Annotated in this window: 125 protein-coding genes, 1 pseudogene and 4 riboswitches (2 of these 130 only partly in view); of the genes and pseudogenes, 90 read left to right on the forward strand and 36 right to left on the reverse strand. The window is 43.7% G+C overall.

Annotated features, from left to right (window positions below):
- Positions 1–246: the 3' portion of a glycosyltransferase family 8 protein gene (locus tag CHH48_RS15105; RefSeq protein ID WP_095219987.1), read on the forward strand. Its footprint begins 627 nt before the window's first position; only the last 246 of its 873 coding nucleotides appear in the window; its start codon lies beyond the left edge, outside the window; the stop codon is at positions 244–246.
- A gap of 71 nt (positions 247–317) precedes the next feature.
- Positions 318–860 (forward strand): transcription repressor NadR, encoded by a 543-nt coding sequence (locus tag CHH48_RS15110; RefSeq protein WP_095219988.1) that lies wholly within the window; start codon positions 318–320, stop codon positions 858–860.
- Here the strand turns inward: CHH48_RS15110 and CHH48_RS15115 are convergent, their stop codons facing one another.
- Genes CHH48_RS15115 through CHH48_RS15125 form a run of 3 tightly spaced genes read right to left on the reverse strand, consistent with a single transcriptional unit; the run spans position 861 to position 2,847 of the window.
- Positions 861–1,703, reverse strand: a complete 843-nt coding sequence (locus tag CHH48_RS15115; RefSeq protein ID WP_095219989.1) for an SDR family oxidoreductase — start codon at positions 1,701–1,703, stop codon at positions 861–863.
- 20 nt (positions 1,704–1,723) lie between these two features.
- Positions 1,724–2,344 (reverse strand): flavin reductase family protein, encoded by a 621-nt coding sequence (locus CHH48_RS15120; protein WP_095219990.1) that lies wholly within the window; start codon positions 2,342–2,344, stop codon positions 1,724–1,726.
- A 59-nt stretch (positions 2,345–2,403) separates the two neighbouring features.
- Positions 2,404–2,847, reverse strand: a complete 444-nt coding sequence (locus tag CHH48_RS15125) for a YueI family protein (RefSeq protein ID WP_095219991.1) — start codon at positions 2,845–2,847, stop codon at positions 2,404–2,406.
- A 79-nt stretch (positions 2,848–2,926) separates the two neighbouring features.
- Between CHH48_RS15125 and CHH48_RS15130 the strand changes: the two genes are divergently transcribed.
- The 3 genes from CHH48_RS15130 to CHH48_RS15140 all read left to right on the forward strand — a co-directional run bounded on the left by CHH48_RS15130 (position 2,927) and on the right by CHH48_RS15140 (position 5,645).
- Positions 2,927–3,943, forward strand: coding sequence for a LytTR family transcriptional regulator DNA-binding domain-containing protein (locus CHH48_RS15130; protein ID WP_095219992.1), 1,017 nt, complete (start codon positions 2,927–2,929; stop codon positions 3,941–3,943).
- 155 nt (positions 3,944–4,098) lie between these two features.
- Positions 4,099–4,944 carry an ABC transporter ATP-binding protein gene (locus CHH48_RS15135; protein ID WP_095219993.1) on the forward strand — a complete coding sequence of 282 codons (846 nt, stop codon included), beginning with the start codon at positions 4,099–4,101 and terminating at the stop codon, positions 4,942–4,944.
- Entirely contained in the window at positions 4,941–5,645 is a 705-nt protein-coding gene (locus tag CHH48_RS15140) for an ABC transporter permease (protein WP_095219994.1), read from the forward strand. Before CHH48_RS15135 ends, CHH48_RS15140 begins: the two co-directional genes overlap by 4 nt.
- Before the next feature lie 31 nt (positions 5,646–5,676).
- Here CHH48_RS15140 and CHH48_RS15145 read toward each other — a convergent pair whose 3' ends face one another.
- Positions 5,677–7,023, reverse strand: coding sequence for a sugar porter family MFS transporter (locus tag CHH48_RS15145; protein ID WP_095219995.1), 1,347 nt, complete (start codon positions 7,021–7,023; stop codon positions 5,677–5,679).
- A 188-nt stretch (positions 7,024–7,211) separates the two neighbouring features.
- Between CHH48_RS15145 and CHH48_RS15150 the strand changes: the two genes are divergently transcribed.
- The 6 genes from CHH48_RS15150 to CHH48_RS19630 all read left to right on the forward strand — a co-directional run bounded on the left by CHH48_RS15150 (position 7,212) and on the right by CHH48_RS19630 (position 14,264).
- Positions 7,212–8,096 carry a Cof-type HAD-IIB family hydrolase gene (locus CHH48_RS15150; RefSeq protein WP_245840402.1) on the forward strand — a complete coding sequence of 295 codons (885 nt, stop codon included), beginning with the start codon at positions 7,212–7,214 and terminating at the stop codon, positions 8,094–8,096.
- A gap of 144 nt (positions 8,097–8,240) precedes the next feature.
- The gene (locus CHH48_RS15155; RefSeq protein ID WP_095219997.1) at positions 8,241–9,956 is read left to right on the forward strand and encodes an ABC transporter ATP-binding protein; all 1,716 of its coding nucleotides are present in this window, start codon (positions 8,241–8,243) and stop codon (positions 9,954–9,956) included.
- 220 nt (positions 9,957–10,176) lie between these two features.
- Entirely contained in the window at positions 10,177–11,616 is a 1,440-nt protein-coding gene (locus CHH48_RS15160; protein ID WP_095219998.1) for a M20 family metallopeptidase, read from the forward strand.
- A gap of 22 nt (positions 11,617–11,638) precedes the next feature.
- Positions 11,639–13,201, forward strand: coding sequence for an AbgT family transporter (locus CHH48_RS15165; RefSeq protein WP_095219999.1), 1,563 nt, complete (start codon positions 11,639–11,641; stop codon positions 13,199–13,201).
- 162 nt (positions 13,202–13,363) lie between these two features.
- Entirely contained in the window at positions 13,364–13,963 is a 600-nt protein-coding gene (locus CHH48_RS15170) for a nitroreductase family protein (RefSeq protein WP_095220000.1), read from the forward strand.
- A gap of 154 nt (positions 13,964–14,117) precedes the next feature.
- A complete protein-coding gene (locus tag CHH48_RS19630) occupies positions 14,118–14,264 on the forward strand; it encodes a hypothetical protein (protein ID WP_176466468.1) in 147 nt (48 codons plus the stop codon).
- A gap of 37 nt (positions 14,265–14,301) precedes the next feature.
- Here the strand turns inward: CHH48_RS19630 and CHH48_RS15175 are convergent, their stop codons facing one another.
- The gene (locus tag CHH48_RS15175) at positions 14,302–15,267 is read right to left on the reverse strand and encodes an AEC family transporter (protein WP_095220001.1); all 966 of its coding nucleotides are present in this window, start codon (positions 15,265–15,267) and stop codon (positions 14,302–14,304) included.
- A 106-nt stretch (positions 15,268–15,373) separates the two neighbouring features.
- A complete protein-coding gene (locus CHH48_RS15180) occupies positions 15,374–17,065 on the reverse strand; it encodes an NAD-dependent malic enzyme (RefSeq protein WP_095220002.1) in 1,692 nt (563 codons plus the stop codon).
- Between the two features lie 349 nt (positions 17,066–17,414).
- On the opposite strand from CHH48_RS15180, the gene CHH48_RS15185 reads away from it, so the two are divergent.
- A complete protein-coding gene (locus CHH48_RS15185; RefSeq protein WP_095220003.1) occupies positions 17,415–18,776 on the forward strand; it encodes an FAD-binding oxidoreductase in 1,362 nt (453 codons plus the stop codon).
- Between the two features lie 218 nt (positions 18,777–18,994).
- Here the strand turns inward: CHH48_RS15185 and CHH48_RS15190 are convergent, their stop codons facing one another.
- A complete protein-coding gene (locus CHH48_RS15190) occupies positions 18,995–19,297 on the reverse strand; it encodes a hypothetical protein (RefSeq protein WP_095220004.1) in 303 nt (100 codons plus the stop codon).
- A 152-nt stretch (positions 19,298–19,449) separates the two neighbouring features.
- Positions 19,450–19,782 (reverse strand): winged helix-turn-helix transcriptional regulator, encoded by a 333-nt coding sequence (locus CHH48_RS15195; RefSeq protein ID WP_095220005.1) that lies wholly within the window; start codon positions 19,780–19,782, stop codon positions 19,450–19,452.
- A gap of 180 nt (positions 19,783–19,962) precedes the next feature.
- Here CHH48_RS15195 and CHH48_RS15200 point away from each other — a divergent pair, with 180 nt between their 5' ends.
- Complete coding sequence (locus tag CHH48_RS15200) at positions 19,963–20,433, forward strand: nucleoside deaminase (protein WP_095220006.1); 471 nt, start codon at positions 19,963–19,965, stop codon at positions 20,431–20,433.
- A gap of 15 nt (positions 20,434–20,448) precedes the next feature.
- Here CHH48_RS15200 and CHH48_RS15205 read toward each other — a convergent pair whose 3' ends face one another.
- Entirely contained in the window at positions 20,449–22,509 is a 2,061-nt protein-coding gene (locus CHH48_RS15205) for a bifunctional diguanylate cyclase/phosphodiesterase (RefSeq protein WP_095220007.1), read from the reverse strand.
- A 127-nt stretch (positions 22,510–22,636) separates the two neighbouring features.
- On the opposite strand from CHH48_RS15205, the gene CHH48_RS15210 reads away from it, so the two are divergent.
- Positions 22,637–23,638, forward strand: coding sequence for an NAD(P)/FAD-dependent oxidoreductase (locus tag CHH48_RS15210; RefSeq protein ID WP_095220008.1), 1,002 nt, complete (start codon positions 22,637–22,639; stop codon positions 23,636–23,638).
- Positions 23,639–23,647: 9 nt separating this feature from the next.
- Here the strand turns inward: CHH48_RS15210 and CHH48_RS15215 are convergent, their stop codons facing one another.
- A complete protein-coding gene (locus CHH48_RS15215; protein WP_095220009.1) occupies positions 23,648–24,496 on the reverse strand; it encodes a Cof-type HAD-IIB family hydrolase in 849 nt (282 codons plus the stop codon).
- Between the two features lie 156 nt (positions 24,497–24,652).
- On the opposite strand from CHH48_RS15215, the gene CHH48_RS15220 reads away from it, so the two are divergent.
- From CHH48_RS15220 to CHH48_RS15235, 4 genes are read left to right on the forward strand one after another with little or no spacing between them, the layout of a single operon-like run.
- On the forward strand, positions 24,653–25,615 hold the full coding sequence (locus CHH48_RS15220; protein ID WP_095220010.1) for a glycosyltransferase family 2 protein: 963 nt from the start codon (positions 24,653–24,655) through the stop codon (positions 25,613–25,615).
- The gene (locus CHH48_RS15225) at positions 25,593–25,997 is read left to right on the forward strand and encodes a GtrA family protein (RefSeq protein ID WP_095220011.1); all 405 of its coding nucleotides are present in this window, start codon (positions 25,593–25,595) and stop codon (positions 25,995–25,997) included. The genes CHH48_RS15220 and CHH48_RS15225 overlap by 23 nt, the downstream gene beginning before the upstream one ends.
- On the forward strand, positions 25,987–28,599 hold the full coding sequence (locus CHH48_RS15230) for a YfhO family protein (protein WP_095220012.1): 2,613 nt from the start codon (positions 25,987–25,989) through the stop codon (positions 28,597–28,599). Before CHH48_RS15225 ends, CHH48_RS15230 begins: the two co-directional genes overlap by 11 nt.
- Positions 28,583–29,227, forward strand: a complete 645-nt coding sequence (locus CHH48_RS15235; protein ID WP_175074535.1) for a lysozyme family protein — start codon at positions 28,583–28,585, stop codon at positions 29,225–29,227. Before CHH48_RS15230 ends, CHH48_RS15235 begins: the two co-directional genes overlap by 17 nt.
- Positions 29,228–29,236: 9 nt before the next feature.
- On the opposite strand, the gene CHH48_RS15240 is transcribed toward CHH48_RS15235, so the two are convergent.
- Positions 29,237–30,103, reverse strand: a complete 867-nt coding sequence (locus CHH48_RS15240; protein WP_095231848.1) for a MurR/RpiR family transcriptional regulator — start codon at positions 30,101–30,103, stop codon at positions 29,237–29,239.
- A gap of 24 nt (positions 30,104–30,127) precedes the next feature.
- On the reverse strand, positions 30,128–31,051 hold the full coding sequence (gene coaA, locus CHH48_RS15245) for a type I pantothenate kinase (protein ID WP_095220018.1): 924 nt from the start codon (positions 31,049–31,051) through the stop codon (positions 30,128–30,130).
- 211 nt (positions 31,052–31,262) lie between these two features.
- On the opposite strand from coaA, the gene treP reads away from it, so the two are divergent.
- The 3 genes from treP to treR are packed head-to-tail and all read left to right on the forward strand — an operon-like array spanning position 31,263 to position 35,092.
- The gene (gene treP, locus CHH48_RS15250) at positions 31,263–32,672 is read left to right on the forward strand and encodes a PTS system trehalose-specific EIIBC component (protein ID WP_095220019.1); all 1,410 of its coding nucleotides are present in this window, start codon (positions 31,263–31,265) and stop codon (positions 32,670–32,672) included.
- 19 nt (positions 32,673–32,691) lie between these two features.
- Positions 32,692–34,365, forward strand: a complete 1,674-nt coding sequence (treC, locus tag CHH48_RS15255) for an alpha,alpha-phosphotrehalase (RefSeq protein WP_095220020.1) — start codon at positions 32,692–32,694, stop codon at positions 34,363–34,365.
- 13 nt (positions 34,366–34,378) lie between these two features.
- Positions 34,379–35,092, forward strand: coding sequence for a trehalose operon repressor (treR, locus tag CHH48_RS15260; protein WP_095220021.1), 714 nt, complete (start codon positions 34,379–34,381; stop codon positions 35,090–35,092).
- A 174-nt stretch (positions 35,093–35,266) separates the two neighbouring features.
- Here treR and CHH48_RS15265 read toward each other — a convergent pair whose 3' ends face one another.
- Positions 35,267–35,764 (reverse strand): GNAT family N-acetyltransferase, encoded by a 498-nt coding sequence (locus CHH48_RS15265; RefSeq protein ID WP_095220022.1) that lies wholly within the window; start codon positions 35,762–35,764, stop codon positions 35,267–35,269.
- 110 nt (positions 35,765–35,874) lie between these two features.
- On the opposite strand from CHH48_RS15265, the gene CHH48_RS15270 reads away from it, so the two are divergent.
- The 7 genes from CHH48_RS15270 to CHH48_RS15300 all read left to right on the forward strand — a co-directional run bounded on the left by CHH48_RS15270 (position 35,875) and on the right by CHH48_RS15300 (position 40,102).
- On the forward strand, positions 35,875–36,108 hold the full coding sequence (locus CHH48_RS15270; RefSeq protein WP_095220023.1) for a hypothetical protein: 234 nt from the start codon (positions 35,875–35,877) through the stop codon (positions 36,106–36,108).
- 117 nt (positions 36,109–36,225) lie between these two features.
- Positions 36,226–36,630 carry a MarR family winged helix-turn-helix transcriptional regulator gene (locus CHH48_RS15275; protein WP_051747913.1) on the forward strand — a complete coding sequence of 135 codons (405 nt, stop codon included), beginning with the start codon at positions 36,226–36,228 and terminating at the stop codon, positions 36,628–36,630.
- Positions 36,631–36,648: 18 nt separating this feature from the next.
- Complete coding sequence (locus CHH48_RS15280; RefSeq protein ID WP_095220024.1) at positions 36,649–37,887, forward strand: MFS transporter; 1,239 nt, start codon at positions 36,649–36,651, stop codon at positions 37,885–37,887.
- Between the two features lie 127 nt (positions 37,888–38,014).
- Positions 38,015–38,320 (forward strand): antibiotic biosynthesis monooxygenase family protein, encoded by a 306-nt coding sequence (locus CHH48_RS15285; RefSeq protein WP_095220025.1) that lies wholly within the window; start codon positions 38,015–38,017, stop codon positions 38,318–38,320.
- On the forward strand, positions 38,317–38,694 hold the full coding sequence (locus tag CHH48_RS15290; protein ID WP_095220026.1) for a hypothetical protein: 378 nt from the start codon (positions 38,317–38,319) through the stop codon (positions 38,692–38,694). Before CHH48_RS15285 ends, CHH48_RS15290 begins: the two co-directional genes overlap by 4 nt.
- A 12-nt stretch (positions 38,695–38,706) precedes the next feature.
- Positions 38,707–39,354 carry a cobalamin B12-binding domain-containing protein gene (locus CHH48_RS15295; protein WP_095220027.1) on the forward strand — a complete coding sequence of 216 codons (648 nt, stop codon included), beginning with the start codon at positions 38,707–38,709 and terminating at the stop codon, positions 39,352–39,354.
- Entirely contained in the window at positions 39,341–40,102 is a 762-nt protein-coding gene (locus CHH48_RS15300; RefSeq protein ID WP_095220028.1) for an STAS domain-containing protein, read from the forward strand. Before CHH48_RS15295 ends, CHH48_RS15300 begins: the two co-directional genes overlap by 14 nt.
- A 13-nt stretch (positions 40,103–40,115) precedes the next feature.
- Here the strand turns inward: CHH48_RS15300 and CHH48_RS15305 are convergent, their stop codons facing one another.
- Complete coding sequence (locus tag CHH48_RS15305; RefSeq protein WP_095220029.1) at positions 40,116–40,538, reverse strand: pyridoxamine 5'-phosphate oxidase family protein; 423 nt, start codon at positions 40,536–40,538, stop codon at positions 40,116–40,118.
- Positions 40,539–40,669: 131 nt separating this feature from the next.
- On the opposite strand from CHH48_RS15305, the gene CHH48_RS15310 reads away from it, so the two are divergent.
- Positions 40,670–41,527 (forward strand): dimethylarginine dimethylaminohydrolase family protein, encoded by an 858-nt coding sequence (locus tag CHH48_RS15310; RefSeq protein ID WP_095220030.1) that lies wholly within the window; start codon positions 40,670–40,672, stop codon positions 41,525–41,527.
- A 107-nt stretch (positions 41,528–41,634) separates the two neighbouring features.
- A complete protein-coding gene (locus CHH48_RS15315; RefSeq protein ID WP_095220031.1) occupies positions 41,635–42,801 on the forward strand; it encodes an iron-containing alcohol dehydrogenase in 1,167 nt (388 codons plus the stop codon).
- A gap of 45 nt (positions 42,802–42,846) precedes the next feature.
- Here CHH48_RS15315 and CHH48_RS15320 read toward each other — a convergent pair whose 3' ends face one another.
- Positions 42,847–43,749, reverse strand: a complete 903-nt coding sequence (locus CHH48_RS15320; RefSeq protein WP_176466469.1) for an SDR family oxidoreductase — start codon at positions 43,747–43,749, stop codon at positions 42,847–42,849.
- Between the two features lie 156 nt (positions 43,750–43,905).
- On the opposite strand from CHH48_RS15320, the gene CHH48_RS15325 reads away from it, so the two are divergent.
- The 7 genes from CHH48_RS15325 (at position 43,906) to CHH48_RS15355 (ending at position 49,405) form a co-directional block, all read left to right on the forward strand.
- Complete coding sequence (locus CHH48_RS15325; protein WP_095220033.1) at positions 43,906–45,015, forward strand: glycerol dehydrogenase; 1,110 nt, start codon at positions 43,906–43,908, stop codon at positions 45,013–45,015.
- A 124-nt stretch (positions 45,016–45,139) separates the two neighbouring features.
- Positions 45,140–45,925, forward strand: a complete 786-nt coding sequence (locus CHH48_RS15330; protein WP_095220034.1) for a hypothetical protein — start codon at positions 45,140–45,142, stop codon at positions 45,923–45,925.
- Positions 45,926–45,928: 3 nt separating this feature from the next.
- Positions 45,929–46,306: a GntR family transcriptional regulator gene (locus CHH48_RS15335; protein WP_095220035.1), complete on the forward strand. Its 378-nt coding sequence runs from the start codon at positions 45,929–45,931 to the stop codon at positions 46,304–46,306.
- Complete coding sequence (locus CHH48_RS15340; protein WP_095220036.1) at positions 46,299–46,988, forward strand: ABC transporter ATP-binding protein; 690 nt, start codon at positions 46,299–46,301, stop codon at positions 46,986–46,988. Before CHH48_RS15335 ends, CHH48_RS15340 begins: the two co-directional genes overlap by 8 nt.
- A gap of 43 nt (positions 46,989–47,031) precedes the next feature.
- Complete coding sequence (locus CHH48_RS15345; RefSeq protein ID WP_095220132.1) at positions 47,032–47,952, forward strand: ABC transporter ATP-binding protein; 921 nt, start codon at positions 47,032–47,034, stop codon at positions 47,950–47,952.
- Positions 47,945–48,889: an ABC transporter permease gene (locus CHH48_RS15350; RefSeq protein WP_095220037.1), complete on the forward strand. Its 945-nt coding sequence runs from the start codon at positions 47,945–47,947 to the stop codon at positions 48,887–48,889. The genes CHH48_RS15345 and CHH48_RS15350 overlap by 8 nt, the downstream gene beginning before the upstream one ends.
- Before the next feature lie 99 nt (positions 48,890–48,988).
- Positions 48,989–49,405, forward strand: coding sequence for an organic hydroperoxide resistance protein (locus tag CHH48_RS15355; RefSeq protein ID WP_038557946.1), 417 nt, complete (start codon positions 48,989–48,991; stop codon positions 49,403–49,405).
- Between the two features lie 46 nt (positions 49,406–49,451).
- Here the strand turns inward: CHH48_RS15355 and yidC are convergent, their stop codons facing one another.
- Both yidC and CHH48_RS15365 read right to left on the reverse strand, forming a co-directional pair.
- Positions 49,452–50,234 carry a membrane protein insertase YidC gene (gene yidC, locus CHH48_RS15360; protein WP_095220038.1) on the reverse strand — a complete coding sequence of 261 codons (783 nt, stop codon included), beginning with the start codon at positions 50,232–50,234 and terminating at the stop codon, positions 49,452–49,454.
- Positions 50,183–50,560: a hypothetical protein gene (locus tag CHH48_RS15365; protein WP_095220039.1), complete on the reverse strand. Its 378-nt coding sequence runs from the start codon at positions 50,558–50,560 to the stop codon at positions 50,183–50,185. Before CHH48_RS15365 ends, yidC begins: the two co-directional genes overlap by 52 nt.
- Before the next feature lie 160 nt (positions 50,561–50,720).
- Here CHH48_RS15365 and CHH48_RS15370 point away from each other — a divergent pair, with 160 nt between their 5' ends.
- The 7 genes from CHH48_RS15370 (at position 50,721) to CHH48_RS15400 (ending at position 56,020) form a co-directional block, all read left to right on the forward strand.
- Positions 50,721–51,227: a GNAT family N-acetyltransferase gene (locus CHH48_RS15370; RefSeq protein ID WP_095220040.1), complete on the forward strand. Its 507-nt coding sequence runs from the start codon at positions 50,721–50,723 to the stop codon at positions 51,225–51,227.
- A 153-nt stretch (positions 51,228–51,380) separates the two neighbouring features.
- Positions 51,381–52,733 (forward strand): processed acidic surface protein, encoded by a 1,353-nt coding sequence (locus tag CHH48_RS15375; RefSeq protein ID WP_095220041.1) that lies wholly within the window; start codon positions 51,381–51,383, stop codon positions 52,731–52,733.
- Between the two features lie 126 nt (positions 52,734–52,859).
- Positions 52,860–53,786 carry an ABC transporter ATP-binding protein gene (locus tag CHH48_RS15380; protein ID WP_095220042.1) on the forward strand — a complete coding sequence of 309 codons (927 nt, stop codon included), beginning with the start codon at positions 52,860–52,862 and terminating at the stop codon, positions 53,784–53,786.
- Positions 53,779–54,702 (forward strand): ABC transporter permease, encoded by a 924-nt coding sequence (locus CHH48_RS15385; protein WP_095220043.1) that lies wholly within the window; start codon positions 53,779–53,781, stop codon positions 54,700–54,702. Before CHH48_RS15380 ends, CHH48_RS15385 begins: the two co-directional genes overlap by 8 nt.
- 20 nt (positions 54,703–54,722) lie before the next feature.
- A complete protein-coding gene (locus CHH48_RS15390; protein ID WP_095220044.1) occupies positions 54,723–55,145 on the forward strand; it encodes a DUF4064 domain-containing protein in 423 nt (140 codons plus the stop codon).
- 26 nt (positions 55,146–55,171) lie between these two features.
- Positions 55,172–55,582, forward strand: coding sequence for a DUF4064 domain-containing protein (locus CHH48_RS15395; protein WP_095220045.1), 411 nt, complete (start codon positions 55,172–55,174; stop codon positions 55,580–55,582).
- Positions 55,583–55,606: 24 nt separating this feature from the next.
- Positions 55,607–56,020, forward strand: coding sequence for a DUF4064 domain-containing protein (locus tag CHH48_RS15400; protein WP_095220046.1), 414 nt, complete (start codon positions 55,607–55,609; stop codon positions 56,018–56,020).
- A gap of 48 nt (positions 56,021–56,068) precedes the next feature.
- On the opposite strand, the gene CHH48_RS15405 is transcribed toward CHH48_RS15400, so the two are convergent.
- Complete coding sequence (locus CHH48_RS15405; RefSeq protein ID WP_095220047.1) at positions 56,069–56,413, reverse strand: fluoride efflux transporter FluC; 345 nt, start codon at positions 56,411–56,413, stop codon at positions 56,069–56,071.
- Positions 56,410–56,802, reverse strand: a complete 393-nt coding sequence (gene crcB / locus CHH48_RS15410) for a fluoride efflux transporter CrcB (RefSeq protein WP_217903028.1) — start codon at positions 56,800–56,802, stop codon at positions 56,410–56,412. Before crcB ends, CHH48_RS15405 begins: the two co-directional genes overlap by 4 nt.
- 97 nt (positions 56,803–56,899) lie before the next feature.
- Between crcB and CHH48_RS15415 the strand changes: the two genes are divergently transcribed.
- The 10 genes from CHH48_RS15415 (at position 56,900) to thiM (ending at position 65,169) form a co-directional block, all read left to right on the forward strand.
- The gene (locus CHH48_RS15415) at positions 56,900–57,103 is read left to right on the forward strand and encodes a hypothetical protein (protein ID WP_095220048.1); all 204 of its coding nucleotides are present in this window, start codon (positions 56,900–56,902) and stop codon (positions 57,101–57,103) included.
- Positions 57,104–57,181: 78 nt separating this feature from the next.
- Positions 57,182–57,646 carry a flavodoxin gene (locus CHH48_RS15420; protein ID WP_095220134.1) on the forward strand — a complete coding sequence of 155 codons (465 nt, stop codon included), beginning with the start codon at positions 57,182–57,184 and terminating at the stop codon, positions 57,644–57,646.
- A 120-nt stretch (positions 57,647–57,766) separates the two neighbouring features.
- Positions 57,767–58,180, forward strand: coding sequence for a secondary thiamine-phosphate synthase enzyme YjbQ (locus CHH48_RS15425; protein WP_095220049.1), 414 nt, complete (start codon positions 57,767–57,769; stop codon positions 58,178–58,180).
- On the forward strand, positions 58,180–59,211 hold the full coding sequence (locus tag CHH48_RS15430; protein ID WP_245840399.1) for an EAL domain-containing protein: 1,032 nt from the start codon (positions 58,180–58,182) through the stop codon (positions 59,209–59,211). Before CHH48_RS15425 ends, CHH48_RS15430 begins: the two co-directional genes overlap by 1 nt.
- Before the next feature lie 200 nt (positions 59,212–59,411).
- Positions 59,412–61,124 carry a methyl-accepting chemotaxis protein gene (locus CHH48_RS15435; protein ID WP_095220050.1) on the forward strand — a complete coding sequence of 571 codons (1,713 nt, stop codon included), beginning with the start codon at positions 59,412–59,414 and terminating at the stop codon, positions 61,122–61,124.
- A 190-nt stretch (positions 61,125–61,314) separates the two neighbouring features.
- Complete coding sequence (locus CHH48_RS15440; RefSeq protein ID WP_038557971.1) at positions 61,315–61,560, forward strand: transcriptional regulator SplA domain-containing protein; 246 nt, start codon at positions 61,315–61,317, stop codon at positions 61,558–61,560.
- Positions 61,553–62,581, forward strand: a complete 1,029-nt coding sequence (gene splB / locus CHH48_RS15445; protein ID WP_095220051.1) for a spore photoproduct lyase — start codon at positions 61,553–61,555, stop codon at positions 62,579–62,581. The genes CHH48_RS15440 and splB overlap by 8 nt, the downstream gene beginning before the upstream one ends.
- A 60-nt stretch (positions 62,582–62,641) precedes the next feature.
- Positions 62,642–62,742: riboswitch (TPP riboswitch) on the forward strand.
- A 115-nt stretch (positions 62,743–62,857) separates the two neighbouring features.
- Positions 62,858–63,556, forward strand: a complete 699-nt coding sequence (tenA, locus tag CHH48_RS15450) for a thiaminase II (RefSeq protein WP_095220052.1) — start codon at positions 62,858–62,860, stop codon at positions 63,554–63,556.
- The gene (gene thiD / locus CHH48_RS15455) at positions 63,549–64,385 is read left to right on the forward strand and encodes a bifunctional hydroxymethylpyrimidine kinase/phosphomethylpyrimidine kinase (RefSeq protein WP_095220053.1); all 837 of its coding nucleotides are present in this window, start codon (positions 63,549–63,551) and stop codon (positions 64,383–64,385) included. The genes tenA and thiD overlap by 8 nt, the downstream gene beginning before the upstream one ends.
- On the forward strand, positions 64,369–65,169 hold the full coding sequence (gene thiM, locus CHH48_RS15460; protein ID WP_141230082.1) for a hydroxyethylthiazole kinase: 801 nt from the start codon (positions 64,369–64,371) through the stop codon (positions 65,167–65,169). Before thiD ends, thiM begins: the two co-directional genes overlap by 17 nt.
- 40 nt (positions 65,170–65,209) lie before the next feature.
- On the opposite strand, the gene CHH48_RS15465 is transcribed toward thiM, so the two are convergent.
- A complete protein-coding gene (locus CHH48_RS15465; protein WP_245840403.1) occupies positions 65,210–65,524 on the reverse strand; it encodes a YckD family protein in 315 nt (104 codons plus the stop codon).
- A 184-nt stretch (positions 65,525–65,708) separates the two neighbouring features.
- Here CHH48_RS15465 and thiE point away from each other — a divergent pair, with 184 nt between their 5' ends.
- From thiE to CHH48_RS15485, 4 genes are all read left to right on the forward strand, one after another.
- Positions 65,709–66,347 (forward strand): thiamine phosphate synthase, encoded by a 639-nt coding sequence (thiE, locus tag CHH48_RS15470; protein ID WP_095220055.1) that lies wholly within the window; start codon positions 65,709–65,711, stop codon positions 66,345–66,347.
- A gap of 115 nt (positions 66,348–66,462) precedes the next feature.
- Positions 66,463–67,017 (forward strand): copper resistance CopC family protein, encoded by a 555-nt coding sequence (locus CHH48_RS15475; RefSeq protein WP_095220056.1) that lies wholly within the window; start codon positions 66,463–66,465, stop codon positions 67,015–67,017.
- Between the two features lie 6 nt (positions 67,018–67,023).
- Entirely contained in the window at positions 67,024–68,094 is a 1,071-nt protein-coding gene (locus tag CHH48_RS15480; protein ID WP_095220057.1) for a copper resistance D family protein, read from the forward strand.
- 243 nt (positions 68,095–68,337) lie between these two features.
- Complete coding sequence (locus CHH48_RS15485; protein ID WP_095220058.1) at positions 68,338–69,600, forward strand: S8 family peptidase; 1,263 nt, start codon at positions 68,338–68,340, stop codon at positions 69,598–69,600.
- Between the two features lie 49 nt (positions 69,601–69,649).
- Here CHH48_RS15485 and CHH48_RS15490 read toward each other — a convergent pair whose 3' ends face one another.
- The gene (locus tag CHH48_RS15490; protein WP_176466471.1) at positions 69,650–70,846 is read right to left on the reverse strand and encodes an MFS transporter; all 1,197 of its coding nucleotides are present in this window, start codon (positions 70,844–70,846) and stop codon (positions 69,650–69,652) included.
- Between the two features lie 4 nt (positions 70,847–70,850).
- The gene (locus CHH48_RS15495; protein ID WP_095220060.1) at positions 70,851–71,894 is read right to left on the reverse strand and encodes an ArsR/SmtB family transcription factor; all 1,044 of its coding nucleotides are present in this window, start codon (positions 71,892–71,894) and stop codon (positions 70,851–70,853) included.
- Between the two features lie 71 nt (positions 71,895–71,965).
- On the opposite strand from CHH48_RS15495, the gene CHH48_RS15500 reads away from it, so the two are divergent.
- The 4 genes from CHH48_RS15500 (at position 71,966) to CHH48_RS15515 (ending at position 74,555) form a co-directional block, all read left to right on the forward strand.
- On the forward strand, positions 71,966–72,475 hold the full coding sequence (locus tag CHH48_RS15500) for an NUDIX hydrolase (protein WP_095220061.1): 510 nt from the start codon (positions 71,966–71,968) through the stop codon (positions 72,473–72,475).
- A gap of 22 nt (positions 72,476–72,497) precedes the next feature.
- Entirely contained in the window at positions 72,498–72,860 is a 363-nt protein-coding gene (locus CHH48_RS15505) for a DoxX family protein (protein ID WP_245840400.1), read from the forward strand.
- Between the two features lie 66 nt (positions 72,861–72,926).
- A complete protein-coding gene (locus tag CHH48_RS15510; RefSeq protein WP_095220062.1) occupies positions 72,927–74,003 on the forward strand; it encodes a tetratricopeptide repeat-containing glycosyltransferase family 2 protein in 1,077 nt (358 codons plus the stop codon).
- A gap of 63 nt (positions 74,004–74,066) precedes the next feature.
- Positions 74,067–74,555, forward strand: coding sequence for a DUF456 domain-containing protein (locus CHH48_RS15515; protein ID WP_245840401.1), 489 nt, complete (start codon positions 74,067–74,069; stop codon positions 74,553–74,555).
- Positions 74,556–74,584: 29 nt separating this feature from the next.
- On the opposite strand, the gene CHH48_RS15520 is transcribed toward CHH48_RS15515, so the two are convergent.
- The 3 genes from CHH48_RS15520 to CHH48_RS15530 form a co-directional block, all read right to left on the reverse strand.
- Positions 74,585–74,878, reverse strand: a complete 294-nt coding sequence (locus CHH48_RS15520; protein WP_095220064.1) for a DUF3817 domain-containing protein — start codon at positions 74,876–74,878, stop codon at positions 74,585–74,587.
- A 94-nt stretch (positions 74,879–74,972) separates the two neighbouring features.
- The gene (locus CHH48_RS15525) at positions 74,973–75,755 is read right to left on the reverse strand and encodes a carbon-nitrogen family hydrolase (RefSeq protein WP_095220065.1); all 783 of its coding nucleotides are present in this window, start codon (positions 75,753–75,755) and stop codon (positions 74,973–74,975) included.
- Positions 75,752–76,846, reverse strand: coding sequence for an iron-containing alcohol dehydrogenase family protein (locus CHH48_RS15530; RefSeq protein WP_095220066.1), 1,095 nt, complete (start codon positions 76,844–76,846; stop codon positions 75,752–75,754). The genes CHH48_RS15525 and CHH48_RS15530 overlap by 4 nt, the downstream gene beginning before the upstream one ends.
- A gap of 77 nt (positions 76,847–76,923) precedes the next feature.
- Positions 76,924–77,026, reverse strand: a riboswitch (SAM riboswitch).
- Positions 77,027–77,132: 106 nt separating this feature from the next.
- Between CHH48_RS15530 and CHH48_RS15535 the strand changes: the two genes are divergently transcribed.
- Complete coding sequence (locus CHH48_RS15535; protein ID WP_095220067.1) at positions 77,133–78,311, forward strand: pyridoxal phosphate-dependent aminotransferase; 1,179 nt, start codon at positions 77,133–77,135, stop codon at positions 78,309–78,311.
- A 39-nt stretch (positions 78,312–78,350) separates the two neighbouring features.
- Here the strand turns inward: CHH48_RS15535 and CHH48_RS15540 are convergent, their stop codons facing one another.
- Genes CHH48_RS15540 through CHH48_RS15550 form a run of 3 tightly spaced genes read right to left on the reverse strand, consistent with a single transcriptional unit; the run spans position 78,351 to position 80,635 of the window.
- Entirely contained in the window at positions 78,351–79,481 is a 1,131-nt protein-coding gene (locus CHH48_RS15540; protein WP_095220068.1) for an MBL fold metallo-hydrolase, read from the reverse strand.
- 13 nt (positions 79,482–79,494) lie between these two features.
- Positions 79,495–80,121, reverse strand: coding sequence for a metal-dependent hydrolase (locus tag CHH48_RS15545; RefSeq protein WP_095220069.1), 627 nt, complete (start codon positions 80,119–80,121; stop codon positions 79,495–79,497).
- A 58-nt stretch (positions 80,122–80,179) separates the two neighbouring features.
- Positions 80,180–80,635 (reverse strand): DUF4385 domain-containing protein, encoded by a 456-nt coding sequence (locus tag CHH48_RS15550; protein WP_371809655.1) that lies wholly within the window; start codon positions 80,633–80,635, stop codon positions 80,180–80,182.
- 144 nt (positions 80,636–80,779) lie between these two features.
- Between CHH48_RS15550 and ddlA the strand changes: the two genes are divergently transcribed.
- The 11 genes from ddlA (at position 80,780) to CHH48_RS15605 (ending at position 93,545) form a co-directional block, all read left to right on the forward strand.
- On the forward strand, positions 80,780–81,886 hold the full coding sequence (ddlA, locus tag CHH48_RS15555; RefSeq protein ID WP_095220071.1) for a D-alanine--D-alanine ligase: 1,107 nt from the start codon (positions 80,780–80,782) through the stop codon (positions 81,884–81,886).
- Positions 81,887–82,140: 254 nt separating this feature from the next.
- Positions 82,141–82,443, forward strand: coding sequence for a hypothetical protein (locus CHH48_RS15560; RefSeq protein ID WP_095220072.1), 303 nt, complete (start codon positions 82,141–82,143; stop codon positions 82,441–82,443).
- A gap of 239 nt (positions 82,444–82,682) precedes the next feature.
- Positions 82,683–82,727: riboswitch (PreQ1 riboswitch) on the forward strand.
- A 105-nt stretch (positions 82,728–82,832) separates the two neighbouring features.
- Positions 82,833–83,492 (forward strand): 7-cyano-7-deazaguanine synthase QueC, encoded by a 660-nt coding sequence (gene queC, locus CHH48_RS15565; protein WP_095220073.1) that lies wholly within the window; start codon positions 82,833–82,835, stop codon positions 83,490–83,492.
- Positions 83,489–83,926 carry a 6-carboxytetrahydropterin synthase QueD gene (queD, locus tag CHH48_RS15570; RefSeq protein ID WP_095220074.1) on the forward strand — a complete coding sequence of 146 codons (438 nt, stop codon included), beginning with the start codon at positions 83,489–83,491 and terminating at the stop codon, positions 83,924–83,926. The genes queC and queD overlap by 4 nt, the downstream gene beginning before the upstream one ends.
- The gene (queE, locus tag CHH48_RS15575; protein ID WP_095220075.1) at positions 83,916–84,647 is read left to right on the forward strand and encodes a 7-carboxy-7-deazaguanine synthase QueE; all 732 of its coding nucleotides are present in this window, start codon (positions 83,916–83,918) and stop codon (positions 84,645–84,647) included. The genes queD and queE overlap by 11 nt, the downstream gene beginning before the upstream one ends.
- Before the next feature lie 186 nt (positions 84,648–84,833).
- The gene (locus tag CHH48_RS15580; RefSeq protein WP_095220076.1) at positions 84,834–86,093 is read left to right on the forward strand and encodes an argininosuccinate synthase; all 1,260 of its coding nucleotides are present in this window, start codon (positions 84,834–84,836) and stop codon (positions 86,091–86,093) included.
- On the forward strand, positions 86,090–87,505 hold the full coding sequence (gene argH, locus CHH48_RS15585) for an argininosuccinate lyase (protein WP_095220077.1): 1,416 nt from the start codon (positions 86,090–86,092) through the stop codon (positions 87,503–87,505). The genes CHH48_RS15580 and argH overlap by 4 nt, the downstream gene beginning before the upstream one ends.
- 89 nt (positions 87,506–87,594) lie before the next feature.
- A complete protein-coding gene (locus tag CHH48_RS15590) occupies positions 87,595–88,680 on the forward strand; it encodes a carbamoyl phosphate synthase small subunit (RefSeq protein WP_095220078.1) in 1,086 nt (361 codons plus the stop codon).
- Entirely contained in the window at positions 88,673–91,876 is a 3,204-nt protein-coding gene (gene carB / locus CHH48_RS15595; RefSeq protein ID WP_095220079.1) for a carbamoyl-phosphate synthase (glutamine-hydrolyzing) large subunit, read from the forward strand. The genes CHH48_RS15590 and carB overlap by 8 nt, the downstream gene beginning before the upstream one ends.
- A complete protein-coding gene (gene argF / locus CHH48_RS15600) occupies positions 91,873–92,823 on the forward strand; it encodes an ornithine carbamoyltransferase (protein WP_095220080.1) in 951 nt (316 codons plus the stop codon). Before carB ends, argF begins: the two co-directional genes overlap by 4 nt.
- A gap of 149 nt (positions 92,824–92,972) precedes the next feature.
- Positions 92,973–93,545, forward strand: coding sequence for a VanZ family protein (locus CHH48_RS15605; protein ID WP_095220081.1), 573 nt, complete (start codon positions 92,973–92,975; stop codon positions 93,543–93,545).
- Here CHH48_RS15605 and CHH48_RS15610 read toward each other — a convergent pair whose 3' ends face one another.
- Positions 93,546–94,814 (reverse strand): MFS transporter, encoded by a 1,269-nt coding sequence (locus CHH48_RS15610; RefSeq protein WP_095220082.1) that lies wholly within the window; start codon positions 94,812–94,814, stop codon positions 93,546–93,548.
- A gap of 2 nt (positions 94,815–94,816) precedes the next feature.
- A complete protein-coding gene (locus tag CHH48_RS15615; RefSeq protein WP_095220083.1) occupies positions 94,817–95,437 on the reverse strand; it encodes an ArsR/SmtB family transcription factor in 621 nt (206 codons plus the stop codon).
- Between the two features lie 155 nt (positions 95,438–95,592).
- Positions 95,593–95,733, forward strand: a riboswitch (FMN riboswitch).
- A gap of 334 nt (positions 95,734–96,067) precedes the next feature.
- Here CHH48_RS15615 and ribE point away from each other — a divergent pair.
- The 8 genes and pseudogenes from ribE (at position 96,068) to CHH48_RS15655 (ending at position 100,851) form a co-directional block, all read left to right on the forward strand.
- On the forward strand, positions 96,068–96,715 hold the full coding sequence (gene ribE / locus CHH48_RS15620; protein WP_095220084.1) for a riboflavin synthase: 648 nt from the start codon (positions 96,068–96,070) through the stop codon (positions 96,713–96,715).
- Positions 96,716–96,726: 11 nt separating this feature from the next.
- Positions 96,727–97,344: pseudogene (gene ribB, locus CHH48_RS15625) on the forward strand (3,4-dihydroxy-2-butanone-4-phosphate synthase); the annotation flags it as partial.
- 90 nt (positions 97,345–97,434) lie between these two features.
- Complete coding sequence (gene ribH, locus CHH48_RS15630) at positions 97,435–97,899, forward strand: 6,7-dimethyl-8-ribityllumazine synthase (RefSeq protein ID WP_095220086.1); 465 nt, start codon at positions 97,435–97,437, stop codon at positions 97,897–97,899.
- Between the two features lie 73 nt (positions 97,900–97,972).
- Positions 97,973–98,800 (forward strand): alpha/beta fold hydrolase, encoded by an 828-nt coding sequence (locus tag CHH48_RS15635; protein WP_176466472.1) that lies wholly within the window; start codon positions 97,973–97,975, stop codon positions 98,798–98,800.
- A complete protein-coding gene (locus CHH48_RS15640; protein ID WP_095220088.1) occupies positions 98,797–99,342 on the forward strand; it encodes a DNA topology modulation protein FlaR in 546 nt (181 codons plus the stop codon). The genes CHH48_RS15635 and CHH48_RS15640 overlap by 4 nt, the downstream gene beginning before the upstream one ends.
- Positions 99,343–99,482: 140 nt before the next feature.
- Positions 99,483–99,779 (forward strand): PadR family transcriptional regulator, encoded by a 297-nt coding sequence (locus CHH48_RS15645; RefSeq protein WP_255212179.1) that lies wholly within the window; start codon positions 99,483–99,485, stop codon positions 99,777–99,779.
- On the forward strand, positions 99,779–100,228 hold the full coding sequence (locus CHH48_RS15650; protein ID WP_095220089.1) for a permease prefix domain 1-containing protein: 450 nt from the start codon (positions 99,779–99,781) through the stop codon (positions 100,226–100,228). Before CHH48_RS15645 ends, CHH48_RS15650 begins: the two co-directional genes overlap by 1 nt.
- Complete coding sequence (locus tag CHH48_RS15655; protein ID WP_095220090.1) at positions 100,225–100,851, forward strand: hypothetical protein; 627 nt, start codon at positions 100,225–100,227, stop codon at positions 100,849–100,851. The genes CHH48_RS15650 and CHH48_RS15655 overlap by 4 nt, the downstream gene beginning before the upstream one ends.
- 29 nt (positions 100,852–100,880) lie before the next feature.
- On the opposite strand, the gene CHH48_RS15660 is transcribed toward CHH48_RS15655, so the two are convergent.
- Entirely contained in the window at positions 100,881–101,651 is a 771-nt protein-coding gene (locus CHH48_RS15660) for an SDR family NAD(P)-dependent oxidoreductase (protein ID WP_095220091.1), read from the reverse strand.
- A 172-nt stretch (positions 101,652–101,823) separates the two neighbouring features.
- On the opposite strand from CHH48_RS15660, the gene CHH48_RS15665 reads away from it, so the two are divergent.
- On the forward strand, positions 101,824–102,027 hold the full coding sequence (locus CHH48_RS15665) for a hypothetical protein (protein ID WP_095220092.1): 204 nt from the start codon (positions 101,824–101,826) through the stop codon (positions 102,025–102,027).
- A 62-nt stretch (positions 102,028–102,089) separates the two neighbouring features.
- Here CHH48_RS15665 and CHH48_RS15670 read toward each other — a convergent pair whose 3' ends face one another.
- On the reverse strand, positions 102,090–102,578 hold the full coding sequence (locus CHH48_RS15670; protein WP_095220093.1) for a glutathione peroxidase: 489 nt from the start codon (positions 102,576–102,578) through the stop codon (positions 102,090–102,092).
- A gap of 104 nt (positions 102,579–102,682) precedes the next feature.
- Between CHH48_RS15670 and CHH48_RS15675 the strand changes: the two genes are divergently transcribed.
- Complete coding sequence (locus CHH48_RS15675) at positions 102,683–103,051, forward strand: VOC family protein (protein ID WP_095220094.1); 369 nt, start codon at positions 102,683–102,685, stop codon at positions 103,049–103,051.
- Positions 103,052–103,078: 27 nt separating this feature from the next.
- Here the strand turns inward: CHH48_RS15675 and trhO are convergent, their stop codons facing one another.
- Entirely contained in the window at positions 103,079–104,041 is a 963-nt protein-coding gene (trhO, locus tag CHH48_RS15680; protein WP_095220095.1) for an oxygen-dependent tRNA uridine(34) hydroxylase TrhO, read from the reverse strand.
- A gap of 114 nt (positions 104,042–104,155) precedes the next feature.
- The gene (gene corA, locus CHH48_RS15685) at positions 104,156–105,124 is read right to left on the reverse strand and encodes a magnesium/cobalt transporter CorA (protein WP_095220096.1); all 969 of its coding nucleotides are present in this window, start codon (positions 105,122–105,124) and stop codon (positions 104,156–104,158) included.
- 462 nt (positions 105,125–105,586) lie between these two features.
- On the opposite strand from corA, the gene CHH48_RS15690 reads away from it, so the two are divergent.
- From CHH48_RS15690 to CHH48_RS15705, 4 genes are all read left to right on the forward strand, one after another.
- Positions 105,587–105,784 carry a cold shock domain-containing protein gene (locus tag CHH48_RS15690; protein ID WP_038558067.1) on the forward strand — a complete coding sequence of 66 codons (198 nt, stop codon included), beginning with the start codon at positions 105,587–105,589 and terminating at the stop codon, positions 105,782–105,784.
- 81 nt (positions 105,785–105,865) lie between these two features.
- On the forward strand, positions 105,866–106,171 hold the full coding sequence (locus CHH48_RS15695; protein ID WP_095220097.1) for a hypothetical protein: 306 nt from the start codon (positions 105,866–105,868) through the stop codon (positions 106,169–106,171).
- 1 nt (position 106,172) lies between these two features.
- Positions 106,173–106,748 (forward strand): xanthine phosphoribosyltransferase, encoded by a 576-nt coding sequence (locus CHH48_RS15700; RefSeq protein WP_095220098.1) that lies wholly within the window; start codon positions 106,173–106,175, stop codon positions 106,746–106,748.
- A 19-nt stretch (positions 106,749–106,767) separates the two neighbouring features.
- The gene (locus CHH48_RS15705) at positions 106,768–107,670 is read left to right on the forward strand and encodes an AEC family transporter (protein WP_095220099.1); all 903 of its coding nucleotides are present in this window, start codon (positions 106,768–106,770) and stop codon (positions 107,668–107,670) included.
- 26 nt (positions 107,671–107,696) lie between these two features.
- Here the strand turns inward: CHH48_RS15705 and CHH48_RS15710 are convergent, their stop codons facing one another.
- Positions 107,697–108,575 (reverse strand): NAD(P)-dependent oxidoreductase, encoded by an 879-nt coding sequence (locus CHH48_RS15710; protein WP_095220100.1) that lies wholly within the window; start codon positions 108,573–108,575, stop codon positions 107,697–107,699.
- A 480-nt stretch (positions 108,576–109,055) separates the two neighbouring features.
- Here CHH48_RS15710 and CHH48_RS15715 point away from each other — a divergent pair, with 480 nt between their 5' ends.
- Positions 109,056–111,272, forward strand: coding sequence for a ribonucleoside-diphosphate reductase subunit alpha (locus CHH48_RS15715; protein ID WP_095220101.1), 2,217 nt, complete (start codon positions 109,056–109,058; stop codon positions 111,270–111,272).
- Between the two features lie 17 nt (positions 111,273–111,289).
- Here CHH48_RS15715 and CHH48_RS15720 read toward each other — a convergent pair whose 3' ends face one another.
- A complete protein-coding gene (locus tag CHH48_RS15720) occupies positions 111,290–111,955 on the reverse strand; it encodes a Type 1 glutamine amidotransferase-like domain-containing protein (protein WP_095220102.1) in 666 nt (221 codons plus the stop codon).
- Between the two features lie 106 nt (positions 111,956–112,061).
- Between CHH48_RS15720 and CHH48_RS15725 the strand changes: the two genes are divergently transcribed.
- On the forward strand, positions 112,062–112,657 hold the 5' portion of the coding sequence (locus CHH48_RS15725) for a TraR/DksA C4-type zinc finger protein (protein WP_095220103.1). 118 nt of this gene lie beyond the right edge of the window; the window shows 596 of its 714 coding nt (coding positions 1–596); it begins with the start codon at positions 112,062–112,064; its stop codon lies beyond the right edge, outside the window.

Below are 112,657 nucleotides of genomic sequence, written 5' to 3' on the forward strand. Positions count from 1 at the left end.
ATCCATCCAAGATGGAATGCGCAATCCTTCATCATTCTAAAGACGAAAACGCCTAGAGAATTAGCAGAGCGGAAACGTTATAAGGAAGCTCGCCAATCACCTGCCATCGTTCATTTCACTGGTGCGAATAAACCATGGAACTCAGATGTCGGGCATCCATTTGCTCCGCTTTATTTCGAATTCCTGCAGCAGACACCGTGGAAAGTACTTCCTGAAAAAAAGGAACAGGAAGTGTACGCGGACTAAGACACAGCTAGTATGGCTGTGTCTTTTTTATTTGCTATAATACAGGAAACAGTGAAAAGGACGGATTCGAAATGGGTCAAGGAAAAAAGAAGTTATTGGGGAGTACGCGCAGAAAGTGGTTATTGAATAAGCTTCGGGCAGCAGACGGCCCGCTTAAGGGAAGTGAACTGGCAGAGGAGGCAAATGTCAGCAGGCAAGTAATCGTAGGAGATGTTACGCTGCTGAAGGCAGAGCAGCACCCGATCATGGCTACTAGTGAGGGATATGTACTGCAGCAGCATCCTGTCTATTCAGTCGAAAGGATCGTAGCTTGTCAGCATGCACCTGAACGGACGGAGGAAGAGCTGCAATTGCTTGTAGACTTGGGTGTGACAGTGAAGGATGTCCGAGTGGAGCATCCGGTTTATGGACAGATAACAGCTTCTATCATGGTATCCAGCCGAAGGGAAGTAAAAAAGTTCATCGAAAGGATAGCAAACAGCAAAGCAGGTTATTTATCTGAATTGACGGATGGTATCCATCTTCATACATTGGCAGCAAATGATGAATCGATAATGGAGGAAGCAATCGAGTTGTTGAGCCATTATGGCTTCTTAGTACCAGAGTGGGATTGATTATACAGTCAATCCCACTTTTCTTTCGCTGATTGCCCAGAGCTGCTTGGCTAGTTCAGCATCATCTGCCTGTCCTCTCACGTCCTGGATTTGCCGTTTATAGAAGTACCCTCCGGATACATGCTGTACTTCAGAGCTTTCGGCTAGATACAGAGCAGTATCTGCCCCATCAGCAGGCGATTGGAAAAATGGACGGAGTAACTGATGAATCTTTTTGCCGAAGCCGGACTGCCTGTCCACGCCAAGACTTGTGCTCACTGCTCCAGGATGTACTGCATTTACCGTGGCATTGGAATGATGCAGACGCAGAGAAAGCTCTTTGGTGAATAAAAGATTAGCAAGCTTGCTGTGACCGTAATTTTGCCAAGGCGTAAAGGATTCAGCTCCACCTAGATCATCCAGATTTATTTTTCCGATTTTGTAAGCGCCGGAAGATACAACGACTACACGACCTTGAGGTGCTGCTTTGATTTGTTCTAACAGTAAATTGGTCAAGAGGAAGTGTCCGAGATGATTCACACCCATCATCATCTCCAAACCATCAGTAGTGAATTGTTTTTTTGTTGTAACGATGCCGGCATTGTTGATGAGTACGTCAATAGTAGGGTGTTGTGCTTTCAATGCTTCTGCACAGGTGTGAATGCTAGTAAATGACGCCAAGTCGCATACATATAGATGTATGTTCTCCGAGCCGCTTTGCTGTTTAGCTTCCTTCAATGCTTGCGTGCCGCGTTCTTCAGAACGACAAAGCATACATACGGCGTATCCTCTTCTGGCTAACGATACAGCTGTGGCAAAGCCCATACCGGAATTCGCGCCGGTGATTACGGCTGTTTTCTGCATGTTGTACACCACTCTCCTTGTTATTCGGGTCGTTTCAGTGTGAATAGCTCTCCAAGCTTACTATAATCATTACCTGCCAAACGGCTGATTGGCTGGATGGCCTCTGCATCCAGATAGCCGGTGCTGTTATCATAGACTTCCGGGGATAGATGATACCCAGCCACCTTTGCAAGCAATAGGTCTGCTGTAACAGCTCCATCATCATCTTTTATCTCGATATGATCATACAAGGTGCATTCCATCCTGATGGAAGCCTCAGCAATTCCGGGAACCGAGACATATGTGCTTGGCGCGAGTGTCAAACTGGTGTGATCAAGCTCGCTTTCTTCAGAAGGCAGCGTTGCTGCGGTTTTGTTCATTTCCTCTACGATTGGCTCTGTGCTGATGTGGACTACCAGCTCGCCTGTGCGAATAGCATGACGGGCTGTATCCTTTTGGTTGCCACCTGCACGCTGGATCGAAATGCTGATTAGAGGCGGCGTTGCACTTACAATTGAAAAGTAGCTGAATGGTGCTGCGTTGACTACTTCTGAATCTGCTGACTTGGTCGTGACGAAAGCTACTGGCCTCGGGATGATGCTCCCTGTGAGAATTTTGTAATGAGTCTTTGCTGATAGGTCATTTGCATTGAATGTAAACAAGTTTATTGCTCCTCTCTGTCAGGCTATCATAGTAACCTTACATGCACTTAACAGTTCTATTACCGTTTAAAGATATTCTTAAGCACGGATGTAAGGGAGTGCTCTGGTTTTTCAGTTATTTCTGTTGCCTTCTCTTTCTCCTCGGGTAGGAAGATATCCGGTTTATCAATCGCATGATCGACATGCAGGACGAGCGCAATATCCACATCTGCACCTTGATTAGTGACGGATGTGTAAGGAATATGTCGTGATGAAGCAAGTGTCTTGTAGGGCTTGAAGAAACGCATCGTAACTTCTCCGGAAAATCGTAAGCATGCATCGGGGTGGCTTTTCATAGCCTCCTCCAGTTGTTTTAATCCTTTTTGCTGGACGACTTCTCCTTCTGTTAATGCGAGTATCGTTCTTTCCCGCAATGTTCCCAGATACTCTTTCCTTTCAGTTGCCTTCGTTTCTTTTATTCCATATATTCCTTCGTTTAGATAATCATCTATATCTTTTTTCAATGGTCTTCATCTCCGATTCGGTATTTCCAATTCATGGAGTTAGCTTTACAATAAAAGTAAAACAGGGGGCGAATACATAATGGCTACACTGCAATTCGAAAATCTCAGTAAAACTTCTCACAATACGATGCTCCTACCTCCAATCGATATTGAGCTAAAAGCTGGTGAATGCTATGTCATTCGCTGCAATAAAGTGATTGGAAGTCAGTTGCTTAACATAGTCATGAAACAAGAAAATCCATCTACCGGTAGTGTACTACTATTCGGTGAAAATATCGAAAACCTGCATTCTGTTAATGATCGTATTGGCTTCTTTTATCTTAATGATGCAACGTATACAAGGATGAAGGTAGGTGAGTATCTGACCTTCTTTCGGAAGCTTTACCGCAGCAAGGTTGAAGTGGAAGAGGTGATACAGCAAATCGGACTGCGAGAGTGTCAAAGTACAAAAATCAGCAAACTGACTTATTCACAGGAGCGACGGGTGCAAATTGGCAGGCTAATAGTGCAAGATCAGCCTATATTCATAATGGAAGAGCCAGAACAGAATGTTGATCTTGAAACCAGCTTAATCATTCACCGCATCATTGGTGAGTTGAAGAAGAGGGGTAAAACTATCCTTCTTACTACTATAGACTTGGAAAATGCATTAGCGCTCACCAATTATGTCTATAGTTTGTCGGATAAAGGCTGTAAAAGGATTGCAGTTGAAGAGGAGAACGAAGAAACGGCAGTTGCAGAAGAAACTATTCAGCCGGTCAAGCTGGAGAAAATCCCAGCAAAAATCGATGATAAGATCATACTTTTCAATCCTTTTGATATTAACTTTATCGAGAGCAGTGAAGGAGTTGCTCAGCTTCATTTACACGATGGGGTTTACCCATGTACATACACACTCCAGGAATTGGAGGAGCGGCTGAGGGCTTTTGGTTTCTTTCGCTGTCATCGTTCCTATCTTGTGAATCTGCAGCAGGTAAAGGAAGTGGTAACCTGGACGCGAAACAGCTTCAGTTTGATTCTTGATGATCATTCACGCAGTTCGGTTCCGTTGTCTAAAAACCGTTTTGAAGAATTAAAGGGTATGCTCGGTCTGTAGCCTGCTCCATTCAGCCTGAATAGTGCAGTATTCAGCCTATTATTTGCTCCATTCAATGTTTTAGTGATTTGTTAAGCCTGATTTAACGGCATTTAACTCAAAAGACTAGTAAGCTTTGATTATCAACCGTTACGAACGGAAAGGAGCGTCATAACATGGACTACGCATTACAAGTGAAGGATTTATCCAAGGTATTCGGACAGCAACGGGCGTTGCAGCAAGTCTCATTTAATGTAAAAAGAGGAGAGGTCTTCGGTTTCCTGGGGCCGAGCGGATCAGGAAAAACAACGACAGTCAAAATTCTCACAGGACAGCTTCTGCAGACGGCAGGAGAAGTTAATATACTAGGTAAACCAGCATCTAAAATGAAAGATGCTGACTTAGGCAGAATAGGCATTCTGACAGATAACAGTGGGTTATATGATCGGATGACTGTTCAGCAGAATCTGGATTTCTATGCGAAGTTATATAAAGCTGCTGCAGGAAGAGTGGAAGAGGTTTTGCAACTGGTAGGCTTGGCAGAAGATAAGAAAAAACCAGTGAAAAAACTGTCAAAAGGAATGAAGCAGCGTGTGCTCCTTGCTCGTGCTGTCTTGCACAAACCAGAAGTTCTTTTTCTCGATGAACCGACTTCTGCCTTGGATCCTGGTAATGTTCAAAAGATGCATGATCTTCTGCGGGATTTAAACCGCGAAGGAACGACGATTTTCCTGACAACGCACAATATGGAGGAAGCCGCACAGCTGTGTGATCGCGTTGCCTTTCTTCATGAAGGACAAATCCGAGAAATGGATGCACCGAACCAATTGCAGCGCAAATATGCGAAAAACACAATTCATCTAGAACTGAGAAATGGTCGCAACGAAACTATCGAGAATAATCCGACTGGAGCAGAACGACTGTATCAATACATGCAGGCAGAGGAAGTTCTCGCTGTGCATTCCGATCAGCCGACATTGGGAGATATATTTATTGAAGTGACAGGGAGGAAATTAGCATGAATGCTGCACGATTATCCGCAATGCTTGTTAAAGAATACCATGATGCAAAATCCAATGTTCAGGTTTTATCCGTTATAATCGTACCTATATTCTTGGCTATTCTCTATAGTCGGATGGATGGTGAGCTAGACTTCGCGGCGTCTTTCGTCTTCATTATGGCGGTTACATTTGTCACAATGTATGTGCAGGCGTTGCTACTGGCAGAAGAAAAGGAAAAAAACACGCTGCAGGTCTTATTACTTTCACCTGCTAGTTCTGCTGATATTATGGTCGGTAAAAGCATCATTTCTGTTATTTTAACGGTTATTGTGCTCGTTGTATCCATGTTGATTATTGATGTAAATGTGGCAAGTCCGATCATGCTGTCTGTCATCCTGCTAGTCGCTCTTATTCTATTTGTTGCATTGGGTACCTTAGTCGGTTTGCTTAGTGAAAACTTAGTCCAGACTACGGTTTATCTGTTGCCGCTAAGCTTCGTGTTTGGATTTGGCCCTATGATCCAAATGTATTTCTCAGATGGCATAATAGGGGATATTTTAGGCTATACGCCAGGAAGCTTCATGATGGAAGCGTGTTTGGCGGCAATTAACGGGGAAGCCTTCTCCTCTTATCGAGAAGATATTATCTGGCTCGTTGGATGGACAGTAGCTGCTTTAATTTTAACCTTCATTACCTTCAAGAAGAAAAGTCTATCCAAATAAGAAAGCCGCCCATACTGGGCGGCTTTTTTATTTATCCTACACTGCTGCGTTTTCGCAGATCTTGTTCGATTTGTTCCAAGCTTTTCCCACGTGTCTCGGTCGTGAAGAATTTGACGAATAGGAGGGCAAGGATGCCGATGACGGCGAAAATATAAAATAGGTAGCTGATACCGATCGCATTGAGCAAAATCGGAAATAGCAATGACACAATCAAATTTGCACCATGCAGAGCGAAGGTAGCTACACCTGTTCCGATTCCTCGAACTGCTGTTGGGAATAGTTCTGGAAGCATGATCCAAACAACTGGTCCCCAAGTTGTCGAGAACGAGACGATGAAGGTACCGAGGCAAATTATGATTGCCCATGTTGCAGCTGTGGAATCAGGAGCCAGCAAGTTAACTGTTGACAGAACTATCAAGCTGATAACCATTCCGATGTTACCTGCCATTAGCAAAGTTTTACGGTTGATTTTATCTACAAAACGGATGGCGATGATTGTCATCAATACATTGACTGCTCCGATGCCGACAGTACCAAGAATGGCAGCGGAGTCTGCGAATCCAGCATTCTCCAGTGTAATTGGTGTGTAATAAATAATAGTGTTGATACCGATGAACTGCTGGAAGAAAGCTATACCCATTCCGGCAATTAATGCGGGCCGTACCCAGCTGGAAAACAGCTCTTTCATGCCGCCTTCATCTTCTTTTTCTGCTTTCTTAACTTCGGAGACTTCTTCATCTATTGAAGCATTTTCTCCTCGTACACGTCTTAGAATAGCGCGTGCTTGATCTTCTTTTCCTGTTGTTAGCAGCCAGCGTGGGCTTTCCGGCATGAAGAACATACCCACGATTAAGATGATTGCTGGGATAACAGCCAGTCCAAGCATCCAGCGCCATGCACCTGCATCTGACAGAGCATAGTTAACAAGGTACGAAGACAAAATACCAATTGTAATTAATAGTTGGTTTAATGAAGCGAGAGAGCCGCGCTTTTCTTTTGGAGCAAGCTCTGATAAATAAAGTGGTACGATTGTCGTTGAACATCCAACAGCTAAACCAAGGATGACACGAGCAACAACCATCATTGTTACATTGGCAGCAAGTCCAGCGGTTAATGCGCCGATAAGGAATAAGATACCGGCTCCGATTATCGTTTTTTTACGTCCGATTTTATCTGTAACACGTCCAGTAATGGCAGCGCTGATGATAGCTCCTACTAATAGTGAGCTTACGACGAGCCCTTCCGTGAAGGAATTCAGTCCAAGATCTTCGTCGATGTATAGTAGTGCACCGGAGATGACTCCAGTATCATATCCATACAGCAAGCCGCCAAGTGCACCAAAAAAATACAATAAGCCATTGGATTGCTTTTTCTGCATATATTGCTACCTCCTAAGTTGTGCGATAACTATGTTATAATTATGTAAGCCTTTTCCTCTTTCGGTATGAGATGAAACCTTTTCCTCTGCTCTCGATTGAAAAGTCCCACAATAAACCATTATAATTTAATAGTACCAGAATTGACTACCTAAAAATGTTATTAGGAGGATTTTGCTTGGCTAAAAAAATGATAGCAATAGACCTGGATGGAACATTATTAAATACTGAGAGTCAAATCCCCGAAGAAAATAAAGCAGCTATCAAGCGTGCAATTGATGCGGATATGCTGGTTTCAATTAGTACTGGACGTGCAACATTCGATGTGAAGTCACTTGTTGGAGATGATTTGGATATCCCGATCATCGCTTCTAACGGCGGTACGATTCATGATGTTGGATATAAATTACTTAATACAATCACATTTGAAAAAGAGCTGGCAAAGGAGATCGCGACGTTCCTCATTGAACAAGATATATACTTTGAAGTGTACACAGAAACGGAATTGCTTTCTCCTTATAACGGGGAAGAAAAGCTGCAGGCAGAGTTGGACAAAGTAATGTCCGCTAACCCGGATGAAAGTTTGGAGAAGCTTTGGGTTGGTGCTATGTCCCAATTCAAGCAATCCGGTATTCGCTTCGTACCGAATATCGACCATATTTTCACTGACGAGAATACGATATTCAAGATTCTTGTTTTCAGTTTCGATCTGCAGAATCTAGCTAAGGTGTATAAAGCTATAAGCCAGAATACGAAGATCGCGGTTACTTCTTCTGGGGAGCATATTCTGGAGATCTTGCCCGAGAAATCTGGTAAAGGATATGCGGTTACGATGCTTGCTGAAAAATATGGAATTCAAAAAGAAGATATCTACGCAGTTGGAGACAGCCCGAACGATATTAGTATGTTTGAGGTTGCTGGAAATGGTGTTGCGATGAAGAATGCAATGACTGAGCTTATGGAAATCGCTACTCATGTTACAAAAACAAATGATGAACTAGGGGTAGCGTATTTTATTGATAAGTTGATTGCTGGAGAGCAGGAAGAGCTGCGCCGAATTGAAGAAGGCGTATAAGGAAAACCCGGCGCAGAGATGCGTCGGGTTTATTTTTTATCCTATTACATCTGATTTGTTAAGAATTATCTAATAAAGGGGTGCGCCAGCTACCGGTTACATGTAAAATAGAGTGATAATCATTCTCAGAAAGAAGTGTGGGTCTTGTTAAAAGAGTTTTTCGCTTTTTATAAACCGTATAAACGGCTGTTCATGCTGGACTTCGGCAGTGCTGTTTTTGTAGCCATATTGGAGCTGGCTTTTCCAATTGGCGTTAATATGATGGTCGACCAATTGCTTCCGACGGAAAACTGGAGCTGGATTGTGACAGCGTGTATTTTGTTGTTCATTGTTTATGGCCTGAGTACAGTCACGCAATACATAGTCACCTATTGGGGACATAAGCTTGGCATCAATATTGAGCGGGATATGCGCAAACAGCTATTTGAGCATATTCAGAAGCTGAGCTTTCGTTTCTTCGATAATACAAAGGTAGGGAATTTGATTTCCCGGTTGACGAACGATTTGTTCATGATTGGAGAGATGGCTCACCACGGTCCGGAAGATCTGTTCATCGCTCTAATGACCATTGCTGGAGCACTGACAATCATGTTCTTCATCAATTGGCCGCTTGCACTCATGACAATGCTCGTCGTTCCGATTCTGTTCTGGATTGTTCTTTATTGTAACAAGAAGATGACAGAAGCCTCCAGAAGGATGAACGAAGATACAGCAGATTTCAGTTCTCGAATCGAAAATACTGTTGGCGGTATCCGCGTTGTTCAGGCTTTTACGAACGAAGCGCATGAAGAAGCACGATTCAAGGTCAACAATGAACGTTACCGTCTAACAAAATTATTGTCTTATAAGATCATGGCTTTGAATCTTTCTGTCACGTACATGTTGATGCGATTCATAGCTGTATTCCAGTTAATTGCAGGAGCGTGGTTCATAATTCAGGGTAGAATGTCTTACGGAGATCTAGTAGCTTTTATTCTCCTAACAAACGTATTCTTCCAGCCAATACAGAAAATCGGTGCAATTATCGAGCTATACCCGAAAGGAATTGCCGGATTTCAGCGTTATATGGATATCATGCGGCTTGATCCAGATATAAAGGATGCACCAAATGCCAAGCTGGTGGAAGCTCTTACCGGGAACATACGGTACGATAATGTCTCTTTCGGATATAAAGAGGGCAGTTCGATCCTAAAAGATATCAGTTTCTCCATAAATGCCGGGGAGACGGTTGCTTTTGTTGGTCCTTCTGGAGCTGGTAAATCTACAATATGCAGTTTACTGCCGCGCTTTTATGAGCGGAATGCTGGGGAAATCAGCATTGATGGTATTCCGACGGATGAGATGACATTGGCATCTTTGCGAAGTCAAATTGGAATCGTGCAACAGGATGTTTATTTGTTCGGCGGCACTATCAGAGAAAATATTGCTTATGGCAAGTTGGGTGCAACAGATGCTGAAATTGAGGAAGCAGCCAGAAGAGCGCAGCTGACTGATTTTCTTGCAGAATTGCCGAAAGGATTGGATACCGTCATTGGGGAGCGCGGTGTAATGATTTCCGGCGGTCAGAAACAGCGTATATCAATAGCGCGTGTATTCCTGAAGAATCCGCCAATTCTCATACTGGATGAAGCAACATCCGCTTTGGATACAGAAACGGAAGTTAAGATACAGGAAGCGCTGGATGAGTTGTCAGCAGGGCGTACCACTTTAGTGATTGCGCACCGCCTGGCTACAATCAAGCATGCAGATAAAATCATCATGGTAACTAAGCAAGGCATTACAGAAGAAGGGAAGCATAGCGAGCTATTGGAAAGAGAGGGAGCTTATCGTCGCCTTTATGACGCGCAATTTGCTCATTGATGCATGTAACAGGAAGTTTTCTTCCATTAGGGAGAATAGCTTCCTGTTTTTTTGTTAGAAATGTAAGCGTTTTCTTAAATTGTATGTTAGAATAGTTTACAATAAAATTTGAATTATTAGATTTTTTTGAAGATAATCTATTGCAGATTCTTTTATCTTTCTGTAACATCACAGGTGAGGAAAGCTAACATGGATTTTGCATACATAGGAGGAAGGGCTAATGAGCACTATTTCGATTGATAGTCTTATAAGAAATAAAGCGGAAAAACTATGCGCGGTAAGTGAGCGAATTTGGGAGTTCGCGGAACTGCGTTTTCAAGAAAAGCGATCTGCTGCACTTCTTGCAAATGTACTGGAAGAGGAAGGATTTGATGTCCAGCGTGGCATTGCAGGTATCGAAACCGCATTCGTAGCAAACTTTGGTACAGGCAAACCTGTCATCTCCTTTTTGGGTGAATTCGATGCGCTATCTGATTTGAGTCAAGAAGCAGGTGTGACAGAACAACAAGCGATTGTCTCAGGAGGAGCAGGTCACGGCTGCGGGCATAATCTGCTCGGCACAAGTGCGTTGGGAGCTGCGTTGGCGGTAAAGGAATATATGCAGGAAAATGGATTGAGCGGTACTGTTCGTTACTACGGCTGTCCAGGAGAAGAAGGTGGATCAGGTAAAACCTTCATGGCTAAAGAAGGAGTTTTTGATGATGCAGATGCGGCTATTACATGGCATCCATTTACTCATAGCGGGGTGCAAAGAGCCGAGACGCTGGCCAACTATCAAGTGTATTTCAAATTCAAAGGAAAAAGTGCACACGCAGCAGGCGGACCACATCTAGGGCGCAGTGCACTGGATGCTGTTGAATTGATGAATATCGGAACTAATTTCCTGCGGGAGCATGTTGTGCAAGATGCGCGTCTGCATTATGCGATTACGAATGCCGGTGGTGTTTCTCCGAACGTGGTGCAGCCGGAAGCCGAAGTGCTCTACCTAGTTAGGGCCCCGGAAACCGAGCAGGTCGAGAGCATCTACCAGCGTGTCGTGAAGATTGCCAAAGGAGCCGCGCTGATGACGGAAACTGAGCTGGAGATAACGTTTGATAAGGCTTGTTCCGGATTCATCCGTAATACAATTCTTGAACAAGTGATGCAAGATCAGGTTGAACGTGTCCAGGTACCCGAATATTCAGCAGAAGAACTTGATTTTGCAAGAGGTATTCAAACGACGCTAAGTGAAGAGGATATCTCCTCCGATAAGCGATCCATCCTGCAGCTAATTGGCAAGGATGCGGCACTGTGGGAAGAAGAGATGGATACATCACCAATTCTAACAACACCAATTCCGTACCATGATGCAGAGAATTTCCAATACGGTTCAACTGATGTAGGGGATGTAAGCAGAATCACGCCTACTATCCAGTTCCATGCAGCGTGCTTTGCTGTTGGTACGCCGCTGCATACATGGCAGGTAGTATCCCAAGGGAAAACGTCTCTAGCTCAAAAAGGGATGCTCTATGCAAGTGAAGTGATGGCTGCTACTGCACTTACTCTATTTGATAAGCCGGAACAACTGGAAGCTGCGAAGCTTGAACTGCAAAAACGCTTAGGTCCAGATGGTTATACAAGTCCTATCCCGGAAGGTGTAAAGCCAACCATATTAGCCTAACTAACAGATCGGGGGTAAAGAGATGGAAAATCAGACACAGAATGGCGGCTCGCAGAAGCCCGAAAAAGAAGAGGGGAAGGTTCTAAGGTTTCTCTCGGCAATAGAACGGGCTGGTAACAAGCTGCCTGATCCATTTATGCTTTTCATATATTTGGCTATTTTTATTGCCATTGTTTCATGGATCATGAGTATGCTTGGCGTATCCGTTACCACACCGGAGAATGAGGTTGTGGAAGTCAACAACATGATTTCAGAAGAAGGATTGATTTTCGCTTTATCCTCTATGCTGGAAAACTTCACGGGATTTGCTCCGCTTGGTCTTGTACTGGTTATGATGTTCGGTATCGGGCTCGCGCAGCATGTTGGATTCTTTGAGGTAGTGATGCGCGGGATGGTTATGAACATTCCGAAGAGTCTTGTTACGTATATGATCATTTTCACAGGTATTTTGGGGAATATTGCTTCGGATGCTGCAATGGTAATCATACCGCCGCTTGCTGCAATGATTTATTATTCTATCGGTAAGCATCCGATTGCAGGACTCCTGACTTCCTTTGTTGCTGTATCTGCTGGCTTTACAGCGAACTTCCTCATTGCTGGTACGGATGTTTTGCTATCTGGTATATCGACAGAAGTCATTCAAGGGCAGTATAGTGATGCACGAGCTGTTTCGCCGCTAGATAACTGGTACTTCATGGCTGCTTCTACTATCATGCTCGTTGTTGTAGTTTCGTTTGTATCCAAAAAACTAATCGAACCGCGTCTGGGTAATTATGATTCTTCTTTTGCGGATAAAGGTATCTTGAACGAGCAGATCGAAAAACTTCGTCCGGAGCAGAAACGCGGTGTTCGGAATGCACTGATTGCTGCGGGAGTTTATATCATCCTTGTTTCGCTGCTTATCGTTCCATCCAACGCTATACTTCGCGGGGAAGAGGGAACAATCATCCCATCGCCGTTCTTAAGTAATATCGTTCCGCTAATTTTAGTTCTTTTCATCATATTGGCTGTAGTCTATGGGTTTACTGCAGGTACATTGAAGAAAATCTCCGATATCCCGGAGAAAATGGGCATTGCAATGAAGGAGATGTCCGGATTCATTGTCCTCGTATTTGCAGCTGCGCAATTCATTGCTTACTTTGAATGGACGAATATCAGTACCATCATTGCTGTGAATGGAAGTGTAGCACTGGAAAATATGAATGTAACAGGTGTTGGAGCGATGGTCGGCTTCACGTTTATCAGTGCGATTGTTAATCTGTTCATCACAAGTGGTTCTGCGCTTTGGGCACTGCTTGCGCCGGTATTCCTGCCGATGTTCTACCAATTGGGATATGATCCAGCATATACTCAGGTAGCATTCCGTATGGGGGATTCTGCCTTCAATATTCTGTCACCGATGAGTCCTTACGTTGTCATGCTGCTTGGGTTTATGAAGCAGTACGATAAACGAGCAGGTCTAGGAACGCTGATGTCACTCATGCTGCCATTTGCAGTTATCATTTTAATTGCATGGATCATCATGTTCGTTGTATGGAGTTTGCTTGGACTGCAGGTTGGCCCAGGTGTTGATATTCGCTTATAAGAAATGGGGGCGCGCCTATGCAGCGCCCTTTTTTATTGACGTTTTCTTTAGAATGCGATACATTAATTACTGAAAGTAACCCTGTAATCATAAGTAACTAATAGGTGATTGCTGAGTCGGGTATGCTATCAAATGGTAGTACAATTTTTGGAGGGATATATAATGACTCAAGATTTTTTCAAAGCTTTAGAAAACAGAAGATCCATCTATGCTCTAGCAAAAGAATCTCCAGTTTCTGATGAACGCATTCAAGAAATTGTGGAGTTTGCAGTTAAATACACACCATCCGCATTCAACTCTCAAAGCACACGTGTAATCGTGCTTCTTGGAGAAAAGCATGATCGCTTCTGGGATCTTACCGAAGAGCAGCTTCGTGCAGTTGTTCCCGCGGATAACTTTGCGCCGACAGAAGAAAAGATCGCATCTTTCCGTAATGGATATGGTACGGTTCTATTCTTTGAAGATGAAACAGTTGTAAAAGGACTTCAAGAGCAATTCGCGCTTTATGCGGATAACTTCCCGATCTGGTCTGAGCAGACTTCTGGTATGCACCAGCTTGTGGTCTGGACGGCATTGGAAATGGAAGGTCTTGGTGCGAGCCTGCAGCACTATAACCCACTAGTGGATGAAGCAATCCAAAAAGAATGGGATATCCCTTCTAACTGGAAGCTTCGCGGACAAATGCCTTTCGGTAAACCCGCGATGCCTGCTGGCGATAAAGAATTCCAGCCGCTTGAAGAGCGCGTTAAAATCATTAAATAAGAAAAAGGTGCTATTGCCCGTATGGACAATAGCACCTTTTTTAGATATAATTATTTGAAAATTCTGTTACAATTATATTACATACGTTTCCTCTGTTGAAAGCCGGGGTATATACTAGCTACCAACATCATTAATACGAAAGGAAGGAAGTAAAGTGAGTGCACATCCATATAAGAAGTTGCAGCATGCCGGTGACTTGTCAGATGATGAACGAGATGAGATTCTGACTACCTTGGAGCGATACATGGATTACTTGCGAGATGAATTGTCGAAATCAGATGACCTTCCTGCTGTTAAATAAAAAAAGGAGTATCCCAATAGGGGATACTCCTTTTATATTACATAATTGCCGTAATTAAGAATGGCAAAGTGACGATAGACAGAATTGCACTGATTACGAAAGCAGATGCAACCTCTGTTTCCAAGGTCTTAAAGCGAATTGCAATCATAGTTGCAACGGCAGAACCAGGGAAGGATACAAGCAATACCGCTTGTACGAAATCATTATGTGTCAAACCAAGTGCAAGTGCGATACCTACCATAACAAGCGGTTGAACAACTGCTTTTAGAATAGCAATTGAAAATGCAGATAGGCTAAGTTTGATTTTGTTGATACCGATTGTCACACCAACTGCGAATAGTGCAACACCAGATACAACATCACCGATTTGGTCAAGTGATTTCTCGCCTAGTTCCGGTAGGTGGAAGTTAAAGACAAGCACAAGAATCAGACCAATAATCGGTACACATGCAAGCGGCTCTGTAAGGCCGTGTGCGATAGATTTCATTGTTACTTTGAAAAGGCTCTCTTTGTTTTCTGCAGATTCAGCATCTTTATTACGTGTTCCAATTGTACCGAAAATAGTGGACATTGGATCAAGTACAGCATTTACGATGATACCCATAAGAGCAATCGGAATTGCAATTGCATCTGCACCGAAGATACTTCCCATTACTGGGATACCCATAAAGGCGAAAGTTGGCTGTGTTGAATTTAGTGAGAACATCGTTGAAGTAACAAAGTCATATTTAGTAGTCCATTTTGTAATAAGTAGTAAAACGATAAAGAATCCGATAACACCAATCAGTAAAGCTACAAGGAATGAAGCTTTATCAAAAATGGTTTCGCGGGAAGTTGTTGTGATTCCAACGAATAAGTGTGCTGGCAATGCAATTTTTGTTACAAGTGTGTTAATCCCTTTAGATGTTTCTTTATTGAAAATGCCGCGATTCCCAGCGATGAATCCAAGAAGGATGACGAAGAAAATCGGGACTAGTATGATGAAAATTTCACCAAAACTCATGTTCTTTCCACTCCCTACAGTAGTTATATTGCTCTTGTTGTCAAAATTAATACAGGTGCCTCCTTTTGGAAGGAGTCACCTGCACCATGAGAAATTCTTTAAAGGCTTAGCCTCTGATGGATTTATATTCTGGTTTCCAAACAGATTGAGCTATTAGGTCTTTGATTTCTTCAGGTTTTGCATCAGATACGCCATCTTCGATTGCAGCTTTAGCAACTGCTTCTGCAACAGCGGTTGAAACTGGTTGAAGCTCATCGATTGCTGGAAGCAAAGAGCCACCTTGTGTATTGCTGTTAACCATGTCTGCAATTGCATTAGCTGCTGCTGCAAACATAGAAGCTGTGATCAAGTTTGCTTTAACAGCGATGGATCCAAGTCCAAGACCTGGGAACGCGAACGCGTTGTTTGCTTGTCCGATGTGATAAGTTGTTCCTTTGTACTCAACAGGGTCAAACGGGCTGCCTGTTGCGATTAGAGCTTTACCGTCTGTCCACTCAAGCAAGTCTTTTGGAATTGCTTCCGCGAGTGGTGTTGGGTTGGACATAGGCATGATAACTGGATGCTCTACGTGTTTCGCCATCTCTTTGATGATTTCTGCACTGAAAGCACCAGCTTGGCCAGATGTACCAATCAAGATAGTTGGTTTCACTTGGCGGATAACTTCAGCAAGACCGATGATGCCATCTTCTTTGTTCCAGTCTTTTACTTCATCAGCAGAACGAAGGTAAGGTTTCTGGAATTCAGCAATGCCGTCCATGTCATCAGTCAAAAGACCACGTTGGTCGATTGCCCAGAAGTTTTTCAATGCGTCTTCTTTAGAGATACCGTCAAGTACCATAGTGGCTGCAATTTGGTCTGCGTTACCGATACCTGCAGAACCAGGTCCGAAGACAACTACACGCTGTTCTGAGATTGGTGTTCCAGTAACTTTGGAAGCACTCATAACAGCTGCAAGTGTGATGGCACCAGTACCTTGGATATCATCGTTGAAAGTAAGGATCTTATCACCATACTTATCGATGATGTTACGTGCGTTGCGGTTACCGAAGTCTTCCCAATGAAGAAGTACGTTAGGGAACTTCTCAACAGTTTTGCTGATGAACGCATCGATGAACTGATCGTATTGCTCGCCGCGTACACGTTTATGACGGTTACCAACGTAAAGTGGATCATTAAGCAATGCTTCGTTATCTGTACCAGCATCAATTACCACTGGAAGTACACGGTTAGGATCGATACCAGCAGCTGCTGTGTAAACAGCCAATTTACCAATAGCGATATTCAGACCGCCGACACCCCAGTCACCAATTCCAAGAATGCTCTCAGAGTCAGTTACTACGATTAAGTCGATTTCATCTGTGTTAAGCAATGTGTTTTCGTATGCTTGCTCAATGTTGTCCGGGTTGTTGATATCAAGATAAACACCGCCTGGACGTTGGTACTCATGGCTGTATTCCTGGATAGCTTGTCCTACAGTTGGAGTATAAACGACTGGAAGCATTTCGCTAAGATGATCAGTCAATAGACGATAGTAAAGAACAACGTTACGGTTGTACAGCTGGTTTAATGTGTTGTTTTTCAACAAATTGTTAGGCTGTGCATTGAACTGCTCGTAAGCACGTTTTACTTGCTCATCCAATGTTAAAACGGTCGCTGGCAAAACACCTTCAAGACCAAGCTCAGCTCGTTCTTCTTTTGTAAAAGCGACACCTTTATTTAGAAAAGGATTTGAAATTAAGTTCTTACCTCTTAGAGAAGTGGATATAGATCCATCTTCATTATTTCGATATGTGTTCATATCTGATTCCACCTTTTCGAATAATTACTTACCTTTTGTAACTGCCACAACCAATTCTATCACTAATCAAATGTTAATCAATTTTAACAAAGTATTTAAAATAACTATTGCTTTTACTGAGTTTGTGTGATATTTCACATACTAAGTGACCGTCCGAAAAACCGCGGTATTAAAGTATTTTACTGATGTGAAATAAATTGGGTTTTTACTTATTTATTGTTTTTTTTACTTATAAAAATATACATCTTACGGTTTGTTTTATTATATTTAATTATTCTGACTGTTCGGCTTTTTAATTCAGAACCTTCATGTTAAGCTTATTTGTACAAGATAGAAGGGGGAGTCAGGCATGGACATTGTGAAAGAATTGAATAAATTGATTCATCCAGGGAGGATATCAACAGCAGCAGCAGTCATCAGCCAGCATAACCATGATGCATCCTATCACCCTGCGGCCAATCCGGATGTCGTTGTATTTCCGGAAAACACACAAGAAGTCAGTGCAGTTCTCTCATTTGCCAGCGAACATGGAGTGCCGGTTATTCCTTTTGGAAAAGGCTCCAGTCTAGAAGGTCATGCAATCCCATATGAGGGAGGTATCTCCTTGGATTTGGGTTTAATGAACGAACTCAAGACAGTTGGAGATAAGGACGGTCATGTAGTTGTCGGGGCAGGTCTGACGCAATTCCAACTGAATGATGCCCTAAAAAAGCATGGACTATTCTTCAGTGTAGATCCTGGTGCGGAGGCGACACTTGGCGGGATGGCGGGCACGAATGCTAGCGGATCTTATACCGTTAAGTATGGCACAATGCGGGATAACATATTGGATATGGAGGTAGTATTGCCGAGCGGAGAAATCATACATACTGGTTCGAAAGCCGTGAAGTCTTCTTCCGGACTGCATCTATCTGGTTTATTTGCAGGTTCAGAAGGTACTCTTGGTGTCATTACAGAACTCACTCTCCGTGTGTATCCAATACCGGAGGCGAGTGTAGCAGCTCGTGCTGTATTCAATGACTTTGAAGAAGCCGTAACTGCAGTGGTGAGGCTCCGTACAGCAGGGCTGGATTTAGCTAGGATTGAGTTTGTTGATGCGGCCTCCGTTGCACATGTTAATCGATTCGCTAATGCTTCTTACATCGAACAGCCGACAATCTTTTTCGAGTTGAATGGTGAGGTTGAGCATCTTCAGCATCAAATCAAACGGATGGAGGAGTTATTGAAGCCATTTCATTTGGCTGAATTCCTTACAGAAACCGATCAGACATCACAGGAACGTTTATGGGATGCAAGGCATAATCTTGCTTATTATTACATACAAGCTGCACCAACAAAACGGATGCTCGTCACAGACGTATGTCTGCCGATATCAGAGCTTGCGGATTCAATCCTTCATGCAAGACAAGCAGTAGAGGAAAGCGGCTTGGAGGCAGGCATTGTCGGACATGTAGGTGACGGCAATTTCCATATCATTGCGATGGCAGATTTTGAGGATGCAAATGAAGTAACTGCAGCTAAGCAGCTCCATAAAGAAATAGTGGACTATGCGCTTGCTCATGACGGTACATGTACAGGTGAGCATGGTGTGGGGATAGGGAAGAAGAGTTATCAGTCAAAAGAACACGGTACAGCTTATGATTTGATGCGAACAATTAAACAGGCAATCGATCCACGCGGAATTATGAATCCTGGTAAATTAGTTGATTAAATAAAAAAAGAGCGTATTCCCCCTCAAGAATACGCTCTTTTTATTTATCCTTTTTTGCTGAATAGGTCTGTAACTGCGTGAACCAATTCAATGCCTTGGAAAGCAAAGATAGATAACGCGCTAATGGAAAATGCTACGACGATGATCGCTCTTGCCACAAACATTTTCGTCCCCTCCTTTGGAATGCTAAGAAACCTTCAAGCAAAAGGGAAGACTATTCAGCGGTAACTCGATTGATAGAAGACGGCCAGCAGGAAATGCCGGACCGCCTGCTTAGTCTGCATCATGCGTGCTTGCATCATACTTGTAACAAGCAACACAGGCAGAAAAATCAGGACTGCTGTTTGTGAAATGATCGGGAACCAGTGTTTCTCATCATCCGGCAAATCAGCCTTGTGGATGATGACGTGCTGTGCTTGAATATCATTTGTTCCCAATTGATACATTGGATGCAGTACCATTACTTGCACCATGATTGACAACACAAGTCCGATAAATAAAAGAGCAGCTTTACGTTGCATTTCCTCCCCACCTCCTATCCATTTTGATTTCTTTACTATATACCCATTCTGTGAGAATGTAAATGGTTATTTATCAATATTCTTACTATTCGGAAATTGAGTCACATAAAAAAACCTGTCCTATCAAAAGGGCAGGTTGTCTGAAGGGAATATTATTTTGTTGGGGCTGGTTCATCCGGAGTAACCCATTTTTCCGCCCATTCTCTTATGGAAGTAATCACAGGGTGCAATGCACGACCCTTTTCAGTCAGTTCATATTCAATACGGACTGGCGTGTCCGGATATACTGTTCTTGTTGCAATGCCTGCTGCTTCTAACTCTTTAAGACGTTCAGAGAGCAAACGCCCGCTGATCGGCAAGGACGATTCCAATTCAGAAAATCGCTGTGATCCTTCTAAGAGGCGGAAAATGATAAGGCCAGTCCAACGTTTGCTTAAAAGCTCCATTCCTGACTCAAAGCGCGGACATAATTCTTCGGATTTCATCTAACATCACCTCTGTAAAAAACACTGTATAGTTCATCTATTGTTTTTCATTATATATGAGGTTACGAAAAGTAACAAGTATATTGTTCCTATAAGCAGAGGATTATATACTAACATTCTGGCTAAATATTAAGAAAAATTCTATAATTATAAGGAAAGTATGATGTAGGAGGAGATAAGATGGATCATCATTATTACATAGATTATGCATGTAAATTAGCAGTAGCGAATGTGAACAACGGCAAGGGAGGTCCATTTGGTGCTGTCATCGTCAAGGATGGAGAAATCGTCGGCGAGGGGACAAACTTGGTAACAACCTTGCATGATCCAACAGCACATGCGGAAATACAGGCTATACGTAACGCAACGAGCAATCTGGGTCACTTCGAACTGGAGGATTGTATCATTTATTCCAGCTGTGAGCCTTGTCCGATGTGTCTAGGAGCGATTTATTGGGCTCGCCCGAAAGCATTGTACTTCGCTTATACGAAAAAGGATGCGGCAGAAATTGGATTCGATGATGATTTCATCTATCAGGAGATTGAAAAACCATATGAGGAACGAAAAATTCATACGGTGCAGCTTCGTGATACTCAAACGGCAGATCCGATGAAAGCATGGTCAAAAAAAGAAGATAAAGTGGAATATTAAAGAAAAAGGCGACCCTTATATAAGGGTCGCCTTTTCTTTATGTATTGCATTGAAAGTGTTGAGATAGGTTAAGAACTCTGACACTTGCAGCGGTTTGCTGAACATATAACCTTGTGCATAATCACATTCTAAGTTTTGCACCCAAGTCAGCTGTTCTTGGCTTTCTACTCCTTCTGCGACAATAGAAAGTTGAAGTTTTTTCGCTAATGTTACGATAGAAGAGACAATGGCCTGGTCTTGGAAGTCCTCAGGTAAGTTCGCAATGAAAGCACGATCAATCTTTAGTGTGTCAACAGGCAATTGTTTTAAATAGTTGAGGCTGTTGAAGCCTTTGCCGAAGTCATCCAGTGCGATACGAATTCCTAATTTCTTCAGCTCCATTATTGTGTGTGCAGCACCTTCTACGTCTTGAATTGCGGTTTCCTCTGTTATTTCGATTTCCAGCTTCGTTACATCTACTTCAGGATATAACTCCATTTGTTTGCGAATGAAGCTTAAGAAGCGATTGTTATAAAATTGCTGGGTGCTGATGTTAACCGCAACATGAAGATCCCGGAACGCTTCTTTATTCATTTCGGCGAAAACAAGTTCAATCATCTTCTTATCGAGTGCGATGATGTCTCCGTTCTTTTCTGCCAGAGGGATGAACTGGCCAGGCGGAATAATGCCGTGCGTAGGATGAACCCAGCGGCATAGAGCTTCGACACCATATACTTGGTCGCCGGAACTTGCCATCTTTGGCTGAAAATAAACTTGTATTTCTCCATTGGCAATAGCGCTACATAATTCTGATTCCAGCAAAAGCGGCTGTGAGTCATGCAAGCTGTCATTGGCAAAGAACTTGTAATTTGACCTGCCGCTTTCTTTTGCCAAATACATGGCGATATCTGCAAATCGCATCACTTCCTTACTTGTTGTCCCATTATCAGGAATCAAAGCAATACCGATGCTTGTGCTGACAGTCACTTTCCGGCCTTCAATGAAAAATGGCTCTTCTACGCTTTGTATGATTGCTTGTGCCAACATTGTTGCATCTTCCTTTTTTGCATCTGGATAAAGCAACGTGAATTCATCTCCGCCAAGTCGAGCAAGCATACTTCGTTCTGGAAGCATTCTTGAAAGGCGCAATGTCACAAGCTGAAGCAGTTTATCGCCGAATTTATGACCGAGCGTATCATTGACTGCTTTAAAACGATCCAGATCCATAAAGAACAGAGCTGCGGGTTCACTTGTACGCTCTTCTAAATAGCCAAGCAGCTGCTGCTCAAAGTAACGGCGATTCGGAATATTCGTCAATTCATCATGGTTTGCGATATATTGTAATCGGTCTGCTTGTTCGGCAAGCTTCTGATCTGTCGACGTGGAGACAAAAGCCAATACCTGTATCAGCAGGATGACGAGCATCACGCTAATAGCAAGGTTGATATTATTTGGTGTGAACACCGGTTCTGGCAAAATGGAGCTGCTATTCACATGAACAACAGCCGCTTTCATTGCTGTATAGTGCATGCCGCAAATGGCAGTACCCATTGTAATTGCGCTGGCAAATTTAAACAGATGCTGTGTTTGGCCAGTCTGGTTTTGGAAGTAGTGAAACAATAGCAGAGCGACACAGGATGCTATAATAGCAATTATGATAGATAAGTAGTAATACGGACCGCCATGATGCATCATACCGTCCAAGCGCATGGCCATCATACCTATGTAATGCATACTTACAATTGCTGCTCCCATTGAGATACTCCCTGCAAACAGACGGAATGCAGTCATTCTTATAGTAGCAAGATAAAATGCAATGGAAGTACCAGTAAAAGCGAAGATCACGGATAAGATGACAAGACCGGGATCATAAGTGACTTCCACGGGCAGCTTATAAGCCAGCATGGATATGAAATGCATCGACCAGATGCCGAGTGCCATCAAAAGTGAACTGGAGATAAACCAAAAGAATTTCCGCCAGCCTGTCGTACGGTTTATCCTGGAGCACATGTCCAGGGCGATATAGGATGAAAGAATGGCAATAAATATAGAAACGACAACAAAGGTGACGTTATATGTACCAGTGACTTCCTGCATGGAAAACCTCCGAGTTGTTATGTAGTCAAATAGTCATAGGGATATTGTATACCCGAGGTTTGAAAAAGCAAACCAATTTCAGTGAAATTATAGTAAATAATTCTTAAGCAACAGGGAGGATTTTCCATTGCGAAATGATTTTATATACGATGTGATTATCGTTGGCGGCGGAACAACCGGACTGTATACGTCCTTTTATACAAAGCTACGGAAGATGACGACTTTATTGATTGAAGCTACTTCGGCTTTCGGCGGGAAAGTGGCGCAATTTTATCCAGAAAAGCACATTTATGATGTGGGTGCTTATCCCGTTGCAACTGGAGAAGAAATGGTCGATAAACTGCTTGAGCAAAGCAGGAAGGCAGAACCGGAGATTATAACAGATGAGTTTGTCGAGCAGATAAGAAAACAGGAAAATGGAATATTTGAAATCAAAACATCTGCCGGCAAGCTTTATATGGCTCGAACAATTATTCTTACTAGCGGAATGGGAACCTACCAGATGAAACCGCTGCGGCTTGAGGAAGCGCCTTTATATGAAGGAAAGAATCTGCATTATTATTTGAAGTCACCTGAGAAATTCCGGGATAAGCGTGTCACGGTTTATGCAATGAACCGGACAGGCATTGATTGGGCAAGGGCACTTGAGAAGACGGCGAAGGAAGTGACATTAATTAATCAACGGGATTATTTCCTGTATACGCCGCCTCAAGTAATTGAAGCACTTGAGGAGACATCAATACGCGTGATATACAATCATAAAGTCACCAAGCTATTAGGAAACAGCCAAGGATTGCACACATTATTGGTGGAACAGGATGGTCTGCAGATGATGTATGAAACGGATGCGCTGTTATATTATGAAAATGTAAATCTCACGCAGACTCCATTTGCCAGCTGGGGAATCGAAACGGATAAAAACAAGGTTATAGTGGATCATAGTATGGCAACTAATGTGTCTGGCATCTACGCAGCAGGAGATGCTGTACATTATGAAAATAAAAATATGCTGATTGCAACAGGATTCGCGGAAGCAATTACTGCAGTGAATAGTGCGAAGCTGTATCTGGATCCTTCAGCAAGTGCACAAGTTTATAGTACAATTGAGTACCAAAAAAATAGAGGCTGATAGCAGCCTCTATTTTTGTAGTATTTCACGTTCGAGCATATGGGCTACGCCATCTTTCTCGTTCGTTTCGGTTGTATAGTCACAATGTTGTTTTACCTCTTCGGTTGCATTGCCCATCGCTACCTTCGTGCCTGCAATCTCCAGCATCGGCAAGTCATTCATGCTGTCTCCGATTGCAATGATATCATCTTGCTTCATGTCTAATTTTTTTGCTAGTTTTTTCAATGCGTTTCCTTTTGAGGCCTTGTTATCAACAATTTCTAAATTAAAATCGGCTGAAGAAAATAGATTCAGTCCTTTCTTGCTTAATGTATCAGCCGCAATACGTCGTCTTTCTTCATCAAAGCTTACAATCGTTATTTTATAAATTTCCTTTTCGGATTGGAAGACATCGATATAGTCCTCTATCTCTTGGAGATTTGCCTGACCAAGCTGGCGTTCGCGAGCTCTTTCCATCTCACTTCTTTCCGCACTCTGGACGATATCCATTTCATCCTGAAGCAGCTGTTTTGCTTTACTCGTTATGAATATTTCATTATCCGTGACTATTTCATAATAATAATTCTCTTCATTTAGCCATGTGATTATTTCTTTTGCGTAAATTGTTTCCATTGGCAAGGAAACGGTCAGATGCCCTTCTGGATCATAAGTGGTGGCTCCGTTTGCTCCGATAACCCAAGTGGAAAGCTGTTCATTTTGAAAGAGACGCTGTACATCGAAGTTTGCCCTTCCTGTTGCTATAACGATTTCAGCTCCTTTTTGCTGCGCTTTTTTTACTGTGCTGGCATGCAGGGAGGATATAGTGTAATACTGATTAAGAAATGTTCCATCTAGGTCTATTGCTACTAATTTGCGCATTTGTTTTTGCTCCTTTACTCCTTTTTTACATACATTCCCTCTTTCGGATAGGATGTAAACTGACGAAATTAGGGTAGTAAAGTATAATAAGGAGTCAAGCCGCTCACAATTTTAACAATACATATAGAATGGTTCATACCTAATGGAGGGAAAAGAATGGCTGGGAAATTACTATCCGTAATTGTGCCTTCGTTTAATGAAGCGGAAAATGTTAAGCTCTTTTATGAAGAACTTGCCAAAGAATTACAATACTCACCTTATGACTACGAAGTGATTTATGTGGATGATGGCAGTTCTGATACCACGCTATTGGAACTAAAAGAATTGGCTGATATGCATTACAATGTGCAGTATGTGTCCTTTACGAGAAATTTCGGAAAAGAGGCGGCAATATTGGCTGGCTTCCAACATGCCAAAGGAGATTGTGCGGTCGTTATCGATGCAGATTTGCAGCATCCGGTTGCGCTGCTGCATGAATTGCTGGCAGGTTTTGAAGAAGGTTATGATCAGGTTATCGCACGAAGAAACAGAAAAGGTGAAAGCCTTCCACGCAAAGTGCTTTCGACAATGTACTATAAGATCATTAATCGGTTCATCGATGTCCGTATCCAAAATGGGGTCGGGGACTTCCGTTTGCTCAGCCGCCGGGCTATCGATGCCCTGTTAATCCTGAGTGAGGGCAATCGTTTTTCTAAAGGATTGTTCTCTTGGATAGGCTTTGAGCAGAAGACGGTTTATTATGACAATGTTTGCCGTCAAAACGGGGAATCGAAATGGTCATTCGGGAAACTGATCAACTATGGAATTGATGGGGTCGTTTCCTTTAATACAAAGCCATTGCGTGTATGCTTATATGCTGGCTTCATTGTGCTATTTCTTTCACTGGCATATATCCTTTATACATTTGTTGAGGTGCTGGTTCGAGGAGTCATCACACCGGGATATTTCACCTTAATTACTGCTATCCTCTTCCTGGGCGGTGTGCAGCTTGTAAGTCTAGGTGTAATTGGGGAGTATATCGGAAGGATCTACAACGAAACAAAACGCAGACCGCATTATCTAGTAAAAGATACGAATATCGAGGCAAGGAAACGCTATGAAAAAAATATGGAAGCTTGAATTCACTCGTTTTATCATCGTCGGTGTGCTGAATACCATCTGCTATTACCTGGTTTATCTGCTCTTCTATCAGCTTGCAGATGTTTATTATCTTGTATCCCATTGGATCGGGATCATTATCAGCATGATTTTTTCGTTTTTCTTGAACAGTTATTTCACATACGGTGTACGGCCGACGTGGCGGAAGTTTTTCCAGTTCCCGCTGACACAGGCTGTCAATATAGCCGTATCTTCTGTTTTGGTGTACATATTCGTTGAAGGCTTCGGATGGAGTGGTACAGTGGCGCCGATCGCGGCTGTTTTCTTCACCGTGCCGATCACGTTTGTTATCACAAGTAAAATCATGAAGAATGGACGTGAGGATGTAACACATGAAGCGTAGTTGGAAAGTGGTACTGCTCGTTTTAGCAGCACTCACATTTGCTGTTTTGGTACACATGCATTTCATCCGGGAATACTTTGACGGTCGTTTCATGCTGGGACCAAATGATGGAATGGCGCAAATGCTGCCATTTAAGCAGCATTTGTATGAACAATATACGCAGGGGAATTTTTTCTATTCATTCTCCTTTGGGCTGGGCGGCGGTATTTACAGTCAGCTGGCTTATTATTTCTCGACAAGCATCGTTTATCTGCTCACATTGCTTGTGATAAAGCTCTTGGATATTGCCAATGTGATTGGAAGTCCTGATGTCGTCACATGGGCAAAAGCCATCCTGCCAGTTAGTATCATCAGGCTTACAGCGGCGCTCTTACTGGCGGTGGGTGTGTTCCGATACTTACGGATACCGCTTCTGCCTGCTTTTATCGGAGCGTGCTTTTATGCCGGCAGTGCCATCTATTTCAGGCATGTTGTATATTGGGAGTTTTTCGCCAACGCCTTTCTTTGGCTGCCGCTCCTAGTACTGGGAGTGGAGAAGATTATTCGAGAGCGGAAACCTTACTGGTTCATTGCCGCAGTGGCTGTATCTGTTTTCGATAATTTCTATTTTTCATACATAAGCTTTGTTTTTATTGGAATCTATGTTATAGCTCGGTGGTTCATCAAGTTATCAGAAGATGAATTACCTATCAAATCCCAATTGCTTTATTTCATCCCGGCAGTATTGCTTGGGTTCGGGATTGGTTCCATTTCATTCATTCCGTCTGTTTATGCTTTTTTGAACAATTACCGACCAGCATTCGAAGATCCGATCCCCTTTTATGGGAACGAGGATAACATCTTATTCACAAGCAGAACCTTACTTCTGCCGGTATTGTTTGTCTTTTTAATGAGTGTAATAGGACTTTATAAAAACAAGCTGTTCCGCTTGTTTGCAATGTTAAGCATCTTGTTCATTTTCTTTCAGGGAAGCCCTCGCATAGCGAGTATATTCAATGGTTTTTCAGCTCCGCAATACAGATTTGAGTACTTATCTATGTTCGTTGTTGCAGGAACTATCGCTGTGGGAATTACTCAACTGTACAAGGTGAAGAAGTGGCATCTACTGGCTGCGATAGGGATTACAGTTCTTTTATATAGTCTGTATCTGCACCATGATTTGACACTTGATTGGGCAGATGAATGGGCGAAGTATGTCTGGACAGGAGTAGCGCTTGCGTTGCTGGCATTCCTTTTCTACTATTTAAAAAGGAAAGCATGGATGTTAGGAATTTGTTTGGTAGTGGTTTTTGCAACGTATATACCGCTGATCAATTCCCATCAGGAAAAGCAGCTCTCTGATGCTGGGAATGTAGATAATTCCACGCTCCAGCTCCTGACAAGTGACAAATATGCAAGCAATGAGCAGCAGGAACTGATACATGATGTGCTTACGTCAGATGATAGCTTTACCAGACTCGAATGGAAAACAGATGACAGTAATAATACAAATATGGTCCAAGGTTTTCCGGGAATCAGTATTTATTCTAGCATCCTGAATAAGGAGCTGCTGTTTTTCTATTATCATGATTTGAATATTGATATGAAACGGGAAAGCGTCAGCCGCTATTCAGGCTTTGGGAACAGAGCGAATCTATACAGTATGCTGAACGGAAAATATATTATGTTCGATAAACAAAAGGCAATTGCTGCACCATATGGGTTTAGACCGTACATGGAAAGCAGAGATTATATTGTTTACCGGAATGACAACTTACTGCCGTTTGCGAGAGTTACTGCTAATGTATTTCAGGAGAATGACTTGGAAAATCATTCATCGCTCGAACGGGAGCATGCAATGCTTGATGGTGTTGTTCTTACAGACGGCAAATCCACTCAAGAGGCAGAATCACTTCCGAATCTGATGGATAAAGTGTCAGTGGAAGCGGCGGGGGGTACTTATCAAGATGGGCAGCTCCAAGTAGAACAAACAGAAGGCGGTCTGGATCTGCAACTTGATGAGGACTTGCCGCAGACTGGAGATTATTACGTCAGTTTCTATCTGAAAAACAATGATGTGAGCGCACCATTATATGATTTGTCTGTTAATGAGTTCGAAACAGACAGAAAGTCGCAACAGTCGATTTATCGTACGAAAATCGATGAATTGACAATTCGAGTCGAAGCGGCTGATACAATCCGGATACGCCTGCCGGAAGGAAGTTATACCATCAAAAATTTCGGTCTGCAGCATGAAGATTACCAAAAGCTTGATTCTGCTGCAGCTCAAGCGGAGGACATTCCGTTTACTATCGGCCGCAGTCAAGTTACAGTAGACTATAATAACCAACAGGAAGACAGCTATCTAAAAATACCAGTACCTTACGAAAAAGGCTGGCAAGTGTCAGTCAATGGTGAGGAGCAAGAACTTTTGAAAGCAGATTATGCTTTCCTTGGCGTAGAGCTGCAAAGTGGAGAGAACCACATTGTCTTCACTTATCGGCCACCGTATTGGAATTTGCTGCTTGTTCTGTGTATCGGAAGCCTGCTAGTCTCACTAGGATGGGGAGTCTTCTTGCGAAAACGTCATATGGCGGGTGAGAAAGGTGAAAAAGAAGCATAAAAGAAAACAGCAACCTCTTTTTAAAGCAATCGGAACAGTACTTTTATTCGGATTGGGCCTCTTCTTTCTGTTGTTCATTCTATCTGTTGTGGTAGAGAGAGACAGCAATGAGCAGCAGAAAGGCAGAGTACTCTCTGAGGATGTCTTAGCTTATCGAGATACGATTGAACAAGAATTGGCCAAATCAGATCAGGAGTCTCTTGCGCCACTTGTTCTCTCTGTCATAATGCAGGAATCAGGCGGCAGAGGAGATGACCCGATGCAAGCCTCTGAAAGCAAGTGTGGAGAAGTCGGCTGTATCGAGGATCCGGAGGAATCGGTTGCTTACGGTATTGACCATTTTCTCCGTATGCTGGAGGAAGCGGATGGAGAGGAAGATGTAGCCATCCAGGCCTATAATTTCGGTGCCGGATTTATCGATTTTGTCAAAGAGAACGGTGGTGCATTCAGTGAAGATCTGGCTGTTCGATTTGCTCAGGAGCAATATAAGAGAGTCGAAAATCCAGAGACTTATCGCTGTATACGGCCAGAATCAGAAGAGCTGGATGCATGTTATGGCGATATTCATTACGTGAAGGCAGTATATAGCTACTTGCCGGCTGCTGAAGAAGCTTATAAAGAAAAATAACCCCCACGCCTAAGCGGATGGGGGTTTAAAATTAGAAAATACATTGAAATCACGCCACGCCTCCTCGATTGTTCGGAGGCGTTTTTTTACGTCGGCTGCCTTTTCTTTTCCAATCAAAGCGATAAATGCGTGAATCAAGCTGATCGGAGCAGTCAAGGAATGTGTCAGTGATGGAGATTTGCTCGAAGCCATGAAAGAATAATCGGCTGCTGTAAGCAATGGGGATGACAGCCCATCTGTAATGGCAATTGCTTTAGCGCCGCGGTCCTTAGCCATTTGGAACAATCGCAGCGTGTGATTGGAATAACGCACGAAGCTTAAAGCGATAAGCACATCGTCTTCCCGTATCGTAGAGATTTGGTCTATCGCTCTGTCAGATGGTTCGACAATTTCTACATTCTCGAAAATAAAAGAAAGATGATAATGCAATAGATCTGCTACACTGACTGCACTGCGATTAGCTAAAATGAAAATTCGTTTAGAGTTGATTACCGTATCAGCTGCTGCATGGAAGGCCTGCATATCAATTGCCTCCATCGTTTCCTGGATGTTCGCTTGATCACGCAGAAAGATGGCATACAGGTCCTGGTCCTCTGACTGGGCTTCTTCTGAAGGATGCTTGAACCGTTCGGTCGCATTCAGCTGCTCCTGCATAGCGTTCTGCAAGGCAAGCTGCATCTCCGGAAAGCCGCGATACCCCATAAAAGCAGCAAAACGAACTATTGTTGCATCACTCACATCTGCAGCATTCGCCAGTCCCTCTACATTGAGGAAAGGTGCCTGATTCGGATGTTCGATAATGAAATTGGCAATTTTCTTCTGGGACTTCGACATCTGCTCACGCTGACTGGAAATACGATGGTATATATCCGGCATGACGGAAAAGACCCCTTTCACTTTTCAGAGTTTACGCAAATATACGTCTTCAACCTCGTGATTGTTTCCCTTGCGGAGAATGAGATCGGAACGACCTTTCGTCGGCAATATGTTCTCATGTAAGTTCTTAGCGTTGATTTCCTCCCAGATCGTATCCGCAGATTCCAATGCTTCGTCAATAGAAATTTCTGCGTAATGCCGGAAGTAGGATTTGGGATCCTGGAAGGCTGTCGCGCGCAGCATGAGGAAACGTTCTTTATACCATTTTTCAATGTTAGGTTCGTCAGCATCGATATAAATTGAGAAATCGAAGAAGTCGCTGACAAAGAATTGGTATTCTTTCTTCACTTGCAGTACATTAACGCCCTCAACAATTAGAATATCTGGATTGGATACCAATTCAGTTTGCTCAGGCAGTACGTCGTAGGTGAGATGAGAATACTGCGGCCCCATAATATTTGTGTTTCCGGCTTTCACCTGTCCCATAAAATCGATCAATGCTTTTATATCGTAACTCTCCGGAAACCCTTTGCGCTGCATCATTTGCTTTTCCTTAAGAACAGCATTTGGATACAAGAATCCATCAGTCGTTACAAGCTCTGTTTTCTTATCAGGTAATGCACGGGAAAGCAGTAATTGAAGCAATCGGGCGATAGTACTTTTTCCAACTGCTACACTTCCGGCGATGCCGATGATGAAAGGAACTTTTTTCTCGTTGGTACCAAGGAAATTACCTGCTTTTGCATGAAGCATTTCTGCTGCCTCCAGATAGTAGGAGATAAGCTTGGTCAGCGGCATATAAGCAGTTTCCACCTCGGATAAAGAAATTCTAGTATTTATTCCCCGGATTTCTTCTAGCTCTGTTTGTGTCAGGGGTGGTGTCTTCGTTTCCGAAAGAGCAGCCCACGACTCCCGGGGGAAATGATAGTAAGGTTTGTATGTATGCATGATTACCCTCAACTTTTGTCTGCGAATTTGAGAAATTAGTGCAAAGTAAAAACGTTTACAAATACTTTTCCATTTTACTACGACAAAATTTAATAATCCAGAGCTGAATCTTGGGGTATAGAAGAGTAGGTATATCTTGCATAACTTGTATATACAAGTTATGCTATCATTGTATTCGCTTACATTACAAAACTAGAGTGAGGTGGCAGAGGTGGATCTTAGACAGCAAGCAGAAGAGATAGTGGCAGCGCTTGGAGGAAAAGAAAATATCCAGGCTGCGACACATTGTGTCACGCGGCTGCGGCTGGCGTTGGCAGATGAAGGTAAGGTCGATAAAGAGGCACTGCAGAATATCGATGTTGTAAAAGGTTCTTTTTCAGCAAATAACCAGTATCAGGTTGTTATCGGTCAAGGTACAGTCGATAAAGTATATAAGGAGTTTATTCAGGTTGCCGAAGTCGGGGAATCTACAAAGGATGAAGTGAAGGAAACGGTAAGTAAGAATGGTAATCCGCTGCAGCGAGCATTAAAAACGCTTGGCGACATTTTCATTCCGATTTTGCCAGCAATTGTAACTGCGGGTTTATTGCTAGGTATTCATAACATCTTAAATAATCCAGGTATTTTCTTCGACAGTGCATCAATCATCGAGGTTTATCCACAGTGGGCAGGCATTGCTGATATGATTTATGTAATCGCTAACACAGCCTTCGCCTTCCTGCCGGCACTGATAGGGTGGTCGGCAGTTAAGAAATTCGGCGGAAGTCCGCTTCTAGGGATGGTGCTCGGTTTGGCTTTGATTCATCCATCCCTATTGAATCCGACTGATTATGCTAGTGCTGCCCTGGAAGGAAATGCACCGGTCTGGAATCTGTTCGGACTGGAGATTCAGCGTATCGGATATCAAGGACAAGTGCTGCCGGTGCTTTTCGCAGCATGGGTTTTAGCTAAAATAGAAATATTCCTTCGTCGCAAAGTACCTGATAGTTTTCAGCTGCTCGTTGTCGCTCCTGTCGCGCTCTTGCTTACTGGTATTGTAAGCTTCATCGTGATCGGACCAATTATGTTCATCGTCGGGAATGCCATTACAGATGGATTCGTAGCTGTATTCGATACAGTCGCTCCGGTCGGTGGTTTGCTGTATGGCGCTTTGTATGGAGCTTTAGTTGTTACCGGACTTCACCATACATTCCTTGCTCTGGATCTACAGCTGATTGCTAATACGGGCGCAACATTCCTATGGCCAATACTGGCACTGTCTAATATATCCCAAGGTTCTGCGACGCTTGGTGTGATGCTGGCTACGAAGGATGAGAAGCTGCGAGGATTATCTCTGACTTCCTGGATCAGTGCTTGGCTCGGGGTAACAGAACCGGCTGTGTTCGGTGTTAATCTGCGATTCCGCTATCCATTCTTCCTTGCTCTTGGAGCTTCAGCTGTTGCGGGAACGTTTATAGCCTGGAGAGGCGTGGAGGCAAGTTCGGTAGGAATCGGCGGCGTACCCGGTATCTTTTCTATTCTGCCGGGAAGCTGGGGAGCATTTGCAATCGGTATGGTGATAGTCATTGTTGTACCGTTCGTCACAACTTATCTAGTAGCTAAACGAAAAAAGAATGTGTAATTAAGGAAAGGGGATTATAATGCACGAACCATGGTGGAAAAGAAGTACAGTTTATCAAGTTTATCCGAAAAGCTTTCATGACACGACAGGCAATGGAATCGGAGATTTGCAGGGAATAATCGAAAAGCTCGATTATTTGAAAGAGCTCGGTATTGATATGGTGTGGCTGACGCCGATCTACCGATCTCCACAGCGTGATAATGGATATGATATCAGTGATTATTACGAGATTGAGCCTGCTTACGGCACGATGGAAGATGTGGAACGATTAATCGGGGAATTGCATGATCGAGACATGAAGCTGATGATGGATATTGTCATCAATCACACATCAACAGAACATGAATGGTTCCAACAAGCAAAATCCTCAAAGGATAACCCTTACCGTGATTATTATATTTGGCGAGATCCGCAAGAGGGTGCCGAGCCGAACAACTGGGTGTCCAAGTTTGGCGGCAGTGCCTGGGGTTTGGAGGAACACACGAATCAGTATTATTTACATCTGTTCGACCAGACACAGGCGGATCTTAACTGGGAGAATGAGAAAGTACGGAAAGAATTGTACAAGATGATGAATTTCTGGGCGGAAAAGGGGCTTGATGGGTTCCGTCTGGATGTCATCAATCTCGTTTCAAAAGTCCAGAGCTTTCCCTATGATCACGATGCCCCTGGTGGTCAATTTGGGAAAGAGTACTACACAGACGGACCTCGAATCCACGAATTTGTGCATGAAATGAACCAGGAAGTCTTTACACCTCATAGTCTGGTAACAGTTGGCGAGATGTCGTCCACAAGCTTGGCTGCTTGCCAGCAGTATACAAAACCGGATGCCGAGGAGTTGAGTATGACTTTCAATTTTCATCATTTGAAAGTTGATTATGAGAACGGAATGAAATGGACAGATGGAAAACTTGAATTTATTAAGCTGAAGCAGATCTTATCTGATTGGCAAATCGGTATGCATGAAGTGGGCGGTTGGAATGCGCTCTTCTGGTGCAATCATGATCAGCCGCGTATTGTCAGCAGGTTCGGAGATGACGATCAATATTGGAAAGAATCAGCGAAGATGCTGGCAACCGTTCTGCACATGATGCAAGGAACTCCTTATATTTATCAAGGAGAAGAGATAGGAATGACCGATCCGAAGTTCTCTAGCATCGAAGATTATAATGATGTAGAAACCCATAATGCCTTTCAAGCCCTCAAAGAGGATGGTCTGGACAGTGAACAAGCTTTGCGAATTATTCAGCGCCGCTCCAGGGATAATTCACGAACTCCGATGCAGTGGAATGAAGGGTTAAATGCGGGCTTTACTAATGGAAAGCCGTGGCTTGCAGTGGCATCGAATTATGCAGATATTAATGTGAAAAAGGCGCTGCAGGATGATGATTCGATTTTCTATCATTATCAAAAGCTGATTCGCCTACGGAAGGAATATGCTATCATAACCTATGGAGACTATGAACCGATATGTATGGATGATGAGCGTCTCTTCTGTTATGAACGGAAGTGGAATGGTGAAAAACTGCTAGTCGTTGCGAATTTCTTCGGTGAGACAGCAGAATTTTCCTATCCGAAAGAACACATGGCAAAAGCAGAAATCCTGCTTTCCAATTATGAAAATAGTCCGTCGGATTTCAGAAAGATACGGCTTCGTCCGTTCGAAGCGGTCATTTACCATAGTAAAGCGTAAAGGCCTGATGTGGATGGAGAAGAAATTTCAAGCAATCTATGATTTGTTAGCAAAAGAAATCCAGACAGAAAAAATTAAGGCAGGGCAGCTGCTTCCTTCTGAAAATGAGCTGACGGAGAGATTCGCGACATCCAGGGAAACAGTACGCAAAGCCTTGCAATTGCTGTCCCAGAATGGGTACATTCAAAAGCTGCAAGGAAAAGGCTCGGTCGTGCTTGAACAGGACAAACTACCTTTGCCGGTCAGCGGACTTACGAGCTTCAAGGAGCTGTCCCGCTCGATGTCGCAGAAGGTGGAGACATGTGTAACGTCACTTTCTTGTAAAAAAGCGCGTGGTTTTATACAACAGGTGCTGCAATGTGAGGAAGGTACACCTATATGGGAGCTGCATCGCTTACGTAAACTGGATGGTGAATCGGTCATCTATGATAAAGATTTTTTATTGAAAGAACTTGCTCCTGGTATAACAGAAGAAATAGCAGCCGATTCGATTTATGATTATCTGGAACAGGAACTAGGATTGTCCATCAGTTATGCAAAAAAGGAAGTAGTCGTTGAAGAAGCTCAAGCGGAAGATAAAGCGATTATGGATTTGGGAAGTTATCAACAGCTTGTAGTCGTGCGCAGTGCTGTTTATCTTGAGGATACAACTTTATTCCAATATACCGAGTCGAAGCATCGACCGGACAAGTTTCGATTTGTCGATTTTGCTCGAAGAACAAAATAAGAAAATAATAAAATGTGCATAGCTTCAAGGCTATGCACATTTTATTGTGGGTAAAGAGAAGCTTGTACACAGAAAGATTCTGTTTGTTCACATAATTTGTGTGTAACATAAGTTATACACAGAAAAATTTGACGAATGCTAGTGCGCTGCACGTTATCCACAAGTGGATAACGATTAAGGGCGGATTCGCTTGCCTAAAATAACTAAATCCCGCTCAAATCCATCCAGTTCGGCTACATTCGGCATATCAGCCCACCGCTTAAATCCGAAGCGTTCAAAGAGCTTGATGCTCGGTTCGTTATGGCCGAAAACAAAACCTAAAACTGTCTTGAAATCTAATATCTCGGCCTGGTCAAGGACGAACTGCAGCATACTTCTTCCAAGTCCTTTGCCTCTGGCATCTTGATGAATATAGATGCTGACTTCCACGGTTTTATGATAAGCAGCTCGACCATAAAACGGCTCCAAGCTAATCCAACCTAGTATATTCTCGTCTTCTTCCACGACCCAAAGCGGTCGCTGTTCCGTATGGTGCTGGAACCAATCCAGTCTGCTTTCTACTGATATCTCTTCCAGATCTGCAGTTACCATTCTGCCGGCAATCGTGGAATTATAGATGGAAACAATTGCAGGAAGATCGTGAAGTTCTGCGATGCGGTAGTGCATGTCCATTCCCCCATGTTTTTGGCTTATTATACTAAACGATTGGATAGAAGCATAGTCTAGTTCAATTTGGGGTACAAGATAAGTAGATGAACAGGCAGATGAGAGGGTGTGGATAGATGTATTCTGTAACATTCGGTAAATTGCTGCAATTCACTGCTATCGGCTTAGTGATTGGCTTTATCATCGGCATGGTCGCCATGCTCGGCTTTGACTTAAACTTTATGGCTATGATTCTAAGTGTACTGCTCAGTATCATTGGAGCATTTGCGGCAGGTATGTATGCGGAGTTGTATCATATAAGGCAAGCAGTAAATGAACAGACAGAAAAGACATTGAAAAAAAGAGTGTAATAAGTAATTTCGGCTGTTATTCCTAGCAGCTGAAATTTTTTGATGAAATTTATTTCACATGTATGAAATATTAATGTATACTAATACTAGTAGAAAGCAGTAATTGGGGGTCTGTAAGTGGAAAGCAGAGATATGGTTGATTTTATCGAATTAGTACGTAATGTCAATAAAGCGTTGCGTAAGGAATGGGATTTTCAGATTTCCGGGCCGCAGCTCGTATTGCTGAGGTTGTTGAAAAATAATGGTCCGATGCGCATGTCTGATTTAGCTGAAGAAGTAGGGATCAGCTTTAGCGGGGCAACGAATTTAGGGAACCGCATGATCAAGGAAGGCTATCTGGAGCGTATTCATTCAGAGAAGGACCGTCGGGTGGTCATGCTTGCGATCACACAAAAAGGGTCTGATTTTTATGTGAGTTTTTCTGGAGCAAGGGACAAAGCTTTTGGTTCTTTCCTGGATAAATTGACGGAAGAAGAGAAAAATGAGTTCATCCGGCTAAGCCGTAAGATGCTCGCTGATTAATAGAAAGGGGATGAGTGTATGTCGGACATTCGTAATGAAACGATACCCGATGGACACGAAATTGAACAGGCAGAAAATGAAATTAAAGAAGATGCACATAGTATAAAACGGATTTTCCAGCAACCGAAGGCAGCATGGGCGGTTGCTTTTGCATGTGTTGTTGCCTTTATGGGGATTGGTCTTGTTGACCCGATACTTCCATCCATCGCAGCGCAGATGGATGCAACGCCAAGTCAAGTTGAGTTATTATTCACGAGTTATTTACTCGTTACCGGAATTATGATGCTGATCACAGGTTGGTTATCCAGCCGAATCGGTCCGAAAATGACATTGCTCATTGGTTTGGTCATTATTATTTTGTTCTCAACTTTAGGAGGGCTAGCTGGCAGTGTGGATGAACTAGTCGGACTCCGTGCAGGCTGGGGACTAGGTAATGCATTATTCATCTCTACTGCACTTGCCGTAATCGTCAGTGTTGCCAGTGGCGGTTCAGCAGTAGCCATTATGCTTTATGAAGCAGCTCTTGGGTTAGGAATGTCAGTCGGACCTCTTTTGGGCGGATTGCTCGGGTCCATCCACTGGCGTGCACCATTCTTTGGTGTGGCAGTATTAATGCTGATTGGATTGCTTGCGGTGTGGATATTACTCACAGATATGCCTAAACCGGCAAAAAAAACCCCGCTTTCAGCACCATTCCAGGCATTGCGTCACCCGGGACTCTTGACGATAGGGCTGACAGCTTTATTTTATAACTTCGGTTTCTTTACCTTACTGACATATTCACCATTTGTTTTAAACCTTGGTGAATTCGGTATCGGATTCGTCTTCTTTGTCTGGGGTGTTATGCTGGCAATCGGATCGATCTTTATTGCACCATCCTTCGAAACAAAGCTTGGTACGAAAAAATCACTTAGTTTGGTAATGATCGGTATCATTATTACTTTGGCTTTGATGGGGATTGGCGCAGATTGGCCAGTATTCCTCATAGTGATGATTGCACTAATGGGATTATTACTTGGTATTAACAATACTGTCATGACGACGGCTGTAATGGAAGTATCGCCGGTTGAGCGTTCTACAGCATCAGCTGCATATAGTTTCCTGCGATTCACGGGTGGCTCGATTTCGCCATGGCTCGCTGGGAAAGTGTCTGAACATATCTCAATTGGAGCTCCATACTATGTCGCAGCAGCGGCAGTACTTGTTGGATTGCTATTATTCACCGCCAGAAGAGGTGCGATGGATCGTTTAAGTTAAAGGAAGAGCCATGATCAATTGATCATGGCTCTTTTTGTATGGAAGAACAAAGGTGAAATGCTATAAACGCATATTGAATTTATGATACGCTTAAAGTATTCAAAACTATCGCATTTGGGGGGATTCCATGTATATCGTCCATTCAATCTTTGATGTTCCAGTAGAAAAGGCAGAAGAAGTTATAGCTATCTATCGAAATCGATCGAAATTGGTGGATCAAGCACCTGGTTTCCGACAGTTCCAGCTGCTGCATAATCAGAAAAAGCCAGGTGAGCTGACGGTAGAAATCACCTGGGAGGACAAGCAGAGCTATCTAAACTGGGTGAGCGGGGAAGATTTTAAGCGTATCCATGATCTGGAGAAAAAGTATCCGGATCAAGAGCTTGCAGCTATCCGGCCTATCGTCAAAATGTTCGAGGTGGTGGCCCAGTGAACCAGCAGTCAGCAAAAAATGCAATGCTTGATAAGATAGTGGAGGAAATTTTCAGCGCTTATCCTTCTTTATATGAGCGATATGGCGAGAACGGAAAGAAGCGGACGCGGGAAGATAATCAGCATCATCTTGATTATCTGCAGTCAGCATATGACGCAGATGACTCAAAGCTGTTCGTGGACTACACCATATGGCTGCATGAGCTGCTGTCTGCCCGTGGTATGAATGAAAAGATCATTATCGATAATTATGAGCGGCTCATTCCGCTCCTGGATAATTACATGAACAAAGAGCAATACCTCTTTTACAAAGCATGTCTGGAGGAAGGAATTCAGGTTTTGATTGCAGAAAAGAACAAGGATGAAGACAACTGAGGGTGATACGTGATGACAGAAGCATGGCAGCGTTTTGCTGCTGCGTTGCTTGCGGGCGATGAGCGGCAGGCGTACACAGTTTTAGAAGAGGATACTAGACCGAGTATACGTGTGTACAAGGAAATCATAACACCGGCGATGTATGATATAGGAGAAAAATGGCTGCGTAATGAAATCACTGTAGCGGATGAGCATTTGGCGACGAGTGTGTGTGATTTTGCGTTGGCTCAGTATATCTTTCCATTTAAGCGGCGAAACAGACAATCGGAGAAAAAAGCAATGTTCCTATGTCTGGAGGATGAACATCATGTTATCGGCTCGAAAATGATAGCAGCTCTATTTGAGGAGAATCATTGGCAAGTTAGACATCTGGGGCCGAATCTCCCATTGTCTCATGCGTTGCAAAGTGCTGAGCAATGGCAGCCGGATGTAGTGGGTTTATCTGCGGCAATTCCATACAGAATTACTGCGCTGACAGAATATATTGCTGCCTTTGAGCAATTATCTTGGGAACCCTGGATTCTTGTCGGGGGAAGGGTAGTAGCTATGCATGATTTAAGAGCCTATTGTGGCACACAGACCCGCGTAATTTACGATCTTGATGAGGTCTCTGCATGGCTTGAGGAAAAGACGGAGGCACCAGCTGATGGTGTCCGGTAAATTTCTCCCACTTCCGTATTTCTTACTTGATGAAGAGCTTGCGATATTGGATTATTCACGCTCAGCCAGTGATATCTTTTTAATTGGCGATAATTTTAGAACTTTAGTTGATGAAGAGAGCCGGCAGAAAGTCAGCCAGTATATACAGCCTGATTTTTCGGAAATAGAAATAGAACTAAATATGAAAACGAAATACGATCCCTTGGCCGTGTTCGGTATTTCCTCGCAATGGGAAGATAATAAAGTGCATATACTATGTGTGGAAAAAACGAAAGAAGTAGATAATCTCACAGACCAGCTGACAAAGCTCCGAAGCAGATTGTCAGAAACAGATTTTGAATTACTCGAAAAGAAGGAAGAGCTGGAGGTCGCAATAGAGCGAATCCATAAACTGAGCGGTCCATTCATTCCTCTTTATGCAGAAGCAGGACTTGTCCCTCTGTTCGGAGATCTGCAAGCGGATAAGCTGCAGGTGATCGAGGAGAACATCTTGTATCGAATTGATGAAGGAGATTACGAGCAGGTCTTCTTCGATTTCCATGCTGTTGGAGAGATAACGGATGATGGGGAAAAGCAGCTGGGTCAATTATTTGAAACAATTCAGCTGATCGGTACGAAAACAATAATTGTGGGACTATCTCCATCACAAGTTAGAGGACTTAAGTCGAAAGGGACATTAAAGGCGGCTTCGATGACTAGCTTAAAACAGGCAATTTCCGAATATATAATAAAGCAGAACCACAAGTAGTTCTGCTTTTTCCTTATACGTCGACTGTATAAACGTCGCTTTTGTTCACATTCTTCAAATAGATTTTGTCAGGTTTGATTTCCAGTACTACGTAATCTGGATCATTCGGACCGTCAAGCCAAGCACTGAAGCTATCTTTCCAGAGCTGCTGTTTCATTTCTGAAGACTCGCTGACTTTTGCTTCAGCCTCAATTTCAACATATTCGTCTCCGACGCCATCGCCGTTGTATCCTAGTAGGATATGGACGTTATGATTGCTCTCGATATCGTCCACCTTGTGTGAGTTGCCGCTTGTTGCGCAATATAATGTATACCCTTCGTTGAAGAAGGCCATGTAGCGAGTATAAGGCTTACCACCCTGAACGGTAGCGAGTGTGCCGATCTTCTGATTTTCCAAAATCTGTTCTACGTGTTTTTTGACTTCTGCTTGTTCCATTATGATCTCCTCCTTCTGAATTTCTACAGGTAGTATCCCTTTTTTGGCAGCTTATTAAACCCCAAAACAGGGAAGTGTATAAGGAGTGGAAGGAAGAATCGTCTAAAAGCCAACTATATGGAGGGAATCGTATGACTAAGATGCAGGAAGAGAAAAAACCCCAAACAAAGTGCCAGTCAGAATTTGGACAATTGAGGCATGTCGTCGTATGTCCGCCAGCCTATATGGAGATACGCAAAATCATCAACGAAACACAAAAGCATTATTTGAATCATAATATTGACACAGATTTAGCTATGAAGCAGCATGGTGATTTTGTAAAAGCCTTGCGTGATCATGGAGTGGATGTGATGTCACTGCCGGCTCATAAGGAGTTTAATGAACAAGTATATACCCGGGATATCGGTTTTTGCATAGGAGATACATTATTTGTTTCGAATATGGAAGATGATATCCGCAAAGGTGAAACAAAAATACTAAAGGAATGGCTGGAGGAACAGGACCTTACATATAAAGGTATTACAGAGGGAACGATCGAAGGCGGTGATGTCGTCGTTGACGGTCGACGTGTATGGATCGGCCTGAGTAAACGGACAGATGAGAAAGCCGTACAGCAAGTACAGGAGCTGCTGCCGGAATATGAGGTGCTTCCGGTAAGGATTCGTGAGGATATTCTTCATTTGGATTGTGTCTTCAACTTGGTTCGGGAAGACTTGGCGATTCTTTATCCAGATGCTTTCGAACAAGAAGATTTGGAACGGTTCCGTAAACTGTATAAAACAATCGAGATTTCTGAGGAAGAACAGTTCTATATGGGAACGAACATCCTGTCTTTTGCGCAGGATAAGTTATTGAGCCTGCCTTCCAATAAGCGGGTAAATGAAGCGCTTCGTAAAGAAGGAGTAACGGTCATTGAAGTGAATTTCTCAGAGATCATCAAGTCCGGGGGATCATTCCGATGCTGCTCTATGCCGCTGCAGCGCCAATAAGCCAATAAAATAGTTATAGATATATATCCTAAGGCTTGGCAGGCATGAGCGGATTGCTTTACTTCTGTTCCAAGCCTTTAGCATAATAAAATGTGGAGGCGATCAGATTGGATAATTTTACGTTTTATAACCCAACAAAATTGATTTTCGGTAAAGACCAATTAGATAAATTAAAAGAAGAAATTCCTGCATACGGCAAGAAAGTATTGCTTGTCTATGGAGGCGGAAGCATCAAGCGCAGCGGCTTGTATGAAAAAGTGCTGAAAGAACTTGAGGAAATCGAAGCGGAAGTATTCGAACTTTCTGGTGTTGAACCAAACCCGCGTGTTTCTACTGCGCGTAAAGGTGTAGAAATCTGCAAAACAGAAGGTATCGATGTATTGCTTGCAGTTGGCGGCGGAAGTGTAATTGACTGTACAAAAGCAATTGCAGCTGGTGCCAAATACGATGGAGATGTATGGGATATCGTAACGAAGAAAGCATTCGCAGACGATGCTCTTCCATTTGGTACTGTACTTACTCTTGCGGCGACAGGTTCTGAAATGAACGCTGGTTCTGTTATCACGAACTGGGAAACAAATGAAAAGTATGGCTGGGGAAGTGCGTATACATTCCCGAAATTCTCTATTCTGGATCCACAAAACACATTCACTGTACCGCGTGACCAGACTATCTACGGTATCGTCGACATGATGTCTCACGTATTGGAGCATTATTTCCATACAACGACGAATACAGAATTGCAGGACCGCTTCTGTGAGTCCCTATTGCTAACGGTAATGGAAACAGGACCGAAACTGCTTGAGGATCTGGAAAACTACGACAATCGTGCTGCTATTCTTTACAGCGGAACGATGGCATTGAACGGTGTTTTAAACATGGGCTATCGCGGCGACTGGGCAACACATAACCTTGAGCACGCTGTATCTGCAGTTCATGACATCCCGCATGGCGGCGGTCTGGCGATTCTATTCCCTAACTGGATGAAGCATGTACTCAATGATGAGACTGCACCACGCTTCAAGCAGCTTGCTGTCCGTGTCTTCGGTATTGATCCGACAGGCAAAACAGATAAAGAAGCAGCACTCGAAGGAATTGATGCATTGCGCGCATTCTGGAATAGCATTGATGCACCAGCTACACTTCGTGACTACGATATTTCCGAAGATAGCTTGGAATTGATGGCTGAAAAAGCATATGCGAACGGCGAGTTCGGTGGATATCACACATTGAATAAAGAAGATTCACTTGAGATCTACAAAGCATCTTTCTAATAACCAGTAAAAGAGCCTGCGCATAAAATTGCGCAGGCTCTTTTTTTAGGAGCTTACCATCGTCCCACCGTTCACATGAATGATTTGACCAGTTACATAAGAGGAGTCTTCAGAAGCAAGGTAAACATAGGCTGGAGCAAGCTCATAAGGCTGGCCTGCGCGTTTCATCGGTACATCCTGCCCAAAGGTGGCAACGTCCTCTGCTGAGAAACTGGAAGGGATGAGCGGTGTCCAGATCGGACCTGGCGCCACACCATTAACCCTGATCCCTTGTGTTGCAAGATTCTGGGATAGAGCTCTTGTGAAGCCGACAATGGCACCTTTTGTGCAAACATAATCAATCAGATCAGGTCTTCCTTCATATGCAGTTACTGATGTTGTATTAACGATAGTACTACCCCTTTTCAAATGCGGCAGTGCAGCTTTTGTAAGATAGAAGAAAGCAAAAATATTCGTGTGGAACGTTGCATCCCACTGGGCTGTGGAAATGTCGGTCAGCGAATCCTGGGGGAATTGGACACCATGATTATTTACGAGAATATCTAATTTTCCATAAGTCTCGATTGTATGGGCGACAACAGCCTGGCAATGTGCTTCGCTCCGCAAATCACCGACAATCAGTGTGCAGCGCTGCCCAAGCTGCTCAATCCTGTTCTTTGTCCGTCGGGCATCTTCGTTTTCGTATTCATAATAGTAAGCAATGACAATATCGGCACCTTCCTTGGCAAAAGCGATGGCTGCAGCTGCGCCAATTCCGCTGTCCCCTCCAGTGATGATCGCTATCTTTCCTTTCAGCTTTCCTGAACCTCTGTACGTATCGGTCTCAATAATTGGCCTTGGCCGCATCAATCCCTCTATACCAGGCTGCTGGTCTTGATGCTGAGGCGGAAAGTAAAAGTTCGTGCCGGGTTGGACCGGCTGGTTTTTGCTATAAGGCTGCTGCGTCAATTCCGTGTCCTCCTCTTCATTCTTGGCTCCAAATGAAATATATGCAAAAGAAACCCTTGATTTGCCAAAAAAGAGGAATTTTACGTTAGAAAACAGAACAGAAAGGGAAAAGGATTTAGAATGTGATTTAATACGATTTGGAGAGGGGTCTTATTCATGGAAAAAGTATTTATCAGTCCAAGCCGGTATGTTCAAGGAAAAGATGTACTTCTGAAAGCTGGGGAGTATGTTAAAAAAATCGGGGATAATGCACTTGTTCTTGCGGATGAATTTGTATGGGACTTGGCAGGTAATACAGTGCTTGAGAATCTGGAGCAGAGCGGTATCCAAACGAAAAGAATCGTATTCGGCGGAGAAGCATCGACAGAGGAAATCAAGCGTATTGCTGCTGATGGTAAGGAAAGTAATGTTGTCATCGGCATCGGAGGCGGAAAGACACTTGATACTGCTAAAGCAGTAGCAGACGAGCTGCAAGTTGGTGTTGTGATCCTGCCGACAACAGCATCCACTGATGCACCGACGAGCGGATTGAGTGTTATCTACTCTGAGGAAGGAACTTTTGAAAGCTATAAGTTCTACGACAAGAACCCGGACCTTGTCCTTGTCGACACAAAAATAATCGCGCAGGCACCACCACGTTTCTTAGCTTCCGGAATTGCTGATGCAATGGCTACTTGGGTGGAAGCACGTGCTTCTATTGAAGGACGCGGCACAAACATGGCTGGCGGACTGGCTACTATCGCTGGACAAGCAATTGCTGAAAAAGCGGAAGAAGTTCTCTTCGAGTATGGATTGCTTGCTTATGAGGCTAACAAACGACAAATCGTTACACCTGCATTGGAAGCGGTTGTCGAAGCAAATACACTGCTTAGCGGACTAGGGTTCGAAAGTGGCGGACTTGGAGCGGCGCATGCTATCCATAATGGCTTCACCGCACTGCATGGTGAAATTCATAGCCTAACCCATGGTGAAAAGGTCGCATTTGGTACGCTAACACAGCTTGCGCTGGAGGATCGTACACTTGATGAGATCAACACGTATATTGATTTCTATCTTGCTCTTGGCCTCCCAGTCACTCTAGAAGACATCAAACTTAAAGATGTTTCGGATGAGGACTTGCTGAAGGTTGCTGAACTGGCAGTGCAGGAAGGTGAATCAATCCATAACCTGCCTGATACAATCACAGCAGATCAAGTCGTAGATGCGATTAAAGCTGCAGATCAGTATGCAAAAGCATATAAACAATTAGTTGGTTACGAAAACTAATTAATACAATAAAAAGCTGGAACAGGAAAAAATGTTCCAGCTTTTTTCTTTTGCCTATTGACGTGTATTTCTGTACTAGTGTACTATATGATTAATACAGTAATACATCAGGAGGGTTTATTTCATGAAAGCTTGGCTAGCATTAGTAAAGAAGGAGTTCCGTATCGGATTGCCAATTTTACTTTTGGCAATCGTATTATTCCTTGTCGGCTTGGTTATCGTTACCGTTGCTACCTATCGATTTGGGTACGCGTGGGATGCTGTCGGTATCATCGGTTTAGCCTGGGGTGGCGGGCACTTCTTTTTCATGGCTATATACATGCTCTACAGTCTTGGGGTGGAGAGGAAAAGATTACATCTCTGGCTTCACAATCCAATGCACGCTTCAGGGCTTCTCGCAGCAAAGCTGGTGACAGGTACCATATACATGATTATCTCTTTGCTAATCATTAGTATTGCGGCTTATGTGGGCGGTCTGCATTTTGTGCCGTTTTCAGATGGCACGTGGTTCAGAATTGGTATGATCGCATTTTTACATGTCATTTCGTTTTCAATTGATTTCTCTGTTTACGTCATTCTTGCATATATTGTTTTTCTATTATTGGAAAGATATATGCCGGCATTCCTTAGCGGAGTATCAGTATTCATTGGCTGGTGGGTGTTCGCCTATCTTTACTTTGGACTCCTTGCAGATTCAAAATTTTATTATGCTATTACAGAATGGGGGAAAATCGATTTAGGTTTTGTCGCCAATTCTCTTCAATTCGACATGGATGTCAGGCAGGCAATAGTTAATTTTCAAGGTGAAGACACCTTCATCTATGCTGGTAATTATGTCATTGAACTAATTACTATTCTTATCATCTATTTCATCGCATCTTGGTTATTAGACAAAAAAGTAGAGGTGTAGAGCATGACCGATACATTTCAATCATCCCAGCCGATTTATCTGCAGCTGGCAGATCGGCTGAACAGACAAATTGTCAGTGGTGAGCTGAAGCCTGGCGACAAACTGCCTTCCGTCAGGGAAACGGCAGTATCATCGAAAGTAAATCCGAATACGGTACAGCGGACGTACCGCGAACTGGAGGCATCGGGAATCGTGGAATCACGCAGAGGGCAAGGAACATTCGTTACGGAAAATGAGGATATTCTCCTTTCTATACGTGAGAAGCTGAAACAAGAACAGATTCAGAATTTCATCCAAGTCATGCATGACATGGGCTATCAAAATGAAGAGATTACAAAAGGGCTGCAAACCTATTTGGAAGGGGACACAGCAGATGATTGAATTCAAAGATGTGACAAAACGGTATATGACGAAAACAGCATTGCGAGACGTGAACCTAAAGCTCGATAAAGGTAAAATCATCGGTCTTGTCGGATTGAATGGGGCAGGTAAATCAACGACCATGAAGTTGATTGCCGGGCTAATCAATCCGAGCAAAGGATCTGTGGAGCTGGACGGTGAGAAAGTGACACGCCGGATAGCATCGAAAGTCAGTTATCTATCCGAGCTGGATGAGTATTACTCCTTCTATACTGTCCAGCAGACAATTGATTTCTTTGCAACGCAATTTCCTGATTTCAATAAAGAAAAGGCAGAAGAAATTCGTGCGTATATGAACTTGGATGCCAACACGAAAGTGAAGCATCTGTCGAAAGGGAATCGCGGCAGGCTGAAAATTATCCTTACACTTTCCAGGGAAGTACCTGTTCTGTTGATGGATGAGCCGCTTTCAGGATTGGATCCACTTGTGCGGGACTCCATTGTAAAAGGTCTTATCACTTTCGTGGATACGGAGAAGCAGCTTGTTCTCCTTTCCACGCATCAAATCATGGAAGTTGAAATGATTCTTGATGAAGTAATTGCTATCAAAGATGGGGAGCTAGTGGATCACAGGAATGTTGAAGAACTGCGCTACGACGAGCAGAAGGGCATATTGGAATGGATGAGCTCGATCTATGAGTAAGGAAGCATTACAACTTTTATTACAAGCAAAGGAGCGAAAAAGTATGCAAAAACAGCCAGCAGTTGAAATCAAGCAGGTTACCAAAGTGATACGTGGACGAAAAATCATCGACCGTGTCAATTTTTCCATCTATCCCGGTGAGGTGTTCGGTTTTTTAGGGCCGAACGGGGCCGGTAAAACAACGACAATTCGGATGATTGTCGGACTGATGGGCATAACGGATGGAGATATTTTAATCAAAGGCAATAGTATCAAAACGTCACATGGAGCGGCTATGAAACATATCGGTGCCATCGTCGAGAACCCGGAAATGTATAAGTATCTTTCTGGATATCTGAATCTTGTGCATTTTGCGAGAATGAGTGATGGCGTAGATAAGAAGAGAATTGATGAAGTTATCGAGCTAGTCGGCTTGAAGAATCGAATCAACGATAAGGTTAAAACATATTCCCTTGGAATGAGACAGCGTCTCGGAATCGCGCAAGCGTTGCTGCATCGTCCGGATGTACTAATTCTGGATGAGCCGACAAATGGCTTGGATCCAGCTGGTATTAGAGAGATGCGTCACTATATTCGCAACCTTGCAGAAAAAGAGGGGCTTGCCGTTATCGTGTCTAGCCATTTGCTGAGCGAGATGGAATTGATGTGTGACCGAATCGGAGTTCTTCAGCAAGGTAAGATGCTAGGTGTACAGCAAGTCCATGAGATGTCGAGTGAACAGACACAAATGGTCAGCTTCCAGGTTGAACCATTGGAACAAGCGGCAATTGTGCTCCGAGATATGGGCAGCAAGAAACCAGAGATTAAGGATAAACAAATCATTATTGAGCTGACACGTGACGAAATACCAGCAGCTGCTGCCAAGTTAGCCAAGGAAGCCATCAGCATCTATGGAATTCAGGCAGAAACGAAAACATTAGAAGATACATTCTTGGAATTGACTGGAGGGAAGGAAATTGTCTAAATTCATTGGTTTGGTACAAAATGAACATATGAAAACATTCCGTCGTCTGTCGACGTGGATTATGTTTGGGATTGCAGCAGCCTTACTGATTACAATCGCTGCATTCACAGCGTATTACGCAGAAGACAGCAGTGGAGACTGGCGAGCAGATACAGAGCAGCAGATACAAGATTTACAGAAGCAAGTTGAAGATGGTGATGTGGAAGCCGCAGCTGTCCAGCAGGATTTAGCTACTATGCAATACCAGCTGGACCAAGACATCGCACCAGTTCAAAGCGACTCACTTGCTGCTTATATGGAAAGCGTCATGTACTACTGTGCACCGTTTTTAATCCTGTTCATCGCTATCATTGCAGGTGGCCTTGTTTCTACTGAATTCGGGACAGGTACAATCAAATTATTACTGACTAAAACACCTTCCCGTTTCAGCGTTTTAACTTCCAAGTATGTAAGTATGTTCATCACGACAGTTATCTTCTTTGTATTCTTTATTGGATTTTCCTTTGTTGTCGGCGGAATCTTCTTCGGATTCAATGGATTTGATGCGAAAAGTGTGATTTTCGACAATGGAGAGACTGTGACCAATAATTTACTAGCTTCAACTATAAGAGATTACGGGCTGTACTTTGTCCAAACGTTAATCTATGCGACAATTGCTTTTGCTCTATCTACCATATTCCGTAACACAGCCTTGGCAATTGGGTTTTCCATCTTCATCTCAATGTTCTTCCCGACCATCAGTTTCATACTTTCCAGATATGATTGGTCGAAGTATATTTTATTCAATAACGTGGACCTGACAGTATATAACCCAGGTAACGTACCCGTCGTGGATGGCATGACATTGGGCTTCTCTGTTGCAGTAATGGCAATTTATTTTGTCGTCATCACCGTTATCACATGGTTCAGTTTCATGAAACGAGACGTCACAGCCTAAGCAATTCGTTTGCTTTATGTTTAAAATAACGGTAAAAAGGAATTAGTAATACTGAATGCAGCTTTATCAAACTAATAAACGAAATAGGAGTGAATTAACATGAGTGACGTATTATTCACATCTCACGCAAAAGCAACTGGCGGACGTGAAGGCCATGTAAAATCTGATGATGGTTTGATTGACCTTAATCTTGTGCAACCAGGCAGTAAAAAAGATGCTGAAGGTTCCAACCCAGAGCAATTATTCGCAGCAGGATATTCTGCTTGCTTCGATGGAGCATTCAACCATGTAGCAAGAGCTGAGCGCAAGCGTGTTGAAACAGAAACTTCTGTTGATGTCAGCCTATTGAAAGATGGCGATGGCTTTAAACTAGGCGTTGCTATCTCTGTAGATGTAAAAGGCGTTTCACAGGAAGAAGCGGAAGACCTTTTGGAAAAAACACACCAGTTCTGCCCATACTCCAAAGCAACTCGTGGCAACATCGATGTAGATTTGAAAGTGAACGTTGTAGAATAATAACTAAAAAAACCACTTCCCTATGTAGGAAGTGGTTTTTCTATGCTCATTTTTTCCGCTGGAATAAAAACTTTGCCAGCAATGTCTGGCAGATTACGAACAGACCGCCAACCGCCCAGTACAGTGGCAGCACAGCTGGTGAACTGAAGGAAATAAAGCCGATCATGAGCGGAGAAATGATACCGATCATGCGGGCTTGCTGTCTTCTAGCTGGATCTACCCCGATTTGGGACACGCGATATTGCAGCCAATAGACTGCCATCGCAATAACCATGAGGACCATATCTGGTGTTCCAAGATTAAACCAAAGGAAATCATGTGTTGCAATTTCAGGTGTATTTCGTATAGCTGAATAGAAGCCGATTAAGAAAGGCATCTGAATCAACAGCGGCAGACAGCCCATCGCGGAAAATGGATTCATTCCGTGTTTTCGATACAGTTCCATCATTTCCTGTTGCTGTTTCTGTTTGGACTCAACATCGGTTTTGTCTTTATATTTTGCCTGTAAAGCATCAAGCTCTGGCTTGAATAGCTTCATTTTCTCCTGTGTCTCATAACTCTTCTTGAGCTGCATCAGCATGAAAGGCATCAATATGAGACGTACTGCTAACGTGATCAGGATAACGCTGATCCCGTAATCATCATTGAAGTTACCAGCAATCCATTTGATCAGGTAAGAGAATGGACTGATGAAGTAATGATTGAACCATCCTTCACTAGATGCATCCCCGCTGCTGCTTTGGCAGCCGGCAAGCAAGACTATCAGAGTGATGGAGCTTAAAATAATACCGTACTTTTTAAAGAATGTGGATACAGATGTGCGTTGCAATTTGTTTTTCCTCCTTGTTGTATCGATTGGTTATCTGGATACAAACAAGAAGCTGCTTCGCTATCATCATCCGGACCGTCCTTCCGCATGGTAGTGCGAGCGAGCCAATGAACGATCGGCTTGCTGTAAGAAACAGTAGTAGGAGTATGCGATTGCCAGCTGTCTAATGTACAGACATGCTGCCATTGCATCGCATCACTAGCACGAAAACGACTCGTAACTTTCGTTGTTGTTCTATGCGCCAATATAAAAGTCATCGTCAGACCGATATAAAAGACCAACGAAGTAAAATCATCGGCAAACATATTCCAAAAAGCATACAGCATCTGTATACACCTCCTTTCGTTCCTTCTATTTTCCTATAGAAATAGAAACTTGTCAAAGCTGCGCAGGGATTTTCGTTTCGTTTGGAGAAATGGCTAGGAGAAGCGTTTTCTCTGCTAACAGCGGTTTATTTGGACAGTTTTATGACGGAGGGGGACGAACATGATAAACTGGTTAACAAGACTACAAGCTGCAGAGGTGAAACCGATGTTCAAGATACGCGAAGCAAAGGTCTCGGATTATGACCAAGTCGCTGTTCTGTACAAGGAATTATATAATACGCATTATACAAATCAGCCGGAGCATTTTGCCAAGAAGACAGAACCGCTTGACCAGCACGTGTTTGAAAGCAATATATACTTGGATAATAAAAAAGTGTTTTTAGTGGAAAAAACAAAGGAAGTTATGGCATTTGCCACGATACGGGTAACGAATGAGACAATCTCGCACAATGCACACATTTTCATCGAAGAATTCTGTGTCCGTTCCGATATGCGCGGCAAAGGGATCGGCGGCCACCTATTCGAAAAAATCAAGCGCCATGGAAAAAAGATAGGGGCAACTGAAATAGAACTGAATGTGTGGAATTTCAATAATCGTGCAGAAGATTTCTATGTCAAGATGGGCATGAAGACACGCTCAAAACGGATGGGAATATCATTGAAATAAGTAGATAAATGTCGAATTAACCCCTTTAATAAAGGGGTTTTTCTATGTCAAGTAAAAAAGTTTAATTTTTATAAATATTTATGTAGCCAAGCCTTTTTACTCCAATTATAATAATCTGGAATTGCATAAATATATTTCCAGGAGGATACATAAGTGACAAAGAAGCTATTGGTTGGAATAATCATGGTTTTGCTTTGCCTGCAAGCAGTAGCACCACAGACTGCGTCTGCTGCTATTAAACAAAAAGACCTTGAAGCCTACGCGGCTGAGCTAGGTACAGATTTGGAAGGTTTGAACCGCTATCTAGTTGATTTTGAGTGGGGAACGATTGAGGAATTTGAAGTGAGTTCTATTGATGAGTTACGGGAATGGCTGGGAGAGCCAGTAACTGATGAGAACTTCCAGTCTTTTCTTGATGAGACTGGATGTACTGTAGACCAATTGAATGCTAGATTGGAGAAAATGGGTCTTTCAGATAAAGGATATACGGCCGAGGATATTTTACTTTATTCCGATTTATACTGGGTTATGGGTGAACCGGTGAATGCTGAAAACGTGCAAATGCTAGCAGAAGAACTAGGGCTGACAGAAAAGGAACTAGCAGATTTGTTTTATGAGAATGGACTTGATCTATATAGCTATTCAAGTATGGATGATATTTATGAAGTGATTTATAACGACATCAATAGTGTGTCTCTTTATTTCTTATTGCAGGAAGTGGAGATGACCCAAGAAGAACTTGACCAGCTTCTAAAGGAGAATGACGTTAAGTTAGAGGACTTCACAAGTTATGATGAACTTGCAGAATTCATCTATACAGAAAGTGATTACTATTTTGAAATGGCATGGGAGGAACTCAATGGTGAGTTTCCGAATTTGCAGACGATCGGAATAAGTAAAGAGGAATATCGGAACTTCTATGATCATCTTAATAATGTTTTTGAAAATATAGATGAGGCATTCTTCGATAAATTATTCGGAATAATGGATCGTGTAGAGGCGCTGGGTGATTTTGAAACACTTAATGAGCTTGATGAAAGCCAGCGAAAAGAAATCGTATCCATATGGAATGAGGCAATGGATCTATTCCAATTAAAAGCGAAATTTTATCTCAGTGATGGAACTACTCAGGAGGAAGTAACGATTGAAGAACTTTCTAAGCTGACTGAAATAAAAGATCAGATTCTCTTTGTGGAGTTATATGATGCAAAAGGCAATCTGCTTCTTGATTTCACTGTCACTGGTGAAGACGTAGGAAGTGGTTTCATTCCTGCAATTGAAAAGCCAGTGACTGAAGAGAAACCAGCTTCAAATCACGAAGCCCCTGTCAAAGAAAAAGTGACAGTAACACCTAAGATTGCTACAGAGACGGTGAAACAAGAAGAGGGCAAACGTCTTCCGGATACAGCATCTCCTGTTGGTAATATTCTCGTGGCCGGTACCGTATTGATGGCTGCTGGAGCAGCATTATATACATGGAACCGACGGAAGAAACATAGTAATTGATAACGAAAACACCATGAATCATTTGATTCGTGGTGTTTTTTCTATATAAAAATGAAACAATCTGACAAGGTGCTCCGTACATATTATGGAAGTTGACAAAAATGTTACAGGGAAAGGGTGAACGAGATGACAGAACCGGCTATGCAGCTGATCGGGCTGAAGAAGCAGATTGGCTCTAAACTGATTGTGAAGGGGTTGGACTTCGACATTCAGCCGGGTGAGGTATTCGGATTCCTCGGACCAAACGGTGCAGGTAAAACAACGACAATCCGAATGATGGTAGGCTTGATTCGTATTTCAGAAGGCGACGTGCGGATACAAGGAAAAAGCATCAAGACAGACTATAAAGAGGCAATCCGACATGTTGGAGCAATTGTTGAGAACCCGGAATTATATGGGTTCATGTCTGGGTACAAGAACCTGCTTGTATTTTCAAGGATGATTCCTGGGATATCAAAGGAACGCATTGATGAAGTGGTGGAGCTCGTAGGGTTGGAGCAGCGCATACATCAGAAAGTGAAGCGGTATTCCTTAGGTATGCGACAGCGGCTAGGTATTGCACAGGCATTATTACATAATCCTTCTATCTTGATATTAGATGAGCCTACAAATGGATTGGACCCGTCAGGTATACGGGAGATCCGTCAGTATATCCGCAGGTTAGCAGAACAAGAGAATGTGGCAGTCATTGTCTCCAGTCATTTGCTTTCGGAAATGGAGCTGATGTGTGACCGGATCGGTATCTTAAAGAATGGTGAACTTATATCCATCCAGCAAATTCAAAATACCGAAGAAGAAACACCAGCTGAAGTCGTGCAAATCGATTGTCCAGCGGAACATCACGAAAAAGCACAGCGGCTTTTACAGGAAGAATTCGGGATTATAGCAATGGCGAGCGGGGAGAAACTCACATTCCCGATAACACGGGCAGAAATCCCATCCATCATTAAAGCACTGGCTGTCGCCGATATCGAGCTGTATGGTATTGCAGTGGAACGGAAGACACTAGAGGATAAATTCTTACATGTGATTGGAGAGAATGTCATTGAGTAATTTTTTCCAGCTTGTGCGCAACGAGCAAACCAAGCTGTATAGCCAGCTGGCAACATGGATCATGCTTGGCATTCTTATAGTGGTGGTACTTGGATTTGCTATTTTGATGCGGACAGCAGATGGGTTTGTATCAGATTATGATGATGCGACGTGGAAGCAGCAATTACAAGAGGAGAACGAATCACTTGCGGAATTCGACCCGGCTGATTCGAATATATTGATCAATAACTATCGGATTGAGAATGACTTAAAGCCTGAAGGGATGACAGCTTGGGAATTCCTTTACCAAGGTAATTATATGACAAGTGTGCTCAGCTTGCTGACAATCATAGTTGCTGGCGGAATAATAGCAAATGAGTACCGTTGGGGAACGATCAAGCTATTATTGATTCGGCCAGCAACCAGGACGAAAATATTTTTTGCGAAGTATGCAAGTGTACTTTTATTTGCTTTAACTGCATTAATTGTACTATTCATCTTTTCTTGGCTATTCGGGATGCTGTTCTTCGGTCTTGGAGGCGATGGTTCCATGCTGCAAGTAAAGGATGGGGAAGTCGTCGAGATATCTGTATGGACGCGAATTGCGCAGGACTATGGGCTGCAGCTAGTCAAGTTGGTCGTATGGGCAACGTTCGCTTTCATGATATCTGCTGCGCTTCGTAATGGTGCCTTAGCAATCGGAACGGCTATTTTCCTTATGTTCGCCGGCACCACCGTCATCCCGTTTATTTACGATAAGCCGTTTGCGAAGTATGTTCTATTTTCAAATTTGGATTTGACTCAATTCACAACGGGTATGAAATTAATTGATGATTTGACGCTTACATTCGCGGTAGTGACCATAATTGTGTATTATATTATCTTTTTGGTCGTAGGATGGGTATTGTTCGTAAAACGCGATGTAGCGGGTCATTAAAATAAGAGAGGGGAATTTAAATGGTAAAAAGAACGGCAGAAAAAGTGTTGGCAATTATTGGAGCGGTTTTGTTTCTTATCTTTGCGGTTTGGTCAGGTATAGGTCTTGGAGGAGCTGATGAAGCAACTACTAATGAACTCGTAAACCAAGGTTTAACGCAAGAGGATGCTTCTATGTTTACTGATCTCGTGACAGGAATGTCTATCTGGTTCATTATCCTATTCGTGATTTGTGCAATTCTTGGATTTGTTTCTCTTGCTATGCTGAAACCAAATAAAAAAGCAACAGGAGCAGGCATTCTTCTAATCATTACAGCAGTGCTTGGTACGCTTTTGTCTGTCTTTCTAGGTATAGTCGGGGGCATCCTTTACTTGATCGCAGGTATCATGGCGATTGTGCGAAAGCCTGTTGAGCAATATAATGATAGAGGAGAAACGTATTAAGAAGTAACGCAGGAAGGAGGTTTGACATGTTGAAAAGAACAGCAGAGAAGGTACTTGCCATCATTGGTGCAATTGTCTTCCTCATTACTGCGGTGACGACAACAATTCGGGTTGCTACATACGATCCAGAGGCTGCTCGCGAACAGATTCTAGAAAACGGAGTAGATCAGACGATTGATACTAGTATGATTGCCGATATCGCAGGTTCCATCGGAATCTTTGTCATTATCGTGAGTGTCATTAGTGCCATCTTAGGAATTGTGGCAGCAGTTAAGCTGAAGACGGATCGTAAGCAGACTGGCCTTGGTATCATGCTTATAATCGTAGCATTAGTAGGTTCTATCGGTACTTTCCTATCGGGCTTTATCGGCGGCATGGTTTATATTATTGCGGGCGTCATGGTGCTGGCAAGAAGACCAGCCGATGAGATCAGATAATAAGAGAGAAAGAGGGAAAAAAGATTGATCAAGCGTACTGCGGAATTAGTTTTAGGAATTATAGGGGTAGTATTTAATGTCTTGGGTGCTATTCTTGTTGGATTGTTCATGATTGCAGCGGGTGATTCCATCAATGAAGAGATAAAGAATGATCCGACCATCAGTGCTGAAGATGCAGCATTAGCAAGCAATTTTGTCGATGGTTTAGGTTGGTTCTTTGTCATCGTTTGTGTGATCGGAGCCATCCTTGGTGTGGTAGGTATCTTGCTTTTGCGTCGTAACAGCAGTGCCATAGCTTCCGGCGTGATCTTCATCGTTGCTGCGGTTTTGATAACTTTCTTGACGTTTTTCGTTGCTATTATTCCAGCGGTTCTCTATCTGGTTGCGGGTATCTTGGCAATAGTCCGCAAGCCCATTGATACAAATAAAATACAATAGAGAGTTACTGAATCTAAAAAAGGGGTACTGCCATTGGCAGTACTCCTTTTAAATGGATATTGCTAGGAAAGATAGCAGTATGCCGCTGACATAGCTGCATAGTAAGTAACCGATAGCCATGGCAATTTTCTTTCTGCTGCCCAGTTGAACAATCTCCAAGAAAAAAGTAGAGTAGGTCGTAAATGAGCCAAGAAATCCGACAGCGAGGAAGTTATGCCAACCTGTTCCCCAATCTGCTTGGAATACGAGTCCAATTAGAAAAGAACCAGTGATGTTAATCAGGAAGGTTGCGAGCGGGAAGTCGTTGCTCCAGAATGTCTCTACTCTTCTGCTTATTTCGTAACGAGAAATTGCTCCAAGCCATCCGCCCACAAGCACAAAAATAAGACTCATATAGATTGCTCCTTTTGGACTGGATTCTGCGAAAGTCGAAGACCGAAGAGAAGCGCACCTAAACCGCCTGCTGTACTGCTAGCGAGATAAATCAATCCGATATATGTCATACCATCTTGGACAAGAAGGGCTGTTTCCAGACTTACAGTAGAAAAAGTTGTAAAAGCTCCGATCATTCCTGTAGTCAGTGCTTTAGCTAGAGCGGGTTTGTCTGCAAAGTAGCGCCTTTTCACAAAGTTACTCAGGTACCCCATAGCGAAACAGCCAATAATATTGATGCAAAGCGTCCCCAAAGGAAAATTGCCGATCTGAGGCACCAATGCTCCAACAAGATAACGGAGAAGCGCACCAATACTGCCACCGCAGCCAATTGCGAAATACATTTTCATACACAAACCTTCTTTTTCTGCATATAATGCTGTATGCCTGTATTATACCCCATTATCTGTGATACGCTATTAGGATGGAGTTAGAAGGAAAGGTAGTATGATTATGATGAAAAACGCGGCGATACTGAGTGAGGAATATTTCTTATCCTACTTTCGCCTGCTCATGAACACGCGCGGCTGTACTGAAGAACAAGCGTATCAGCTCACAGTCGAGCAGATTTTCGAAGGAGATATCAATCTCTTTGGCGAGGATACTAAAAAGAATTTCAAACTTGCTTATCAAGCAATAAAAGGAAACTGAGGCTTCCTGAAATGCTCCATTTGACATTGAGAATGGTTATCAATTAAAATGGGAGCAGATGAAGGGAAGTGAATGAAGGTGGCAAGTGTACTGATAGCATTCACCAGTATGTCAGGTAATACGGAAGAAATGGCTGACATTATGGAAAAGACTTTGGAAGAAAAAGGAGTCGAGGTAACAAAGCTCCAAATTGATATAGATCAGTTAGATGTTTTTACGATGACCGATTATGATGGTATCTTAATGGGCACCTATACATGGGGAGATGGAGATATCCCTTACGAAATCGAGGATTTCTATGATGAGCTGGATGACATCGAACTGGATGGCAAGCCGGTTGCCCTTTTCGGATCCTGTGATTCTATCTATGCAAGCTATGGTGCTGCAATTGATACATTCCAGGAAAAATTCAAAGAGCGCGGAGCGGAGATCGTTCTTGAGACTCTGAAAGTTGACTTATCACCAGAAGACGAGGATATCCGTAACTGTCAGGAATTCGCTGCTTCATTTGCCTCTGAAGTAGAGAAAGAGCGCAGTTTATAAAAAGCAGTCTGCTTCAAGCAGACTGCTTTTTATATTTCTTGAAATTTTTTAAATTTAAAAGGGGTTATGTAGAATAATGTCGAATAAATTCGGGTATAGAGACGGACAGGAGGTAGGACTATGGGCATATTCCAGGTAGTAACAAAGAACCGCGATGAGATGGTTGAGATTACTGACTCTGTTCAGCGCTATATTCAGTCAATTGGCATTCAAGAGGGGATAGCGGTTATTTCCTCCTTGCATACAACAGCGGGTATCACAGTAAATGAGAATGCTGATCCCGATGTAAAGCAGGATTTCCTCCGCAGACTCAAAGAGGTATATCCTTGGGAACACGAACAGGATTTGCATGCGGAGGGTAATACGGCAGCTCATTTGAAAACAAGTACAGTCGGACATGCTCAGACTGTGATTATCTCAGATGGCAAGCTCGTATTAGGAACGTGGCAAGGTATTTATTTTTGTGAGTTCGATGGGCCCAGATCAAGGAAATACGCAGTTCAAGTACTTTTGTCTGGAAGGGATGGTGCGTGATGGAACAGCTGTCTGTATGTGCAATGTGCGGGACAGTTCTTGATATACCGGAAAAGGGTGAATTGCTGATGCGGTCACCAGAATCATACAGAAATTTATCTCTAGGTAATCCGCTCAAACAGGAAGATACATATACGATTTACCAATATTTCAGCGTACAGCAGCTAGAGCAGATGCTCTTGTCTATAAGAAGTCAAAGTATATCAGGTGTAAGGTGTACCGTCGCAAAGAAAGTGACAAATAGTTACCCAATGGTATCTGTTGAAGAATTGCTCCAACGTGTTCAATTCCCACAATTCACAGAAATTGTCCAAAAGGGAGCATTTCAATCTTTTCTCCAGCCAATCATCACCATGGAAGATGAGAAAATCTTCGGATTCGAGCATTTGCTGCGGGCAGATAAACAGGAAGTCTCGCCCGCTGCTCTATTTAATTTTGCAGCAGAAGCAGGCCTCACTAGTATGCTCGACCAGCGTGCAAGAAAGACTGCAGTCAGGAAAAGGGCGCAGGAAGCTATACCTGCTGGAGTGAAGAGCTTCATCAACTTTCTGCCATCAACCATCTATAATCCAGACTTCTGCCTAAGACAGACATTCCTTACAGTCGATGAATATGGAGTAGATCCGAAAGACCTTGTATTTGAGGTAGTTGAAACTGAAAAATTGGATGACGTTTCCCGCTTGCAGCGCATCTTTAAACGGTATAAGCAAGAAGGCATGATGGTTGCCCTGGATGATGTAGGAGCAGGCTATTCCACGCTTGAACTGCTTAAAGAATTAGAACCCGATTTCGTCAAGATTGACAGAGCATACATATCTTACTGCGACAGTGATACACAGAAACAAGAATTCCTGTATAAAGTAATTGAGGTTGCCAGCCTTCTTGGCACGAAGGTGCTAGCAGAAGGGATTGAAAGGCAGGAGGAGCTTTCATTCTGCAAGCAGATTGGAATGGATTTGGCCCAAGGCTACTTTATCGGGAAACCGAGTTCTGAAGCTGCCTCAGGAGATACCCTATTTCCTTCGAGGTAATATATTTTCCACACAAAACCCATTAAAGATTGGAATGCATCCAATAGATAATGGGTTTTTAACTTTATATACAAATAGAACTAAATATTTTTCATTTTCTTAAAAATACCTTCAAGTTCTGGAAAGCATGCCGATATATTGAAAGTCATTATACAGTGTGGAAGTGGCTGTGTAATAGCTATCATCAGGGAGATGCTGGAATGAAATTATTGAAGAATGTGAAAATCAGGACAAAGATGCTTATTTTGATCCTGGTTGGAGCTATCGCGCTAGGAACCGTTGGAGCAGCTGGTATATTTTATACACGAGAAATGGCGAAGGATGCAGAATTGATGTACAAAGAGAAACTGCTTCCGAATTTATCATTAAGCCAAATTCGCGTCAATAATAGGGCGAACGATGCGTATGTATTAGAAATGATGCTCACTTCTGATGGAGCGAGGAATGACGAGCTGAATAAAATGCTCAATGAATCCATGATAGAAGTTGAGGATGAGTTGAAAAAACTGGAAAACGGCGGTATGTCAGCAGAAGATAAAAAAATCTTTGACTCATATATGCAAGAACGCAGTAAACTGAACGACATTAGGAACCGTGTTCTGAAGTTTGCATTGCTGAATGAAAATGATGAAGCCTACGATCTCTTTGTTGAAGAGCAGATACCGCAGCGTACCACTGTGAATGATACACTGCAAGAACTGCAAGCGCAGAATACAAAGGAAGCAGAACAAACATACAATGAGGCGAACGATGACGTAAGACAGGCCACAATCATATTATCAAGCGTTATAGGTGTCGCTTTAATACTATTAATTGCGATTGGCATCCTTATATCAAAGCTTATCGTCTCTCCAGTGAAAGAACTGCGAAACTTATTGGGCAAAGCTGCAGATGGAGACTTCAGCTCTGATGGTTCGTATCGATCTAAGGATGAGATGGGAGCACTAACAGCTTCTTATAATGCTATGGCAGATGGCATGCGATCTATTATTCGAGTTGTGAATGATACGTCACAGCAAGTGGCTGCATCTGCAGAGGAATTGAGTGCTAGTGCAGAACAAAGCAGTTCGTCATCTGAACATGTAGCAAGAACGATACAGGAGCTGGCAGAGGGTTCTGTTCAGCAGCTCGAGCTAGTTACGACAGCAACAGGAACAATGGGCAATATGGGGCAGCACACGAACCAGCTGGCTTCGAACGTTCAAAATGTTGAAGGAGCGGTACAAAAGACATCCGAGCTTTCTGTCCAGGGAGGACATGCAATTAAGGATGTAAACGAACAGATGAATACAATTACATCTCATGTGCAAGAGCTTTCTGCTTCGATTGACAGCCTGAACAAGCGGTCTAGGGAAATCAGTGACATTACAAGCGTTATCACGGATATTTCTGCACAGACAAATCTTCTTGCACTGAATGCTACTATCGAGGCTGCTCAGGCTGGGGAACATGGTAAAGGGTTTGCAGTAGTTGCCGATGAGGTACGTAAATTAGCTGAAGAAACAAAGGGAGCGGCAGGTCAAATTGCTGACTTGGTAGGCTTTATCCAACAGGATACGACGAAAACCATTGATTTAATGGAGCATGCAACGAATGAAGTACAGGCTGGTACACGAGTTGTAGATCAAGCTGGCGGTTCTTTCCATCAGATTGAAACTGCAGTAGCTGGTTTGGTTGATGAATTCCGTGAGGTGAGAGTTGCGCTGGAAGGTATGATTAAAGGCACGGATTCAGTCAATATGTCACTTGGTGATGTGAACGAGGTAGCAGAAGAAGGAGCAGCTTCAACGGAAAGTGTGTCAGCTGCGACAGAGCAGCAGCTCGCAGCCATGCAGGAAATAGCTGCATCATCCAGTTCACTTGCATTTATGGCAGAGGAGCTCCAAACCGCAATTGCTCGCTTCAGGGTGTAAGTTAATTGACTAGCAGATAGTAACCGATAAAGGATAAGATTAATAACAGAAAAACGTATATCATCCATTTCACATTTGAACCCTCCTCTAAGAAGTAGACGTATACTTCCTGGAAAAGGGTTCATTTTTTTACATTGTTTTCATCCAAGCTGTGCATACTAGTCGCAGTATGTACAAAGGAGGCAATGAAATGGATGCTTTTCAAGCAGGAGAAATCGTCTATGTAATTATCCGCAATCCCCATGCACAGGGAGTAGCCAATATACAGGAAGCGGCGGTCGTCCATAACCCGGAAAAGCCAGGTGAACTGGCCTTGTTTGTGTATGAAACCTATTATCCGCTCAATGATGAGGTGGCGGTTTATCAGGATCTCGGAGAGGCGGAAGAAGCATATGTGTCCGCTTTTGGCTTAGCCGATGGTGGTTATTATGGTTAAGCCGTTTGTGCCGCAGCTTGTGTATATAGAGCCTCGAGCATTGGAATACCCGCTTGGAGTGAAGCTGAAGAACAAGTTCCAGGACATGGGAGTAGAAATACGTGAAACAACTTCCCACAACCAGGTACGTAATCTACCGGGCGATAATGATTTCCAGAAGTACCGTACCGCCAAATCAACGTTAGTTGTAGGTGTGCGTAAAACTCTGAAATTCGATACATCCAAACCTTCAGCAGAATATGCTATTCCATTTGCGACAGGCTGCATGGGGCATTGTCATTATTGTTACCTGCAAACGACGATGGGATCCAAACCTTATATCCGCACGTATGTAAATACAGATGAAATATTTGATGCAGCTGAGCAGTACATGCAGGAAAGAGCGCCAGAAGAAACACGGTTTGAGGCTTCCTGTACATCAGATATCGTTGGTATCGATCATCTGACGCACACGTTGAAACATGCGATTGAATATTTCGGCCGCTCCAAGCACGGACAACTGCGCTTTGTAACGAAATTCGCTCATGTGGATCATTTGTTGGACGCAGACCATCAGGGACGGACGCGATTCCGCTTCAGCATTAATGATGATTATGTGATCAAGTACTTCGAGCCAGGCACCTCCAGATTGAAAGATCGCATCGAAGCTGCGGTGAAGGTAGCCGAGGCCGGGTATCCACTTGGATTCATCGTCGCTCCGATTTATCTGCATGACGGCTGGCAGACGGGCTATCCGGAAATGCTCGAACATCTTGAAGCAGCTTTGCCTGAACATGCCAAAAAGAACTTAACCTTCGAATTGATTCAGCATCGATTCACGAAGCCAGCAAAGCGCGTTATCGAGAAAAATTATCCGATGTCGAAGCTTGAGCTGGATGAAAGCAAACGGAAATATAAATGGGGGCGCTATGGTATCGGAAAATACGTCTACCAGAATGAAGAGCAAGAAGAAATTAAGGATGTAATAGGAAGCACAATCTATAAAATGTTCCCGCAATCCAGAATTGAATATTTCACGTGATTCATTGGTTGACAATCACATCTGTGCATGTGATAGTTAAGGGGACAATTGAATTTTGAGGAAGTCCACTAGGGGTGCCATTTGGCTGAGATAAGAGTAATCTTTATCCCTTTGAACCTGATCTGGTTAACACCAGCGTAGGGAAGTGGAGCCGGATTCGTGTATTTTCTGAACACTTGACTATACGAGTCGCTCCATACTTCTGGAGCGGCTTTTTTATATGGCCGGCGCCAATCACCCTTTCCGACGGGGCTTTCTCCAATAGGAGGAGAAAACATGTTTTCTGCACAATTGAGAGAAGAAGCAAACCCGATTTTCGAAGCGATCTATGCACATCCTTTCGTAGAAGGAGTTGCGAATGGCTATGTGCCGCGTGAGGCATTGATCCATTATGTGAAAGCTGACTATGAGTATTTGACCGCATTTGCCCGTATCTACGGCTTGGCAGTCAGCAAATGCGAAACGCGTGAAGAGATGGAGTTTTATCAGTCCCAAATTCATTTTGTCCTGCATAGCGAGATTCATCCGCATAATGTCTTTTGCAAGGTGGCGGGCGTGCGATACGAGGACTTGCAGCGCATGACACCACCGCCTGCTGCTGACCATTATATTTCACATATGATGAACAGTGCTGTACAAGGAGACATCGGCGAGCTGATGGCAGCGCTTCTGCCTTGTCCATGGACGTATCAAGCGCTGGCAGCTCATATTATCGAAACGAAGGCACCCGACGAATCCAATCCGTTCTTGGAGTGGATTCAGTTTTATAGCAGCAGGGAAGATGGTATGCCGGATGTGACAGCAGAGCTTAGCAAGCGACTGGATAAGTGGGCAGAGACAGCGGGATCTGCTGCAAAAGAACGTGCGCGGAAAGCTTTTCTTAAAAGCTGTATGCTGGAGCATAGTTTCTGGGAGATGGCCGCTACTCAGCAGGACTGGATGATCCCATTGAAAGGGGCGTCCGTTCATGCCTGATATCAAGAGCGCTTTGACAATAGCCGGAACTGATCCGTCAGGAGGAGCAGGAATTCAGGCGGATCTGAAGACTTTTCAGGAGCGTGACGTATACGGAATGAGTGTGGTCACCTCCCTCGTTGCCCAAAACACGCTAGGAGTGCAGGCAGTTCATCATGTTCCAGTCGAATTTCTTGAACAACAGCTGGAATCAATCTTCTCAGATATCACCCCTGCTGCGGTAAAAACAGGAATGATTGCATCAGAAGAGATGATGCGCTGCATCGCTGCTGTTTTGAGTAAAACAAAAGCTGTATATGTGATGGATCCTGTTATGTATGCTAAAAGTGGGCATGCACTTATGGGAGAGGATTCACGAGATGCACTGAAGACGCATCTTGTTCCGCTAGCAGCACTTATTACACCGAATATTCCGGAAGCGGAAGAACTTACGGGAATTCATATCGTAGATGAAAATAGCATGAAAGCAGCAGCAAAAATAATCGTCCGGGAGTATGGGGCCAAAGCTGTCTTGATGAAAGGCGGTCATATGGAAGGAACATCTGCAGCAGATTGGCTCTACGATGGAAGCAGCTTCACGGCCTACACTGCCGAACGTATTCAGACAAAGCATACTCATGGTACTGGATGCACTTATTCGGCAGCTATAACCGCAGAACTGGCTAAAGGAAGATCTCTGCAAGAAGCAGTCAGGATCGGTAAGGATTTTGTAACAGATGCGATTTCGTATTCGCTTCAGCTCGGAAAAGGAAATGGTCCGACAAATCACTGGGGATACCGCCTGCAAGGTGTGCCAGTTCAGGAGGAACAGCATGATGAAGTATACTGATGTGATAAAGCTAGTTCGGGAAGCAAACCCTTTGATTCACTGCATTACGAATAAGGTTGTGATTAATTTTACAGCGAATGGTTTGATTGCACTTGGTGCTTCCCCGGTGATGGCGTCAGCTAAGGAAGAAGCAGCGCAGATGGTTCAGCATGCACAGGCCCTCCTATTGAATATCGGCACACTTTCCGCAGCAGATGTAGAAGCGATGATTTTAGCCGGTAAGGAAGCGAATAGACTCGGGATACCAGTGATTTTCGATCCTGTCGGAGTGGGCGCCACAGCGTATCGGACAGAAACGGCCCGCCGCATTTTGGCGGAGGTGGATGTAACGGTCATTCGCGGAAACGCAGGTGAAATCTCTGTTCTTGGCGGTACATCAGTCAAAGTGAAAGGTGTAGATGGATCCGAGGATGGTATTTCACCAAGAGTTGTTCAGCAGCTGGCCAGAGAATTGAATACGATTGTGATTGCAACAGGGAAAATAGATATCCTTTCGGATGGGAACCATACGTATAGTATTGCTAATGGACATGAGATACTCAGTAACATAACAGGGTCTGGCTGCTTGCTTGGTGCCGTTGTGGCAGCATGTGCGGGAGCGGCAGACAATGTACTGGAAGCATGCATCGGTGCCCTTTGTTTCTATGGTATTGCAGCAGAGGAAGCAGCTAAGACAGCAAAAGCTCCAGGAAGCTTTCAGATCGCTTTTCTGGATCAGCTTTATTTGTTAGGAGATCAAGCAATTGATTCGGAAAAAGTGGAACAATTCGAATTAGAAGTATAAAGAAACAATCAGCAGAAGTATGTCTGCTGATTGTAGGATGTCACTTTTCTGGATGAGGGTGAGGGCCATGCCGATGTGGCTTTGGGATGAAACCATCTTGCTCTAATTGTTTAAACCTTTGATCCAAATGCTTTTCGATTTGGTCTGCCTTCTCTTCAGAAAAGACACCGTATTCTACGTACTTTTCAATAATTTGCTTTTCCTGCTCTAATACCTGCTTCTGCAAAGCTGCTATTTCTTGCTTCTGCTCATCTGTCAGCACATCGGCAACAGCTTTGTCTGCAGCAAAACCGGCAGCTGGATTGGAAACGATCAATCCGACACATAGAGCGATTACTACGGCCCCAGCTTTCATCCATTTCAACTTTATCATCTCCTTGTTCAAAGCTTGGGCTTACTTTACGCAGTTTTGGGATTGCTATCCATCTTCCACACTTTTTCCTAAATTAGGAGAATAAGAATTTCGACCTGAGGAATGAGAACATGTTCAACACAAAATGGGGATGTGGAATGTCTTAAATGGAAAAGGAGTAATAAACATGAAAGAAGAATTGGAGCTTTATTTCATAATGGGCAGTCAAAACTGCCAGGACAAGGATCCGGAGGAAATACTGGAACAGGCGCTTGAAGCTGGTATTACCATGTTCCAGCTTCGTGAAAAAGGTGAAGGAGCTGCAACTGGACAGGAAAAAAGACAACTGGCTGAACGGCTGCAGGCAAGGTGTCGAGCGCATAGCATCCCTTTCATCGTTAATGATGATGTAGATCTTGCGATTGCGATTGGGGCAGATGGTGTGCATATCGGACAGACAGACGAAGCGATGCAGCAAGTAAAAAAACGCTGTCCAGAGCATTTTATTATTGGGGTGAGTGCTCAAGACACCGAGGAAGCTAAAAAAGCAATCCAGGACGGAGCCCACTACATCGGTGTCGGGCCAATTGCAGCTACTCGGACGAAGATTGATGCCAAATTCCCGATCGGTCTGACAGGACTACGCGAGATTCGGAAGCAAGTCGGTGACTTCCCGATGGTTGCAATCGGAGGTATCAATCAGAAAAATGCCGAGGCTGTCCGGCAAGCAGGAGCAGATGGTATCTCGTTCATTTCCGTCCTAACCAAAGCGACGGATATCCAGAAAGCAGTAAATGAACTGAAGATGGAAAAGGTGCACACGTGAGTGCATCTTTTTTTTGGTGGAATCAAAATGTAAGGATTTGGTCACAATTCGTTCTATACGCTATCTCTATTCTCTTATACGATGAAAGGGACATTTAAAAATTGGAGTGGTAAATATGAAGAAGCCAATGTTGGTCTTGCTGGCATTGTTCTTATATATGCTGCCGCAGGCTGTGTCCGCCCATGCAGTACTGACGGCATCGAATCCAGGACAAGGTGATACGGTCACAGAGAGCATGGATGCTTTCACTCTCACATTCAATTCGGATGTGGAGGATGCAGTAGAGACGAAAGTGACAGTAGATGGACAAGCACTCGCCACTGACTCTGCAGCTGTTGATGGAACGACTGTTACTGTTCCATTAGCTCAGGAAATGATTGATGGGGATTATGAATTAAGCTATAAAGTAATTTCAGCAGATGGACACGAAGTCGGTAACACAGTCTCCTTTACAGCAGAAGGTCTGACCTCCGAGGAAAGCGATAGCGAACAGGGATCGGCAGTCAAAAGTGAACAAAATAAACAAGTGAATGAACAGGATCAAAAAGCAGCAGAAGAATCACATGAAGAAGAGGAAGGTTCCGATACAGGTTTCATAGTGACGGGATTGGTAATCATCGCTTTACTTTGTGCCGCTGTTTTGTTCTTCACTTATCGTAAAAAGGATTAACTCGCCGTGATTCTCGTTCCATTGTTGGAATTGCTGTCGTATATCGCTTTTTCTTTTCTCGCCGGTCATCTTGTTTTCAGTTTTGTACGCAAGGAAGAAGCAGCAATCCGGACACCGCGAAGTGACGTATTAGCTGCTGCAGCTTCTGCTGCACTTGTCACGAGCGGTCCTGTTATTAATCTCGTTTCTATAATTGGCGCACAGAATGGATATGGGCAGGCACTAGGCCAAGTATTATTCCAATTTACAGCTGGAAGAGTCTGGGTCGGTATCTTTCTCCTGGCTATCTGTGTTTGGTTGTTGCTTTATTTCAACAAATTTCCGCTTCTCACGCTAATTTTATTCCTAGGTATGCTATTTCTTAGTGCGTATGGCAGCCATTCAGCAGTGGAAGGTGGGTTGATCGGTGCTTTTGCCCATTTCGTCCATTTAGGTGCTGCTGTTTTCTGGGTTGGTGTACTGATTCAAGTATGTTTCTATACTTCAGAACAATTCAGTTGGGAAAGTTTCCTAAAATGGTTTACACCATTCGCTATAGTGCTTGTCATGTTAGTCATAGCTAGTGGCATAATGGTCATGCTGTTTGCTATGGATATTCGAAACTATGGAAATGCTTTGATGCTGACGTATGGTCAAATGTTGTTCGTGAAGCATATCGTGTTCATACCTGTACTTGTATTTGCTGTCATTAACGGCTTTTTGGCAAGAAAAGCTCATCGTGAACCTGCGTTTCGTCCGCTTAACTGGATCCGGGCCGAAGCGATCCTGCTAGCGATTATATTTATTTGCACTGCGATACTCGGCACTTCTGCTACACCAGCTGATATTCCAGCGACCTTAAGCAATGAGGGATCTGCCTTGATTTTCGGCAGCATCTTTCCTAGTGTGACAGCTGAAAGTGTCGCAACCTGGCACTGGGGAGTGCTTGGGGTAGTTTGCTTTATCGGATTTGGCTTGTTTTTGGCAAGTATCGTTTATCTTTTCAAAAAAAGAGCTGCAGCAAGCTTCGCATTGGCGGCCGCATTCGTTGCTTCGGCACTTTTGTACACTGCCATAATGACTAGTTTACAATTTTAATAGATTCACAGAACGGCATTATTCCACCTTTAATCACAGAAAGTTTCTATTAGGCAAACATTCTGCTGGAAAAAGGAAATAGAAATTGGAATGATGTCTTTTTTTGTGTATTGCTGTCGTCTGTTTTCCCAATACATTTCCAGGATAGTCTATGCTAGATTTACTGTAATAGTTTCTGAGAGTCTAGAAGGGCAGAGAGTCGGACTCCACTTCAGTGACTATAAAATCTAGCGAGGTGATTGAATGAAAAGAAAACTGGTAAGTGTCGCTGCTGTTGCAATGATAGGGTTATCTGTATTCCAGCCGTTACAAGCTGGTGCCGCACCTGATGAAACGGCAAAGAATGAGGAAGTCCGCGTTCTCGTTAAGCAGAAGGACGGTGTGTTTTCCACTCAAGCAACCGACGAGGTCAAGGAAGAGCATGGCGTCCGCAACAGCTTCGGTAATGAAGGCTTTACAACTGAGGTATCTGAAAAAGAGCTCGAGGAGCTAAAAGCTGACAAAGCCCTGGAAGTAACCGAAGTAAGTGTATATACGAAGCAGGAAGTGTCTGAAAAACGGGATGTATCGACACAAGCTGTATCTGACCGTACACCGTGGGGAATTCATGCAATTTATAATAACTCATCCATAACTAGAACAAGCGGCGGAAATAATATCAACATCGCTGTTCTAGATACTGGCACGTCTGTTAACCACCCTGACCTTGCTGCAAATGTAGAGCAGTGTGTTGACTTTACCCAAGCATCCAGTGGACAAGTGAATGGCACTTGTGTCGATCGTGATGGACATGGTACCCACGTCTCTGGTTCTGCACTTGCCAATGGCGGAAATGGTTCGGGTATCTTTGGTGTAGCACCGGAAGCAGATCTTTGGGCTTATAAAGTACTCGGTGATGATGGGCGAGGCTATTCCGATGACATCGCAAACGGTATCCGGAAAGCTGCTGATGATGGAGCAAACCGTGAAGAGAAAGTCGTCATTTCAATGTCTCTTGGTGGGGGACAGGATTCTCTCATCTCTAGTGCAGTTCGTTATGCAAATAACAGAGGTGCATTAGTCATCGCAGCTACGGGTAACTCCGGCCCTTATGAAGGTTCAATCGGATATCCTGCTGCACTGCCAGAAGCTGTTGCAGTAGCAAACTTGGAAAACCGTCAGCAAAACGGTACATACCGAGTTGCCGATTCTTCTTCCCGAGGCTACAGTCGTACAGATGGTGATTATGTTGTGCAGCAAGGTGATGTGGAAGTATCAGCTCCAGGATCAGCTATCCTATCCACTTATCCAGGGAACACATATGCGTCACTGACTGGTACATCTATGGCTACACCGCATATCTCTGGTTTGGCAGCTAAGATTTGGTCAGAAAACACTGGCTTGAGCAGCTCCCAAGTGAGACAGACATTGCAGACCCGTGCTCGTGGTAACGATATTCTTGGCGGCTATGGTGCTGCTAGAGGTGATGATTATGCCTCCGGTTTCGGTTTCCCTCGTGTTCAATAATACAAAGAAATGAATGAAGAAGGCTCCTATAATATGAGGAGCCTTCTTTTTATAGTTTCTGAGGCAATTTATATACAAGCAGACCAGAGATGCTAGCAACACATCCTCCAATTAAAATTGTTCCCCCGATGCCGATCCACTCTGATAAGAAACCGGCGCAAACAGAAGCAACTGGAAGTAAGGTAAACGTAATGAAGCGGGATGTAGATTGGACTCGACCTAGTAAATGCCGTGGTGTGTAGCGTTGTCGAATTGTTTTGATGATCGGGTTAACGGCACCTGCAGCTGCTGTTCCAATCATATTGAAGCAAGCCGCCAGCCAGATAGTATCCGTCAGCCCGACACAGATGATGGATAAACCGCCAATCACTTTAGCAGCGAATAATATCTGTTTGTATGTAGAGAACCGATCGGCAAAGAAACCCAGAGATGTACCTAGAATGGCTCCGATTCCGCCAGAAGATAATACAATGCCAAGCAGCAAAGGATCTTTTGTGAGTTGGTTTACATAGATGACCAGTAAAACAATGAGAAATTGTATTCCGAAGTTGGAGATTAGTGATATAAGATTGGTGTACCAAATTTCTTTCTGTTGATAAATGAAAGAGAATCCTTCCCTCAGCTCGTGTATGTATTGGGATATGGAGAAAGTTCTGGAGCTGGTTGTTTGTTGCTCGTATGGGAGCAGGAGCACTAACCACACGGCGAGTAAGGAAAGTCCACATACTGCTATTAAGCTGTAATGGATGCTAAAGAATAGTAGAAAAATACCGCCTATGCTCGGACCAATCACGATGGTAAGCTGAAATATAGCACTTTCCAGACTGTTAGCGAAATGAAGCTGTCGATCGGCAACTAGATGTGGAATGGCAGTAAACTGAGCACCCTGATAGAATTGACCAGCGAATCCGATACACATGGATATGATACAGATAAGCAGGAGACTTATCTGACCGTTTACAGCGAATATACTTAGCAGCAAAAAACAGAGAAATCGGGCAAAGTCAGCAAATAGCAGTACATACTTCCAGTTTGCACGGTCGAGAAAAGGACCGATAAGAGGCTGCAGCAGCATCGTTGCCCGCTCTGCAGCTATAGCAATCGTAACGGCAACAGTGGAAGAGGTTACTTCAAGCACCAGTAGCGGGAGCAGGATGCTGTAAACCTGCCCGGCCATGGAAGCTATTGTAGTACTCATCATCAGGCGTGATAGCGGATGGGTTAGCGTGATCTTCTGCACAATCATGTGATCACTCTTCCAAAAATGACTGTAGATCATGATCTAGGGAAGTGATACTATCTTTATTTGCGTAATAAGCCTGTTTATCTGACCCGATAAGTCCGGCTGATTTGAGCATCTTCAAATGATGGTGCAGTGTTGATTTCGCAACTGGAAGCTGCTCTGTTAATTGCTGGAGCGTTTGTTCACCTTCCAACAAACGTTTTAGCAAGTTAAGTCTGGTTGCATCACCCAATGCTTTATACTTTCTTACAAGCATCGTATCCGGATTATATCTGTTTTCTGGATCGATGCTATTAGCGTGAATTGGATAATAAAAAACCTTCGTACCAGGCAGATCTGCACTGATGGTCCACGGTCTGTAGTGGAAATGGGGAATAAACAATATTGTATTTATAGCATCATCGGGTTTGTAGCTTGTACTGTTTGTAACCCAACGAATAAAGGTCAGTTTATCCATTGCATCCAGCTTTTGTTCTCTATTCGATACATCTCGTTCCAGCATATCCTGCAAAATCCCTTCCTGCGGTCTGATCACTTCCTTAAACCATTTTGTCATAACGGAGATCAAGTGTTCCTTCAGGGAAGAGATATCTGCGTTGGCAATAAAAGCGATATAATCTGGGAAGAAAGGGTTATCTGCAGTAACCTTTTGCAGAGTGGCCAATGCGCTTTCATTCCCCTTAGCAGCCTTAATTCGATGTTTTTCGAATGAGCTTCCAATGTAGGGAAAGCTTTGTTCCCGTAATGTCTGTTCCGGCATGTTGAAGACCTCAGCTGTCCACTCATCCAAGGTTGCAGCATTTGAGTGGTGCAGCAGCTGAAGCAGCGTCTTCCAGGTGTTGGATTGATGAATTTCTTGCAGTTCGAACTGAAGCTCTTCCGAAAAGCCATTTTCGGGATCATCCCACATCTTTTCTACATGCTCGAGTGTTCCAGCAAGTGAAGCATTCGTTACTGCGGCAATTCCTAAAGCTGCTTCCCATAGTAACGATGTTTCAAAACGAATGGTATAATCATGCTTTGCTTTAAAACCCGTCTGAATTATTTGCATATTTATCACCTCATAAATAATTCTATATTATTAGAATATTAAATTCAATAAAAATCGAACGGAGTGATGGAATGAATAATTATCATCGTGCATTCGGTGTTTATGCTGTTATACATAAAAAAGGTAAACTGCTTGTCATACATAAAGGAAGCGGCCCATATATCAATCGCTATGATTTGCCAGGCGGAAGTCTGGAAAGCGGGGAGGGTTTACTGGAGGCTGTCATTCGTGAAGTGAAGGAAGAAACAGGTTTAACTGCAGCAGTTAAGAAGCAAATTGGTGTTGTCGATTTTAAGCTTCCGTGGCGGTGGAAGGATTTTACCCATGTACACCATACAACAGTTTTTTATATAGCAGAGGCAACTGGAGAATTGCAGATTCCAGAGCAGTTTGCAGGACAGGATGCGTTGGGAGCTGAATGGGTTTCTATTAATAATTTAACCATTTCGAACAGTTCACCTTTGGTCATGCAAGCAATCAATTGGCAAGTATCAGCAGAACTGCCGCTAGAAACTGTCGTTTATCCAGAGTGGGAAATCAGAGAGGGGAGTTTCCGGGAAGGAGATCAGGGTATTACATAAGAAAAAAGAGGGAGCGGCTTAGGTGAGAAAAGTAGGCTTATATGTATTTAGTCTGATGTTTGTTGTTGCTGGTATTTTGCACTTTGTATTAGATGATGGCTTCGCGGCCATGCTGCCAGCGTACGTACCTCTGCGCTATACGTTGATTTATCTGACCGGTATAGCAGAGTTTCTCCTAGCTATCGGATTATTGGTGCCTGCTACCAGGAAATTAACGGCTATTATCACTGTCATCTACCTGATTGCTATTTTTCCGGCAAATATATACAGTGCCGTCTACGATATACCTGCGCCAGGCTTTGAGGAGACCGACCAAGCACTTCTTTATGCTAGGCTCCTTGCACAGCCGGTACTGGTTTGGTGGGTTTGGAAGGTTACGAGATAAAACGCATCTGCAATTCTTCAAAAGGCTTCGCATATAGTGAGGATATCATGTATGCCGAGGTGACTTATGCGTTCCATCAGTTTGTGTATGATTGTTAAAGATGAAGAAGAAGTGCTGGCTGGCTGTTTGGATAGCGTCCAGAATCTGGTAGATGAAATCATCATTGTGGACACAGGCTCCACTGACCGGACAAAGGAAATCGCAGCACAGTACACTACGCGTATTTTTGATTTTGAATGGATAAATGATTTTTCCGCTGCCCGAAATTACAGCTTCAGTAAGGCGACGGGCGAATACATCATGTGGCTCGATGCTGATGATGTGCTGCTGCCAAAGGATCAGGATGCTTTTCGTGATTTATGGAGTGGCTTGACTGATGAAGTGGATGTCGTGTCGATGTATTATCATACAAGCTTGGATGGTGAGGGCCGGCCGCTATACCTATATAGGCGCAATCGAATAGTAAAGCGCAGCAAGAATTTTCGCTGGCATGGTGCCGTCCATGAATACTTAGAATTCGGCGGAAATATCGTGGCATCGGAAATAGCTGTCACACACCGTAAAAGCGAAAAAACCCATACGATTTCAGACCGCAATATGAGGATTTATGAGTCCTTTGTCGCTTCTGGCAAGGAACTGACACCACGCGATATGTTTTATTATGCAAATGAGCTGAAGGATCACGGGAAGTTCGAACTTGCCAAGTCTTACTATATGGAGCTTCTTCAATCAGAAAAGGGCTGGGTGGAGGACAATATCCGGGCATGCCAATATCTGGCAGATTGCTGCAAAGCAGAAGGAGATATAGAAGGGTATCGCATGCACCTGTTCCGTTCCTTCCGTTATGACCGGCCGCGACCGGAATTCTGCTGTTTAATCGGTGACTTACTGACAGAGGATCGGAATTATGATGCAGCTGCATATTGGTATGAGCAGGCCTTGGATTATGAAGGGAAGGAGCTGCCGGGCTTCAGTGTACCTGCTTATACGACTTGGTATCCGTATTTGCAGCTGACGCTTTGCTATTCCCGGATCGGACTGCTTGACGAGGCAAAATCAGCTCATGAAAAAGCTGTGTTCTATAACCCGGATCACCCAAGTGTGCGCCATAACACATCATTCTTCGAGAAGCTCAGTCTTTAATTTCCTTTTGCTGTTTCATATGTCATAATACGTACTATCAAGGTAAGATATGGAGGATTGGTTGTGGCATTAGATATAATTGCTTGGATCATTATTGCGGTGGCATTCATCGCTAGTTTCGCGGGAATTGTTTATCCGGTCATTCCCTCTCCGCTTATGCTTTGGATTGGATTCCTAGTTTTCCAGTTCATGCTCAGTGATGGAGATTTGTCTGTATTCTTCTGGATTGCGATGGTTATCCTGACGGTGATTCTGATTATCTCGGATATTATCGCGAACAGTTATTTTGTTAAAAAATTCGGCGGCAGTAAGTGGGGAGAACGAATTGCAGCAATCGGTGTAATTGTTGGTTCCTTCATCATCCCGCCTTTTGGTATCATTATCGTGCCGTTTGTTGCTGTGCTTATAACAGAACTTATCCAAAGAAGAACACCGAAGGAAGCTATCTATTCTTCAATTGGCTCACTTCTAGGTTTCCTTGGCGGATCGATAGCAAAGATTGTAATTCAATTAATCATGATTGTATGGTTCTTTATAGCAGCTTTCGTATAAAAAAAGCGAGCATCGCTGCTCGCTTTTTCTTATGCGTATTCTGTTTTCTGCAATCGCATATCTAAAATATAATAACCGAATGGAATGACGGATGCGAGCAGGGCTAAGATGGCCCATTTCATTCCCCAGCCAACTTTCAAGGTCGTATAGCCAGTCCAAATGACATACAGGACGAACAAACCGCCATGGATGGCACCTATGTAGGTGACGAAGATCGGTATATCCATCATATATTTCAAAGGCATTGCCAAGAACAATAACAAAAGCAAGGAAGTCCCCTCGAGAAATCCGATGATACGGAACCATTTCAATGTCGCTTGCATGAAAGCCCTCCCAAAAACTATTTATAAATAGTATAAGCAAGCTTGCCCCTATTTACCACTCATCGGGAGAACTTGTCATAACATTGTCAAAATATCATGTTACATCATAGATGGACGGACGTCTGTCCTGAAACACGGGGATGCGGCTGCGAACGTCATCCACTTGGTCAAGGACTGCTTCACCATACAGAATGGTAGCTTCCTCGCCAGCTTCAGCAATGACCTCGCCCCATGGCCCGATGATCATGCTATGCCCGGCGAATTCATTGGCAGGATCGCTTCCAGCCCGATTACAAGCAACTACATAGCATTGGTTTTCGATTGCCCGGCTGAGCAAAAGCGCACGCCAGTGATCCAGTCGCGCTTTCGGCCACTCGGCAACAACGAAGAGCACTTGCTGATCGTGAATCATATGCGTGCGGATGAATTCGGGAAAACGGATGTCGTAACAGATGACACCAGCTGCTCGCTTATTTCCAATGGAAAAGGAAGCAGATTTGTCGCCTTGGGTCAGAAACTTCTCTTCATCCATCAACCGGAATAAGTGCGCTTTATCATATTCATGTAGCAGCTCACCAGCTGGTCCGAAGACAAGCATCGTGTTATAGACACCAGTTTCGGTCTGCTTGGCAATGGAACCAGCGACGATATATTTTTGGTGTGTTTTAGCCAATCTGCTGATGAATCGCTTCGTTGTTTCTCCCTCTGCATCACTTATGCTTTCAAGCCTAGACAGGTCGTAGCCAGTTGTCCAAAGCTCCGGCAGCACGAGGACATCGGCATTTTCCTGTGCCTCATTAACTAATGCTTCCACTGTTCTGTAATTGGCTTCCGGATCACCAAAAACGATATCATGCTGAATTAAGGCAAGTTTCATTGTGTCACTCCCTTATTCGCCGCAACGAATGTCTCGACACTTCGCATGGCGTCCACGACTTGATCTGAATCGGAAACATGCATGAAATGAATGGATTCACCTGGTGCGACAGCGCCGTCTGCAGCAATTTTCATCGCTTTGTCCAAATCCTCTTTTACGCCAAGTTCTTTAAGTACTGTTGGTAATCCGAGTTTTTGATAAATTGGAAGCAAAGTGCGAATATCGTCAAACTTCTCTTCCAATGCAAGCTGAACAAGAATGCCGTAAGCTACTTTATTTCCGTGCAGCTGCTCATGTGTTTCTGCAAGTCTTGTCAGTCCATTGTGAATGGAATGTGCACCAGCAATTCGGCCGTATTCATCACCGAAACCGCCTACCATACCGCCAGCCATAATGATAGTTTCTGCAACCCGGGTAAATGCACTGTCAGTACGTTCACTTTGTAAAGAACAAATAGCTGCATCTCCTTCGGCAACCAGGATATCCCGGCATAACTTGGCTGCGTTGCGGGATATCTGAACAGCAAGCGGCTGATCCGTCATATTTTCGGTAAGTGCATCTGCTTCGTACCATTTGGCCAATGTATCACCGATTCCAGCAATCAGATAAGGTACAGGTGTTGTGAGCAAAAGTTTCGGCTCGACAAGCAGCATAAATGCACTGCGTGGGAATACAGTATATTCGACGAAATTACCTGCTTCATCATAAAAAACGCTGAGTGAAGCCCATGGGGAGCAGTTAGAAACGATTGTCGGAATTAGGATGACTGGCAGCCCTGCATCATTGGCAGCAGCTTTGGCAGTATCTAACACTTTTCCGCCGCCGACACCGATTATGAACTGAGCAGCTTCGTCTGTTGCGATGCTTGCTAATCTAGCTGCTTCTGCATGTGTGCACTGGCCGTTATAAGCGACTCGTTTTACTGGCAAATCAATCGGATCCAAGAATGGGGAAGCCGCTTTCCAGGAAGCATCTCCGTGAATAAGCAAACCATTTGTCCAATTCAATTCCGAAAGCCTTGCTGGAAGACTTTCCAGTATATTATCCTCACAGACGTAATAATTCGGAGCGCCTTTTATGTTGATGGTCATGTTGTCACCTCATTGATTTTTTACATAAAAAAACTCTTCCAGACGAATATGGAAGAGGGAAAGGCGTGTGTCTAGTCCCCTTATCCCTCAGCGTCTCGCTGTTGGATTTAGCACCGTGTGCAAATGCACCGGTTGCCGGGCTTCATAGGGCCAATTCCCTCCGCCTTCTCTTGATAAGAGTGTGTGATTCATGTATGATTTGTTCATTATCGCATTCTATTTCCAACACTGTCAAGATTGGTAATAGTCAGAATAATAAGAGTGAAACAACAGGAGAGTGAGTAAGATGGATTTTCCGTTTTCGGATGCATTGAAACGACTGCCGGAACAGTTTTTTGCCGGCTTAGTACATAAGGTAGGTCTGCTGGAGAAAGAGGGGCACGATATCATCAAGCTCGGACAGGGAAACCCTGATTTGCCGACGCCGCAGCATATCGTAGAGAAACTGAAGGAAGCTTCCGATAATCCGGCTTATCATAAATATTCACCATTCAGAGGCTTTGATTTTCTTAAGCAGGCAGTTTGCGACTTTTATGATCGGGAATACGGTGTAAAATTGGATCCCGCAACAGAAGTGGCCATCATGTTCGGCTCTAAAACAGGTTTGGTGGAAATCAGCCAATGTCTGCTGAATCCTGGTGATTTGGCACTGCTTCCGGACCCGGGGTATCCGGATTATATGTCCGGTATCGAACTTGCGCAAGCACGAACATCGTTCATGCCATTAACCGCTGAAAATGAATTTCTGCCTGATTATGATGCTATTCCTGCTCGTGATCTGGAAGAAGCAAAGCTGATGTTCTTGAACTATCCAAACAATCCCACTGCTGCAACAGCGGATCAGAAGTTCTTCGATAAAACAGTGGAACTGGCAAAGAAACATAAAATCTGTGTGCTGCATGATTTCGCTTATGGTGCACTCGGCTTTGACGGTGAAAAACCACAAAGCTTCCTGCAATCCGAAGGCAGCAAAGAAGTTGGCATTGAAATGTACACCTTATCCAAAACGTATAATATGGCCGGCTGGCGCATCGCTTTTGCAGTTGGTAATGCCTCTGTGATTGAAAGCATCAATTTAATCCAGGATCATATTTATGTAAGTTTGTTTGGCGGCATGCAAGAGGCGGCTGCTTACGCTCTGACAACGGATCAGAAATGCGTGGAAGAACTCGTCCGCACGTATGAAAGCAGAAGAGATGCTTTCATCGGCCATTTACGTGCTATCGGTTGGGATGTACCCGAACCAAAAGGTACTTTCTTCGTTTGGCTGCCAGTTCCGCACGGATTTACTTCTGAGGAATTCGCTGATTTGCTGCTGGAAAAGGCGCATGTGGCAGTTGCTCCGGGGAATGGTTTTGGCGAATATGGAGAAGGATATGTTCGCGCAGGTTTATTGGATACGGAGGAAAGATTGCTGGAAGCGGCAAAACGAATCGAAAAGCTCGGTATCTTTTCAAAAGCATAAGAAAGAGCCAGTCCTATATGGGACTGGCTCTTTTGTCTGTCAGCTTGTCACTGCGCAGCGATTTGGGCCGGATTCTATATCGGCTTCGTCTGTGCTATCAATGGTGGCTTTTCCTTGATTGGCTTCCCGAATCAGCTGGTAGCTATTCGGCTGCTGGGAAGGAATGCTATCCAAAACGGAGGAAGCAAATTGGCTCACATCCTGCAGCTGCAATCGGGGATTTTTTCTGTATAAATCTTCCATGCGAGCTTGAACTGTACCGTCCGTTTCGATCTCTGACAGCTCGGAAAAATGGGAAGGAAGGACAATCAAGTCCAACGACAATAATGGAAACTTTTCATATAAAGTGTTGTGCAGATCCTTTACCCATTGTTCTGCTTGACCGGCTAAATCTGGGCGGCCGATTGATTCGGTAAAGAGCGTATCTCCAGACAGCAGGAAAGTGTCATCAACGACAAAACTGATGCTTCCTTCTGTATGACCTGGTGAGGCAATGCTGCGCATGCCTTCTTCCGTTTTTCCGAATGGAATCGTCATACCGTCTTGTAAAGGAGAAAAGGTGAATGTCGCTTCTTTTCCATCATCAGCAGGGAACCAATATGTCGCTCCTGTTTCTTCTGCCAGTCTCCGTCCGCCGGACAAATGGTCCGCGTGAAGATGGGTATCAAGTACATGTTTGATCGTCCATCCGTTTTCTTTAGCGAAGGTTGAATAGGCTTCGGTGAACCTTGCCGGATCTACTACAGCTGCTTCTCCATTGGAGACGACCATGTAGGATAGGCAGCCTTTCCCAATACGCATGAATTGATAAATCTCCCCGCCATATGTGAGATCGCCGACTTTACGGGGACTGAGTGTTTCTCCCCAAGCTTGCATGCCGCCAACGACATGAACGATATTATCCATTCCGGCTGCTTGTAAGAGGGAGACGGCTGTCTGAGCTGATTTGCCCCGATAGCACATGACATAGACAGGATCTTGTTCTGGCAGTTCTTTACGGGCCTTATTTGGGTCTGCTTTGATAGCGGCAAACGGAATATCATATCTTTTAACGCTATCGGCTGTAATTGACCAGTCATGAACATCCGCTTCTTGCCGGATGTCAAGAAGATGAACGGTATCTTTCGCTTTTATTTTTTCTGCCAGTTCTGCTGTGTGCAATGGATTCATGCAATCGTCTCCTTTAGAAATCTTTTTTGATTATAGGAAGGAGCAGTTTGACTCCTTTCTTATTCACTGGGAATATTCTGCTGTCAGCGAGCAGGTGGCTTGCATAACCGGCTGTGCCGGCAAGCTGGGTGCCGAATAGAGCGGTCTCTTGTTCAAAGAATGTCATCAATATGTAGAAATAGATCAGTCCGATCAAGGAGTGAGTGTATGACCGGTGGGCAAGGAAAGATGCAATTCCGATATAACATCCGCTCATGACAACCCATGTATGCCCCGTGTACAATCCGGTCAGCAGAACAGCGATGCCTGTAATCAGCAGCATGAACTTCTTATTGATTACGCGGGAGAGAACCATAATTCCTGCTCCAATCGCTAACCCGATATAACGATCTTGGCCGAATAAATTCCACATACTATATAGAATGAGCAATAATCCGATAAAAATTGTAATATTGCGGATGGCTTTGTGAGAAAAAGTAATTCGGTTAGAGAGGATTCCGCCTGTATCCAAATCTGGTACAAGAGCTGCGACAGCTGCCGTACAAGTCATTGTGACCGTCACAGCGCCTTCTGCATTCAAGGCGGTGGCACTGGCGAAACCTGTGCCAGCTCCGATTAATAGATGTGTGATTCCTTTCATTCTAGCTGTGCCTCCAAAAGTTAGTCTTTAAAAGCATACTAGAATCTTTATGTCATGGCTATCCGTATTGTTTCTGATGCGCTTTCTTACGGGAAAGATAATCTTCATCTTCTCTTATTTCGTCCCATCTTTTTTTGAAAATCTGTGCAGAAGCTGCTTTTTCTTCATCAATTTGGCGGTCATGCCTTTCTGTCTTGTCTGCATCCTTATATTTTTTGCCGCCTTTATAATTAGCGTAGCGGCGAGCACGGGTATAGCCCATCTGGATGTACTTCCTGGCCATATCCATTCCGACGAAATCGTCTTGCTTACGGTATTCCTCAAACATCTCCGAAATTTTCTGGCAGGATACCTTAGCAATTTCTGGTGTCTTGAAGCGCCAATGGGGAAGGATTTCACTTTTATAAGGCTCGACCATCAGCACACCTTGCTCACCGCGGCCGACGCGGTACTTTTCTGGATGTTTACGAAAATCAGTCGAGGCATCAAAATGATCGTAATAGCCCATTCCCATCCTCCTGTCTCTGTTGTTAATGTATATAGTTACCGAATGTGCTCCATGTGAAACGCAATTTTTTCTTATGGACATAGGAGGCAGCCGTACGCGTTTGTGATAAAATGAAAGCAATGGTCTCACGTCAGAAAGGAATGGTTACAGGTGGGTAAAACAAAAGTAGGAATCGTCTTCGGCGGAAAATCCGCGGAGCATGAAGTGTCCTTACAATCTGCAAAAAATATTGCCGATGCAATTGATAAAAATAAATATGATGTTGTCCTAATCGGAATCGATAAAGAAGGAAAATGGCAGCTGAATGATAAGGCAGACTACCTGCTGAACGCACATGATCCAAAAAATATCGAACTGAAGCCTTCCGAGCAAGGAATCGCTGTTGTACCTGGTTTGAAGGAGAAACAGCTCGTCAATCCAAGTCAAGGTGCTGTCCTTGATCAAGTGGATGTTATTTTCAGTATCCTCCACGGTACACTTGGTGAGGATGGCAGCATGCAAGGAATGCTGCGTATCGCTAATCTCCCATATGTAGGCCCGAATGTACTAAGTTCAGCTGTATGCATGGATAAAGATGTTGCAAAGCGTTTACTGAAGGAAGCGGGCATTCGAGTAGCGAATGGCTTCACATTCAAAAAACGCCAGCTTGGATCTATCCGTTATGAAGAGGTAGCAAAAGTGTTGGGCACCACAGTCTTCATCAAGCCTGCAAACCAAGGATCCTCTGTCGGCGTAAGCAAAGCGAAGACAGAAGATGAGTTCTACAAAGGCTTGGAAGAAGCTTTCCGCTATGATACGAAGGTTCTTGTCGAGGAAGCAATTGTCGGCCGTGAAATCGAAGTGGCTGTACTTGGCAATGAAGAGCCGATCGCTTCCTTACCGGGAGAAATTCTGCCGAAAACAGAATTTTATTCTTATGAATCCAAGTACATCGACGAATCAGGAGCAGAGCTGGCAATACCAGCACAACTTTCCGAGTCTGTTACAGAACAAGCAAGAAAGCTGGCAGTCGAAGTATTCCAGACACTCGATGTCGAAGGGCTTGCACGTGTTGACTTCTTCCTGACAGAAGAAGGCGAATTTGTCGTAAACGAAGTAAACACACTACCAGGCTTCACGAAAATCAGTATGTATCCGAAGCTTTGGGACATCACTGGTATTTCCTACCCTGATCTGATTGACCGCCTGATTCAGCTGGCAATTGAACGTCATAAACGAGATAACGAACTTAGCAACGCTGCTTTTCAGCAACAGTAAGCGTAGTAATTTAGTGTTTTAATACAGGAAAATCCAGACTATGAAGAATCTTATGTAGAATTCTCGTAGTCTGGATTTCTTTTTTTATTCTAAAATTACTGTTTCAAGAAGATTATTGCAGCAAGTGGTTAGTAATTTTACTTCTCGAGTTAACATATCGATGAATATCTAGTATAATGTGGAATTTTAAGATAATATTGTAATTTAGAGATTTTATTAAGAGTAATGTCACGATATTTGAAAGGTGTAATAGCATGATTGAAATCAAGCGAGAGCGGAGTCTAACGGATATGTTAAGGAATTATAATGTGATAATAGACGGCAAAAAAGTTGGAACTATCGGTCCTAGAGATACCTTTAATTTCTCTATTGCTCCTGGTAAACACACAATTCACCTAGAGATTGATTGGTGCAGAAGTAAAAAAATTGAGTTTAAGGCACGTGAAAATGAAATAATAAGATTTAATTGCGCAGGATTAAGAGGAATTAAATTTCTCTTTGTAATGTGGTTTATAACTTTTGCTCGCAATAAATATTTATCGTTAAACTTAAAATGAAGAATCTACACTAGCGTAGGTGGAATGCGGAGACTCCAGCGGGAACAGCGCGAGTCCGAAGACCCCACAGCGGCGGTTTTACCGCGAGGAGGCTGAGGCCGTGCCCGCGGAAAGCGAAGAATTCCGCCGCAGCGACGTACTGGAGCAGTTCTATGTAATATACCATCCTTTTCCCATATGCATTTGTACCTAACTGTGATACAATGAACTACAGAATAGAATAAAAAATCCAGGCCATCCTGGGAGAGGTTCTAGCACAACCCTCTATAAAAAACTAAGGAACTATATCCTTGGGTATAGTCTTTTTTATTTTTTTATGGATAATTGGCAGCCTCTTCCTATTGGGAGAGGCTTTTTTATTGGATTGTCTGGAAAAAAGGAGAAACGTAATGAAGAAGGGTAAAGCCATCGTCGTATTCAGCGGCGGCCAAGATAGTACAACTTGTTTGTTTTGGGCAATGGAGCAGTTTGAAGAAGTGGAAGCTGTTACGTTCAACTATAATCAGCGCCACAGTTTGGAAATCGAGGTAGCCGAACAAATAGCGAAAGAACAAGGCATCAGACATCACGTATTGGATATGTCTTTATTGAATCAACTTGCACCAAACGCATTGACCCGAGACGATATCGAAATTGAACAGCAAGAAGGGGAACTGCCGTCCACATTCGTACCGGGGCGTAATCTAGTATTTCTATCCTTTGCAGCGATCTTGGCGCATCAAGTAGGTGCGAAGCATCTTGTGACTGGTGTTTGTGAAACAGACTTCAGTGGCTATCCAGATTGCCGGGATATCTTTGTGAAATCATTGAATGTATCTCTCAATCTATCAATGGATAAAGATTTTGTCATCCATACACCGCTTATGTGGCTGGATAAAGCAGAAACATGGGAATTGGCAGATCAGCTAGGTCAGCTTAATTATGTAAAAGAAAAAACACTTACTTGCTACAACGGCATCGTTGCCGAAGGCTGCGGAGAGTGCCCGGCTTGTAAGCTGCGCCAAAACGGACTTGATCAATATGAAGCGAAAAAGGCGGCACAAGTATGATACAGCAAATTTATCCGCAAGTGCAGCATGACTATAGCTATGAATTGAATAAGGATCTGCATTTCGCTGCAGCACACAGTATCCAGCATCCGGATGCCGGTAAATGTCAGCAAGTGCATGGCCATACGTATTTTGCCAATGTTACGATTGCCGGGGATGAATTGGATGATAGTGGATTTTTATTCAATTTCTCCACAATCAAAGCATTGATTCATAAGAAATTTGACCACACCTTATTAAATGACCATGCAGACGTATTCGGGGAAGACGATTTTCCGACGACAGAAGTGATGGCACGTAAAATATATGAATTGATTCAACAAGAGCTGGATCAGCTGCCTCATCAGCCGAAGTGCCTGCAAGTCTTCTTGCGTGAGACGCCGACCAGCTATTGCGTATATCGACCAAAGCGAGGAACAGAGAATGGCAAGTAAATTTCCGGTTTTAGAAGTATTCGGTCCTACCGTACAAGGAGAAGGCATGGTTGTCGGACAAAAGACGATGTTCGTACGTACAGCAGGCTGCGACTATAGCTGCAGCTGGTGTGATTCCGCCTTTACATGGGATGGATCAGCCAAGGATGACATTAAGCAATTGACTGCCGAAGAGATATGGAATCAATTGGAGGAAGTAGGCGGAGATCGTTTCCGTCACGTGACTATTTCTGGAGGAAACCCTGCATTACTTAAGAATCTAGGAGAGTTCACAGAGCTTCTGAAAAAGAAAGAAGTGAAAGTAGCTTTGGAGACTCAGGGAAGCCGGTATCAGCCGTGGTTCCTGGAAATAGACGATCTCACTATATCTCCTAAACCGCCAAGCTCGTTGATGAAGACCGATTTTCATCGTCTTGATGAGATAATTAACAATCTGAGAGAAGCAGGGCGCCTAATGCATGTGAGCCTGAAGGTTGTTATATTCGACGAAGAAGACTTGCGTTATGCAACGAATGTTCATAAACGTTATCCAGATGTGAGTTTTTATGTACAAGTCGGTAATCATGATACAGCTACTTTGGATGATGCAGCATTGAAGGATGCATTGCTGTCTAAGTATGAATGGCTGATTGACCAGGTATCAGCTTCCAATGAGCTGAATCATGTGCGTGTCCTGCCGCAGCTTCATACACTTGTATGGGGAAATAAACGCGGTGTATAAACGAAAAGACGAGTTTTTAGACTCGTCTTTTTTTATGCCTAAAAGTGGGCAGGCACCTTCTATTCTTTAGATTAATAGTATACCAAGTCGTTAAATTAATAAAAAATGCTTGAATTTATATTAATAATAATGCATAATAATTCACATAAATAAATCGATCATTCAGCACGGAGAGGGAGATTCATAATGGCAAAAGATAAAATCGTACTCGCATACTCTGGTGGTTTAGATACTTCTGTAGCAATCAAATGGCTGCAGGATAAATATAATTATGATGTCATCGCAGTTGGTTTGGATGTCGGTGAAGGCAAGGACTTGGATTTCGTTCAGGAGAAGGCACTTCAAGTTGGAGCTATTAAATCTTATACAGTGGACGCAAAAGCTGCATATGCAGAGGAATATGTGCTTCCAGCTTTGAAAGCGAATCTGCTTTATGAAGGGAAGTATCCGCTAGTTTCTGCACTTAGCCGTCCTTTGATCGCGAAGGTACTAGTAGATATTGCAAAAGAAGAAGGAGCTGTGGCAGTAGCACATGGCTGTACTGGTAAAGGAAATGATCAAGTACGTTTTGACGTGAGCTTCACAGCGTTGGACCCGGATTTGAAAATTGTTGCTCCTGTCCGTGAATGGGCAATGAGCCGTGATGAAGAGATTGAATATGCGGAAAAGCACGGTATACCGGTTCCAGTTGGGAAAGAGAGCCCATACAGTGTCGATCAGAATCTATGGGGACGTTCCAATGAGTGCGGTATTTTAGAAGATCCATGGGAGCAGCCGCCAAGTGATGCTTTTGGACTGACAGTTGATCCGGAAAATGCACCAGATGAAGCGCAGATCGTGACAATTACATTCGAAAAAGGAAAACCAGTCGCGCTTGATGGAGAAGCTTATCCATTGGATGCACTGATCCTGAAATTGAACGAAGTTGCAGGTAAGCATGGTGTCGGACGTATTGATCATGTGGAAAATAGATTGGTAGGAATCAAATCTCGTGAAATCTATGAATGCCCGGCAGCAGTAACGCTTATTGCGGCGCATCAGGAATTGGAAGCTTTGACGATGACACGTGAAATTTCTCAATTCAAACCGATTGTGGAGCAAAAACTTGCACAGACAATTTATGATGGTCTATGGTATTCTCCACTAACAAAAGCGCTGCAAGCATTCATTGAGGAAACGCAGCAGACAGTCTCCGGTAATGTCAAAGTGAAGCTGTACAAAGGACATGCACTTGTTGTCGGCAGAGAATCTGCTGAATCTCTATACAGCTTTGATCTGGCAACATACAAACCAGAAGATAAATTCGATCATGATGCAGCACTCGGTTTCATCCAGCTTTGGGGTCTGCCAACAAAGGTTCAGGCAGAAGTTGCCCGCAAGCTGACAGTACAAACGGAGGCCCCATCGCTGCTTAAAATTGATAAAAAAGAAGCTGTGAAACAATGAAGCTCTGGGGAGGAAGATTCACGAAGCCGACCAATGAATTAGTAGACGCCTACACTTCCTCCATCGGCTTTGATCAGAAACTTGCTAAATACGATGTTCAAGGCAGCCTGGCGCATGTAGCAATGCTCGGCAAATGCGGCATCATCGAACAAGATGAAGCAGAAACTATTGCTGATGGATTAAAGCATGTTCTGAACAAAATCCAGGCAGGAGAGGCAACGCTCTCGCAGGCAGATGAAGACATTCATATGAATGTGGAACGATTATTGATTGAGCAAATCGGTCCTGTAGGGGGGAAGCTGCATACTGGCAGAAGCCGTAATGACCAGGTAGCATTGGATATGCGTCTGTATTTACGGGAAGCAATTGTAGAAATTATCGGGCTGCTTGGTGCTGTTCAGACAGCGCTGACAGAACAGGCAAAACAGCATCTGGATACAATTCTTCCTGGCTATACGCACTTGCAGCGGGCTCAGCCGGTGCTGTTCGGCCATCATCTTATGGCATATGCATATATGCTGCAGCGTGATGTGGAGCGGCTTCAGGATAGCTGGAAGCGTGTGAACAAAATGCCGCTTGGAGCAGGTGCCTTAGCTGGTACGACTTTCCCGATTGATCGGCATTTCGTAGCAGAGCAGCTGCATTTTGATGCTATCACCGAAAATAGCCTGGACAGTGTAAGTGACCGTGATTTCGTAGTGGAGTTCCTGTCTGCTGCGAGTCTGATCAGCATGCACCTTTCACGGCTTTCGGAGGAATTGGTTCAATGGTCTAGCGCAGAGTTCAACTTCATAGAATTGGATGATGCATTTTCTACAGGCAGCAGCATGATGCCGCAGAAGAAGAACCCTGATGTAGCGGAGCTTGTCCGCGGTAAATCCGGCCGTGTCTTCGGACATTTGATGGGGATGCTGACAACTCTGAAAGGATTGCCTCTTGCTTACAATAAAGATATGCAGGAAGACAAAGAAGGCATGTTCGATACGGTTGATACATTGAAGGGTGCACTTGGTCTTTTCGCACCGATGATCGAGACGATGCATGTGAAGCAGGATAATATGTATCAAGCTGTTCGGAATGATTTCTCGAATGCAACAGATTTAGCTGACTATCTTGTAGCAAAAGGGATGGCGTTTCGGGAATCGCATGCTGTTGTCGGGCAGACAGTGCTGTATAGTATCGAGCAGGGGAAATATTTGCTGGATCTTGGACTTGAAGAGCTTCAGCAGTTTTCTAATCTGATAGAAGAAGATATCTACGAAGCACTTGCGCCGGAGACGGTCGTTGCAGCCAGGAATATCCCTGGTGGTACGGCGAGAGTTCGGGTTCAAGAGCAAGTAGATGATATAGAAGCCTTGCTGGAAACGAATAGACAGTGGACAGAAGAGCAGGCTGCTAAACTGGAGGGGTGAGCAGCTGCTCACCTTTCTTTTGTTATTGATGTATATTTATGAGTTTCGAAGAATAAAGATAAAGTTCGTTTCGGAAAGGAGCAGCATGAATGGAAGAGACAAAGGGTTATTTGATGCTCAGTACAGGAGATATTTTGGAAGGTGTCTGGCTGGGGGGAAAAACGGAATCAGATGGGGAAATGGTTTTCAATACAGCAATGACAGGCTATCAGGAAGTTATGACTGATCCTTCCTATGCCGGCCAGATAGTTACGATGACGTACCCAATGATCGGAAACTATGGTTTCAATACGCATGATAAGGAAAGTCATACACCTTCTATTCATGGGCTTGTTATTTCAACTCCATGTGAAACACCGGCTCATTACCAAGCAACCCAGACATTGCAGGATATTGCCAATGAGCATAACTTTCCGATTCTGGCGCAGGTGGATACACGGAAACTGACGAAAATCATCCGTAAGCATGGGGACGTTTATGGAAAGATGACCAAAACACCAGGAGCTGTTCCGGAGAAAGCGAAAGTATCTGAAAAGATTGTAGAAAGTGTATCGGTGAAAAAGGCGCAGTTCCACCCGGCAGAAGGTCAGTCGGCAGCTCATGTGGCCATCATTGATTACGGCTATAAGCATTCGATTCGGGATATGCTGCTAGATAATAAATGTGACGTTACAGTCTTTCCATTTGATACGACTCTTGAAGAGCTGAGAAATGCAAAAGTGGATGGTGTGCTGCTGTCGAATGGTCCTGGAGATCCGAAATCCCTGGAATATTTAGCCCGCGAAATCAAACGGATAGCAGAATATTACCCAACTTTAGGAATTTGTCTTGGGCATCAGCTTTTGGCACTTGCATTCGGCGGTAATACAATGCGGCTGCCTTATGGGCATAGAGGGAGCAATCATCCGGTCCAGCATTTGCCTAGCGGAAAGGTATCGATTACTTCCCAAAACCATGGTTATGTCGTCGACGAAGCTTCTATTTCTCAGTCCCGGTGGAATATCCTTTACAGTAATGTGAATGATGGATCGGTAGAAGGGCTGCAGCATTGCTCAAAACCGATTATGAGCGTTCAATTCCATCCAGAGGCACATCCCGGACCGAGCGATACGTATGATGTGTTCGAACAATTTTTGAATTCGGTACGTAATAGAGGAGTGACAGCATATGCCTAAGCAAGCTCACATCAAGAAAGTCCTTGTTATCGGTTCTGGCCCGATCGTAATAGGGCAAGCAGCAGAATTTGATTATGCGGGCACACAAGCATGCCTTGCCTTAAAAGAAGAAGGCGTAGAGGTCATCCTCGTCAATAATAACCCTGCGACAATTATGACGGATCAGGCATTTGCCGATCAGGTGTATTTGGAGCCGCTCACCTGTGAATCCTTGACCAATATCATTGAAAAAGAAAGACCGGATGGCCTGCTGCCTACTTTAGGCGGCCAGACCGGCCTTAACCTGGCGGTAAGCTTGGATCAGGCAGGCGTATTGGAAAAATACAGCGTTACATTGCTAGGTACGCCGCTTGATGCAATCCAGCGCGGAGAAGATCGGGAGCTATTCAAGCAGATGATGCAGGATATCAATGAGCCTGTCCCGGAAAGTCTTCCGATTACTTCAATTGAGGAAGCAAAAGCTTTTGCAGAGAGTACAGGATTTCCAATCATCATCCGTCCTGCCTATACATTAGGCGGAGCTGGAGGAGGAATCGCAAACGACCTGCCGGAACTGCTGCGTTATGTAAAGAGCGGAACGCAGGCAAGCCCGATAAATCAGGTGCTTATCGAGCAGAGTGTGAAGGGCTGGAAGGAAATTGAGTACGAAGTGATGCGGGATGCCAATGATACATGCATCATCGTCTGCAATATGGAAAATATCGACCCTGTCGGAATACATACAGGAGACAGTATCGTTGTCGCACCTTCCCAAACACTGACAGACAGGCAGTATCAAATGCTCCGGACTGTATCATGTAAAGTCATCCGTGAGCTAGGTGTCATTGGAGGCTGTAATATCCAGTTCGCGCTAAATCCGCATAGTGATGAGTATGTCATCATCGAGGTGAACCCTCGGGTAAGCCGTTCCAGTGCTTTAGCTTCCAAGGCGACAGGCTATCCGATTGCTCGTATTGCTGCAAAGCTAGCACTTGGCTACCATCTGCATGAGGTGCCGAACCCGATTACAGGAGATACATTTGCCAGCTTCGAGCCTGCTATCGACTATGTAGCTGTGAAAATACCGCGCTGGCCATTTGATAAGTTCACGCAGGCTGATCGTCTGCTTGGAACACAAATGAAAGCAACAGGCGAAGTTATGGCGCTTTCCCGTAACCTGCCAGCCGGTCTGCATAAAGCGATCCGTTCCTTGGAAATCGGCTTGGAGGAATTCCGTTTGCCATCCGCTGAAGCATGGACTGATGCTGAACTGGAACAAGGACTTAAAGCTGCAGATGATCGCAGACTGTTTCTGCTTGCTGAAGCACTGCGCCGGGGAGTCTCAATCGAGACGTTGCATGACTGGACAGAGATTACTACATTCTTCCTTCATGAGATGAAGCGGATTATCGATGTTGAGCAAGAGTTAAAAGAAGGCGGCTGGCAGCCGGATGAGGCACTTCTCCGAAAAGCAAAGACTCTTGGGTTCAGCAATGTTGCCCTTGCCGGAGTCCTCAATCAGCCTTTAGCAGCAGTGGAAGGATTAATTAAGGAGCAGGAAATCAAGCCTTCCTACAAGATGGTTGATACATGTGCAGCTGAATTCTCTGCGCAAACTCCATATTTCTATTCCAGCTGGCAGGAAGAAGATGAGGTCGAAGCCTTATCTGCAGCAAATAAGAAAGTAGTGGTGCTCGGTTCTGGTCCAATACGGATAGGGCAAGGTGTGGAATTCGATTTCTGCTCTGTACAATCGGCTTTATCTTTGAGAGAGCAAGGTATTCAATCTATTGTTATTAACAATAATCCCGAAACTGTCAGTACGGATTTCAATACAGCTGATCATCTGTATTTCGAGCCTCTCACAAAAGAAGATGTGCTGCACATTATTGAAAAAGAACAAGCAGACGAGGTGCTCGTTCAGTTCGGAGGGCAGACAGCGATTAATTTAGCGGCAGATTTGGAGGAAGCAGGTGTAACAATTGCTGGAACGAGTACATCTTCCATAGATAGCGTAGAGAATAGAGAAGCCTTCTATGATTTGCTGCATAAGCTGAACATCCCGCATATTCCGGGCACGACTGTGATGGATACCGCTTCCTTGCATGACGAAGCCCGCAGAATCGGTTATCCGATTCTGATTCGCCCATCTTATGTGATTGGTGGTCAAGGGATGGTCATCTTGCATTCAGAAGATGCGCTGGAATCTTATTTAGAAGCGCTTCAGCAGCAGATTCACACATCACGCCTGTTTCCGCTGCTTCTTGATAAATATGTCCCTGGCATGGAGGTAGAGGTAGATGTTGTTTGTGATGGTGCTGACATCCTTATCCCCGGTATCTATGAACATATCGAACCAGCTGGAATCCATAGCGGCGACAGTACAGCAATTTTCCCTGCACCTAGCTTGAGTGAATCAGAGAAAGATATGATTGTCAGCTATGCTAGTCAAATCTCAGATTCTCTTAACGTGAAAGGCATCATGAACATTCAGTTTGTCTTTAGTGAAGACCGTAACATTTTATATGTCTTGGAGGTTAACCCGCGCGCGTCCCGTACCGTTCCTATTTCCAGTAAAGTGACGGGAATCCCATTGGTAGACTTAGCTACCAGAATACAGATGGGAGAAGCTTTGCAGGATTCTGGTTATCCACTCGGCCTGCAAAAAGAAATACCGTTTTATGCGGTTAAGCTGCCTGTCTTTTCTACTACTAAATTGGCAGGTATTGACCCGCTTCTTGGACCGGATATGCAATCGACGGGAGAGGCAATTGGATTAGGAAAGACGGTTACGGAGGCATTGAATAAGGCATTTGGCTGGAAGGAAAATACACTCCGGTCTTTGACAAATGATGCCCAAGTCCTTTTAGATGTAGAATCCTCCGATTTGGACGGTCTGGAGGAATTACTTGAACAGCTGCAAGCGCATGTTGTACTGACAGAGCAGACTGCAGCACTTCTTCCTGATAGTGGTTCATTCAAGGTCGTTTCCTATGAAGAAGCTATCCTTTTGATTGAAGATCAAAAGATGACAGCTGTATGCAGTACGAGAAAAGGGTTCCAAGGTATTCGCGAATCGGCATGGAAGACAGAAACACCGTGTATGACAAGTTTGTCGACGATGCAAAGCTACTGGTTGGTTAGTCAGGAAAAATTCTCTGACAGTCTATCGATGTCGGATTACTTGGAGCAAACGGAAAAGGAGCATGTGCAATGAAACAGACGATAGAACAGCAATCCCTGGCAGGCAAAAGCCTATTATCACTGCAGGATTTGACGAAGGAAGAAATTCTGTATGTGCTGGATCTGGCTGCCGAGTTGAAAAAACAGAATAAAAAAGGCGAGTTGATTCAGCCGCTGGCAGGGAAAACCTTAGGAATGATTTTTGAAAAGTCATCGACACGGACGCGTGTTTCTTTTGAAACAGGTATTTATCAGCTTGGTGGTATGGGGCTTTACTTGAATTCCAAAGATTTGCAGCTTGGTCGGGGCGAACCGGTTGCCGACACAGCGAAGGTTCTATCTGGTTATCTGGATGCTATCATGATTCGTGCCAATTCCCATAAGATGGTGGAAGAACTGGCAGCGCATGCTACTATCCCGGTGATCAATGGCTTAACCGATTTGTTCCATCCATGTCAGGCTCTGGCTGATTTGCAGACGATCTTGGAGTATAAAGGAACATTGGATGGCGTGAAGCTAGCTTATATCGGTGATGCTAACAATGTTGCTAATAGTTTAATGATTGCAGCAGCGAAAACAGGGATGCAAATTCGAATTGCATCTCCTGCTGGATATCAGCCGCTGACTGAAATCGTTGAAAAAGCGAGAGAAATCAGCGATGATCCAGATTTTCTTCTTATTACAGAGAGTCCGGAAGAAGTTGCCGCAGGTGCAGATGTACTTTATACAGATGTCTGGACGAGTATGGGGCAGGAGGAAGAGGCACAGGCTAGACTGACAGCTTTCCAGGGATTCCAAGTGAACGAAACGCTAATGGATTCTGCTGCGTCAGATGCTATCTTCCTGCACTGTCTGCCGGCACATCGGGGTGAAGAAGTGGCTGCAGCTGTTATTGATGGTCCGCAATCGGCAGTATTCCAGGAGGCTGAAAACCGCCTGCATGCCCAAAAAGCACTTATGCTTGCTGTTATGGGGAAATAAAAGGGAATGAAAAGAGACCGTCTGAAAAAAAGGCGGTTTCTTTTCTTTATCTATGCGTTCACAAGGCTTGGAAAATCATGTAGACTAAAGAGTATATGTCCACTTACTCTACGTAAGGGACTTCTAGGATACAGGAGAGAATAATTACTATGTTAACTTACGTAGCGCCAGCTATATTCCTGGCGTTTGTCTATTTATTGTCTATTATTCCGTTTCATCAGACGGTTGGTATTACTAAGAAACAACATTTATTGATGGCATCCTTCGCTATCTATGTGATTGCTGTCATCTGCCTTACATTTTTCCCATTGCCTGTGGATCAAAACCTTATCGAAGAAAATCAGCAGCTGGAAACAAGCTACCGCTGGAACACATCGCCGCTCACTTCCATTATGCAAATTTGGCACACAACACAAATCGATGGCTTCGGATATGGACTTGCCCTGAAAAATCTAGGCGGTAACATCCTTTTATTCGTGCCGCTCGGCTTTTATCTGCCTTTGCTCATTCGCCGGACCAGGTCGTTCTTTATCGTGGTTCTCTGCGGATTTGTATTCAGTACAGCAGTTGAGTCGACGCAAGGGCTGCTTAATTATTTTGTAGGCTATAATTACCGCTCTGTCGATATCGATGACGTTATCCTGAATGTATTGGGAGCTATGCTGGGCTATGCATTTTACTGGATTGCTCTGCGTCCACTATTGAAAAGGGGCAAGCTATAATCAGCTTGTTTCCTGCTGGGAATAATCCTTGAATCCGAGTGTCTCAGGTGATAAGGATGCGACTGGTCCCAATGAACGTAATTTCGGATGCAATAGCCACGTGATGGATAGCAAACTGACGCCAATGCCAGCGGCACAGAACACCCAAGTGACGGGCATTAATGTGGCGGCATAGCCTCCTGCCAAAGAACCTATCGGCATCGCTATGGTGCTGAAGCTTGCACTTGCGCTGGTAACCCGACCGATTAATGATGCGGGAAGTAAGGTTTGTATTAGTGTTGCAAAAGTGACATTGATACATCCAATCGGCACCCATGAAAGTCCGAACAATAAGATACTCAGCCAAGTCCATGGAACGAAGGCAGCAACTGCCCAGCTTGCGGAACCCAGAAGGACGGTAAAGATCGTTGCTTTCCCAATAGGGAGCTTGCTGAAAGAAGTCGCTAATAATGCACCTATCAATGCACCGCAGGACATGGCTGCCAAATACAATCCATATACAGCTGCCCCTTGCCGATGGTCTGCAAATGCTGGCATCACCGCCATTGCTGCGCCGATGGCTACATTACATAGGACTGCGCCCATTAATGTCGCTGCCATAATAGTCGAAAATAAAATAGACAGTCCTTCTTTTAAATCTGTGAAGTAGGAGTGTAATGCTGTGCGAGCACTGCTGGAAGTTTCGGTCTGTGCTTTTTGATGTGGGATTCTAAGGAAGCTGAACAAAAGAAAAGCTATACAAAAGGTGAGTGAGTCAATGATGAATAAAAGAGTTGCACCGAAGATGGCGATCATAACACCGGCAATTGCATTAAAAATCAAATCGACACCTTGGTAAGCTAAGGAGAAGAGTGCATTACCAGCAGGAAGTTCTTCTTTTTTTAAAACAAGCGGCAATGCTTTGGTTTCTGTGGGGTAGGCAAAAGCGTCTATGCTAGTTAGAATCGGCATTATGACAAGCACCAGTGTGACCGATAGAAAATCCATCCAGGCTGCGATGGGGATGATAAGAATAAGCACAGCTTGTAATGCTTGTGTCCATAATAATGTGGCGCGAATCGGCCAGCGGTCAACTAACGGGCCAATCAGAAATTGCAATACATTTGGAATTTGCGTCAAAAAGCCGGCCAAACCGGAATAAAACGCACTGCCGCTCAAGTCATAAACAAGCCACATTGCGGCAATGAAGTATATGCTATCACCGATATTTGTTACGATTCGCCCCGAGAAAAGCAAGCCATAATTGCGCTGTTTAAGTATAGCGAACATTTTCAGTCCTCCTCATCCATCTCTACGTGATCAAATGACGGTGTGTCAATTTCGAAACCGTAGGCGGAAAAATGATACAGCCTACCATTAGGATCATCTTCAGCTGCCTCACTTCTTTCCCGCAGTTTCTCCATCAAACCGAATAAACCCTGAATAAATTCCTGGAAGTCTGCCTCGGTGGCGCTGATTTCCCATATGCTGCCGACTTTATCCCAATCTTTCGGATCAGTGGAACCGGCCGCTTTTGCAAAGGATGATTCTGGTGCAGTTAGGATCGCTGATTTTGTCTTATTTGCCATTTGTACATATAGTTGTCTTGTCGATTCACTGAGTTCTTCCGCGTAAGGCAGCAAATCTTCTGATGGGAAAAAGCCTCTGGCCGCAGCTCGATAGAATTTCTGTACAATGCCATTTTTCTCTTCGGTGCGTATCACTTCGATCAAACCGTTTTTCTCGAGCTCTTTCAAGTGATAGTGAATCTTCGGTCTGCTTGTTTCCAGCAAGACAGCAAGCTGCTGACCAGTATAAGAGGTTTCAACTAGCTTCATGATCATCTCCGCGCGCAGCGGATCACTAATTGCTTTTAGCTGCTCAAAGGTTGTTAATGCCATTGCCTGTTTCATTTGATTTCCTCCTCGGTTAACAATTCTTGAACGGTCAGATTTATTTTACGGCTTAAGTTTATAATTAGTTCCACATATTGTCAATCCAATTTTCAGACTTTTTTCCTGCTGTACAACGACATAAAAAATATGTTAAGGTGGTAGCAATCGAATAGGTTTTCTCTTGGGGCAGGGTGAAATTCCCGACCGGCGGTGATAGGCAGCTTAGCTGTCTTCAGTCCGTGACCCGTTATTATAACGGTGGATTTGGTGAGATTCCAAAGCCGACAGTATAGTCTGGATGGGAAAGAGGAAACGGCGTGCTATCCACATGCCAAAAGCAGCTATTTCGTCAATGAACGATAGCTTGTTTCGCTATACTTTTAAAGCCAAAGCCCCAGAATCCAATATTCTGGGGCTTTTTATATGAAGTTAGCGCTATGAAGGAGCAAATTGGCAGCAACCAGCTTGCACCTTATTCGAGTCATAATTTTTATTAAGAATTTTGATAAAAGAGATTCTAGAAAGTTACATCCCCGATTAACCGTCACACAGCCCCGAGGCGGTAATATTCCCATTCGTAAAGCATGACAAAGCATAAGATAACTTCTTGTTTCCTTGAGAAGCTCTTAGAAGTAAAGGAGGAGAAAAGTGTTTACTGGAATTATTCAGGAAGTAGGCAGCATGATTGACGTGAAAAGACAGGATAAGGCGATGCAACTAACAATTGCCAGTGAAAAACTGACGAAAGATATGCACGTTGGAGATAGTATTTCTGTTAACGGTGTCTGTCTTACAGTTACTAGCTTTACTCCACATACTTTTCAGGTAGATGTTATGCCGGAAACGTTTCACTACAGTTCCTTGTCCAATTTGCAAAGTTCCGAAGCTGTGAATCTGGAGCCTGCACTGCAGCCTAATGGAAGATTGGGCGGCCATTTTGTGAGTGGTCATGTAGATACGACAGGATCTATCTTATCAATACGAGATGAGTCAAATGCTCGTTATATTGACATTGCTGTAACAAAAGGACTGCAGTACTTGATGTCCAAAGGCTCCATTTCGGTTGATGGTGTTTCGTTAACTGTGTTTGAAGTTCGGGAAGATACATTTACTATTTCGCTTATTCCGGAAACGAGGAAAGCGACAATCTTAGGCGATAAAAAGGCTGGAGATTTAGTGAATATCGAATTTGACCAGCTTGCCAAATACATGGAACGGCTGCTGGATCACCGAAAAAGCCCACAGCCTTCAGGCATTACGACAGAGACATTAGCACAGCACGGATTCCTGGATTAGGAGGAAATTGAATGAAGACGACAATAGATAATGCCATAGAATACCTGAAAAATGGTAAGCCGATCATTGTCACAGACGATGAAGCAAGAGAGAACGAAGGAGATTTGCTGGCTCTAGCGGCGTATGCAAGCCCCGATACAGTGAATTTCATGGCTTCTGTCGGAAAAGGTCTGATCTGTGCGCCTATTTCCCGGGAAATTGCCGAAAGATTAGATTTGCCCCCGATGGTAGCTAATAATACTGATCCACATGGGACAGCTTTTACTGTAAGTGTTGATCATATCGATTCTACCACTGGTATAAGTGCATTCGAGCGAGCACATACAATCGCGAAACTAGCAGATACCACGAGCATTGCATCTGACTTCCAGCGTCCGGGACATATATTCCCTCTAATTGCCCAGCAAAATGGTGTGCTAGAGCGTCCTGGACATACGGAAGCCGCGGTTGACCTGGCTAGGTTGGCCGAGAGCGCAGAAGCTGGCTATATATGCGAAATCATGAATGAGGACGGCACAATGGCACGTATGCCGGAACTCGAGAAACTAGCAAAAATGCACGAACTGCCAATCATCACGATTGCTGATTTGATTACGTATAGACAACTGCATGAGGTTAAGGTAGAGAAATAGAAAGCGAAAATTGCGCCAGAACTGCTAGCGAAATAAGCATCACCTAATAAAGAGGACTAATTGTCCGATATACAAAGGAGTAATCATATGGTTAACGTATTAGAAGGAAATGTAGTAGGATCTGATTTGAAGATTGGGATTGTTGTAGGAAGATTTAATGAATTCATCACAAGCAAGCTATTGAGCGGCGCGATTGATACGTTAAAGCGTCACGGTGTCGATGAAGCGAAGGTAGATGTAGCGTGGGTACCTGGCGCATTTGAAATACCTCTTGTTGCTGACAAACTTGCTGAAAGCAAAAAATACGATGCTGTCATTACATTAGGCACAGTTATCAAAGGCTCTACACCTCACTTTGATTATGTGAGCAATGAAGTGGCAAAAGGAGTAGCAAGTGCTGCCAGTAAGGCTGGTATCCCGATTATCTTTGGAGTACTGACAACTAATACAATCGAACAAGCAATTGAGCGTGCAGGTACGAAAGCAGGCAACAAAGGCGCAGAAGCAGCGGTTTCTGCGATTGAAATGGCTAATTTACTAAAACAAATCTAAGCAAAGGAGCAGAGGGTGACCTCTGCTTCTTTTTATTTAGAAAATAATGTATATTTGTGTTGGGGGTGCTTGCATGAAAATACACTATGAAATAACAGGGGATATAACTAAACCAACATTATTACTGATCCATGGTCTGGGGTGGACACAGAAAATTTGGAATGAGGTGCAAGAAGCACTAAAAGAAGATCTCCAACTGATACTGATAGATTTGCCAGGGCATGGTGAAAGTGAAGCTACTAATGAATATGATTTGGAAGTAATAGCTGATATGATTCATCGAGAAATTGCACTTATACCAGTTAGTAATCTTTATGTAGCAGGTAGTTCATTAGGAGCTGCGGTAGCGCTGGCTTATGGAAGAAAGTATAACGCGAATGGAGTCATACTAATTGATGGAGGCTTTACTGCTTTGAACCGGATAGAAGGGCTTCATGCAGAAGATATGATTTATAATCCTCTGCCCGCTTATGCATTTGAAAGCATGGATGCCTACTTCCGATTTATGAGAAGTGATAATCCTGACTTATGGAATGATTACATAGCCACAGCAGTCGCCGATCAGTTGTTTCTAGATCCAAAAGAGGGAGTATACAAACAGAAGGCTTCATCAGCTATACAGCAAAAGTACTTGGAGTCACTATATTACTTCGATCCATTAGATGCGCTTGGGCGACTATCAGATACAAAAAAGATCACGGTAATGGTTGCTTTACATGAACAGCAGCAGAAAGCTGATGTAGAGGAAGACTTATTAGCATTTTACAATGTACATAGGAATACAGATATCCTTTATTATGAGGATACCGACCATTTAATCATGCTCGATAAACCAAAAAGATTTATAGAAGATGTAAAGCGCATTATCCACAATGGCAAAAGTTCTGGTATTGCTGATTGAGCAACAATAAATTACCCCGGAAAATACATATTATTGGTTCTGTTGGCAGTGGAAAAACGACTCTAGCCAAAGAAATATCTAAGCTATTAGGTGCTTCCCATCACGAGCTCGATAACGTAGTTTGGAAGCGTTCTTTGGAGGGAGACACCCGCCGCTCTGATAAGGAGAAGATGGAGTTCATAAAAGATATCATCGATTCGGATGCCTGGATTATCGAGGGTGTCCATACAGATGATTGGATAGAAGACAGCCTTCTGAATGCAGAATTGATTATTTTGCTGGATCCGTCATATGGGATAAGAAATATCCGGATTATCAAACGATTTCTGCGCCAAAAATTAAAAATGGAGATGGCTAATTACAGGCCTTCCATTCGTATTTTTCTGAGAATGTTCAAGTGGAATCGTTATTTTGAGCGTACGGTTAAGCCATTTATCTTTGACAGGTTCTCAGCATACGGTCATAAGATAATCATTGCAGAAAGTAAATTAGATGTAATCGAATATTTGTCCTTTATAGAAAGGAAGTTTGAAGCAGGTTAATAGCCTGTTTTTTTATTTTTGGTAAAAAGATGCAGAAATTACTTTGACACGCAGAGTAATGTGTTTTATGATTACTTTATCAGATAGAGTAATTGTGAAAGAAGGGATAGCACATTCGGAGTGATACAATTCGAGGACATTTGGATTCCATTATCCTTCGTCTGCTGATGGACGGGGATAAGTATGGTTACCAGATATCGAAAGACATAGCAGCTTGGACGCACGAAGCATTTCAAATCAAGGAAGCGACGCTTTATGCGGTTTTCCAGCGACTGGAACGCCGAGAATTAATTGAGTCTTATCAGGGAGAAAAATCGCATGGAGGCAAGCGTAAATATTATACGATTACGACGCTTGGGAAGGCGTATTTTCATGAAGCGGCGAAAGAGTGGAAAGAAGCGAAACAATTAATCGATGTATTTATGGAGGGTGTTTGATGCAAAAGATTGATACGTATGTAGAAGAACAGTTTGCTGATTTGCCGGAAACGGAACAAGTTGTGGCTTTGAAGGAAGAGATAAAGGATTCGATGGAAGAGAAGGCTGCGGATTTCATGCTGGAGGGAAAAGCGGAAGAGGATGCAGTCAACAAGGCGATCGTTGATTTCGGGAATTTAGCAGAAATCAAGAGGGAGTTCCAGCTTCAGAATGCACCGCAAGAAACGTCAGGTAAAAAGAAGAAGCAGAAAGAGGATATGAGCACATTGAATCTTGGGTTTTCAATCTGTGGAAGCGGATTGATTATTGCCTTGCTTGTTTTTGTTAACATGTATTATACACCACAAGAGATTTGGTTTGTCTTCCCAACATTCGCCATCCTTTGGTGGCCCGTAAGTATGGCTTTCGTCTGGCTAAAGGTTAGGAAAAGAAAGGTGATGCAGCGATGAAGCCATGGAGATTGTTCCTTGCATTTATGCTGCTCAGTCTAGGTGGATTTTCCGTTTATATTAACTTGATGACCACACCAGAGGAGATTTGGTATACGTATAGTTTAGGTGTCAGTGTTATCGTTGCTTTACAGATTCTGTTCCCGAATCAATTGACTGTGGTAACGTGGCTGTCGGCAATTGTTGTGGGTGCAGTGCTGGTGAATGAAAATATGTCTGATTCACCTTCTACACCTTGGTATTTATACACATTAGGTGCCTTGGGGCTATGGGTGACTGCTGTTATGCTTCGAAGACATTTGGCGAATATGGGAGTAGCTCTTGTTGTCAGCTTGGCAATCTGTATATATTATTTCGGCCTGCATCAGTATTTTGGTCATGAAACACCTTGGTATGGCTTCGTTATCTTCGCGATGAGCTGGTGGCCGCTGTCTATCATAGGACATCGCAGCTCCAATTTATTCTTCAGTGTATTGGGCTTTGGTGCACTCAGTGTGTTCTTCCTGTTTGTGAATATAGCCTATTCGCCTTCGGTAATCTGGGCGATCTACCCTATTTTCGCCGCAGCATGGTGGCCGTTAGCAGCTTATTTTTACAGTTATCGCCGCCATATCAGTAACTAAAAAAAGACACCCTGAAGGGTGTCTTTTACTTATTTTGAATACATACTTTTGGTTATCTTGCCCAGCAGACTGCTTGGCATTAGTTTCATGAGTAGAACGGCTGCGTGGATGTTCGCAGATGGGAACACGACCCGTTTACCTTTTACGAATCCTAGAAATCCTTGTTTTGCAACATCCTCGGGTGCATCACGGAACGATGACATGATTTTGTCGTTGCCGGCACGTTTAAAGAACTCGGTCTGCGTAGGACCAGGGCAAAGTGCCGTAACTGTTACGCCACTATCTTTCAATTCCTCTGAAAGTGCTTCTGAATACCGCTGCACGAATGCTTTGGATGCGTGATATGCAGCCATATATGGCCCAGGCAGGAAGGCGGCCATGCTGGAAATATTCAATATCCCATTCGGTACATTCTTGAATGGGGAGTGAATGATATCATCGATGAACAGACGAGTCAGGTTTGCCAATGAAACCATATTCAGATGCAGCAGCTTTTGCTGGGTCTCAAAGCTCGTATCCTCGAATTTGCCGCTAAGTCCGAAGCCAGCATTATTCACAAGCACTTCAACAGTTTTTCCTTCATCACGAATCTTTTGATACAGTTCATATGCACTGTTAGGTACGGACAAATCATGAGGAATGACAGTCACATTCGAATCTTGCAGTTCTGTTTGCAGGGATAGGAGTTTATCCTTGGAACGCGCTACGATGATTAGATCATAGCCCGCTTTGGCGAACCATTTCGCTATATGGTAGCCAATTCCGCTGGAAGCTCCTGTAATTAGAGCAGTTGGTTTCATTGTGCTTCACCTCATTTTGACAATCTTTATAAATATGTACCCTGTTGCGGGGCGGAAGAAACGCTATATGCTTTTAGTATACCCTTTGCGCCGTTTGGTTACCAACTGGTTGCGAGGTTTTTCTTTACTTAAGAAAGGGAAAGGGCTTACAAAGGAAGAAGGAGGGAAACTGATGGTACAGAAAAACGGTGCGAGAGGCGACAAAGACAAACATGGCTTCTCTAAGGCTGAAAGTGAGAATCGGGAAAAGCAGCTTGAAAATAAACAGGATATGCTGGTAGACGATGTACCTGTGGATGAAGTAGAGCGAGATCTACAAGATGATCGACATAAACATCGGACAAAGCAAGCTTCCAATTCGGATCCGGAAGAATGAACCTGCATCAAGTGGATGCGGGTTTTTTTATGTAAAAGAAAAGCAGATGCGTCATGTAGACATCATCTGCTAGGCTGTTGGAGCAAATTTTCGATGGCGGGTTTCATATCCATTGGACTGGTCTTAGGCGCAAATCGCTCTACGACATTTCCATCCGCATCTACGAGAAACTTTGTGAAGTTCCATTTGATACTCTTGGAGAATAATCCGCCTGCCTGACTGGTCAAATGCTTGTAAAGTGGGTGAGCGTCTGGTCCATTCACTTTTACTTTATCGAACATTGGAAAGCTGACGCCGTAATTGCGCTGACATACAGCGGCAATTTCTTCACTGCTGCCGGGTTCTTGGTTCATAAATTGATTGCATGGAAAACCGAGTATCACGAGTCCATTGTCCTGATAATCTTTATACAGCTCCTGCAGTTGCTCCAACTGAGGTGCAAATCCGCATTTGCTTGCTGTATTTACGATGACGAGTACTTTTCCAGCGTAATCTTTTAAACTAACTTCTTTCCCGTCTATAGTAACAGCTGAATAATCGTATACTGTCATGTCGTTCTCCTCCTCTTGTCTGCATTTCCAATGTAGCACAAACAGTGAAGAAGAGATAACAATCAGCCCTTTAATGGTAGAATGTAGAAAAGGGGGTTGTTCCTATGGAGTTTTTCCTGAAGCGATTTGATCATGTGCAGCTTGCTTGTCCAAAGAGCAGCGAAGAGCAAGCAAGGGAGTTTTTCGTGGGTATTTTCGGTTTTGAAGAAATTGAGAAGCCAGCTAATTTACGAGCAAGAGGCGGTGTTTGGTTCACCTGTAACGATATCATCGTTCACATGGGTGTTGAGGAACCTTTTTCACCTGCACGGAAAGCCCATCCTGCTTTTGAAGTTGAAGGGCTGCTGTCTCTCAGACGTCATTTGGACGAACGCAATGTGGATTTCATTGATGATGCTGACCTGCCGGGTGCTGATCGAATTTATGTGAATGACCCTTTCGGCAACAGATTGGAATTCTTGGAATGGCATTAAAAAAAGAACCCCACTGGGGGGTTCTTTTTAGTTTGCTACTGTTTCGTTATCTAGTTTTGCAAGACGCGCTTCCACTTCTTCTTCAGTCAAGCCTTGTTCTGCAACGTACATGTTACGAGGAGAACGGCGGCAGCTGTCGGAACAACCGCGAAGATATTTGTGCTCATTTTCTTCAGAGCAGATAATCTGGCGGTTACAGGAAGGATCTGCACAATTAACATAACGTTCACAAGGCTGTCCATCGAAGTAATCTTTGGCAACGATAACGTGTTCTGTTTGGTTAATTGGTACGGAGATACGTGTATCGAACACGTACATGCGGCCGTCCCAAAGCTTGCCTTGTACTTCAGGATCTTTTCCGTAAGTGGCAATACCACCATGTAATTGACCGACGTCCTCAAAACCTTCGCGCACGAGCCAGCCGGAGAATTTCTCGCAACGGATACCGCCTGTGCAGTATGTCAGAACGCGTTTGCCTTCTAAAATATCTTTGTTTTCGCGGACCCAGTCTGGCAGATCGCGGAATGTTTCAATGTCAGGGCGGATTGCGCCGCGGAAGTGACCAAGATCAAATTCATAATCATTCCGTGCATCCAGAACGACAGTGTTCTCGTCCTGCATCGCTTCGTAAAATTCCTGCGGAGATAGGTAGTTACCTGTCATCTCGCGAGGGTCTATATCATCTTCAAGACGCAGCGTTACCAATTCAGGACGTGCGCGCACATGCATTTTTTTGAAAGCATGTTCATCCGCTTCGTCGATTTTGAAGACCATTTCTTCAAAACCTGGTTTCGCATGCATCATGTCCATATAAGCTTGTGTCTGTTCGATTGTTCCGGAGCAAGTACCATTGATACCTTCTTTTGCTACAAGGATACGGCCTTTAAGTCCGAGTTCCTTACATGCCTTTAGATGTTCTTGGGCAAAAACTTCCGGATCTTCAATATCTACATAGTTGTAATACAACAATACACGATAATCACTCATCATCTTTTTCCACCTGTCATTTATATTTGCAAGATACAAAATTAGGCGTTATGTCGTTATTTATACTCTTGCAATCAAATATTTTAACACGAAAAGAAGACCAGTACAAATGGAATTTTAAAACAGCTTGTTCTTGAAATAATGCCACATGCCGAAAGTAATCAAAACAAGAAGGACACTTACACCAGCTGTCGTCCATGGACTATCAGCATACGGTATTGGCAGATTCATCCCGAAGAAGCCTGTTACGAACGTAAGCGGAAGCATGACTGTCGAGATAATTGTCAGGACGTTCAGCTTCTCCGTAGATTTGGCACTGATAATGGAATAATACGTATCCAGTGCACTGTTTACCAAATCACGGAATGTTTCGGTAGAGTCGACAATACGTTCCAAGTGATCAATCAGATCCGTATAAAAGGGTACATTCTCTTCTTTAATATCGAATTTCCATTTGTTGTTCACATTCAGGAAAATCCGCCGCTGCGGCAGAATTACCCTTCTGATCAGAATAATCGTCCGTTTTAAGGCAAGGAATTCCTCCGTTACCTCTTTAACACCTTCACTGTACATTTCATCTTCCAGTTCCTCAATCCGGATTCCGATGCGATCCAAAACAGGAAAGTATTCATCTGTAATGCCATCTGCAAGTGCATACAGAAGGAAGTCTGCTCCTTGATTCATGAATCTGGAAGAACGCGAGCAGATGGCATCCATCTGTCCGAGCCAGCGAAGCTTATGCTTATGGATAGTCACTACATAATTCGGGCCCAAGAAAACATTTAGTTCCAGTGTGGTGATCTCATTGTCACTTTCCTCGTTGTAACGCAGGGCATGGAAGACGAAGAATTTGTATGCATCATAATCATCGACTTTAGCGCGAGGGCTGTCATGCAGGCAGTCTTCGATTGCTAGCGGGTGGAAGTCGAATATCCCCGCAATTTCATGCAATTCATGAGACTGTACATCATAGGCATCAATCCACAGGAGGTTGTCAGGGTCCTCCAAATGACGATTACTGTTTTTCAAAGAGATATTTGTATGCATCGTGTCAGTCTGATGATTATAAAGATACGTCTTAATCATAGTGCCACCCCTTCCGTTACGTTTATTCTTTCACAATGTTCGTAAGCTATAGTCACTATAAAAAAATGGGGTAAGAACTGTCAACAGGAATATTTCTTCTTAAAAGCGGGTATGAAAAAGAAATGCAGTGGTTAAACTGGAAGTGAATAAGCTTGTTTGTCGAATTCTGGAGCGAAAACCGTGACTATAGTCACGGGTATTTATACGTCTCTGTGTAAGCGTATTCTGCGAGTAATATCGTTAAAGAAAGCGTTTTTATAGGGCGTGCGACTCATTATGAACTATTTTTGGAAAAATAGTTGTAATTGACTTGCATTCTTATTCAAAAAAAGGTACTCTTAAGTAGCAAAAGGAAACGGTACGGTTGAATAATCTTTACGATCTCTTTCACAATAAGTGGTGTAAAGGTATAACGATTCAATACCTGTACTTTTGTACTTCTATTGTAAGGAGGTCATTTAAATGACTGGAAAAGTAAAATGGTTTAACGCAGACAAAGGTTTTGGTTTCATCGAAAGAGAGGACGGAGACGACGTATTCGTACACTTCTCTGCTATCCAATCTGAAGGTTTCAAAACTCTTGACGAAGGTCAAGAAGTTGAATTCGAAATCGTTGAAGGCAACCGCGGCCCACAAGCTGCTAACGTAACTCGTCTGTAATTTCATACAATGACGACAGAGGCGCATTCTGGAATTTTCCAGGATGCGTCTTTTATCATTTTTAAGGAGAGATGAGCGCTGATGAGTCAAGACGAGCTTTCAAGGAAGATCATTGAAAAATACCAAGAAGATGAACGGATGATGATCCGGATCTTTGCCCAATGGTGTACGAATCATAATCTTGATGCTGTTTCCTTATATGAACAAGCTTATCCGAACCAAGGAAAAAATGAAGCTCTTAAAGAAGCGTTGGAAGAAGTCCTTCCTAAAGAAGAAGCCTCTGATATCTCAGATGAGATGGTAGTGGAAGTGCTTCAGTTCTTTGGTAATGATGATTTGGCATTCGTTGCAGCATCTGTGGCAGAGGAACGAAGGGGGAAGCGATAAGATGGAACTGCTCCAAAAAGCAATTCAAGAAAGAGGAACGATTATCGGGGATACAATCGTCAAAGTAGATAGCTTTTTGAATCATGAAATGGACACGGCCCTTTTATATGAGATAGGCCAGGAGTTCCGTCGACAATTCCAGCACAAGCCTGTAACGAAAATCGTAACGATTGAGGCGGGTGGAATTGCTCCAGCGCTTATGGCTGGTCTTGCTTTCAACGTCCCCGTTGTTTATGCGAAAAAACAAAAGTCGCTGACAATGAAGGGTGATGTTTATATCGAGTCTGTCTATTCGTTCACAAAACAGGTACATTCAAATGTGACGATTTCAAAGGATAGATTATCGCCAGAAGATCACGTGTTGATTATCGATGATTTCCTTGCGAACGGCGAAGCAGCTGCTGGTTTAATTAGTATTCTTAATCAGGCGGGTGCCACGGTTGCTGGTATCGGGATTGTTATCGAGAAAAGCTTTCAAAGAGGAAGGTCGCGTCTGGAAGAACTAGGTATTGAAGTAGTATCCCTTGCTCGTATTGCACGTATTGGTGAAGGGAAAATAGAATTCTTGAATTCATAACTTGATAGGATGATAGTTTGTGGCTTACATATTAACCTTATTGCCAATCTTCGGTATTTTTCTTCTTGGTTTTGTTGGACAGAAGCTTTTGAAATTCGACATCCGAAGCATCTCGAAAATGTCGGTTTATCTTCTGTCACCCGTATTGGCTTTCCAAACGTTTTATGAGAACCGGCTAAGTGTAGATTATATCTATTTGGCGATTTTCGTTGTCGGTATTTGTCTGGCATTGGTATTGATCTGTTATGTGATCAGTCTTCTGCGCGGATACGACCGACAGGATACATATAGCTTAATGCTTGGCGCTTCGTTCATGAACAATGGCAATTACGGAACTCCGCTTGTTTTATTTGTATTCGGTGCAGCCGGCTTCGATTATGCGGTTATTCTGCTTGTATTGCAGCAGCTCGTGATGGTGACGATTGGTGTCTTTATAGCAGCTAAGGGCGGAGGGGCTGTGCTGTCGCCTCGTGCCACCTTCCTTTCTGTCTTAAAAATACCGATCATCTATGGTGCGATACTCGGTATTTTGTTCCAAGTCTTCTCTATCCCGCTTAGCGGACCAATTACCGAGGCTGTTCATCTTGTGGCGGATGCGGCAATCCCTACAGTAATGATCGTACTTGGTATGCAGCTTGCTAATATCTCATTAAAATCCTTTGAATACGAGCGTCTTACTTATGCGCTCGTTTTGAAGCTTCTTATCTCACCGGTCATCGCTTATTTATTTACACTCATTCTGCCGGTGGATGACATGGTCAAACAGATCATGATTCTGGTCGCTGCGATGCCTACAGCGGCGAATACAACTTTATACGCACTCGAATTTGGTGCTAAACCTGCTTATGTGTCGAGTGCAACATTAATCAGTACGGTGCTTAGTCTTATTACCTTACCTGTCTTATTGTATATATTAATTTAAAGAGGCCAGTTTCCTGGCCTCTTTTCTTATGCTTTCTTAGTAAATAATTTAATCAGTGCTTGTGTCCCGAGATCCTCATCGCCATTTTCGGCAAGCCGTTCATATAAGGAAAGACTCAGTTCTAGTCCTGGTGTAGTCATGCCCATTTCATTGGCTGCTTCCAAAGCGAGTTTCATGTCCTTGATGAAATGTTTTACATAGAAACCAGGATCATAATCGCCTTTGATCATCCGGGGAGCAAGGTTGCTCAAGCTGAAACTGCCGGCAGCACCTGTCGTTATCGACTGGAGCACCTTTGATGGGTCCATGCCTGCATGCTCTGCATAAGCGATCGCTTCGCAAACACCGACCATATTGCTTGCAATGGTTACCTGATTAATCAGCTTCGTATGCTGCCCGAAACCAGCAGGCCCTTGAAGGATAATGTTTTCACCCATTGCTTCGAATACTGGAAGGGCAGCTTGAAATGCATCTGCATCACCACCGACCATGATGGCCAGCTTTCCGTTCTGCGCACCAATATCCCCACCTGAAACAGGAGCATCCAATGCGAAAATACCTTTATCTTTCGCTTTAGAATGGATTTCCTCGGCAAGCGCTGGCTTCGAGGTCGTCATATCAATTACATAGGTGCCCGGGCGTGCGTGATGAATAATACCGTTTTCGCCAAAGTAGACTTCCTGAACATCGCTTGGATAGCCGACCATCGTAATTACTGCATCCACATTAGCAGCGAGGCTCGCGGGTGTATCGTGCCAAACTGCTCCAGCTTCAACCAATTCTTCTGCTTTCGCTTTCGTTCGTGTATAGACTGCCAGTTCAAAGCCTGCCTGCATTAAATTGCGGCTCATACTTTTTCCCATAACGCCTGTACCGATGAATCCTATCTTTTTGATAGTTCCCATATAATCCCTCCTTAGCATGCACTTTTATCGTACCTTTAAGCTTCAGGAATGTCGAGTGCTGGAGATAGAATCGCCAAAAATCACAAACAATTTTTCGACAGCAAAAAACCTCGAAAGATGGCAGTTTCTTTTTTGCGATAGATTGTGAAATACGGCCGGTGAAAAAAGTAGAGATTGAAAGAGTTATGGATATATGGTAAAGTCATTTATACAACATCTTGTTAGCGAAGACATAATTTAATACCATATATAGTTTCGAAGGCGAGCAAGCCGGGTATCGACAGGTAGATGAGAAATCGCTTCATTTGCCTGATAGACAGTGTTCTCAGACACTTTTTATTTGTCGATTCTGATCTATGTTACTACTGTATCTAGTAGGACGGACAGAATAGGCAGTTTCCTGGTAGTTGCTCACTTTGTGCGTTTAGGGGAAAGAAGTACTTACAATTACACCTGTATTTTGGAGGAGGAAGTTTCAACATGTTAGATACGACACAAACAGTCAATTGGAAAGAGCACGTGACAGCTGTGCTCGAATCACGCTTTGCAGAAGCTGATGCAAAACATCTGATTCAATATGGTGAGCGCCTGATAGAGCAGAAGGCCTGGTCATCCGATAAAGAGTGGTTGAACCAACTTATATTGGAAGGTTTGTCACAGCTGGATGAAGAAGAGCCACAATGGACATATATCGCTGCCAGCTTGTATCTTGAACAGCTTTATTTCCAAGCTTCACAAAACAGAGGTTACAATTTTGAAGAGAAATACGGATCATTCTACAGCTTGATTCAGCAATTGACTGAGATCGGTATCTATAACAAATTCCTTCTCGACACATACAGTGAAGATGAGATCAATCATTTCCATAGCTTGATCGACTATAAGAAAGACGGACTGTTCACATATATTGGTCTGCGTACGCTGGCAGATCGTTATCTGGCGACTGACCATAAAGGCGGAACGTACGAGCTTCCGCAGGAGAGGTTCATGATTATCGCAATGACAGTCATGAGCAAAGAGCCTAAAGAAACGCGCAAAGAGCTTGTAACAGAAGCTTACTGGGCATTGAGCAATCTTTACATGACAGTCGCAACACCAACATTGTCCAACTCCGGAAAGAGCTATGGTCAGCTTTCCAGCTGCTTTATTGATACGGTTGATGACAGCTTGCAAGGAATCTTCGACAGCAATACAGACATCGCGAATCTATCTAAGAATGGCGGGGGTATCGGTGTCTATCTAGGTAAGATCCGCAGCCGCGGCAGTGCAATCAAAGGCTTCGAAGGTGCTTCTTCAGGCGTGCTTCCTTGGATGAAACAGCTTAACAATACAGCTGTAAGTGTTGACCAGCTTGGCCAGCGTAAAGGAGCAATTGCCACATATCTTGATATCTGGCATAAAGACATTTTCCCATTCCTTGATGCGAAGCTGAATAACGGTGATGAGCGTCAGCGTACACATGATTTATTTACAGGTGTCTGTCTGCCTGATATCTTCATGGAGCAAGTACAATCACGCGGCAATTGGTATCTTTTCGATCCGCATGAAGTCCGTCGAGTAATGGGTTACTCTTTGGAAGATTTCTATGATGAGACTAGAGGCGATGGTTCCTTCCGTGAGAAGTACTGGGAATGTGTAGAGAGTCCGGACTTGCACAAAGAAGAGATTCCAGCTATCAACGTAATGAAGCGTATCCTGCGCAGCCAGCTGGAAACAGGCGGCCCGTTCATGTTCTACCGTGATGAAGTCAACCGTCAGAATGCCAACAAGCATGCTGGTATGATTTACTCCAGTAACCTTTGCACGGAGATCATGCAGAACCAAAGTCCGACTATCATGACAGAGCAAGTTACTCAAGACGGTAAAATCATCATTACAAAAGAACCAGGTGATTTCGTCGTATGTAACCTTTCTTCTATTTCTTTGGCGAAGGCAGTTACAGAAGACGTTTTGGAGCGCCTGATTCCAATCCAGGTTCGTATGCTGGATAATGTTATTGATTTGAACACGATTCCTGTATTACAAGCGCAGATTACTAACCAGAAATACCGTGCCATTGGACTCGGAACATTTGGATGGCATCACCTGCTTGCATTGAAACAGATTGATTGGGAAAGTGATGAAGCTGTTGCATATGCAGATGAACTGTATGAGAAAATTGCTTATCTAACCATTCAATCCAGCATGGAAATTGCAAAGGAAAAAGGTGTTTACCCTGTTTTCGAAGGTTCTGATTGGGCAAATGGAAGCTACTTCGATAATAAAGGCTATACAACTGGCGATTCTGAGCTTGACTGGAAAGGTCTGCAAGAGCAAGTAAAAGAAAATGGTATGCGTAACGCGTACTTGATGGCGGTAGCGCCGAACTCTTCTACTGCGTTGATTGCAGGAAGCACAGCTACAACAGACCCGATCTTCAGTAAGTTCTATTCTGAAGAGAAGAAGGATTACAAGATTCCGGTCACTGCACCTGATTTGAATGAAGAAACAGATCGTTTCTATAAATCCGCTTATGAAATCGATCAGCAGTGGAGCGTGAAGCAAAATGCAGCGCGCCAAAAGCATATCGATCAGGCTATTTCTTTCAATATGTATGTTCCGAATTCCATCAAAGCAAAAGAATTGCTTGATTTGCATATTGCTGTTTGGGATTCCGGTATCAAGACATCTTACTATTTGCGTTCTACATCCAACTAATACAAAAGGGACCCTTTTTACAGGGTCCCTTTTTCTATGCGTTTTACTTGTTCGTTTCCGAAAACGGCTGTTGGGTTCTCGTTCTCTAGATATAAACAAGCATCTTCGTCTATGCCATATCCGAATGGGATATTGTGATGATGTAAGCCGGAAATGAGGTTCGGTTCATCATGCCATTGGGAGAAATGGACACTAATCAGCTGGTTTTGGAGGATACCGAGACCTGGCCCGCTCCAAGCTTGCTGATTGTCCGTATCGTGTGGGGAAAGCAGGACAGTTTCTGGTATAAGCAATGCTCCAGCGCTATTACCTGCCAGCGGTGTACACGCAGCATATTTTTCTCTTAATAGCTGCTTAAATGGCTCTTTGGCATATAAGCTATAATATGTTTTCGAATGACCGCCTCCGATGAAAATTCCTGTAGCATTTGAAACAATATCAGTTGCATCTTCTGTAGCTAATTCACCCCTTTCATTCGGTACGATGACGGATATATTTTTCTTATGTACTCCTTGAGCGATCCAATGACTCGTATAACGGGGCAGGAATGCTTCATAGCCTTCCCGATATACAATCAATAAAGCGATGTGGGCGTTTTCTCCGCCTGCTGCTTTGGCAAAGTGGCTATTTGCTTCTTCCTGTGAGGTATTCCCTCCGAGCAGATACAGTTTTCGGGTTTGCATAAGCAATCGCCTCCATTTTCCTGATTATACAATAGGTACCGTCTTAATAGAGATGCGATTTCTGTCACATACTACTGACAGCAGGAAATGAACAGGAGGAAATTGCATGGTTAGACAAGAGACAGTGAATGCCTGTAAGGAAATGCTTGAGAATCGTTTGCAGGAATTGAAACAGGCGCTAAAAGACCATTTTGGTGTCGAGATGTCCTACACGAAGGACGCTTTGGGCGAATTGAGCAACTATGATAACCATCCTGGGGATACAGCGACAGAGTTATTTGAACGGGAGAAGGATATCGCGCTGAATGATCATCTGGAGCAGGAGATGAAGGACGTCCAGGCAGCTTTAAAACGAATAGAAGATGGATCTTTCGGGATTTGTAAGAAGTCAGGAAAACCGATTCCGGAAGAACGGCTGTTGGCGATGCCGACAGCAGAAACGCTTGTAGAATACAAGCCGCAGCGAATGACACTGCATGACCGTCCAGCTGAGGAAGCTGTCATCCATCCCCGACTTGAAGATTTGGAAGGGAAAGATGATGAAGAGGACACGGAGCATAATTTTTATGACGGAGAAGACACCTTGCAGGAGCTGCAAGCGTATGGCTCATCCGAAACGCCGTCCGATTTTGTCAACACAGAAAAGGATTATGATTATATGGCGGTAAATTCCGATGAAGAGACAGGCGGAGCACAAGATAT

The sequence above is a fragment of the Terribacillus saccharophilus genome (assembly GCF_002272075.1).
GTDB classification, from domain to species: Bacteria; Bacillota; Bacilli; order Bacillales; family Amphibacillaceae; genus Terribacillus; species Terribacillus saccharophilus_A.

What these genes read in the sequence shown, in the direction of transcription:
- CHH48_RS15110 (WP_095219988.1), top strand. Translation starts at nt 318, where the DNA reads ATGGGTCAAGGAAAAAAGAAGTTATTGGGGAGTACGCGCAGAAAGTGG.
- CHH48_RS15115 (WP_095219989.1), bottom strand. Translation starts at nt 1,703, where the DNA reads ATGCAGAAAACAGCCGTAATCACCGGCGCGAATTCCGGTATGGGCTTT.
- CHH48_RS15130 (WP_095219992.1), top strand. Translation starts at nt 2,927, where the DNA reads ATGGCTACACTGCAATTCGAAAATCTCAGTAAAACTTCTCACAATACG.
- CHH48_RS15135 (WP_095219993.1), top strand. Translation starts at nt 4,099, where the DNA reads ATGGACTACGCATTACAAGTGAAGGATTTATCCAAGGTATTCGGACAG.
- CHH48_RS15140 (WP_095219994.1), top strand. Translation starts at nt 4,941, where the DNA reads ATGAATGCTGCACGATTATCCGCAATGCTTGTTAAAGAATACCATGAT.
- CHH48_RS15145 (WP_095219995.1), bottom strand. Translation starts at nt 7,023, where the DNA reads ATGCAGAAAAAGCAATCCAATGGCTTATTGTATTTTTTTGGTGCACTT.
- CHH48_RS15150 (WP_245840402.1), top strand. Translation starts at nt 7,212, where the DNA reads ATGATAGCAATAGACCTGGATGGAACATTATTAAATACTGAGAGTCAA.
- CHH48_RS15160 (WP_095219998.1), top strand. Translation starts at nt 10,177, where the DNA reads ATGAGCACTATTTCGATTGATAGTCTTATAAGAAATAAAGCGGAAAAA.
- CHH48_RS15165 (WP_095219999.1), top strand. Translation starts at nt 11,639, where the DNA reads ATGGAAAATCAGACACAGAATGGCGGCTCGCAGAAGCCCGAAAAAGAA.
- CHH48_RS15170 (WP_095220000.1), top strand. Translation starts at nt 13,364, where the DNA reads ATGACTCAAGATTTTTTCAAAGCTTTAGAAAACAGAAGATCCATCTAT.
- CHH48_RS15175 (WP_095220001.1), bottom strand. Translation starts at nt 15,267, where the DNA reads ATGAGTTTTGGTGAAATTTTCATCATACTAGTCCCGATTTTCTTCGTC.
- CHH48_RS15180 (WP_095220002.1), bottom strand. Translation starts at nt 17,065, where the DNA reads ATGAACACATATCGAAATAATGAAGATGGATCTATATCCACTTCTCTA.
- CHH48_RS15185 (WP_095220003.1), top strand. Translation starts at nt 17,415, where the DNA reads ATGGACATTGTGAAAGAATTGAATAAATTGATTCATCCAGGGAGGATA.
- CHH48_RS15190 (WP_095220004.1), bottom strand. Translation starts at nt 19,297, where the DNA reads ATGCAACGTAAAGCTGCTCTTTTATTTATCGGACTTGTGTTGTCAATC.
- CHH48_RS15195 (WP_095220005.1), bottom strand. Translation starts at nt 19,782, where the DNA reads ATGAAATCCGAAGAATTATGTCCGCGCTTTGAGTCAGGAATGGAGCTT.
- CHH48_RS15200 (WP_095220006.1), top strand. Translation starts at nt 19,963, where the DNA reads ATGGATCATCATTATTACATAGATTATGCATGTAAATTAGCAGTAGCG.
- CHH48_RS15205 (WP_095220007.1), bottom strand. Translation starts at nt 22,509, where the DNA reads ATGCAGGAAGTCACTGGTACATATAACGTCACCTTTGTTGTCGTTTCT.
- CHH48_RS15215 (WP_095220009.1), bottom strand. Translation starts at nt 24,496, where the DNA reads ATGCGCAAATTAGTAGCAATAGACCTAGATGGAACATTTCTTAATCAG.
- CHH48_RS15220 (WP_095220010.1), top strand. Translation starts at nt 24,653, where the DNA reads ATGGCTGGGAAATTACTATCCGTAATTGTGCCTTCGTTTAATGAAGCG.
- CHH48_RS15225 (WP_095220011.1), top strand. Translation starts at nt 25,593, where the DNA reads ATGAAAAAAATATGGAAGCTTGAATTCACTCGTTTTATCATCGTCGGT.
- CHH48_RS15230 (WP_095220012.1), top strand. Translation starts at nt 25,987, where the DNA reads ATGAAGCGTAGTTGGAAAGTGGTACTGCTCGTTTTAGCAGCACTCACA.
- CHH48_RS15240 (WP_095231848.1), bottom strand. Translation starts at nt 30,103, where the DNA reads ATGCCGGATATATACCATCGTATTTCCAGTCAGCGTGAGCAGATGTCG.
- coaA (WP_095220018.1), bottom strand. Translation starts at nt 31,051, where the DNA reads ATGCATACATACAAACCTTACTATCATTTCCCCCGGGAGTCGTGGGCT.
- treC (WP_095220020.1), top strand. Translation starts at nt 32,692, where the DNA reads ATGCACGAACCATGGTGGAAAAGAAGTACAGTTTATCAAGTTTATCCG.
- treR (WP_095220021.1), top strand. Translation starts at nt 34,379, where the DNA reads ATGGAGAAGAAATTTCAAGCAATCTATGATTTGTTAGCAAAAGAAATC.
- CHH48_RS15265 (WP_095220022.1), bottom strand. Translation starts at nt 35,764, where the DNA reads ATGGACATGCACTACCGCATCGCAGAACTTCACGATCTTCCTGCAATT.
- CHH48_RS15270 (WP_095220023.1), top strand. Translation starts at nt 35,875, where the DNA reads ATGTATTCTGTAACATTCGGTAAATTGCTGCAATTCACTGCTATCGGC.
- CHH48_RS15280 (WP_095220024.1), top strand. Translation starts at nt 36,649, where the DNA reads ATGTCGGACATTCGTAATGAAACGATACCCGATGGACACGAAATTGAA.
- CHH48_RS15285 (WP_095220025.1), top strand. Translation starts at nt 38,015, where the DNA reads ATGTATATCGTCCATTCAATCTTTGATGTTCCAGTAGAAAAGGCAGAA.
- CHH48_RS15295 (WP_095220027.1), top strand. Translation starts at nt 38,707, where the DNA reads ATGACAGAAGCATGGCAGCGTTTTGCTGCTGCGTTGCTTGCGGGCGAT.
- CHH48_RS15300 (WP_095220028.1), top strand. Translation starts at nt 39,341, where the DNA reads ATGGTGTCCGGTAAATTTCTCCCACTTCCGTATTTCTTACTTGATGAA.
- CHH48_RS15305 (WP_095220029.1), bottom strand. Translation starts at nt 40,538, where the DNA reads ATGGAACAAGCAGAAGTCAAAAAACACGTAGAACAGATTTTGGAAAAT.
- CHH48_RS15310 (WP_095220030.1), top strand. Translation starts at nt 40,670, where the DNA reads ATGACTAAGATGCAGGAAGAGAAAAAACCCCAAACAAAGTGCCAGTCA.
- CHH48_RS15325 (WP_095220033.1), top strand. Translation starts at nt 43,906, where the DNA reads ATGGAAAAAGTATTTATCAGTCCAAGCCGGTATGTTCAAGGAAAAGAT.
- CHH48_RS15330 (WP_095220034.1), top strand. Translation starts at nt 45,140, where the DNA reads ATGAAAGCTTGGCTAGCATTAGTAAAGAAGGAGTTCCGTATCGGATTG.
- CHH48_RS15335 (WP_095220035.1), top strand. Translation starts at nt 45,929, where the DNA reads ATGACCGATACATTTCAATCATCCCAGCCGATTTATCTGCAGCTGGCA.
- CHH48_RS15340 (WP_095220036.1), top strand. Translation starts at nt 46,299, where the DNA reads ATGATTGAATTCAAAGATGTGACAAAACGGTATATGACGAAAACAGCA.
- CHH48_RS15345 (WP_095220132.1), top strand. Translation starts at nt 47,032, where the DNA reads ATGCAAAAACAGCCAGCAGTTGAAATCAAGCAGGTTACCAAAGTGATA.
- CHH48_RS15355 (WP_038557946.1), top strand. Translation starts at nt 48,989, where the DNA reads ATGAGTGACGTATTATTCACATCTCACGCAAAAGCAACTGGCGGACGT.
- CHH48_RS15365 (WP_095220039.1), bottom strand. Translation starts at nt 50,560, where the DNA reads ATGCTGTATGCTTTTTGGAATATGTTTGCCGATGATTTTACTTCGTTG.
- CHH48_RS15370 (WP_095220040.1), top strand. Translation starts at nt 50,721, where the DNA reads ATGATAAACTGGTTAACAAGACTACAAGCTGCAGAGGTGAAACCGATG.
- CHH48_RS15380 (WP_095220042.1), top strand. Translation starts at nt 52,860, where the DNA reads ATGACAGAACCGGCTATGCAGCTGATCGGGCTGAAGAAGCAGATTGGC.
- CHH48_RS15390 (WP_095220044.1), top strand. Translation starts at nt 54,723, where the DNA reads ATGGTAAAAAGAACGGCAGAAAAAGTGTTGGCAATTATTGGAGCGGTT.
- CHH48_RS15395 (WP_095220045.1), top strand. Translation starts at nt 55,172, where the DNA reads ATGTTGAAAAGAACAGCAGAGAAGGTACTTGCCATCATTGGTGCAATT.
- CHH48_RS15405 (WP_095220047.1), bottom strand. Translation starts at nt 56,413, where the DNA reads ATGAGTCTTATTTTTGTGCTTGTGGGCGGATGGCTTGGAGCAATTTCT.
- crcB (WP_217903028.1), bottom strand. Translation starts at nt 56,802, where the DNA reads ATGAAAATGTATTTCGCAATTGGCTGCGGTGGCAGTATTGGTGCGCTT.
- CHH48_RS15415 (WP_095220048.1), top strand. Translation starts at nt 56,900, where the DNA reads ATGATTATGATGAAAAACGCGGCGATACTGAGTGAGGAATATTTCTTA.
- CHH48_RS15425 (WP_095220049.1), top strand. Translation starts at nt 57,767, where the DNA reads ATGGGCATATTCCAGGTAGTAACAAAGAACCGCGATGAGATGGTTGAG.
- CHH48_RS15430 (WP_245840399.1), top strand. Translation starts at nt 58,180, where the DNA reads ATGGAACAGCTGTCTGTATGTGCAATGTGCGGGACAGTTCTTGATATA.
- CHH48_RS15435 (WP_095220050.1), top strand. Translation starts at nt 59,412, where the DNA reads ATGAAATTATTGAAGAATGTGAAAATCAGGACAAAGATGCTTATTTTG.
- CHH48_RS15440 (WP_038557971.1), top strand. Translation starts at nt 61,315, where the DNA reads ATGGATGCTTTTCAAGCAGGAGAAATCGTCTATGTAATTATCCGCAAT.
- splB (WP_095220051.1), top strand. Translation starts at nt 61,553, where the DNA reads ATGGTTAAGCCGTTTGTGCCGCAGCTTGTGTATATAGAGCCTCGAGCA.
- tenA (WP_095220052.1), top strand. Translation starts at nt 62,858, where the DNA reads ATGTTTTCTGCACAATTGAGAGAAGAAGCAAACCCGATTTTCGAAGCG.
- thiD (WP_095220053.1), top strand. Translation starts at nt 63,549, where the DNA reads ATGCCTGATATCAAGAGCGCTTTGACAATAGCCGGAACTGATCCGTCA.
- thiM (WP_141230082.1), top strand. Translation starts at nt 64,369, where the DNA reads ATGATGAAGTATACTGATGTGATAAAGCTAGTTCGGGAAGCAAACCCT.
- CHH48_RS15465 (WP_245840403.1), bottom strand. Translation starts at nt 65,524, where the DNA reads ATGAAAGCTGGGGCCGTAGTAATCGCTCTATGTGTCGGATTGATCGTT.
- thiE (WP_095220055.1), top strand. Translation starts at nt 65,709, where the DNA reads ATGAAAGAAGAATTGGAGCTTTATTTCATAATGGGCAGTCAAAACTGC.
- CHH48_RS15475 (WP_095220056.1), top strand. Translation starts at nt 66,463, where the DNA reads ATGAAGAAGCCAATGTTGGTCTTGCTGGCATTGTTCTTATATATGCTG.
- CHH48_RS15485 (WP_095220058.1), top strand. Translation starts at nt 68,338, where the DNA reads ATGAAAAGAAAACTGGTAAGTGTCGCTGCTGTTGCAATGATAGGGTTA.
- CHH48_RS15490 (WP_176466471.1), bottom strand. Translation starts at nt 70,846, where the DNA reads ATGATTGTGCAGAAGATCACGCTAACCCATCCGCTATCACGCCTGATG.
- CHH48_RS15495 (WP_095220060.1), bottom strand. Translation starts at nt 71,894, where the DNA reads ATGCAAATAATTCAGACGGGTTTTAAAGCAAAGCATGATTATACCATT.
- CHH48_RS15500 (WP_095220061.1), top strand. Translation starts at nt 71,966, where the DNA reads ATGAATAATTATCATCGTGCATTCGGTGTTTATGCTGTTATACATAAA.
- CHH48_RS15510 (WP_095220062.1), top strand. Translation starts at nt 72,927, where the DNA reads ATGCGTTCCATCAGTTTGTGTATGATTGTTAAAGATGAAGAAGAAGTG.
- CHH48_RS15520 (WP_095220064.1), bottom strand. Translation starts at nt 74,878, where the DNA reads ATGCAAGCGACATTGAAATGGTTCCGTATCATCGGATTTCTCGAGGGG.
- CHH48_RS15525 (WP_095220065.1), bottom strand. Translation starts at nt 75,755, where the DNA reads ATGAAACTTGCCTTAATTCAGCATGATATCGTTTTTGGTGATCCGGAA.
- CHH48_RS15530 (WP_095220066.1), bottom strand. Translation starts at nt 76,846, where the DNA reads ATGACCATCAACATAAAAGGCGCTCCGAATTATTACGTCTGTGAGGAT.
- CHH48_RS15535 (WP_095220067.1), top strand. Translation starts at nt 77,133, where the DNA reads ATGGATTTTCCGTTTTCGGATGCATTGAAACGACTGCCGGAACAGTTT.
- CHH48_RS15540 (WP_095220068.1), bottom strand. Translation starts at nt 79,481, where the DNA reads ATGAATCCATTGCACACAGCAGAACTGGCAGAAAAAATAAAAGCGAAA.
- CHH48_RS15545 (WP_095220069.1), bottom strand. Translation starts at nt 80,121, where the DNA reads ATGAAAGGAATCACACATCTATTAATCGGAGCTGGCACAGGTTTCGCC.
- CHH48_RS15550 (WP_371809655.1), bottom strand. Translation starts at nt 80,635, where the DNA reads ATGGGAATGGGCTATTACGATCATTTTGATGCCTCGACTGATTTTCGT.
- CHH48_RS15560 (WP_095220072.1), top strand. Translation starts at nt 82,141, where the DNA reads ATGATTGAAATCAAGCGAGAGCGGAGTCTAACGGATATGTTAAGGAAT.
- queC (WP_095220073.1), top strand. Translation starts at nt 82,833, where the DNA reads ATGAAGAAGGGTAAAGCCATCGTCGTATTCAGCGGCGGCCAAGATAGT.
- queD (WP_095220074.1), top strand. Translation starts at nt 83,489, where the DNA reads ATGATACAGCAAATTTATCCGCAAGTGCAGCATGACTATAGCTATGAA.
- queE (WP_095220075.1), top strand. Translation starts at nt 83,916, where the DNA reads ATGGCAAGTAAATTTCCGGTTTTAGAAGTATTCGGTCCTACCGTACAA.
- CHH48_RS15580 (WP_095220076.1), top strand. Translation starts at nt 84,834, where the DNA reads ATGGCAAAAGATAAAATCGTACTCGCATACTCTGGTGGTTTAGATACT.
- argH (WP_095220077.1), top strand. Translation starts at nt 86,090, where the DNA reads ATGAAGCTCTGGGGAGGAAGATTCACGAAGCCGACCAATGAATTAGTA.
- CHH48_RS15590 (WP_095220078.1), top strand. Translation starts at nt 87,595, where the DNA reads ATGGAAGAGACAAAGGGTTATTTGATGCTCAGTACAGGAGATATTTTG.
- carB (WP_095220079.1), top strand. Translation starts at nt 88,673, where the DNA reads ATGCCTAAGCAAGCTCACATCAAGAAAGTCCTTGTTATCGGTTCTGGC.
- argF (WP_095220080.1), top strand. Translation starts at nt 91,873, where the DNA reads ATGAAACAGACGATAGAACAGCAATCCCTGGCAGGCAAAAGCCTATTA.
- CHH48_RS15605 (WP_095220081.1), top strand. Translation starts at nt 92,973, where the DNA reads ATGTTAACTTACGTAGCGCCAGCTATATTCCTGGCGTTTGTCTATTTA.
- CHH48_RS15610 (WP_095220082.1), bottom strand. Translation starts at nt 94,814, where the DNA reads ATGTTCGCTATACTTAAACAGCGCAATTATGGCTTGCTTTTCTCGGGG.
- CHH48_RS15615 (WP_095220083.1), bottom strand. Translation starts at nt 95,437, where the DNA reads ATGAAACAGGCAATGGCATTAACAACCTTTGAGCAGCTAAAAGCAATT.
- ribH (WP_095220086.1), top strand. Translation starts at nt 97,435, where the DNA reads ATGGTTAACGTATTAGAAGGAAATGTAGTAGGATCTGATTTGAAGATT.
- CHH48_RS15635 (WP_176466472.1), top strand. Translation starts at nt 97,973, where the DNA reads ATGAAAATACACTATGAAATAACAGGGGATATAACTAAACCAACATTA.
- CHH48_RS15650 (WP_095220089.1), top strand. Translation starts at nt 99,779, where the DNA reads ATGCAAAAGATTGATACGTATGTAGAAGAACAGTTTGCTGATTTGCCG.
- CHH48_RS15655 (WP_095220090.1), top strand. Translation starts at nt 100,225, where the DNA reads ATGAAGCCATGGAGATTGTTCCTTGCATTTATGCTGCTCAGTCTAGGT.
- CHH48_RS15660 (WP_095220091.1), bottom strand. Translation starts at nt 101,651, where the DNA reads ATGAAACCAACTGCTCTAATTACAGGAGCTTCCAGCGGAATTGGCTAC.
- CHH48_RS15665 (WP_095220092.1), top strand. Translation starts at nt 101,824, where the DNA reads ATGGTACAGAAAAACGGTGCGAGAGGCGACAAAGACAAACATGGCTTC.
- CHH48_RS15670 (WP_095220093.1), bottom strand. Translation starts at nt 102,578, where the DNA reads ATGACAGTATACGATTATTCAGCTGTTACTATAGACGGGAAAGAAGTT.
- CHH48_RS15675 (WP_095220094.1), top strand. Translation starts at nt 102,683, where the DNA reads ATGGAGTTTTTCCTGAAGCGATTTGATCATGTGCAGCTTGCTTGTCCA.
- trhO (WP_095220095.1), bottom strand. Translation starts at nt 104,041, where the DNA reads ATGATGAGTGATTATCGTGTATTGTTGTATTACAACTATGTAGATATT.
- corA (WP_095220096.1), bottom strand. Translation starts at nt 105,124, where the DNA reads ATGATTAAGACGTATCTTTATAATCATCAGACTGACACGATGCATACA.
- CHH48_RS15690 (WP_038558067.1), top strand. Translation starts at nt 105,587, where the DNA reads ATGACTGGAAAAGTAAAATGGTTTAACGCAGACAAAGGTTTTGGTTTC.
- CHH48_RS15695 (WP_095220097.1), top strand. Translation starts at nt 105,866, where the DNA reads ATGAGTCAAGACGAGCTTTCAAGGAAGATCATTGAAAAATACCAAGAA.
- CHH48_RS15700 (WP_095220098.1), top strand. Translation starts at nt 106,173, where the DNA reads ATGGAACTGCTCCAAAAAGCAATTCAAGAAAGAGGAACGATTATCGGG.
- CHH48_RS15710 (WP_095220100.1), bottom strand. Translation starts at nt 108,575, where the DNA reads ATGGGAACTATCAAAAAGATAGGATTCATCGGTACAGGCGTTATGGGA.
- CHH48_RS15715 (WP_095220101.1), top strand. Translation starts at nt 109,056, where the DNA reads ATGTTAGATACGACACAAACAGTCAATTGGAAAGAGCACGTGACAGCT.
- CHH48_RS15720 (WP_095220102.1), bottom strand. Translation starts at nt 111,955, where the DNA reads ATGCAAACCCGAAAACTGTATCTGCTCGGAGGGAATACCTCACAGGAA.